Source organism: Ruegeria sp. HKCCA0370 (genome assembly GCF_013033705.1).
Classification (GTDB): domain Bacteria; phylum Pseudomonadota; class Alphaproteobacteria; order Rhodobacterales; family Rhodobacteraceae; genus Ruegeria.
The window spans coordinates 680,593-794,828 of sequence record NZ_WQEP01000001.1 but is presented as its reverse complement, the minus strand read 5'-3'; the positions used below and the strand labels follow the sequence as shown (position 1 = coordinate 794,828).

Annotated in this window: 106 protein-coding genes and 5 tRNA genes (2 of these 111 only partly in view); 59 read left to right on the top strand and 52 right to left on the bottom strand. The window is 58.5% G+C overall.

Annotation, left to right across the window (positions count from 1 at the left end; genetic code table 11):
- From GOW31_RS03975 to GOW31_RS03960, 4 genes are all read right to left on the bottom strand, one after another.
- Positions 1–889: the 5' portion of a methyltetrahydrofolate cobalamin methyltransferase gene (locus GOW31_RS03975; protein ID WP_152458043.1), read on the bottom strand. Its footprint begins 173 nt before the window's first position; the window shows 889 of its 1,062 coding nt (coding positions 1–889); its start codon is at positions 887–889; the stop codon falls past the left edge of the window.
- A gap of 9 nt (positions 890–898) precedes the next feature.
- On the bottom strand, positions 899–1,825 hold the full coding sequence (locus GOW31_RS03970) for a methylenetetrahydrofolate reductase (protein ID WP_171168038.1): 927 nt from the start codon (positions 1,823–1,825) through the stop codon (positions 899–901).
- A gap of 25 nt (positions 1,826–1,850) precedes the next feature.
- Positions 1,851–2,147 (bottom strand): virulence factor, encoded by a 297-nt coding sequence (locus tag GOW31_RS03965; protein WP_117868895.1) that lies wholly within the window; start codon positions 2,145–2,147, stop codon positions 1,851–1,853.
- Positions 2,148–2,394: 247 nt separating this feature from the next.
- Positions 2,395–4,281 carry a PhoX family phosphatase gene (locus GOW31_RS03960; protein ID WP_171168036.1) on the bottom strand — a complete coding sequence of 629 codons (1,887 nt, stop codon included), beginning with the start codon at positions 4,279–4,281 and terminating at the stop codon, positions 2,395–2,397.
- Between the two features lie 180 nt (positions 4,282–4,461).
- On the opposite strand from GOW31_RS03960, the gene GOW31_RS03955 reads away from it, so the two are divergent.
- Together GOW31_RS03955 and GOW31_RS03950 are read left to right on the top strand one after the other, a co-directional pair.
- On the top strand, positions 4,462–5,574 hold the full coding sequence (locus GOW31_RS03955) for a Ppx/GppA phosphatase family protein (protein WP_171115826.1): 1,113 nt from the start codon (positions 4,462–4,464) through the stop codon (positions 5,572–5,574).
- Positions 5,574–6,296 (top strand): RlmE family RNA methyltransferase, encoded by a 723-nt coding sequence (locus tag GOW31_RS03950; protein ID WP_152458047.1) that lies wholly within the window; start codon positions 5,574–5,576, stop codon positions 6,294–6,296. Before GOW31_RS03955 ends, GOW31_RS03950 begins: the two co-directional genes overlap by 1 nt.
- Here GOW31_RS03950 and GOW31_RS03945 read toward each other — a convergent pair.
- From GOW31_RS03945 to GOW31_RS03935, 3 genes are all read right to left on the bottom strand, one after another.
- Positions 6,293–6,484 (bottom strand): hypothetical protein, encoded by a 192-nt coding sequence (locus GOW31_RS03945; RefSeq protein ID WP_171168034.1) that lies wholly within the window; start codon positions 6,482–6,484, stop codon positions 6,293–6,295. The two genes, GOW31_RS03950 and GOW31_RS03945, sit on opposite strands and share 4 nt — an antisense overlap.
- Positions 6,485–6,571: 87 nt before the next feature.
- Positions 6,572–8,473 (bottom strand): cytochrome c3 family protein, encoded by a 1,902-nt coding sequence (locus GOW31_RS03940; RefSeq protein WP_171168032.1) that lies wholly within the window; start codon positions 8,471–8,473, stop codon positions 6,572–6,574.
- Complete coding sequence (locus GOW31_RS03935; RefSeq protein ID WP_171168030.1) at positions 8,470–9,336, bottom strand: YihY/virulence factor BrkB family protein; 867 nt, start codon at positions 9,334–9,336, stop codon at positions 8,470–8,472. Before GOW31_RS03935 ends, GOW31_RS03940 begins: the two co-directional genes overlap by 4 nt.
- A 159-nt stretch (positions 9,337–9,495) precedes the next feature.
- On the opposite strand from GOW31_RS03935, the gene GOW31_RS03930 reads away from it, so the two are divergent.
- From GOW31_RS03930 to GOW31_RS03895, 8 genes are all read left to right on the top strand, one after another.
- A complete protein-coding gene (locus tag GOW31_RS03930) occupies positions 9,496–10,581 on the top strand; it encodes an AI-2E family transporter (protein WP_171168028.1) in 1,086 nt (361 codons plus the stop codon).
- A 3-nt stretch (positions 10,582–10,584) separates the two neighbouring features.
- Entirely contained in the window at positions 10,585–11,697 is a 1,113-nt protein-coding gene (locus tag GOW31_RS03925; protein ID WP_171168026.1) for an acetoin utilization protein AcuC, read from the top strand.
- Between the two features lie 116 nt (positions 11,698–11,813).
- Positions 11,814–12,791 (top strand): MoxR family ATPase, encoded by a 978-nt coding sequence (locus GOW31_RS03920; RefSeq protein ID WP_171168023.1) that lies wholly within the window; start codon positions 11,814–11,816, stop codon positions 12,789–12,791.
- A 17-nt stretch (positions 12,792–12,808) separates the two neighbouring features.
- Positions 12,809–13,756 carry a DUF58 domain-containing protein gene (locus GOW31_RS03915; RefSeq protein WP_171168021.1) on the top strand — a complete coding sequence of 316 codons (948 nt, stop codon included), beginning with the start codon at positions 12,809–12,811 and terminating at the stop codon, positions 13,754–13,756.
- Positions 13,753–14,226: a DUF4381 domain-containing protein gene (locus GOW31_RS03910; RefSeq protein ID WP_171168018.1), complete on the top strand. Its 474-nt coding sequence runs from the start codon at positions 13,753–13,755 to the stop codon at positions 14,224–14,226. Before GOW31_RS03915 ends, GOW31_RS03910 begins: the two co-directional genes overlap by 4 nt.
- A complete protein-coding gene (locus GOW31_RS03905) occupies positions 14,226–15,209 on the top strand; it encodes a VWA domain-containing protein (protein ID WP_171168017.1) in 984 nt (327 codons plus the stop codon). Before GOW31_RS03910 ends, GOW31_RS03905 begins: the two co-directional genes overlap by 1 nt.
- 2 nt (positions 15,210–15,211) lie before the next feature.
- Positions 15,212–16,708 (top strand): VWA domain-containing protein, encoded by a 1,497-nt coding sequence (locus tag GOW31_RS03900; protein ID WP_171168014.1) that lies wholly within the window; start codon positions 15,212–15,214, stop codon positions 16,706–16,708.
- Positions 16,705–17,934 carry a BatD family protein gene (locus GOW31_RS03895; RefSeq protein ID WP_171168012.1) on the top strand — a complete coding sequence of 410 codons (1,230 nt, stop codon included), beginning with the start codon at positions 16,705–16,707 and terminating at the stop codon, positions 17,932–17,934. Before GOW31_RS03900 ends, GOW31_RS03895 begins: the two co-directional genes overlap by 4 nt.
- 3 nt (positions 17,935–17,937) lie before the next feature.
- Here GOW31_RS03895 and GOW31_RS03890 read toward each other — a convergent pair whose 3' ends face one another.
- A complete protein-coding gene (locus GOW31_RS03890; RefSeq protein WP_171168009.1) occupies positions 17,938–18,618 on the bottom strand; it encodes a Crp/Fnr family transcriptional regulator in 681 nt (226 codons plus the stop codon).
- A gap of 198 nt (positions 18,619–18,816) precedes the next feature.
- Between GOW31_RS03890 and GOW31_RS03885 the strand changes: the two genes are divergently transcribed.
- The 3 genes from GOW31_RS03885 (at position 18,817) to cls (ending at position 22,912) form a co-directional block, all read left to right on the top strand.
- Positions 18,817–20,427 (top strand): arylsulfatase, encoded by a 1,611-nt coding sequence (locus GOW31_RS03885; RefSeq protein ID WP_254441632.1) that lies wholly within the window; start codon positions 18,817–18,819, stop codon positions 20,425–20,427.
- A gap of 74 nt (positions 20,428–20,501) precedes the next feature.
- Entirely contained in the window at positions 20,502–21,476 is a 975-nt protein-coding gene (locus tag GOW31_RS03880; protein ID WP_171168007.1) for an HAD family phosphatase, read from the top strand.
- A gap of 23 nt (positions 21,477–21,499) precedes the next feature.
- The gene (gene cls / locus GOW31_RS03875) at positions 21,500–22,912 is read left to right on the top strand and encodes a cardiolipin synthase (protein ID WP_171168005.1); all 1,413 of its coding nucleotides are present in this window, start codon (positions 21,500–21,502) and stop codon (positions 22,910–22,912) included.
- Here cls and GOW31_RS03870 read toward each other — a convergent pair.
- On the bottom strand, positions 22,909–23,343 hold the full coding sequence (locus tag GOW31_RS03870; protein ID WP_171168004.1) for an ion channel: 435 nt from the start codon (positions 23,341–23,343) through the stop codon (positions 22,909–22,911). The two genes, cls and GOW31_RS03870, sit on opposite strands and share 4 nt — an antisense overlap.
- Before the next feature lie 173 nt (positions 23,344–23,516).
- Here GOW31_RS03870 and GOW31_RS03865 point away from each other — a divergent pair, with 173 nt between their 5' ends.
- Genes GOW31_RS03865 through GOW31_RS03855 form a run of 3 tightly spaced genes read left to right on the top strand, consistent with a single transcriptional unit; the run spans position 23,517 to position 27,605 of the window.
- Positions 23,517–24,164, top strand: coding sequence for an ABC transporter ATP-binding protein (locus tag GOW31_RS03865; protein WP_171168002.1), 648 nt, complete (start codon positions 23,517–23,519; stop codon positions 24,162–24,164).
- Complete coding sequence (locus GOW31_RS03860) at positions 24,161–26,575, top strand: FtsX-like permease family protein (RefSeq protein ID WP_171168000.1); 2,415 nt, start codon at positions 24,161–24,163, stop codon at positions 26,573–26,575. Before GOW31_RS03865 ends, GOW31_RS03860 begins: the two co-directional genes overlap by 4 nt.
- Complete coding sequence (locus GOW31_RS03855) at positions 26,565–27,605, top strand: lipocalin-like domain-containing protein (RefSeq protein WP_171167998.1); 1,041 nt, start codon at positions 26,565–26,567, stop codon at positions 27,603–27,605. Before GOW31_RS03860 ends, GOW31_RS03855 begins: the two co-directional genes overlap by 11 nt.
- 78 nt (positions 27,606–27,683) lie before the next feature.
- On the opposite strand, the gene GOW31_RS03850 is transcribed toward GOW31_RS03855, so the two are convergent.
- From GOW31_RS03850 to GOW31_RS03835, 4 genes are all read right to left on the bottom strand, one after another.
- On the bottom strand, positions 27,684–28,115 hold the full coding sequence (locus GOW31_RS03850) for a universal stress protein (protein ID WP_152458067.1): 432 nt from the start codon (positions 28,113–28,115) through the stop codon (positions 27,684–27,686).
- The gene (locus GOW31_RS03845; RefSeq protein WP_171167996.1) at positions 28,112–30,721 is read right to left on the bottom strand and encodes a TRAP transporter permease; all 2,610 of its coding nucleotides are present in this window, start codon (positions 30,719–30,721) and stop codon (positions 28,112–28,114) included. Before GOW31_RS03845 ends, GOW31_RS03850 begins: the two co-directional genes overlap by 4 nt.
- 99 nt (positions 30,722–30,820) lie before the next feature.
- Positions 30,821–31,789 carry a TAXI family TRAP transporter solute-binding subunit gene (locus GOW31_RS03840; RefSeq protein WP_171167993.1) on the bottom strand — a complete coding sequence of 323 codons (969 nt, stop codon included), beginning with the start codon at positions 31,787–31,789 and terminating at the stop codon, positions 30,821–30,823.
- Between the two features lie 591 nt (positions 31,790–32,380).
- Positions 32,381–32,466 (bottom strand) — tRNA-Leu (locus GOW31_RS03835).
- Between the two features lie 147 nt (positions 32,467–32,613).
- On the opposite strand from GOW31_RS03835, the gene GOW31_RS03830 reads away from it, so the two are divergent.
- Together GOW31_RS03830 and GOW31_RS03825 are read left to right on the top strand one after the other, a co-directional pair.
- Positions 32,614–33,192 (top strand): YqaA family protein, encoded by a 579-nt coding sequence (locus GOW31_RS03830; protein ID WP_152458071.1) that lies wholly within the window; start codon positions 32,614–32,616, stop codon positions 33,190–33,192.
- Complete coding sequence (locus tag GOW31_RS03825) at positions 33,189–33,659, top strand: disulfide bond formation protein B (protein ID WP_171115783.1); 471 nt, start codon at positions 33,189–33,191, stop codon at positions 33,657–33,659. The genes GOW31_RS03830 and GOW31_RS03825 overlap by 4 nt, the downstream gene beginning before the upstream one ends.
- Here GOW31_RS03825 and GOW31_RS03820 read toward each other — a convergent pair.
- Positions 33,656–34,243 (bottom strand): HNH endonuclease, encoded by a 588-nt coding sequence (locus GOW31_RS03820; protein ID WP_152458073.1) that lies wholly within the window; start codon positions 34,241–34,243, stop codon positions 33,656–33,658. The two genes, GOW31_RS03825 and GOW31_RS03820, sit on opposite strands and share 4 nt — an antisense overlap.
- A gap of 213 nt (positions 34,244–34,456) precedes the next feature.
- Here GOW31_RS03820 and GOW31_RS03815 point away from each other — a divergent pair, with 213 nt between their 5' ends.
- Positions 34,457–35,062: an rRNA large subunit pseudouridine synthase E gene (locus GOW31_RS03815; RefSeq protein ID WP_171167991.1), complete on the top strand. Its 606-nt coding sequence runs from the start codon at positions 34,457–34,459 to the stop codon at positions 35,060–35,062.
- A gap of 32 nt (positions 35,063–35,094) precedes the next feature.
- Positions 35,095–35,520, top strand: a complete 426-nt coding sequence (locus GOW31_RS03810) for a VOC family protein (protein WP_171167989.1) — start codon at positions 35,095–35,097, stop codon at positions 35,518–35,520.
- A gap of 45 nt (positions 35,521–35,565) precedes the next feature.
- Here the strand turns inward: GOW31_RS03810 and GOW31_RS03805 are convergent, their stop codons facing one another.
- Positions 35,566–36,231 carry an alpha/beta hydrolase gene (locus GOW31_RS03805; RefSeq protein WP_152458076.1) on the bottom strand — a complete coding sequence of 222 codons (666 nt, stop codon included), beginning with the start codon at positions 36,229–36,231 and terminating at the stop codon, positions 35,566–35,568.
- Positions 36,228–36,860, bottom strand: coding sequence for a DNA-3-methyladenine glycosylase (locus GOW31_RS03800; RefSeq protein ID WP_171115777.1), 633 nt, complete (start codon positions 36,858–36,860; stop codon positions 36,228–36,230). The genes GOW31_RS03805 and GOW31_RS03800 overlap by 4 nt, the downstream gene beginning before the upstream one ends.
- A 97-nt stretch (positions 36,861–36,957) precedes the next feature.
- Between GOW31_RS03800 and GOW31_RS03795 the strand changes: the two genes are divergently transcribed.
- On the top strand, positions 36,958–38,184 hold the full coding sequence (locus GOW31_RS03795) for an MFS transporter (RefSeq protein ID WP_171115775.1): 1,227 nt from the start codon (positions 36,958–36,960) through the stop codon (positions 38,182–38,184).
- Here the strand turns inward: GOW31_RS03795 and GOW31_RS03790 are convergent, their stop codons facing one another.
- The 4 genes from GOW31_RS03790 to GOW31_RS03775 are packed head-to-tail and all read right to left on the bottom strand — an operon-like array spanning position 38,185 to position 42,215.
- Complete coding sequence (locus tag GOW31_RS03790; RefSeq protein WP_171116538.1) at positions 38,185–38,961, bottom strand: squalene/phytoene synthase family protein; 777 nt, start codon at positions 38,959–38,961, stop codon at positions 38,185–38,187.
- A gap of 2 nt (positions 38,962–38,963) precedes the next feature.
- Complete coding sequence (cimA, locus tag GOW31_RS03785; protein ID WP_171167987.1) at positions 38,964–40,598, bottom strand: citramalate synthase; 1,635 nt, start codon at positions 40,596–40,598, stop codon at positions 38,964–38,966.
- The gene (gene cysS / locus GOW31_RS03780; protein ID WP_171167985.1) at positions 40,598–41,995 is read right to left on the bottom strand and encodes a cysteine--tRNA ligase; all 1,398 of its coding nucleotides are present in this window, start codon (positions 41,993–41,995) and stop codon (positions 40,598–40,600) included. Before cysS ends, cimA begins: the two co-directional genes overlap by 1 nt.
- Entirely contained in the window at positions 41,928–42,215 is a 288-nt protein-coding gene (locus tag GOW31_RS03775; RefSeq protein ID WP_171167983.1) for a hypothetical protein, read from the bottom strand. Before GOW31_RS03775 ends, cysS begins: the two co-directional genes overlap by 68 nt.
- Between GOW31_RS03775 and GOW31_RS03770 the strand changes: the two genes are divergently transcribed.
- Both GOW31_RS03770 and GOW31_RS03765 read left to right on the top strand, forming a co-directional pair.
- A complete protein-coding gene (locus tag GOW31_RS03770; protein WP_171115769.1) occupies positions 42,214–42,558 on the top strand; it encodes an MmcQ/YjbR family DNA-binding protein in 345 nt (114 codons plus the stop codon). The two genes, GOW31_RS03775 and GOW31_RS03770, sit on opposite strands and share 2 nt — an antisense overlap.
- A gap of 56 nt (positions 42,559–42,614) precedes the next feature.
- Positions 42,615–43,802 (top strand): pyridoxal phosphate-dependent aminotransferase, encoded by a 1,188-nt coding sequence (locus tag GOW31_RS03765; protein ID WP_171167981.1) that lies wholly within the window; start codon positions 42,615–42,617, stop codon positions 43,800–43,802.
- An 8-nt stretch (positions 43,803–43,810) separates the two neighbouring features.
- Here the strand turns inward: GOW31_RS03765 and GOW31_RS03760 are convergent, their stop codons facing one another.
- Positions 43,811–44,341 (bottom strand): outer membrane protein, encoded by a 531-nt coding sequence (locus GOW31_RS03760; RefSeq protein WP_171167979.1) that lies wholly within the window; start codon positions 44,339–44,341, stop codon positions 43,811–43,813.
- A gap of 400 nt (positions 44,342–44,741) precedes the next feature.
- Between GOW31_RS03760 and GOW31_RS03755 the strand changes: the two genes are divergently transcribed.
- A complete protein-coding gene (locus GOW31_RS03755) occupies positions 44,742–46,286 on the top strand; it encodes a trimethylamine methyltransferase family protein (protein ID WP_171167977.1) in 1,545 nt (514 codons plus the stop codon).
- A 45-nt stretch (positions 46,287–46,331) separates the two neighbouring features.
- Here the strand turns inward: GOW31_RS03755 and GOW31_RS03750 are convergent, their stop codons facing one another.
- Both GOW31_RS03750 and GOW31_RS03745 read right to left on the bottom strand, forming a co-directional pair.
- Entirely contained in the window at positions 46,332–46,577 is a 246-nt protein-coding gene (locus GOW31_RS03750; RefSeq protein WP_117868858.1) for a hypothetical protein, read from the bottom strand.
- A gap of 540 nt (positions 46,578–47,117) precedes the next feature.
- Complete coding sequence (locus tag GOW31_RS03745; protein ID WP_171167975.1) at positions 47,118–50,738, bottom strand: vitamin B12-dependent ribonucleotide reductase; 3,621 nt, start codon at positions 50,736–50,738, stop codon at positions 47,118–47,120.
- Positions 50,739–51,184: 446 nt separating this feature from the next.
- On the opposite strand from GOW31_RS03745, the gene GOW31_RS03740 reads away from it, so the two are divergent.
- Complete coding sequence (locus GOW31_RS03740) at positions 51,185–51,715, top strand: hypothetical protein (protein ID WP_254441631.1); 531 nt, start codon at positions 51,185–51,187, stop codon at positions 51,713–51,715.
- A gap of 11 nt (positions 51,716–51,726) precedes the next feature.
- Here GOW31_RS03740 and GOW31_RS03735 read toward each other — a convergent pair.
- The 4 genes from GOW31_RS03735 to pdxH form a co-directional block, all read right to left on the bottom strand.
- Positions 51,727–51,803, bottom strand: a tRNA-Pro gene (locus GOW31_RS03735).
- Positions 51,804–51,846: 43 nt separating this feature from the next.
- Positions 51,847–52,314 carry a DUF192 domain-containing protein gene (locus GOW31_RS03730; RefSeq protein WP_171167973.1) on the bottom strand — a complete coding sequence of 156 codons (468 nt, stop codon included), beginning with the start codon at positions 52,312–52,314 and terminating at the stop codon, positions 51,847–51,849.
- Between the two features lie 5 nt (positions 52,315–52,319).
- A complete protein-coding gene (locus tag GOW31_RS03725) occupies positions 52,320–52,826 on the bottom strand; it encodes a cold-shock protein (protein WP_174829352.1) in 507 nt (168 codons plus the stop codon).
- A 142-nt stretch (positions 52,827–52,968) separates the two neighbouring features.
- Positions 52,969–53,574, bottom strand: a complete 606-nt coding sequence (gene pdxH, locus GOW31_RS03720) for a pyridoxamine 5'-phosphate oxidase (RefSeq protein WP_171167971.1) — start codon at positions 53,572–53,574, stop codon at positions 52,969–52,971.
- Between the two features lie 135 nt (positions 53,575–53,709).
- On the opposite strand from pdxH, the gene fabI reads away from it, so the two are divergent.
- From fabI to trpE, 5 genes are all read left to right on the top strand, one after another.
- Complete coding sequence (fabI, locus tag GOW31_RS03715) at positions 53,710–54,516, top strand: enoyl-ACP reductase FabI (RefSeq protein ID WP_171167969.1); 807 nt, start codon at positions 53,710–53,712, stop codon at positions 54,514–54,516.
- Between the two features lie 4 nt (positions 54,517–54,520).
- The gene (gene gpt / locus GOW31_RS03710; RefSeq protein ID WP_152458089.1) at positions 54,521–55,030 is read left to right on the top strand and encodes a xanthine phosphoribosyltransferase; all 510 of its coding nucleotides are present in this window, start codon (positions 54,521–54,523) and stop codon (positions 55,028–55,030) included.
- 21 nt (positions 55,031–55,051) lie between these two features.
- Positions 55,052–56,227, top strand: a complete 1,176-nt coding sequence (locus GOW31_RS03705) for an aminotransferase (protein ID WP_171167966.1) — start codon at positions 55,052–55,054, stop codon at positions 56,225–56,227.
- Between the two features lie 80 nt (positions 56,228–56,307).
- Complete coding sequence (locus GOW31_RS03700) at positions 56,308–58,149, top strand: peptidylprolyl isomerase (protein WP_171167964.1); 1,842 nt, start codon at positions 56,308–56,310, stop codon at positions 58,147–58,149.
- A gap of 11 nt (positions 58,150–58,160) precedes the next feature.
- Positions 58,161–59,672, top strand: coding sequence for an anthranilate synthase component I (trpE, locus tag GOW31_RS03695; protein ID WP_171167962.1), 1,512 nt, complete (start codon positions 58,161–58,163; stop codon positions 59,670–59,672).
- 58 nt (positions 59,673–59,730) lie between these two features.
- On the opposite strand, the gene GOW31_RS03690 is transcribed toward trpE, so the two are convergent.
- On the bottom strand, positions 59,731–61,164 hold the full coding sequence (locus GOW31_RS03690) for a polysaccharide deacteylase family 2 protein (RefSeq protein WP_171167960.1): 1,434 nt from the start codon (positions 61,162–61,164) through the stop codon (positions 59,731–59,733).
- Between the two features lie 198 nt (positions 61,165–61,362).
- Here GOW31_RS03690 and GOW31_RS03685 point away from each other — a divergent pair, with 198 nt between their 5' ends.
- From GOW31_RS03685 to lexA, 6 genes are all read left to right on the top strand, one after another.
- Positions 61,363–61,944, top strand: a complete 582-nt coding sequence (locus tag GOW31_RS03685) for an aminodeoxychorismate/anthranilate synthase component II (RefSeq protein ID WP_171167958.1) — start codon at positions 61,363–61,365, stop codon at positions 61,942–61,944.
- Positions 61,941–62,960: an anthranilate phosphoribosyltransferase gene (trpD, locus tag GOW31_RS03680; RefSeq protein WP_152458095.1), complete on the top strand. Its 1,020-nt coding sequence runs from the start codon at positions 61,941–61,943 to the stop codon at positions 62,958–62,960. The genes GOW31_RS03685 and trpD overlap by 4 nt, the downstream gene beginning before the upstream one ends.
- Positions 62,957–63,769, top strand: a complete 813-nt coding sequence (gene trpC / locus GOW31_RS03675) for an indole-3-glycerol phosphate synthase TrpC (RefSeq protein WP_152458096.1) — start codon at positions 62,957–62,959, stop codon at positions 63,767–63,769. The genes trpD and trpC overlap by 4 nt, the downstream gene beginning before the upstream one ends.
- Entirely contained in the window at positions 63,769–64,242 is a 474-nt protein-coding gene (gene moaC / locus GOW31_RS03670) for a cyclic pyranopterin monophosphate synthase MoaC (protein WP_171167956.1), read from the top strand. Before trpC ends, moaC begins: the two co-directional genes overlap by 1 nt.
- Positions 64,239–65,411 (top strand): gephyrin-like molybdotransferase Glp, encoded by a 1,173-nt coding sequence (glp, locus tag GOW31_RS03665; protein WP_171167954.1) that lies wholly within the window; start codon positions 64,239–64,241, stop codon positions 65,409–65,411. Before moaC ends, glp begins: the two co-directional genes overlap by 4 nt.
- Before the next feature lie 78 nt (positions 65,412–65,489).
- A complete protein-coding gene (gene lexA / locus GOW31_RS03660; protein WP_171167952.1) occupies positions 65,490–66,188 on the top strand; it encodes a transcriptional repressor LexA in 699 nt (232 codons plus the stop codon).
- On the opposite strand, the gene GOW31_RS03655 is transcribed toward lexA, so the two are convergent.
- Entirely contained in the window at positions 66,182–68,230 is a 2,049-nt protein-coding gene (locus tag GOW31_RS03655) for a ComEC/Rec2 family competence protein (protein WP_171167950.1), read from the bottom strand. The genes lexA and GOW31_RS03655 overlap by 7 nt on opposite strands.
- Positions 68,231–68,308: 78 nt before the next feature.
- On the opposite strand from GOW31_RS03655, the gene gltX reads away from it, so the two are divergent.
- Both gltX and gltA read left to right on the top strand, forming a co-directional pair.
- Entirely contained in the window at positions 68,309–69,709 is a 1,401-nt protein-coding gene (gene gltX / locus GOW31_RS03650) for a glutamate--tRNA ligase (protein WP_171115736.1), read from the top strand.
- A 121-nt stretch (positions 69,710–69,830) separates the two neighbouring features.
- On the top strand, positions 69,831–71,126 hold the full coding sequence (gltA, locus tag GOW31_RS03645) for a citrate synthase (protein WP_171115733.1): 1,296 nt from the start codon (positions 69,831–69,833) through the stop codon (positions 71,124–71,126).
- A 135-nt stretch (positions 71,127–71,261) separates the two neighbouring features.
- On the opposite strand, the gene GOW31_RS03640 is transcribed toward gltA, so the two are convergent.
- Positions 71,262–72,329 carry a PA0069 family radical SAM protein gene (locus GOW31_RS03640; protein WP_171167948.1) on the bottom strand — a complete coding sequence of 356 codons (1,068 nt, stop codon included), beginning with the start codon at positions 72,327–72,329 and terminating at the stop codon, positions 71,262–71,264.
- Between the two features lie 270 nt (positions 72,330–72,599).
- On the opposite strand from GOW31_RS03640, the gene GOW31_RS03635 reads away from it, so the two are divergent.
- The 3 genes from GOW31_RS03635 (at position 72,600) to GOW31_RS03625 (ending at position 75,234) form a co-directional block, all read left to right on the top strand.
- Positions 72,600–73,298 carry a B12-binding domain-containing protein gene (locus GOW31_RS03635; protein WP_152458104.1) on the top strand — a complete coding sequence of 233 codons (699 nt, stop codon included), beginning with the start codon at positions 72,600–72,602 and terminating at the stop codon, positions 73,296–73,298.
- Between the two features lie 161 nt (positions 73,299–73,459).
- On the top strand, positions 73,460–74,497 hold the full coding sequence (locus tag GOW31_RS21960) for a Hint domain-containing protein (RefSeq protein WP_171167946.1): 1,038 nt from the start codon (positions 73,460–73,462) through the stop codon (positions 74,495–74,497).
- A 77-nt stretch (positions 74,498–74,574) separates the two neighbouring features.
- Positions 74,575–75,234 (top strand): DUF1638 domain-containing protein, encoded by a 660-nt coding sequence (locus tag GOW31_RS03625; RefSeq protein ID WP_171167944.1) that lies wholly within the window; start codon positions 74,575–74,577, stop codon positions 75,232–75,234.
- A 2-nt stretch (positions 75,235–75,236) separates the two neighbouring features.
- Here the strand turns inward: GOW31_RS03625 and GOW31_RS03620 are convergent, their stop codons facing one another.
- Complete coding sequence (locus GOW31_RS03620; RefSeq protein WP_117868838.1) at positions 75,237–75,647, bottom strand: SufE family protein; 411 nt, start codon at positions 75,645–75,647, stop codon at positions 75,237–75,239.
- A 139-nt stretch (positions 75,648–75,786) separates the two neighbouring features.
- Here GOW31_RS03620 and GOW31_RS03615 point away from each other — a divergent pair, with 139 nt between their 5' ends.
- Positions 75,787–76,317: a hypothetical protein gene (locus tag GOW31_RS03615; protein ID WP_170344137.1), complete on the top strand. Its 531-nt coding sequence runs from the start codon at positions 75,787–75,789 to the stop codon at positions 76,315–76,317.
- A 6-nt stretch (positions 76,318–76,323) separates the two neighbouring features.
- On the opposite strand, the gene rnd is transcribed toward GOW31_RS03615, so the two are convergent.
- From rnd to purM, 3 genes are all read right to left on the bottom strand, one after another.
- Entirely contained in the window at positions 76,324–77,481 is a 1,158-nt protein-coding gene (gene rnd, locus GOW31_RS03610; protein ID WP_171115723.1) for a ribonuclease D, read from the bottom strand.
- 114 nt (positions 77,482–77,595) lie between these two features.
- Positions 77,596–78,192 carry a phosphoribosylglycinamide formyltransferase gene (gene purN / locus GOW31_RS03605; RefSeq protein WP_171167942.1) on the bottom strand — a complete coding sequence of 199 codons (597 nt, stop codon included), beginning with the start codon at positions 78,190–78,192 and terminating at the stop codon, positions 77,596–77,598.
- Positions 78,189–79,235, bottom strand: a complete 1,047-nt coding sequence (gene purM, locus GOW31_RS03600; RefSeq protein WP_171167940.1) for a phosphoribosylformylglycinamidine cyclo-ligase — start codon at positions 79,233–79,235, stop codon at positions 78,189–78,191. The genes purN and purM overlap by 4 nt, the downstream gene beginning before the upstream one ends.
- Positions 79,236–79,341: 106 nt before the next feature.
- On the opposite strand from purM, the gene GOW31_RS03595 reads away from it, so the two are divergent.
- Positions 79,342–79,418: transfer RNA gene (locus GOW31_RS03595), tRNA-Ile, on the top strand.
- Between the two features lie 53 nt (positions 79,419–79,471).
- Here GOW31_RS03595 and GOW31_RS03590 read toward each other — a convergent pair.
- On the bottom strand, positions 79,472–80,029 hold the full coding sequence (locus GOW31_RS03590; RefSeq protein WP_171115717.1) for a hypothetical protein: 558 nt from the start codon (positions 80,027–80,029) through the stop codon (positions 79,472–79,474).
- Positions 80,030–80,127: 98 nt separating this feature from the next.
- Positions 80,128–81,447, bottom strand: coding sequence for an ATP-binding protein (locus tag GOW31_RS03585; RefSeq protein WP_171167937.1), 1,320 nt, complete (start codon positions 81,445–81,447; stop codon positions 80,128–80,130).
- A gap of 44 nt (positions 81,448–81,491) precedes the next feature.
- On the opposite strand from GOW31_RS03585, the gene GOW31_RS03580 reads away from it, so the two are divergent.
- The 3 genes from GOW31_RS03580 (at position 81,492) to GOW31_RS03570 (ending at position 82,759) form a co-directional block, all read left to right on the top strand.
- Positions 81,492–82,406 carry an MBL fold metallo-hydrolase gene (locus GOW31_RS03580; RefSeq protein ID WP_171167936.1) on the top strand — a complete coding sequence of 305 codons (915 nt, stop codon included), beginning with the start codon at positions 81,492–81,494 and terminating at the stop codon, positions 82,404–82,406.
- A 75-nt stretch (positions 82,407–82,481) separates the two neighbouring features.
- Positions 82,482–82,556 (top strand) — tRNA-Asn (locus tag GOW31_RS03575).
- Between the two features lie 128 nt (positions 82,557–82,684).
- A tRNA-Asn gene (locus GOW31_RS03570) sits at positions 82,685–82,759 on the top strand.
- Between the two features lie 21 nt (positions 82,760–82,780).
- On the opposite strand, the gene GOW31_RS03565 is transcribed toward GOW31_RS03570, so the two are convergent.
- The 4 genes from GOW31_RS03565 to zwf all read right to left on the bottom strand — a co-directional run bounded on the left by GOW31_RS03565 (position 82,781) and on the right by zwf (position 88,317).
- Positions 82,781–84,400 (bottom strand): long-chain-fatty-acid--CoA ligase, encoded by a 1,620-nt coding sequence (locus GOW31_RS03565; RefSeq protein WP_171168670.1) that lies wholly within the window; start codon positions 84,398–84,400, stop codon positions 82,781–82,783.
- Between the two features lie 185 nt (positions 84,401–84,585).
- A complete protein-coding gene (gene pgi, locus GOW31_RS03560) occupies positions 84,586–86,190 on the bottom strand; it encodes a glucose-6-phosphate isomerase (protein WP_171167934.1) in 1,605 nt (534 codons plus the stop codon).
- 4 nt (positions 86,191–86,194) lie between these two features.
- Complete coding sequence (gene pgl / locus GOW31_RS03555) at positions 86,195–86,866, bottom strand: 6-phosphogluconolactonase (protein WP_171167932.1); 672 nt, start codon at positions 86,864–86,866, stop codon at positions 86,195–86,197.
- Complete coding sequence (zwf, locus tag GOW31_RS03550; RefSeq protein WP_171167930.1) at positions 86,863–88,317, bottom strand: glucose-6-phosphate dehydrogenase; 1,455 nt, start codon at positions 88,315–88,317, stop codon at positions 86,863–86,865. Before zwf ends, pgl begins: the two co-directional genes overlap by 4 nt.
- Positions 88,318–88,480: 163 nt before the next feature.
- On the opposite strand from zwf, the gene GOW31_RS03545 reads away from it, so the two are divergent.
- Positions 88,481–89,434: a radical SAM protein gene (locus GOW31_RS03545; RefSeq protein ID WP_171167928.1), complete on the top strand. Its 954-nt coding sequence runs from the start codon at positions 88,481–88,483 to the stop codon at positions 89,432–89,434.
- On the opposite strand, the gene GOW31_RS03540 is transcribed toward GOW31_RS03545, so the two are convergent.
- A complete protein-coding gene (locus GOW31_RS03540) occupies positions 89,435–90,097 on the bottom strand; it encodes a hypothetical protein (protein ID WP_217356604.1) in 663 nt (220 codons plus the stop codon). It lies immediately after the preceding gene.
- Between the two features lie 99 nt (positions 90,098–90,196).
- The gene (locus GOW31_RS03535; protein WP_152458119.1) at positions 90,197–90,466 is read right to left on the bottom strand and encodes an usg protein; all 270 of its coding nucleotides are present in this window, start codon (positions 90,464–90,466) and stop codon (positions 90,197–90,199) included.
- Between the two features lie 193 nt (positions 90,467–90,659).
- Here GOW31_RS03535 and gyrA point away from each other — a divergent pair, with 193 nt between their 5' ends.
- Both gyrA and GOW31_RS03525 read left to right on the top strand, forming a co-directional pair.
- Complete coding sequence (gene gyrA, locus GOW31_RS03530) at positions 90,660–93,386, top strand: DNA gyrase subunit A (RefSeq protein WP_171167926.1); 2,727 nt, start codon at positions 90,660–90,662, stop codon at positions 93,384–93,386.
- A 131-nt stretch (positions 93,387–93,517) separates the two neighbouring features.
- Positions 93,518–94,180, top strand: a complete 663-nt coding sequence (locus tag GOW31_RS03525) for a hemolysin III family protein (protein WP_171167924.1) — start codon at positions 93,518–93,520, stop codon at positions 94,178–94,180.
- Between the two features lie 303 nt (positions 94,181–94,483).
- Here the strand turns inward: GOW31_RS03525 and GOW31_RS03520 are convergent, their stop codons facing one another.
- From GOW31_RS03520 to GOW31_RS03505, 4 genes are all read right to left on the bottom strand, one after another.
- Positions 94,484–94,807 carry a hypothetical protein gene (locus tag GOW31_RS03520; protein ID WP_217356603.1) on the bottom strand — a complete coding sequence of 108 codons (324 nt, stop codon included), beginning with the start codon at positions 94,805–94,807 and terminating at the stop codon, positions 94,484–94,486.
- Positions 94,808–95,142: 335 nt separating this feature from the next.
- Positions 95,143–96,612 carry a carboxypeptidase M32 gene (locus GOW31_RS03515; RefSeq protein ID WP_171167920.1) on the bottom strand — a complete coding sequence of 490 codons (1,470 nt, stop codon included), beginning with the start codon at positions 96,610–96,612 and terminating at the stop codon, positions 95,143–95,145.
- A 1-nt stretch (position 96,613) separates the two neighbouring features.
- Positions 96,614–97,762 carry a heme A synthase gene (gene ctaA, locus GOW31_RS03510; RefSeq protein WP_171167918.1) on the bottom strand — a complete coding sequence of 383 codons (1,149 nt, stop codon included), beginning with the start codon at positions 97,760–97,762 and terminating at the stop codon, positions 96,614–96,616.
- Between the two features lie 59 nt (positions 97,763–97,821).
- Positions 97,822–98,565, bottom strand: a complete 744-nt coding sequence (locus GOW31_RS03505) for an RNA methyltransferase (RefSeq protein WP_171167916.1) — start codon at positions 98,563–98,565, stop codon at positions 97,822–97,824.
- A gap of 155 nt (positions 98,566–98,720) precedes the next feature.
- Here GOW31_RS03505 and GOW31_RS03500 point away from each other — a divergent pair, with 155 nt between their 5' ends.
- Entirely contained in the window at positions 98,721–99,341 is a 621-nt protein-coding gene (locus tag GOW31_RS03500; protein ID WP_171167914.1) for a thiamine phosphate synthase, read from the top strand.
- Here the strand turns inward: GOW31_RS03500 and GOW31_RS03495 are convergent.
- Entirely contained in the window at positions 99,338–100,480 is a 1,143-nt protein-coding gene (locus tag GOW31_RS03495) for a HupE/UreJ family protein (RefSeq protein WP_171167912.1), read from the bottom strand. The two genes, GOW31_RS03500 and GOW31_RS03495, sit on opposite strands and share 4 nt — an antisense overlap.
- 171 nt (positions 100,481–100,651) lie before the next feature.
- Between GOW31_RS03495 and GOW31_RS03490 the strand changes: the two genes are divergently transcribed.
- The 3 genes from GOW31_RS03490 (at position 100,652) to GOW31_RS03480 (ending at position 103,195) form a co-directional block, all read left to right on the top strand.
- A complete protein-coding gene (locus GOW31_RS03490) occupies positions 100,652–101,545 on the top strand; it encodes a PfkB family carbohydrate kinase (protein WP_171168666.1) in 894 nt (297 codons plus the stop codon).
- On the top strand, positions 101,542–102,453 hold the full coding sequence (locus GOW31_RS03485; protein WP_171167910.1) for a pseudouridine-5'-phosphate glycosidase: 912 nt from the start codon (positions 101,542–101,544) through the stop codon (positions 102,451–102,453). The genes GOW31_RS03490 and GOW31_RS03485 overlap by 4 nt, the downstream gene beginning before the upstream one ends.
- A 64-nt stretch (positions 102,454–102,517) precedes the next feature.
- The gene (locus GOW31_RS03480; RefSeq protein WP_152458130.1) at positions 102,518–103,195 is read left to right on the top strand and encodes a DUF502 domain-containing protein; all 678 of its coding nucleotides are present in this window, start codon (positions 102,518–102,520) and stop codon (positions 103,193–103,195) included.
- On the opposite strand, the gene GOW31_RS03475 is transcribed toward GOW31_RS03480, so the two are convergent.
- Entirely contained in the window at positions 103,196–104,221 is a 1,026-nt protein-coding gene (locus tag GOW31_RS03475) for a patatin-like phospholipase family protein (protein WP_171167908.1), read from the bottom strand.
- 67 nt (positions 104,222–104,288) lie between these two features.
- Positions 104,289–105,062: a 3-hydroxybutyrate dehydrogenase gene (locus GOW31_RS03470; RefSeq protein WP_171167906.1), complete on the bottom strand. Its 774-nt coding sequence runs from the start codon at positions 105,060–105,062 to the stop codon at positions 104,289–104,291.
- 298 nt (positions 105,063–105,360) lie between these two features.
- On the opposite strand from GOW31_RS03470, the gene GOW31_RS03465 reads away from it, so the two are divergent.
- The gene (locus GOW31_RS03465) at positions 105,361–107,178 is read left to right on the top strand and encodes an extracellular solute-binding protein (protein ID WP_171167904.1); all 1,818 of its coding nucleotides are present in this window, start codon (positions 105,361–105,363) and stop codon (positions 107,176–107,178) included.
- Positions 107,179–107,204: 26 nt separating this feature from the next.
- On the opposite strand, the gene GOW31_RS03460 is transcribed toward GOW31_RS03465, so the two are convergent.
- A complete protein-coding gene (locus GOW31_RS03460; RefSeq protein WP_171167902.1) occupies positions 107,205–107,612 on the bottom strand; it encodes a hypothetical protein in 408 nt (135 codons plus the stop codon).
- Positions 107,613–107,736: 124 nt separating this feature from the next.
- On the opposite strand from GOW31_RS03460, the gene GOW31_RS03455 reads away from it, so the two are divergent.
- Positions 107,737–107,976, top strand: coding sequence for a hypothetical protein (locus GOW31_RS03455; RefSeq protein WP_171167900.1), 240 nt, complete (start codon positions 107,737–107,739; stop codon positions 107,974–107,976).
- On the opposite strand, the gene GOW31_RS03450 is transcribed toward GOW31_RS03455, so the two are convergent.
- A complete protein-coding gene (locus GOW31_RS03450) occupies positions 107,965–108,588 on the bottom strand; it encodes a helix-turn-helix domain-containing protein (RefSeq protein ID WP_171167898.1) in 624 nt (207 codons plus the stop codon). The two genes, GOW31_RS03455 and GOW31_RS03450, sit on opposite strands and share 12 nt — an antisense overlap.
- 64 nt (positions 108,589–108,652) lie before the next feature.
- Here GOW31_RS03450 and GOW31_RS03445 point away from each other — a divergent pair, with 64 nt between their 5' ends.
- From GOW31_RS03445 to GOW31_RS03430, 4 genes are all read left to right on the top strand, one after another.
- On the top strand, positions 108,653–110,170 hold the full coding sequence (locus GOW31_RS03445; protein ID WP_171167896.1) for a class I adenylate-forming enzyme family protein: 1,518 nt from the start codon (positions 108,653–108,655) through the stop codon (positions 110,168–110,170).
- Positions 110,167–110,826: a DsbA family oxidoreductase gene (locus GOW31_RS03440; protein WP_171167894.1), complete on the top strand. Its 660-nt coding sequence runs from the start codon at positions 110,167–110,169 to the stop codon at positions 110,824–110,826. Before GOW31_RS03445 ends, GOW31_RS03440 begins: the two co-directional genes overlap by 4 nt.
- A 76-nt stretch (positions 110,827–110,902) precedes the next feature.
- Positions 110,903–112,111 (top strand): multidrug effflux MFS transporter, encoded by a 1,209-nt coding sequence (locus tag GOW31_RS03435; RefSeq protein ID WP_171167891.1) that lies wholly within the window; start codon positions 110,903–110,905, stop codon positions 112,109–112,111.
- A 58-nt stretch (positions 112,112–112,169) separates the two neighbouring features.
- Complete coding sequence (locus tag GOW31_RS03430) at positions 112,170–113,828, top strand: tetratricopeptide repeat protein (RefSeq protein WP_171167889.1); 1,659 nt, start codon at positions 112,170–112,172, stop codon at positions 113,826–113,828.
- A 141-nt stretch (positions 113,829–113,969) separates the two neighbouring features.
- Here GOW31_RS03430 and mfd read toward each other — a convergent pair whose 3' ends face one another.
- A protein-coding gene (gene mfd, locus GOW31_RS03425; RefSeq protein WP_171167886.1) for a transcription-repair coupling factor crosses the window boundary here: on the bottom strand, positions 113,970–114,236 show its end. The gene runs 3,192 nt beyond the window's last position; only the last 267 of its 3,459 coding nucleotides appear in the window; its start codon lies off the right edge, out of view; its stop codon occupies positions 113,970–113,972.

Here is a 114,236-nt window from a genome sequence, read left to right as displayed (position 1 = left end):
ATCCCAGACCGAACATCTGCACGAAGGTTTCATCGTCCATGCCTTCAGGCAGGATGATACCGGCTGCCGCCACGGCCTCTTTTTTCTCGGCGATCTTCTTCTGCGTCACGGGCAACGCCACCGGGTTCATGATGGCCGAGGTCATGCCCGCACCCATCGCCATCGGCAGGAACGCGTTGTTGATGCCGTGACGGTTCGGCAGACCGAACGAGATGTTGGACGCACCGCAGGTGGTGTTCACACCCAGTTCTTCGCGCAGACGACGGACCAGCGCGAACACTTGCTGACCGGCGGTCGCCATCGCACCGATGGGCATGACCAGCGGGTCAACCACGATGTCATGTGCAGGGATGCCGAAATCGGCAGCGCGCTCGACGATCTTCTTGGCGACGTCAAAGCGCACATCGGGGTCTTCCGAAATGCCAGTGTCATCGTTCGAGATAGCCACGACCGGTACGTTGTACTTTTTGACCAGCGGCAGAACCAGTTCCAGACGTTCTTCTTCGCCGGTGACCGAGTTCAGCAGTGGGCGGCCTTCTGCGGCCTCAAGGCCGGCTTCCAGCGCGCCCGGAACCGACGAGTCGATACACAGCGGCACGTCAACCAGACCCTGCACCAGCTCGACGATCTTTCGCATCAGCGGTGGTTCGGTCTCGTTCGGGTTGGGGTTCGAGTTGTAGACAACGCCCGCATTGATATCCAGAACGGTCGCGCCAGCCGCCACCTGAGCCAAGGCGTCCTTTTCAACGGTCGAAAAGTCGCCCGCTTCCAGCTCGGCGGCCAGTTTCTTACGGCCGGTCGGGTTGATCCGCTCACCGATCACGCAGAACGGTTCGTCAAAGCCCAGGACGGCTGTTTTTGTTTTTGATTCTACGACTGTTCGGGTCATGTCCGTTCCTTAGGAGTTTACAGGCTTTGCCGAAGCGCCGCCGTTATTGATCGCCCAGTTGGCGTTGGTCTTGATCCCGCCCAGCGGGAAGAAGTGCACGTTGGTGATGTTGAAATCCGGGTTGGCCGCCTTGTGGTTGGCCAGTTCGGTCACGACATCGGTCGGCTCGTAGGGCAGCAACAGCTTGGAGACATCCATGGCGCGCTTTTGCAGAACCTTCAGAGACGGCCCAACGCCACACGCGATGGCGAATTTGATCAGGGTTTGCAGCTTGGCCGGACCCGCGATTCCGATATGGATCGGCAGATCGATGCCCGCTTCCTTCAGGCTGTTGGCCCAGGCGATGATCGGCTTGGCGTCAAAAGCGAACTGTGTTGCCAGCGCCATTTCGGCATCCGTGGTCTCGTTGAACTTCTGCTTCCAGCGCAACGCGTCATCGACGTTCTTGGTCGAACCGTCGGGGTCGATGTCCTTGTTGCCTTCGGGGTGGCCCGCCACGTGCAGGCGCTTGAAGCCCGCCTTGTCAAACAGACCACTTTCCAGCAGCTGCATCGAGCTGTCGAACTCGCCGTGCGGGTTGGCGACACCGCCCGCCAGCAACAACGCCTGTTCAACGCCTGCTTCGCCCTGATACATGGCGATCCAGTTTTCCAACGTCGCCGCATCCTTGATGATACGTGCCGGAAAATGCGGCATGACAGGGTAACCTTCCGCCGCAATTCGCTTGGCCGTCTTGACCATGTCTTCGATGGGCGTGCCCTCGATATGGGCGATGTAAACGCGTGTCCCCTCGGGCAGCAGCGCGCGGAAATCGTCGACCTTTTCGGCGGTACGCGGCATGACCTCGATCGAATAGCCTTGCAAAAAGGCTTCGACGGTCGGATTTACTGGGCCGCTTTCGACCGCATCACGTTTCTTGAAGTTCAGCAAAGCCATTTCGGCCTCCCATAAAGTCTGGGGCTCATGCCCAACCGTCATTTGCGATCAGCGCTTTGACGCGGTCCTGATCGTATTCCGTTTCCAGACGCACAGCCTCGGCTTCGGCAATCTCGGCAGGATCGCCTTCAACCGCGAAAGGTTCGGCTTTGCGCCATTCGGCCAGATAGGCATCACTGTCCTTGGCGTTCACCTTCATTGCGGCACGGTCGATTGCTTGTTCAAACCGTTCTTCCAACTGCCGCTTTGCGCCACGACGGCCTTTGCCGACGATGACCTGAGCGGGAATGTCGCGCCAATATACGATGGTGACGTCAGGCATTGCTGTGATTCCTCCTAACCCGATGGGCCGGTTCTAAACTTCAATGTAGGCCTGGGTCGGTCGATTTTCGACACACGACGCTTTCCAAACGACGTTTTGCGCCCACTGCTGTGTAGTGGCTTTTACCCAGTTTCCGGGAAAACGCGCATATCATAATTCTCATCGTCTCTATGAAAGCGCTGCATGAAAAAGAAAAACCCCGGACGGGAAAAACCGTCCGAGGCAAGAATTGATGGGGCAAATGGCCTTAGCCGACCAAACCGCCATCTTCGCGCGTAATGGCGATAATGGCCGAGCGTGGCACCGAGTCCCCGCCTTCAGGCCAATGGCTGTTGCCATCTTCGCCCGGGTGCTGAATGCCGACAAACATCGTACGACGGTCCGGCGACCAGCTGAGACCGGTGACCTCGCATTCGTTGGGGCCAACCAGAAAACGGCGGATTTCGCCGGTGACAGGGTCGCCTGCCAGCATCTGGTTGTTGCCCTGCCCGGCGAAGTCACCTTCGTTGCCATAATTGCCATCGGTCTGGATCCACAGCAAGCCGTTGCTGTCGAACTTCAATCCATCGGGTGAGTTGAACATATTTTCGGCGTTCACGTTCTCGGATCCGGCATAGGCGTCTTGGTGGACAGTGGGATTGCCTGCCAGAACGTACAGATCCCAGCCAAAGCCAGCCGCAGCATGATCGCCGCCATCCGGGCGCCAGCGAACGATCTGACCGTAGTTGTTCTTGTCCCGTGGGTTCGGGCCGTTGGCCGAGGTATCGTCGCCCCCTGCATTCGGCTTCACGCCACGGTTCTTGTTGTTGGTCAAGCAACAGTAAACCTCGGGCGCGTTTGGATTAGCCGCAACCCACTCGGGACGATCCATGGTGGTTGCTCCAACTGCCGAACCAGCCTGACGGGTGTGGATGCTGATCTCGGCCTGCGAGGCCATGCCAGTGCTTTCCGGCGTCAGATCAAGCCACTCACCGGTTCCATCGTCGTTGAACTTGGCAACCGAAAGTGTGCCTTGTTCCAACAGTGCGTTTGTGTCCACACCAGCGGCATAAACACCTTCCGAGACAAAGCGGTAAAGAAACTCGCCGCGTTCATCATCGCCCATGTAAACGACGACGCGACCGTCATTGTTTACTATGACTTCGGCGTTTTCGTGCTTGAAGCGTCCCAGAGCGGTCAATTTTCGCGGAGTCGAGGTTGGGTCAGTCGGATCGATCTCAACCACAAAACCAGCACGGTTCGGTTCGTTTGGGTTTTTCGAGACGTCGAACCGGTCATCAATTTTGGCCCAATCGTAACCCCAGTCTTTTGACGATACGCCATAACGTTTCAGATCAGCATTGACCTCGTGATTTTCGTCTTCGGCCGAGAAGTAGCCATTGAAGTTTTCTTCACAAGCCAGGTAAGTGCCCCACGGCGTCACGCCATTTCCGCAATTGTTCCATGTTCCCTTGCACGTCGTTCCGGACGGATCGGCGGCCGTTTTCATCAAGTCATGACCGGCGGCCGGACCCGTAATGGACATTTCGGTCTGCGGTGTAACGCGGCGGTTATAGGGGCTGTCCTTCACAATGCCCCACTTGCCATCGGTGCTCGCGATTTCCACGATCGTGACACCATGCGCCATCATGCCCTTTGCGATGTCGTCATCGGATGCTGGCTTGGCGTCCGGATTGTTGCCCCACAGGATGTCACGATTGGTATATTCGTTGTTTACAACCAGCAGAACGTGACCGTCATGCAAGAAAATGTCCTGACCATCGGTATTGTCACCAAAGGCGCGTTCCTGGCTGGCAGCCGTACCACGGGTCGCGTGATCGAACTCTGGCGCGTCCGACCAAAGCGGATCGCCCCAGCGCACCATAACATCCGCCTTGTATCCAGCGGGAACAATGACCTCGTCCGCAGTCGACACGGGAATCGCCTCAAACGCGAAGCGGTTGGAAACCGCGTGAGCCCCTGAAGGAATCAGCGAACCACCAACAGCTGTGAAACTGCCCATCGCCAAAACGCCGCCCAGAAAACCGCGACGGGACAATGCGCGTTCGACAACGCGATCAAATTCACATTCTTCTGGGCGCGGATTTACGACTTCATCGAATTCGTCGAAGGAAAGGATGCGCTCATCTTTCATTGCGGTCTCCGTATCTGGCTGAGAGCTAATAGATAAACCCGAACGTGGGTTCGCCCATGGAGATCGCATCATTTTGTGAACGGCATGTGACATGCGCGTTAATTTCAAAATTGAAATCACTTGCACGTCGGCAATCCCCCGCCTAGGGTCGGGGTAACTCGAAAATCGGAGGGCGTAAAGATGGCGCCCAAGCGTCCCAAAGGTGCGGGCGCGTTCCCGAAAGCGGTCGAAAGCCCCGCGCCGGCAAGACCCGATCCGGATGCTCTTTATGCGGCACTGGATCTGGGGACAAATAGTTGCCGCATGTTGATAGCCCAACCCAAGGGAAGTGGGTTCCATGTGGTCGACAGTTTCTCCAAATCCGTGCAGTTGGGCGCGGGTCTGGAACGCACCGGACGACTGTCGCGGGCGTCGATGTCGCGTACCGTTCAGGCATTGCGAATCTGTCAGCAAAAGCTGAAACGCAACAAGGTCAAACGGATGCGTCTGATCGCGACCGAGGCGTGCCGCCGCGCCAAGAACTCGCGCGAATTCATCCGGCAGGTGAAGCGCGAAACCGGCCTTACGCTCGAGATCATTCAGCCCGAGGAAGAAGCCCGTCTGGCGGTGATTTCCTGTGCCCCACTGGTTTCGACCAAGACCGAGCAGTTGCTGGTCGTCGATATCGGAGGCGGCTCGACCGAATTGGTCTGGATCGACATCTCGTCCGTTCCGCGGCGCGACCGACCCGCGGCCATCATGCGGCTGCATCACGGGTTTCACACTGTCGACAGCCCTTTTCCAGCGGCCAAGGTCGTTGACTGGATCAGCGTGCCGCTGGGCGTCGCAACGCTGCGGGACCAGTTCAATGATGTCGAGGATGACGCGGCCCGTTTTGCGTTGATGAGTTGGTTTTTCGAGGAAAACCTTGCCGACTTTGCCCCCTACAAGGACGAACAGGCGCGCGAAGGGTTTCAGATCGTCGGCACCAGCGGCACGGTCACCACTGTTGCGGCCTCGCACCTGGGCCTCAAGCGCTATGACCGGACCAAAGTGGACGGGCTGCGCATGACCAGCGATCAGATTGACAAAGTCATACGCGGGTATTTAGAACTCGGCCCTCATGGGCGGCGCCGGGACCCTCGCATTGGTGAAGACCGGCAAGCCCTGATCATGTCCGGCTCGGCTATATTGCAGGCATTGCTCCGTTGCTGGCCCACTGACCGCCTTTCGGTGGCGGACCGGGGGCTGCGCGAAGGTCTGCTTTACGCACAGATGAGCGCGGACGGTGTATTGGAAGACGGACCGTTCTGATGGCGAAGACACCAAGTGGAAAAAACAATTCGGGCCGCGGGCAACGCGACCTGAAGGTCAAGGTCAAGACAGCGCGCGGGCGCAAGCTCAGCTCGACCCGCTGGCTCGAGCGGCAACTGAACGATCCCTATGTCAAGCGTGCGCAATCCGAGGGCTATCGGGGGCGCGCAGCTTACAAGATTTTGGAACTGGACGACAAATTCCGCTTTCTCGTGCCCGGGGCGCGGGTTGTGGATCTGGGCTGTGCGCCCGGCGGCTGGTGTCAGGTGGCGGTCAAACGCGTGAACGCGCTGGGCGAAAAGTCAGGCAAACGGATCGGAACCGTGCTGGGCATCGACCTGCAAGAGGTCGAACCAATTGCCGGAGCCGAAATCCACGTACTGGATTTCATGGAAGATGACGCCGATCAGAAGGTCAAAAGCTGGCTGGGCGGCAAGGCAGACGTCGTGATGTCGGATATGGCCGCAGCATCCTCGGGGCACAAGCAGACCGATCACCTGCGCATCATGGCACTGTGCGAAACCGCCGCCTATTTCGCCTTTGACGTTCTGGAAGAAGGCGGCACTTTTGTTGCCAAGGTTCTGGCTGGGGGGGCTGAGGGCGATCTGCAAAAGTTGCTCAAGCAGAAATTCCAGAAAGTCGCCAATGTCAAACCGCCGGCGTCTCGCTCGGACAGTTCGGAAAAATTCGTTGTGGCAACCGGGTTTCGAGGCGGCTCTTAATCATCTAGCCGGATAAGATTTCCGCTCAGACGCTGTTCACGCAAGGACGTGGCAGCCATTCCCTGCAACATCAGCGTATCTCCGTGCGTCACGTATGATGGTTCCCGGTTGCGCAGGTCTTCGATCCGCTGGGCTAGTGAAACCGAGCTTGAACCCGGCATCTTCCGCATTGTTGCTTCTCTGGACATGGCTCACCTCGGATCAGCACTTTGTTCTTGGCTGTAACAAGGAATTCTGCCGTCAAAATGAAAGAATTCGGGCACGGATGTGCCGGATCAACGCCCGAACTGTTGCGACAATTGCAGCAGGTTCGGATCATCAGGCAACCTGTCCAGCGCCTCTTGCAGCACTATGCGCGCAGCTTCCGGGCCACGATTGATCTGCGCCAATTGCACCAGCATCGGCCACGCCTCTGCCCTCTGCGGGTCCAGCGTCACGACCTCTCTGAACGCCTGTTCCGCCGCCTGCGCGTTGCGAAGCGTCAAAGCCATGCCCCCCAGAACAAGATGGGTTTCCGGGGCGTCCAACCTGTTCGAAATGACCTGCTGCCATTCCGACATGCCCTGCCCAAGCTTGGCCCGCTGCTCAGCCGTCAAGCCCTGCGGCGGTATGCTCAGGAACTCTTTGGCGGCGGTGATGCGCACGTTTCGCAGAGGGTCAGACAGCAACGGCTCGAGCCTGCGCACCTGATCTGCCGGGCTGGCCTGACGTTGCAGCGCCGCTGCAATTGCTCGTATCAGCGGGTCAACGTCCTGCAACAGCGGCGCTGTGTCAGCGGCGATCTGTGGCGACCCAAACGGTTGCAACAGATACGCGGCGGTCGCTCTGACGATGCCCGGCTGCGACGCATCCATTGCGACCGCAAGCAAACCTTCGGGCGTGTCGAGCTGCCCTTCGGCCGCGGCTTTGAAAACTGTCCCATAATGCGGGCGTCGATTTGGCGATCCCGGAAACCAGCCCTCTATCTGGCTTGCGGCCCAGGCCTGATCCTGGTCTTGATGGCAGTCCGTGCAGGCATCAACGCCCAGCCCAAGATCCGGTCGCGGTATGCGAAAACTGTGATCGCGTCGACCGTCGACACCCATGTAGGTCCGCTCGATCATGTGGCAGCTTTTGCACTGGGCGCCTTCGCTGTCTTCCGGGTGATTGTGATGCGCAGGCGTGTCATAGTCCTTTGCGGAAAGGGTCGCGAAATCCGGATTTCCGGCAGGCGAGTGGCACTGTGTGCAAACCCCGTTTCCGTCGGCTTTCAAGTCTGCGCTGTGTGGTTCGTGGCAGTTCATGCATCCGACGCCCTGCGCGTACATCCGGGATTGCAGGAACGAGCCGTAGACGTAGACCTCATCCAGAATTTGCCCGTCGGGATGATAGGACCCGGGGCGCAGCACGGCCAGATTATAGGCATCATGGTACGGGGTTCCCGGAACCGGGTTTCCGTTGCCATGCGCCTCGCGCCGGGAATGACATCCGGCGCATTGCTGTATTTCTTGTTCGGTCCGCCCCTTGCCCCAACTCAACAGAAAGCCGGCATTGGCCAGGCCATCTGAAGAACGCTTTTCCCGGACCCAGTCGATATGTGCGGACCCCGGCCCATGGCAGGCCTCGCACCCGACCCCGATTTCGACCTGTTGTGACGTGTAGCTTCTGGTTTGAGGGTCGTAGTTCTTCTCAAAACCCGTGGCATGACATTCGGCGCAGCGCGCGTTCCAATTCTTGTAAGGACCGGTCCAATGCAACCCGTCATCAGGCGGCAGGTCCTGATCAGGGTACAGGTGATACCAGCGCTTTTGCTCGGTGTCCCAAACCACGTCGAAACTTTGCAAACGGCCCGGTTCGGTCTCGAAAAGGTATTGCTGCAAGGGTTCGATTCCAACGACGGAATGTACGTCATATTCCGTCGTTGCACCGTCTTTTTCCGTTACGCGGGCGGTGAACCTACCCGCCTCATTTTTGAATTGGACGGACATGCCGTCATGATCGAACCGGGTACCGTTGAAATCCGCCACAACAGCGCCGTCAGCGGGGTCTGTCCAGGCCAGCGCATGGTGTGACGCGGCCCAGGCTTCGGCTTCTTGCTGATGACAGTCGGTACACTGGTCTGAACCCACATACTCTGCCGTCTGCGCCTGAACTTCACCAGCAATTGCAAGGCAGGCCAGTATCAGGGCAAATCTCATGCCGTATCTCCTTGGGTGGCTTTTTGCAGATCAATCAATGCACCGTTGTATTCGGCACCCAAGATCAGGATCGCCGAATAGAGATACAGGAAAATCAATGCCGCCATGGCCCCCGCCAATCCAGCATAGGTGGCGCTGTAGGTGGCGAACTGGCTGATATAAATTGAAAACGCCCACCCACCAGCCGCCCATAAGACCAAAGTCAACAAGACGCCAGGCAAAATTTGCATCAGGCTGTGCCTGCGAGTCGGCAGCACAAGATGCGCCAGAAGAACGGTGCCCGCAGGAACCGCCACGGTGAACGTCCAGCGCAGGCGATCCACTGAAAACCAGTTGGCCACGGCAACTTCCGTGTGTTCAGCCACCAGTTTTGTATAGACCGGCAAAATCACCTCGACCGCTGCAATGATCAGAATGGCCGACCCGCCCAGAATGACCAGCACCAGACAGAGCAGTCGGGTTTTCCAGAAAGGCCAACTGTCTTCGTCGTGGTAGGCTTGGTTCATGGCTGCACGTACGGCAGCCACGCCGTTGGAGGCAAAGTAAATCGCCAGAAGCCCGCCCAAGGTGATGACACCCGAGCCGGATCCTGCCAGAACGGCCTGCAGTTCGGCCACGATCGGATCTGCGACGTCCTTGGGCCACGCGCCGAAAATCAGGTCAATCAACTCATCGGTGACATAGCCTTGCGATAACGCCCCTGCCAGCGCCACGGTGAACAGCACAAAGGGAAACAGCGCCATCATCAGCGACATGGCCACGTGGCTGCTCATGACGAAACCGTTCTTTCTGCTGAACCGGCGGATCGACAGCCAAAGTGCCTGAACAGGTCGGCCAAACAAGGGATTCGCGGCAGTGGACATGCTGCAACCCTAACCTGCCGAAATGGAACACAGAACCCGTCATGAATATCTATTTGGAGAATGAGGGCCAACAAACGCCTGAACGCATTGCATAAACAAGACCTCGCGTGCAGGATTGGGTCGCGCAGGACGGGAAATGCGCCAGACACAGGATACCGAATGACCCCGGATCAAAAAGACATTACGGTTAGTCCCAGGCTTCGACTGTCTGTTGTCCGGGATACATGCATCATCGCGACGCTGATCGTGCTGGGCCTCTATGCCGGTGCGAACTTCCTGATCCCGCTTGCCATGGCGCTGCTGGTCAATGTTCTGATCATCGCGCTAAGCGATCGCGTCGTAGCCCTGACCCGCGCTCCGGTCTGGATGGCCAATATTGCCGGTGTGACCGTCGTTCTGGCGGGTTTGTTCATGATTATGTACGTGCTGGGTAGTCAGGCGACGCAGTTTGCACGATCCATCAGCACCTATGAAAACCAGTTTGACGGTGCGGTCGAGCGTGTAACGGGGCTGGTCGGCAACGACGTGACCACCTTCATTCGTGACAATCTGGTCAGTATCGACATGTCCTATGTCGCACGCGTGTTGCTGGGCAGCGCCACCTCATTGTTGAACCAGTTCTTCCTGATCAGCCTTTATGTCGCCTTTCTGATGGCCGAACGGCTTGCCTTTCGGAAAAAGATCCAACTGGCCGCCGGAAATCCTGTCGCCGCAGCAGAGTTTTCCACCATGCTCGATGCGATTTCGGTCAGCTTGCAGCGCTATGTCGGCGTCAAAACCCTGATCAGCCTGATAACGGCAACCATCAGCTATACGGTTTTCCGCTCGCTTGGTCTGGAATACGCGGAAACCTGGGCCGTATTGACCTTTGCCCTGAATTTCATCCCCTCGATCGGTTCGATCATAGCGGTGTTTTTTCCGGCCATGATCGCGCTTGTTCAATTCGAAACGATCCTTCCCTTCCTGGTGATCGTGCTGGGATGTGGAACGATCCAATTCCTGATCGGCAATTTCCTGGATCCGGCCATGCTTGGCCGATCCCTGAACATGTCGACCTTTCTTGTCATTCTGGCCCTGACCTTCTGGACAACGGTCTGGGGCCTGATCGGAGCGTTTCTGAGTGTGCCTCTGACCGTATGCATCCTGATCGTTTTCAGCCACATCCCTGCACTTCGGCCGGTCGCTATACTGATGTCTCTGGATGGCAGGTTGGGCGAGGATAACAGTCGGGCCACAGCAAGCTAGGTCATGAAGCGCCCCCTGTTCATCGGATCGGATATCTACCGCAACTCGACCTACGGTTCAAAACACCCGCTGGCCATCCCACGGGTTTCAACCGTCATCGATCTGTGTCGCGAACTGGGTTGGTTGACGCCCGAAAACTACCGCGTCAGCCCCTGCGCAAAGCCAAGTGTATTGGAAAGGTTTCATACGCCGGACTATATCGCCGCCCTGCAAAAGGCAGAAGCGGACCAGCATGTTACGGACGAAACACGGGATAAATACGGTTTGGGGACTCTGTCGAACCCGGTCTTCGCCGAGATGTATCGCCGGCCGGCAACCGCCGCCGGTGGTTCCATGCTGGCCGCCGAACTGATCCGGGATGGAGGGATCGTTTTCAACCCTGCGGGCGGCACCCACCATGGCCTTGCGGACCGGGCGAACGGGTTTTGTTATCTGAACGATCCGGTTCTGGCGATACAGACCCTTTTGAGCGCTGGCCTGGATCGCGTGGTCTATGTCGACATCGACGCCCATCATTGCGACGGGGTTGAACTTGCGTTTCACGGGTCGGACAGAGTTCGGATGATCTCGGTCCATGAAACGCGGCGATGGCCTTTCACGGGTCAACTTGAGGAAGACGCCGGTGGCGCGGCCTTCAACCTGCCTGTTCCAAGGCATCTGAACGACGACGAATTCGCCGCCATTCTGGATCAATTGATCCTGCCAGCGACCGAGGCGTTCAAACCGCAAGCGATTGTCCTGCAATGCGGTGCAGACGCCGTGGCCGAAGACCCGCTTTCGCGTTTGACCCTGTCCAACAACGCGCATTGGCGAACGGTCGCGGCGCTGAAGTCTCTTTCGCCTCGTTTTCTGGTTCTGGGTGGCGGTGGATACAATCCCTGGTCCGTGGGACGCTTGTGGAGCGGCGTTTGGGCCACCCTGAATGATTTCGAAGTTCCTGACACACTTGACGTCGGTGCACAGAAAATCCTGCGGGATCTGACCTGGAGCAGGGCCGCAGGACAGGCGCCTCAACCCCACTGGCTGGACAGTTTGCGAGACGCGCCAAACATCGGGCCCATACGACAGGAACTGAGGAACGATTTGCGCCACCTCACCGCCAGGCATTCACAGTAGATCGGTCCGCCAAAGCCTGTTAGCATTCCGATATTTCGGGATATTCCTGACCGGCTTACCCCCTGTTCCGTTATCAATTCGTTTCTTCCAGCTTGGCACCGATTGGACCACCACCCATGAATGCACTTAATCAGATACTTGATCTCAAAACCCGCATGGGCCAGTCCATCATCGGGCAAACCGAGGTCATCGACCGACTGCTGATCGGGATGCTGGCCAACGGAAACCTTCTGATCGAAGGTCTGCCCGGATTGGCCAAAACACGTGCCGTCAAGGCGATGGCGCGCAATTTGGATGCAGACTTCAGCAGGATCCAGTTCACACCTGACCTGCTGCCTTCAGACGTGACGGGAACCGAGGTGTTTCAACAAACCGATGAGGGCGGCACCTTTCGGTTCGAGCCCGGTCCGATCTTTGCCAATATCGTCCTCGCTGACGAAATCAACAGGGCACCGGCCAAGGTTCAGGCCGCATTGCTGGAGGCGATGGAAGAACGGCAGGTCACGGTTTCCGGGACCACCCACAAGATGGAACCGCTGTTCATCGTGATGGCAACCCAGAACCCCATTGAACAAGAAGGCACCTATCCCCTGCCCGAAGCGCAGATGGACCGTTTCCTGATGCATGTTCAGATCACCTATCCGCCGGTCGAGGACGAGGTTGAAGTGATCCGGCTGGTGCGGGGCGAAGAGATCGCCGCCGGGAAAGGCGCGTCAAGCGAGCCACCACCGACAATCCCGCAGGACGCCGTTTTTGCAGCGCGTTCGGAAATTGGGCAGATCCATGTTTCGGATGCAATGGATCGCTATATGGCCGATCTGGTTCAGGCGACCCGGACGCCTGCGGCGCTCAGCGAAGAACTGGCCAGCTGGATCGAAATCGGCGCCAGCCCGCGTGCCTCATTGGCATTGGACAAATGCGGTCGGGCGCATGCGTGGATGAACCAGCGTGACTATGTGGACCCTGCGGATATTCGAGCCATTGCACATGACGTGTTCCGTCACCGCATCACGCTGAGCTTCGAGGCGCAGGGGAACGCCAAAACGGCAGATGACGTGATCGCGGAAATCCTGCGTCTCGTCGCGCTGCCCTGACTGTTAGGGTTGGCCGGGTGCAGCGATCCTCAGCATATCCCGATGATCCCCGCATTCACGTCGATGCGGATCACCTGTTGCGTCTGGAACTGCATTCCCGTGCCCTGAGCTTTTTACCACGTCAGCCTGCCCGCTCGATCCTGAATGGCAGACACGCATCACGCCTGCGCGGACGCGGCCTGAATTTCGAGGAATTGCGCAACTACCAACCGGGCGACGACATCCGAACAATTGACTGGAAAGTCACGGCGCGAACCGGTGAGCCCCATGTTAGGGTCTATACCGAGGAACGAGACCGCCCTGCCCTGTTGCTGGTCGATCAGCGCGTTTCGATGTTTTTCGGAACCGAAGTCTACATGAAATCGGTCATCGCCGCCGAAGCTGCCGCAATCACCGCGCATCGCGTTCTTGGTCAGGGCGATCGTGTCGGTGGTCTGGTATTCAATGACACAAGCGTTGCTGAACACAGGCCGCAGCGCCGCGCGGCGGCGCTCATGCGGTTTCTGTCTTCCATCGGCGCTGCCAATTCGGCCTTGCATGCTGCCTTGAACCCGCAACCCACCGTAACTCTGAATGACATGTTGTCGGAAGCCGCGCGTATGCCCCAAACCAACGGGCTGGTTTGCCTGTTTTCCGACTGCGACGGGCTTGACGAAAAATCGGAATCCGTGCTGCGCCGCATTGCGGTCTCAAACGATCTGATCGTGTTCAATATTGCTGACAAGACAGCCAAGGGGCTGGCGCCCGATCTGAAACTCACGGTCTCGGACGGGCGCGACCAGATCGAAATCGACAGCGCCGACCCCGAATTGTCCGGCAAAATTCGCAAATCCATGGAAGACAGGTTGGACCACCTGCACACATGGTCCCGTCGATACGGTTTTCCGGTTGTTCCATTGACGACCGCAGAACCTGCCCTGGATCAGTTGCTGTATCTGTTCGGACATCGCAGGGGGCAGAAATGAGCATCGACACGACAGGGAAATCTCTGGTTGATCTGCTGAATATGCTCGAGCCGGCACCGGAACCCACGCCTGTTTCGATGTTTCCGCAGACATGGGGGTGGTTGGCGCTGGCCGTCATACTGCTTGGCCTTGCCGTACTGGTCAGTGTTCTTTTCGTCCGGCGAAGTCGGGCGAACGCGTATCGCCGCCATGCGCTGGCCGAGCTGGCAGACCCGGATATCACGTCGGCAAAAGTTGCCGAAATCCTTCGCCGCACCGCGTTGGTCGCGTATCCGCGCAGGCAGGTTGCAGGGATTCACGGGGATGACTGGTTGAATTTCCTTTCGCAAATCTCTGATGACAAGTCCTTTTTATCAGACATTGGGCAAACGCTGATCGACGCGCCGTACAAGGACCTGCCGCCAAACCGCGCCTTGACCCAGCTTGCTAGGCATTGGGTCAAGTCCCATAAACGGTATCGGGGAACGTGATGTTTTCCTTCTCTGCGCCCTGGGTGTTTCTGCTTTTGCCGCTGCCGCTGCTGGTGTACGCCATTGCTCCGCCCCGGCGGGAAACAACCGTGTCCATTCGCATTCCGTTTTTTCGCCGCGTGGCCCAGGCGGCGGGCGTCGAGCCGCAATCCGGGTCAATGATCCGAACCCGGGCCCGGCTGCAAACAGTCAGCGCCGGCTTGATCTGGATACTTCTGGTTCTGGTGCTGGCGCGTCCGGAACGTCTGGGCGACCCCGTGGTGATGGAAAAATCTGCACGCGATGTGGTTTTGGCGCTGGATATCTCTGGCTCGATGGATCAGCGCGACTTCCAGACCGGATCCGGTGCCCCGATGCAACGGTTGGAGGCGGTCAAAGAGGTTCTCAAGCAGTTCATCTCTGAAAGAGATGGTGACAGGATGGCGCTGATCATCTTTGGAACACGCGCGTTCATTCAAGCGCCCTTCACGGAAGATCTGAACAGTTTGAATGGGTTCCTGGACCAAACTCAAGTTGGCATGGCGGGTCCGAACACGGCTTTGGGCGATGCGATCGGGCTTGGCATTCGAACTTTTGAATCCAGCGAGGTTGACCAGCGCCTGATGATCGTTCTCAGCGATGGCGCCGATACGTCCAGTCGCATGACACCCGTCAATGCCTCGGCCATTGCTGCGGAAAAGAACGTGGTTGTCTATACGATTGGTGTTGGAGACCCGAATGCCACGGGCGAAGACCGTGTCGATCTTCAGGCACTAAAGGACATAGCCGATCGCACGGGCGGAGAATATTTCTTTGCCGACGATGCAACGGCCCTTGAACAGACCTATGCACGCATTGATTCACTGAACCCCAGAATGGTGGAAACGCAAAGCTATCGCCCCAAGCAAAGCCTTGCCCATATTCCGTTACTCATCGCGTTGATCGTCATTTTGGTCAGCATGACCTGGTTCCATTTTTCACTGCGACACCAGGGGGCCCTCTGACAATGGATCTGGCTGATTTCCATTTTATCCGAGGCTATTACCTGCTGCTTCTCATTCCCATCCTTGTGTTGTGGTGGCGGATCAGACCCAGACCGATGGCAGACACCAAACTGCCATCAGGGATCGCCCCGCACCTTGCAGAGGCCTTGCTGCTGGGCAAGGAAGAAAACAGGCGCATCCAGCCCATTGATGTTGCGCTGATCATTGCGGCGCTTGTCACATTGGCGGCCTCGGGTCCGACATGGTCGCGCGCGCCCAACCCGTTGATCGCAGACACGGCCCCGTTGGTGATCGCTCTCAAAGTCACCGACAGCATGGAAAGCTCGGATCTTGCGCCATCGCGGCTGGATCGGGCACGGTTCAAGATTTCCGACCTGATCACCGAACGTGCCGGCGCACGAACCGCTTTGATCGCCTATGCAGGAACGCCGCACCGAGTTGCGCCTTTGACCGAAGACGCGAACATACTTCGTCCGTTGCTTGAGGGGTTGACGCCTGCGGTGATGCCGAAGGATGGCGATGCGGCAGCCGATGCGCTTGCGTTGGCTCAGTCCATTCTGGACGACAGCGACAGCCCGGGGGCGATTCTGTTTGTATTGGACGACCTTGATCCATCTCAGGTAATGGGGCTAAGCTCCTCTTCTTCTGATATTTTCTTTCTCACCATGCTGCCGGATGGTGGTCGTATCGCGCAGCTGGACAACATCCCAAACGCCTCAGTGGTCGCGTTTTCGGACGACGACCGGGACATCAATCAACTGATGCGCCGCATTCAATCGGCCTATACTGCCGCCCTGGATGACGATGATCGTCTGGACTGGCAGGACAAGGGCTGGATCCTGGCCTGGCCTGCTGCGGTGTTGTCTCTGCTGTGGTTCCGCAAGGGCTGGGTAATTCGTTGGGCGGTTCTGGTTTTGATTGCGTTGCCTTCATCCGGCGCGCGGGCAGAAGGATGGCGAGACTGGTTTTTCACCTCCGACCAACAAGGCCAGATCGCGATGACCCAAAAACGATTTGGCGACGCGGCCGAGATGTTCGAAGACCCATATCACAAGGGATATGCCTATCTCAGGGATGGTCAATACGAAAAGGCGTCGTCCGTGTTTTCCACACTGGACACGCCGGAAGCTGCGTTTGCCGAAGGTATGGCCCGCATAAAAAACCGCGAGTATCGCCCAGCCATATCGGCGTTCGAGACCGCCTTGGAACGTCGCCCCGACTGGCCCGAAGCCCAGCATAATCTCGACCTGTCCAAGGCCATCCTGGACTATGTCGAAACGACGCGTGAACAGTCTGACACAGGGGAGGAGGCTGGCATCGGTGCCGATGATACGGTGTTTGACAACGATGCAGCACGTGGCAGTGACACCACGGTTCAAGCCCCCAAGGACGGGCCACAGTCACTGTCCGCCGACCAGTGGATCAGCATGATCGACACCGACATGCAGGATTTTCTGAGAAACCGTTTCCTTTTGGAAATTCAGGAGCAAACAGAATGAGATACCTTGCTGTCTTCATCCTGTTGTTGCCGTTATCCGTGTCCGCACAGGAAAACTCAGCCTATCAACCTCGGGTGTCAGTGGACGTCCCGAACGAGGCCGTCATCGTCGGCCAACCCGCCATCGTCCGCATCAAGGTTCTGGTACCGACCTTCATGCCGCAGCCGCCCGTATTCCCATCATTGGAGCAACAAAATGTCCTTGTTCGCCTGCCTGAGAGGGCTTCTGGTCCGATAAGCGAAACGGTAGACGGAGAAACGTGGTCCGGAGTACAGCGCAGTTATCGCCTGTATCCGCTGACATCAGGGCCGGTCGCGTATGATGCGCAAGAGGTTGTCGTGACATTTGCCGACCCGCAGTCCAATGACCCGGTTCAGGTTTCGGTGACGCTTCCTTCCATACAGCTGAACGCAGAGATCCCAGAGGGCGCTCAAGGTCTTGACCCGCTGATCATCGCAAGTGGTTTCTCTCTTGATCAGAATCTGGACGGTCCGACCGATATGCAGGCCGGTGATTCCATCACGCGCGAGATAAGCGCGCAGATCGCTGGCACCACGGCCCTGACAATCCCGGCGCTGACGCCGCAGGATCAAAGCCAACTGCTTCGCGCCTATCCCAAGGAGCCCCGCTTTTCGGAAACAGAAGACCGGGGCATCTTGTCCGGGCAGCGGGTCGAAGAAACCGTGTACATCGCCCAAGATGGTGGCGAAACACAGTTGTCGGCCGTTTCCATCGACTGGTTCAATCTGGACACCGGTCAGATCGAAACGGCATCACTTCCCTCGACCAAGCTGACACTGGCACCACCCAGGCGACAGCCGCCTGACGCGCAAACCATCATCAAATCAGTTCTTTACCTTGTCATTGTTGTATTCGCATTGTGGACATTGGGAAGGTTTCTGCGCCCGCGCTACTCAACCTGGAAAACGGAACGGCGCCGCAGATATCTGGCATCCGAGAAATATGCCGTCGATGCCTTGCGATCCGCTTTAATATCACGGGATTTGCCCGCAGTTTATCAGGCATTGGGTCTTTGGAAATCGCGAAGCGCGCATCCAGAGTGTTCTTTGGATCTTGAGAAGAGCCTTATGAATATCGGTGCGGCGCGGTATTCAGCGACGACTTGCAACAGCCCGGAAGACTGGGAAGCGGCCGTGCAACACCTGGGTGGACTGAACAGCGCAACAGAACGAAAGAGCGGGTCTTTGCCCCCGCTCAACCCTTAGACTTCAACTTTGACAGTTGCTGATCAGCTTGCGCCGGTCGATCAACCGCAGCCGGCCATACCCCAATTCCACAAGGCCCAGATCCGCCAGATGATGCAGATGTCGATGCAAGGTCGGCTGAGATACCGCAACCATTTCAGCAAGTTCTTCCTGAGACACAACAATCCATCCGTCCGAACTCAAGGCGCCTTCGTCAAGATGCAGCAGACGCAGCACAAGGCGCTTTTCAGACCCCGTAACCGCAAGATTGGCCATGATGCGCAGAGCAGTCTTCATGTTTTCATGCGTCAACGCATAGAAATCACGGATGTATTCCGGGTTCTTCTGAACCAGGCGTTCTACCCGCGAGCCGGGAAAAAACAAGGTGCGGGTCTTTTGCGTTGCAACGACGCTGACCAGGCGTTTGGCTTCGGCAAACAGCGCAAGATCCCCGATCCAGAATCCTGATCCATCCTGATGCAAAACGAATTCCTGTCCATCATCGGCAGGTGCCGTGATCTGAAGCGCGCCTGCGAGCACCGCATGAATACCGTTGGCGCGGTCACCGTGGTGGTACAGGGTTTCTCCGGAATCGAAGGTTCTTTGAATTGCGCACGTCATAAGATCGCTCTGAAACTTTGAATCGCGCGTGCCAAACCAGTCGGTCTTGGCCAGAATCCGCATATCGTCATCAGAATCAAACATTTGTATCTTTCAAAGTGATCATATGATAAGTTTTCGATACGTTTCATCGCGTAAAATAGCTGTGTTCACTGCCCGAACAAGAAATTGTTTTTATTCGGGCAATCAAGAACTTGCTTGCAGCTTCAAGTTATAGGCTAGCGGCTTCAATTAAATTTCAATTTTCCGGGTCATTAAGGCTCGACTGATCAGGAGCACTTCATGTCTTCTCCACGAATGATTGCAGATAATTGGCGTAGAACACTGCGCCGGTTCGCAGTGGCGACCGTAACTGTCGCCCTTGCCGTGCCCGCCTGGGCGCAGGATCAAAAGCCCAATATTCTTGTGATATGGGGCGACGATATCGGTCAATCCAACATCTCGGCCTACACAATGGGTCTCATGGGATATCAAACACCCAATATCGACAGGGTTGCCAAAGAAGGCATGATCTTTACCGATTATTACGGCGAACAATCCTGTACCGCCGGCCGTTCGTCATACATCATGGGGCAATCCGTGTTCCGCACCGGTCTTTCCAAAGTCGGCCTGCCTGGGGCAGATCTTGGAATGCAGGTTGAAGACCCAACTATCCCGGGGCTTCTCAAAGACCACGGCTATGTGACCGGTCAATTCGGCAAAAACCACCTTGGTGACAAAGACGAACATCTTCCGACAAACCACGGTTTTGATGAGTTTTTTGGCAATCTTTACCACCTGAATGCCGAAGAAGAGCCGGAAAACGAAGACTATCCGGGTGATCGCGTTCTGGCGGATGGGCGCACCTTCCGCGAGGCCTATGGCCCGCGCGGCGTCATCAAGTCCAAAGCGGATGGCACGATCGAAGACACCGGACCGTTGACCCGCAAGCGCATGGAAACGGTAGATGACGAAACCGTGGCCGCGGCCATCGACTTCATCAAGCGGGCGCATGAGCAAGGTCAGCCCTTCTATGTCTGGTGGAACGGTACCCGCATGCACTTCCGCACCCACGTCAAAGACGAGATGCGCGCCAAGGCCAATGAGTTGTCGGGGCGGGTCGCTGATGAATACACCGCCGGTATGATCGAACACGATATGCATGTAGGTCAGCTGCTGGATCTGCTGGACGAGCTTGGCATCGCTGACAACACGATCGTGCACTATTCCACTGACAACGGTCCCCACATGAACACCTGGCCGGATGCAGCTGCGACGCCGTTCTGGGGCGAGAAGAATACCAACTGGGAAGGTGGTTGGCGTGTTCCGTCAATGGTACGCTGGCCGGGCAAGATCGAGGCCGGATCAGTCACCAACGAGATCGTGCATCACATGGACTGGCTGCCCACTTACCTCGCTGTGGCCGGCGATCCGGACATCAAGGAAAAACTGAAGACAGGCTACAGCTCATCGGGCATGGGTCGCGACTATAAGGTGCACCTTGATGGCTACAATATTCTGCCGCTGCTGACTGGTGAGACTGCGGCAAGCCCCCGGAAAGAAATCTTCTATTTCTCGGATGATGGTGACCTCACGGCGCTGCGTTTCGAAGACTGGAAGCTCATCTTCCTGGAGCAGAAAGCCTGGGCCACGTTGCGTGCCTGGATCGAGCCATGGACCGAACTGCGCATCCCGCTGATCGTCAACCTGCGCCGCGATCCGTATGAACGCGCGTACCGCACGTCCAACACCTATTACGATTGGCTGTTGGACCGGGCCTATTTCCTTGTGCCCGCCCAGCAATACGTTGGCAATTTCCTCAGCACGTTCCAGGAGTTCCCGCCACGTCAGAAAGCAGCCAGCTTCAACCTGGATCAGGTCATGGAGAAGCTTACAACGCCGACCAACAACTAGGCCAGGCGGCCCCACGCTGTAGGCCGCCCTGCGCAGGGCGGCCTTTCTTCAATACAACAGATATCGAGAGCTTCATGAAACACGTTCTTTTGGGTGCCTTTCTGACCTGTGTTCCCGTATCCCTGCTCGCTGATCCGCTGCCCAGTTGGAACGCCACAGCGGCAAAAGAAGCGATCCTTGAATTCGTGTCCAGTGTTACCGACGCGGAAGGACCTGATTATGTGACGCCTTCAGATCGGATCGCGGTATTTGACAATGACGGCACACTCTGGGCCGAACAGCCGGTTTATTTCCAGTTAATCTTTGCCATGGATCGGCTTTCTGAACTGGCTGAACAAGATCCTTCGATCCTGTCCACACCCGCTTTGAAAGCCGCTGCCGAAGGTGATCTTGCGACGGTTCTTCAAGGGGGCCACGATGCGTTGATCGAAGTTGTCAACGAGTCACATTCCGGAACCAGCGTAGAGGCGTTTCAAGCCCAAGTTGCGCAGTGGCTGGCCGAGGCCCGACACCCGGACACCGGATTGCCCTATGACCAGATGACCTATCAGCCCATGGTCGAGCTGTTGCGCTATCTTCGGGACGAAGGGTTCAAGACCTATATTGTCTCGGGCGGCGGCATTCACTTCATGCGGGTCTTCGCGGAACAGGCCTATGGCATTCCGCCGGAACAGGTTCTGGGCACATATGGAAACTCGACATTCGAAGATGTCGATGGCGTTCCGACTGTCATCAAGGCCCCCGGGATTGCCTTCATCGACGACAAGGAAGGCAAACCCATCAACATCGAACGCACGATCGGCAAACGCCCCATTCTGGCCGGAGGAAACTCAGACGGCGATTTCGCAATGCTGGATTGGACAACCTCGGGTAGCGGATCACGGCTGGGTGTTCTGATCCACCATACGGATGCCGAACGTGAATGGGCCTATGATCGGGAAAGTCCGATTGGGCGGTTGGTTGACGGTCTGGATCAGGGGCCGGACAAAGGCTGGGTTATCGTCGATATGGCGAAAGACTGGTCGCGGGTCTACACTGGAGGAAACTGAACGACCCGAAAGACTTAACGCCCATGTGGACATTGCTTGTATCCATCTTTGTTTTTGCGTTGTACGCAACTGCAGTTGTGTTTTCGGTGCGCGCGGCACAAACCGCGCGCACACCGCAAGGAGCCGTTGGCTGGGTTGTCTTTTTGGTATCGGCGCCAATCTTTGCGGTGCCGATGTACCTGTTTCTGGGGCACCACAGGTTTCGCGGCTACCGCATCTCGCGCCAACAAAGCGAACGGGTCGTCGAAGGCATCAAGACCTTTGCTGACTACTCCAGACCTGACCCATCCACGATGTCGGTCAATCCACGACCATTCGAATTTCTGGCTCATCTTCCGGTATCCAGTGGCAATGGCGCTCAGCTTCTGATCGATGGCCAGGCAACGTTTGACGCCATTTTCCAGGCGATAGACGAGGCCAGGAATTACATCCTGATCCAATTCTACATCGTCAGAGACGATGCCTTGGGCCGACAGCTTCAGACCAAGCTGATAGAGGCTTCGAAACGCGGGGTGCATGTCCGTTTCATGACCGATGCCGTCGGCAGCTATGGATTGGCAAACACCTATCTGGACACAATGCGCGACGCGGGAATTGACGTGGCCGACCCGCGTGAGCAACGCGGGCCGAATTTCAGGTTTCAGCTGAATTACCGGAACCATCGCAAAACCGTCATCATCGACGGTGAAACAGGCTTTATCGGCGGTCACAACGTGGGTGTTGAATATCTGGGCGAAGACCCGCATTTCGGCCATTGGCGCGACACGCATATCAAGATGACCGGCCACATCGTCCGGCAATTGCAGCTCATCTTCACCGAAGACTGGCACTGGGCCCGCGATGAAGACCTGATTGACGACCTCGACTGGGCAGGCAGCGAGGCCGAGCAAGACATGAATGCCCTGTTGGTGGCCACCGGACCCGGAGATGAAACCGAAACCGGCGCCATGATGTTCTTTTCGGCAATCGCCGAGGCGAAAGAAAGACTGTGGATCGCATCGCCCTATTTCGTGCCCGACATCGACGTCATGACCGCCCTGCAACATGCAGCGATGCGCGGGGTGGACGTGCGCATCCTTGTCCCGGATGTGATCGACCATCGGCTACCCTGGCTGGCCGCTTTTGCCTATTTCGACGAAATCCGCGACTGCGGCGTGCGTGTGTTCCGATATACGGATGGATTCATGCACCAGAAGGTTTTCGTGGTAGACGACACGCTGGCCGCGGTCGGCACGACCAATCTGGACAACCGGTCCTTCCGGCTGAACTTCGAGGCGATGGCCCTGTTTTTCGATGCCCGCGCAGCCTTGGCTGTTGATCAGATGCTGCGCGCGGATTTCGAGGCGAGCTATGAGTTGACGCGCCGTCTGGCCCAGCAACCCGCGCATATCCGGTTTGGCGCCCCCTTGGCGCGACTGTTTGCGCCTATCCTCTAGGAAAAGAATTTCTCCTGAAAGACGCGCGTCATCATCGCCACCAGATAAGCGGTCGACAGACCAAAGGCCAGAAGACCAGCAACCGCGGCAAAAGACCCAAAGATGCGCAACCCTTCGCCCAAAACGATATCGCCATATCCCAGGGTCGTGAACGTCACCAATGAGAAATAGATGGCCGAGTTCCAATCCGGCAGAACCTCAAGCAACACCCAGACGATGGCCCAAATCCAGACCTGAATCGTGTGCGTCGCGACAATAAAGGCCAAAGATACCGCGATTGGTGTTGCCGTGCCAAAGAACACCCCCTTGGCCGACCATTTTTCATCCCACTTGATGATCGTGACGGTACACCAGGTCAACAAAAGAATCTCGACCAAGAAGCAGAGCGCCAGAAATGTACTGCCCCAAACGATCTGATGCAGCAACGTCATGTTTTTCATCCTGATTTACGACAGTGGACCGTCCGGGCAGAATGGCCCTTTGAGGTGCGAGGCACAACCCCGGCGATCGCGCCAAAAGCCTGCGGCGAATGGAACCGGGTACCGGTCCGCACTGGACAGTTTGGAATTCCGTCGCACATCCTTGGAAGAAAAAAGGCCAGATCATGCTGTTGACCATCGACCGTGTTCAGAAAACCTATCCCGGCGGGCGCCCGGTTCTGCGCGACGTGTCGCTGACGTTGGATGAAGGGCGGACACTGGCCCTGACCGGCGAAAGCGGCAGTGGCAAAAGCACTCTGTTGAATCTTGCCGCAGCGCTTGATTGTTTCGACAGCGGTGAAATCATCTTGAACCGTACGCCCCTGTCCCATCTGGACGATTCCGGGCGGGCCGAACTGCGGCGCAGTCAGCTTTCGTTGGTTTTTCAGCAGTTCAATCTGATCCCTTCGCTGACCGTTGCGCAGAACCTTTCCTTTCACGCCCGCCTTGCCGACGCTGAGGATGCCGATTGGACCGCGCATCTGACGGAACGCTTGGGCCTGTCCGATCTTTTGGACCAATATCCCGAAAACCTGTCCGGCGGGCAACAGCAGCGGGTCGCGATTGGTCGTGCCATGGCTGCGCGTCCGAAACTGCTGCTGGCGGATGAGCCCACGGGCAATCTGGATGAAACCGCCAGCGCAAGGGTTCTGGATCTGATGTTGGCCTTGGTGGCTGATACCGGCGCAGCGCTTCTGTTGGTCACGCATTCCCAACAGATTGCGGCCCGCCTGGATCGAACCGTCCAGCTCTGCGGTGGTCGTATCCAATGACACGCGCCGTCATTCAGGCTTTGACGTCACACTGGCGGGTGCACTGGTTGCAACTGGCGACGCTTTTGACCGGCATCGCATTGGCCACCGGTCTCTGGTCCGCGGTTCAGGCCATCAATGCCGAAGCACGCGCCAGCTATGCCCGGGCCAACGCGCAGCTTGCCCTTGGGCAGTTCGACGAGCTGCGCGATCCTTCCGGTCTGATCCCGGTTTCTCGTTACGTCGATCTGCGTCGTGCTGGCTGGCAGGTGGCGGCCGTCCTGGAGGGCCCCTATCGAATCCAGGGCCGCACATTGCGCCTGATGGGTGTGGACATGGTCGCCTACCCGGCCCTGCCCGCCGTCACCGAAGCCGACCAAAGCACCACGCCGACTGAGCCGGCGGACATGCTGACCGCTCCGGGGCGGCTTCTGATCGCGGCAGAGTTGGAGCCGCTGTTGCGCGACCAGAACAACCTTCCGCCGTTTTCAATCACCACGGCGCTGCCACCGGACGTAATTCTGACGGATATCGGCACAGCCGAAGCCCTGCTGAACCAAACCGGTTTCATCTCGCGCCTCATTGTATTGCCGGATCAGCCGCGTGATCGGCCACCTTTGGCCGAAGTCGCGCCCGAACTGGAGCGCGCCAGCCCATCCTCGCAAGTCGATACTGCTCGGCTGACTGACAGTTTTCACCTGAACCTGTCGGCTTTTGGCCTGCTGTCCTTTGCCGTTGGCCTGTTCATCGTGAACGGCACCGTCGGGCTGGCTTTTGCCCAACGCCGAGGCATGATCCGCACCCTGCGTGCACTGGGCGTTTCGATGCGGCGGCTGGTCTTCCTGATCTTGACCGAACTGACGGGGCTGGCCCTGATCGGTGGAACCTTGGGGCTGCTTCTTGGGTTCTTTCTGGCCGGAGCGTTGTTGCCCGATGTCGCAGCAACCCTTCGCGGCCTGTATGGTGCGCCCGTGACCGGACAGCTGACATTGCACCCCCATTGGGTGTTTGCCGGGATGGCGATGGCTGTTTGCGGCACCTTGTTTGCCAGTGGCCATGCGCTGTGGCGACTGTCTCGTATGCCACTTCTGGCGGGGCCCGGTGTGCAAGCCTGGCAGGGCAATGCTGGCACACGTCTTGTGACAGGTTTGCTCGGCTTGTCCCTGATCGTCGGCGGTGTCATCGCCTATCTCGGCATCGGTGGTCTGGTTGCCGGTTTCGTGCTGTTGGCCGGATTGCTGACGGGTGCCGCGCTTTTGTTGCCGGCGCTTCTGACCTTTGCGCTTTCCGTCTTTGGCAACAGGTCCCGTGGCGCCGTCGCGCAGTGGGTCTGGGCCGACATGCGCGCCCAATTGCCCGGGCTGTCGCTTGCCCTGATGGCCCTGTTACTTGCGCTTGCGGCAAATATCGGTGTGGGCACAATGGTTTCAAGTTTCCGGCTGACACTTGTGGGCTGGCTCGACCAGCGCCTGACTTCAGAGCTTTATCTGACCGTCCGTGACGAAGAACAGGGTCGCGAGATCACGGATTGGCTGCGGCCACAGGTCGACGCCATCCTTCCAATTCGCAACATGGAACTGTCGCACGAGACGGGCCCCCTGTTTCTGTACGGGGTCATTGACGATCCGGTCTATCGGCAGCACTGGCCGTTGATATCGGCAAACTCGACCGTATGGGACGACGTCATGGCCGGAGACGCGGTGCTGATCAACGAACAACTGGCACGGCGCGCGAACCTCTGGCCCGGAGATACGCTGACGCTGTCCCCGGATCGAACGCTGACCATCGCCGGGGTTTATTCGGATTATGGAAACCCGACCGGGCAAGCCATTGTGTCGATGAGCCAACTTGACCGTATCGCACCAGGGGCTGAAACCCGACGGTTTGGCATCCGTTTGAACCCCGAGCGGGCGACTGAAATGGCGCAAGCCTTGCGCGAGCGGTTTGCCCTGCCGCGTCAGGCCGTGGTCCAGCAGGCCGCCATGAAGGCGCAATCATTAGCAGTCTTCGAAAAGACCTTTGTCGTGACATCGGCGCTCAGTGTTCTGACCCTCGGCGTGGCGGGATTTGCCATACTCACCAGCCTGCTGACCCTGTGGACCCAGCGCTTGCCTCAGATTGCTCCGGTATGGGCGCTGGGACTGAACCGGGCGCAACTGGCGCGGCTGGAGCTTTTGCGCAGCGTACTGCTCGCGGCTCTGACCGCGTGCCTGGCGTTGCCGCTTGGTCTGATCCTCGCCTGGGTTCTGTTGGCAGTGATCAATGTGCAAGCCTTTGGCTGGCGGTTGCCGATGTTCGTGTTTCCCTGGGATTGGTTGTGGCTGTTCCTGTTGACCCTGCTGGCCGCCCTGGTTGCAGCGGCCCTGCCCGCGCTGCGCATGTTGCGTCTGCCCCCTGCCGATTTGCTGAAGGTGTTCGCCAATGAACGTTAAAACCCTTTTGGCCGTTCTCGTGATTTTGTGCCCATCGCCTCTTTGGGCGCAGGGCTATGCAGGTCTTGGAGGGTCGGCGGAAGGCTTCGAGGTTCCGCAGGCGGGGATTGAATTCGACTTTCCCAAAGACCACGGACCTCACCCCGCCTATCGGATCGAATGGTGGTATCTGACGGCCAACCTCAAAGGCGAGGACGGGCGTGACTATGGCATCCAATGGACCCTTTTCCGGTCGGCCCTGAAACCGTTTGAAACAGATGGATGGCAAAGCCCGCAGATCTGGATGGGCCATGCGGCTGTCACCACGCCTGACACCCACTATTTTGCCGAACGCCTGTCGCGTGGGGGGATTGGGCAGGCAGGTGTTGCGGTGCAACCGTTCGAGGCCTGGATCGACGAATGGCGCATGGCCGGGCCGGATATGGACACCCTGACTCTGACGGCAAACGGGGCTGATTTCGGGTACGATCTTGCGCTGAGCGCACAAGGCCCGTTGGTGTTTCATGGCCAAGCGGGCTATTCCGTCAAATCCGCCGACGGACAAGCCAGCTATTACTATTCGCAACCCTTCTATTCAGTCGAAGGCGTACTGCGCCTGCCGGATGGCGATATGCGCGTCACCGGTCAGGGCTGGCTGGACCGGGAATGGTCTTCGCAACCCCTGGCCGAGGATCAAACCGGCTGGGATTGGTTTTCGCTCAGCTTCGAGGGCGGGGACAAGCTGATGGCCTTTCGCCTGCGCGGTGGTCGCGGCGATTTCACTTCGGCCACATGGATCAATTCAGACGGCAGCACCGATGCCATCCCCGACGGATCCGTCAGGCTTGAGCCGCTTGCGACCGATCAGGTGGCGGGGCGCGACGTCCCGACGCAATGGCGCGTCGTGCTTGCGGACCGAGGCATCGACGTCAAGGTATCCGCCCTGACGCCGGATGCCTGGATGGGGACACGTTTTGAATATTGGGAAGGTCCGGTCACGGTCACCGGCAGCCACGAGGGCGTCGGGTATCTCGAGATGACGGGCTACTGACCTGGCTGCGGGAGCCCGAACGGCGGCAGGCGACCGTCGGGGCTCCGGCACCTCTGTGCACTGCATCTGCTTTTCGAGTCAGCGCACCACGTAAACCGAGACGTTGGAATGTCGCACCACGCGTGCCGCATTCGGGCCCAGCAGGTAATCCTTGAAATCCGGCTTGTGGGCTCCGATTACGATCAAATCAGAGCCGGCATTTTCGGCCGTCTTCAAAATCTCCTGATAAGCTGTTCCTGTCGCAACCACATGGCGGATGGTTTCGTTGCGCTCGGCGCCCAGGGCCGATACGCACAGCGCCGTCAGCTTGGCCTGCGCTTCCTCCAACGCCTTGTCGTGAAAATCGGATTCGAAAAACCCCGACACCCAGCTTTCCCCGAAATCGGGCAGCACTGTTACCACGTCAAGTTGCGCCCCTTCCATATCCGCCAGAGCGGCTGCTTTTTGCAGCACCGGTGCATCAATCTCGCCATTGCTGATATCAACGGCACACAGAACGGAACGTGTCATACGAGCACCTCTTGTCTGGCGGCACGGCCGCGTTGCAGGAAAGCGATCAGACCCAGAAGGATCAGCGCCGGGATATAGACCAGTTGCTTCGGAGGCTGGCTGGACGGCAGGCTGACCGAGCTCAGACGCACGGCCTCGTCACCGTAATAGTCAAAGTTGGCCAGATCTTCGGCAACCGGTGATCCAAACATCGGCTCGTCAAGTTTGACAAGGCCATCCTCTTCCAGCAACAGCAGCCCCATGGCATCGACGCGCGCTTCACCGCCCTCTTCGGATCCGACTGGCACCACAATCGTGGTGTCCACCATCTTGCCGGTATCAAAATCCGGCCCGCTGATCACCATGCGAACCTCGGTTCCGGGAGGAGTCTGGCCAATGGTTTCGACAAACGCCGCAGGCTCGACCGAAGTGTATGGAGGCGCGATGCGATCCATGAAGAAATCCGGCCTGAACAGGGCGAAGGCAACGGCGATCAGAGCGATACTTTCGTAGATGCGGCTGTGGGTCAGGAAGTACCCCATGGTGCCTGCCGTGAAGACAAGGATCGCTATCGTCGCAAAAATCGCCACTATGATCCCTTCGACCCATGTCACATCGATCAGCAGAAGATCGGTGTTGAAAATGAACACGAAGGGCAGCGCCACGGTACGCAGGCTGTAGAAGAACGCCGTGAAACCGGTTTTGATCGCATCACCGCCCGACACAGCCGCAGCAGCAAAACTGGCCAGCCCGACCGGAGGTGTCACGTCGGCCATGATCCCGAAATAGAACACGAACAGGTGGACAGCGATCAATGGAACAATCAGCCCGCTTTGGGCGCCCAACTCAACAACCACCCCGGCCATCAACGAGCTGACAACGATATAGTTCGCGGTTGTTGGCAGACCCATGCCCAGGATCAGGCTGAGTAGCCCGACCATGACCAGCATCAGGATCAGATTGCCGCCCGACAGGAACTCGACCAGATCGGCCATCACCTGACCAACACCCGTCAACGTGACGGTTCCCACGATCACGCCCGCGGTTGCCGTGGCAAGCGCGATGCCGATCATATTGCGTGCCCCGTCGATCAGACCTTGCCACAGGTCGGCAACACCATCGATGAAAGTGTTGTACAGGTTGCTCTGCCCGCGGAACATCGCTTTCAGCGGCTTCTGCGTCAGCAGGATGACAAACAGCAGCGATGTGGCCCAGAAGGCGGACAGGCCCGGTGACTTCTGTTCGATCATCAGGAAATAGACCAGAACGATGATCGGCAGCAGGTAATGCAGGCCAGCTTTGTAGATATCGGCGATGACCGGAAGCGTAACCTCTTTTGCGTTAGGGTCGTCCGGTTCCAGGTCAGGCACCTGTGCCGCCAGATAAAGCAGTGCGACATATACCGCGCAGATAATCAGGCTGAGCACGATCCCAGCGGCCGACGGCACCCAGCTTGTCACGGCATTCACCGGGAATTGTGACCCATAGCAAAGACCTGCGAACACCAGGAAAAAGCCGAGCATCCCCACTACGGTCCGCGCCAGATGCACATCGCGGTCGCCCAGCGTGGGCATGTTCCGCTTCACGGCCTCGAGGTGCACGATGTAAACCAGTGCGATGTAGGAAATCGCTGCTGGCAGGAAGGCATGGGTGATCACCTCGACATATGAGATGCCCACATATTCCACCATCAGGAATGCAGCGGCCCCCATCACCGGCGGCATGATCTGCCCGTTGACCGAACTGGCAACCTCGACCGAGCCCGCTTGTTCACTGCTGAACCCGACGCGCTTCATCAGCGGGATGGTGAAGGTACCGGTGGTAACAACATTGGCAATCGACGAGCCCGAGATCAGGCCGGTCGCAGCCGAGCCCACAACCGCCGCCTTGGCCGGACCACCACGCAGGTGGCCCAGGGCCCCAAAGGCCATCTTGATAAAGTAGTTCCCTGCCCCGGCTTTATCCAGCAATGCGCCAAACAGCACGAACAGGAAGACGAATTTCGTGGAAACACCCAGTGCGATACCAAACACGCCCTCGGACGTGATCCACATGTGGCTCATCGCCTTTTTCAGGCTCGCGCCCTTCCAGCGGATAACTTCGGGCACCCATTCCGAGGCACCGAAGAAGACATAGGCCAAAAATATGGTCGCGATAATTGCCATGGCCGGGCCAAGCGCACGGCGCGCGGCCTCGAACAACAGCACCAGGCCAAGCAACGCAACCCATTTGTCGGTGTCGTCGGCCAAACCGCCCGCATTAACGATCTTGTCATAGAAGAAATAGCCGTACAGCGCGACGAACGCGCCCACCAATCCCATGATCCAATCCTGAACCGGAATATAGTTCCGGGGGCTGGATTTGAGCGCCGGATAAGCGGCAAAGGCCAGAAACAAAGCAAAAGCCAGATGGAATTGCCGAGCATTGTTCACGACGCTTCCGGGCAAGACATAATTCGCCAGGGGCGAGGCCAGAACAACTTGAAATATCGACCAGATCGCGGCCACGACCGCAAGGAAAACGCCCACGTTCCCGACCGGATTGCGCCCTCCTGCGTCAGAAGATGCAACCAGATCCTGAAGCTCTTCTTCGGAAAGCGGACGATTGGAATGAGTGTCGGAATTCATCAAATGTCTCCCCGTCGCGGCCATTGTTCGGCCTTCTGAAATCCCGTTTCACACGGGTTTTGTGCAGGGCGCCCTTGGGCACCCTGCGTCAGGTCTGGTTTACTGAATCCAGCCTTTTTCTTTGTAGTACTTCTCGGCACCCGGATGCAGCGGAGCCGACAGGCCATCCGCAATCATCTCTTCGGGCTTCAGGTTCGCAAACGCCGGGTGCAGCTTTTTGAAATCATCAAAGTTTTCAAAGACCGAACTGACGACCGCATAGACAGCATCATCCGATACATCTGCCGAGGTCACGAAGGTCGCGCCCACACCAAAGGTCGAGGTGTCTTCATCAGATCCACGGTACATGCCACCGGGGATGGTTGCGGTACGGTAGAACGAGTTGTCGCCGACCAGCTTGTCAACCGCGTCGCCGCTTACGTTCACCAGAACCGAGTCACACGCGGTGGTGGCTTCCTGAATCGAACCTGAGGGGTGGCCAACGGTGTACACCATCGCGTCGATCTGGTTGTCGCACAAGGCTGCCGACTGTTCAGCCGCTTTCAGCTCGGTCGCCAGTTCAAAATCATCTGTGGTCCAGCCCATTTCGCCCAGCAGGACTTCCATGGTGCCGCGCTGACCGGAACCGGGGTTGCCGATGTTGACGCGCTTGCCCTTCAGGTCTTCAAAGTTGGTGATGCCGGAATCGGCGCGGGCCACAACGGTGAAGGGTTCGGGGTGCACCGAGAACACGGCGCGCAGGCCTTCGAACGGGCCGGCTTCTTCGAATTTCGAGGTGCCGTTATAGGCGTGGTACTGCCAGTCGGACTGGGCCACACCAAACTCCAGCTCGCCTTCGCGGATGGTGTTGATGTTGTAGACTGAACCACCGGTCGATTCGACCGAGCAGCGCACGCCGTGCTCTTTCCGGCCTTTGTTGACCAGACGACAGATCGCGCCGCCGGTCGGATAGTAAACGCCGGTGACACCACCGGTACCGATCGTAATGAACTCTTCGGCATATGCCGCCGGAGCCAGAAGGGCTGCGGTGACGAAGGCGCCGACGCTCAGTTTGCTGCTGTTTTTCATCTGTTAACTCCCACTTTTTTTGTCTGGCAGTTGGAAATCAAGTTTGATCACCTGCTCAGGGAAGCGTGCCGATAATACAAACCGGCCCGCATCGCAACGGCTACAAATCTTTGAATTTCCCAATTTCTCCCAACCCTTTCGAGGTTTCATTCAGATACCCACAATGTCAAGGCCGGCACCGGTCTGACCTGCGCCAATTCGCATATATGAGCATAAATCCCGAACTTTCCCCATCAGTTCACAGCGAGCCGTCTGGGTTCATGCAGTCACTCCAAATCCAAAACCTGACCTCATTCCTGGCGCAAATCACCGCGAAACAGAGCGAACCGCGTTTCGGATAAGGAGGCAGGGCATATCACGTTTGTACGTTCCGGCGAATCTGACAAAGGCCCTTCAACACCAACCCGGTTCAAGATCCCCCCCGGCCGGGGGCCTGATGATCTGTCGTTGAAGCAGGCCCGGAACGTCGTGGCATTCACGGGCTGCTACAGAGGACCTCAAACAGGACATGAAGATCTAGGTTGCGGATCATCACCTTGATCACGGCACCCCGCCAAGAGGACGGACGGTGTTTTGAGTTTGTCGGAACTGTGGTGCCCAAGGAGAGACTCGAACTCTCACGCCCGTGAAGGCGGGGGATTTTGAATCCCCTGCGTCTACCATTCCGCCACTTGGGCCACGAACACTGGATTAGCGCCCATCCGAGCGAAGGTCCAGAGGCAAAAACCATCCAATATTCCATTTGTTTCGCCCTCGACTGTTGACGGTCCGTCAGGCGCATGGTTTGGCTGGGCTTCAGACCGAAAACGGGATTTGAGTGCTTTATGTTACGATCGCTTTATGACTGGACCATTCGTCTGGCCGAACACCCTCACGCGCTGTGGGCGCTGGCCATCGTGGCTTTCATCGAAAGTTCGTTCTTCCCGATTCCGCCAGATGTGTTAATGATTCCGATGATTCTGGCCCGCCCGTCCCGGGCATGGCTGATCGCAACCGTGGCACTGGTGGCTTCGGTTCTGGGGGGCATGTTGGGCTATGCGATTGGTGCGTTTTTCTATGAAAGCATCGGGCAGCCCATTCTGGAATCCATGGGGAAAGCCCATGCCATGGAAGAATTCAATACCCGTTTCAACGACTTCGGATTCTGGGCCGTTCTGGCCGCTGGTGTGACCCCCTTCCCTTACAAGGTCATCACTATTATGTCCGGCTGGACCGGCATGCCGCTTGGAACCTTCATTGCCACCTCGATTCTGGCTCGCGCCTTGAGGTTCTTCCTGGTGGCAGGTCTGCTCTGGGGATTCGGTGAGCCGATCCGCGACTTCATCGAAAAGCGCCTGGGGCTAATGTTCACTTTGTTCATCATCCTCCTGTTTGGCGGTTTCCTGGTGGTGAAATACTTATGACGAGACGTTCGCAACTTGTCGCGGTGGCAAGTCTAGGATCACTGGCCCTTCTTCTGGCCGCTTTTGGCTTTCAGCATCTCGGCGGGCTTGCGCCATGCAAGATGTGCATCTGGCAGCGCTATCCACATGCAGTGGCCATCGCGATCGGCGCCGTGGCTCTGGCTTTACCGAGGCTGACCTTTCTTCCTTTGCTGGGCGCAGCGGCGGCCGCGACGACTTCGGCGGTGGGTGCATTTCACGCCGGCGTTGAAAAAGGCTGGTGGGAAGGCCCAAGCAGCTGCACATCCGGCAGCATCAGCGGTCTGTCCGCAGACGATCTGTTCGATCAAATCATGTCCGCGCCTTTGGTGCGGTGCGATGATATCCCTTGGGAGATGTTCGGCATCTCGATGGCAGGCTGGAACGCTATTGCTTCTGCTGTGCTGGTCCTGATCTGGCTGGCCGCATGGAAATCCCGCGCGGCTTAGAACTCGTCCAGCTCGGCATCCCAGTACAGGAAATCGATCCAGCTTTCATGCAGGTGGTTCGGCGGAAACTTCCGTCCAATATTGCGCAACGCTTCGGCATCGGGCTGACGTGGCGGCTTGCGCAAGGTCATCCGAGCCTGGCGCAGCGATTTCGACCCTTTGCGCAGATTGCACGGGCTGCACGCCGCCACCACGTTCTGCCAACTGGTCACACCACCGGCGGCCCGTGGCACCACATGGTCAAAGGTCAGGTTGTCCCGGCTGCCGCAGTACTGGCAGCGGAATTCATCCCGCAAAAATAAATTAAAGCGCGTGAAGGCCACGCGCTTTCTGGGTTTTACATAGTCTTTCAAAACAACGACCGAGGGTATTCGGATCTCGGTGCTCGGGCTGCGGACGACCTCGTCATATTCAGCCACGATATCGACCCGATCCAGCCAAGCCGCCTTGATCGCTTCTTGCCAGGGCCACAGTGACAGCGGGTAATAGGATAAGGGGCGATAATCGGCGTTCAAAACCAGGGCCGGGTGTTGTTTGAGCGCACCCGGCTCCCTTACAAATTCGGTCCTGAAGTCTCCGTCCATCACAGAATCGCTCCTCGCTCTCAGCTGCCCGTTTGTGACACCAGAGCGGGGAGCACCCGCCCCGGTCTTTTTGTAACTATATATCGTGTTAAAACTCTGACAAGCCCTGATTTTCCACAATATGTCGCAGACGGGGTAACGCGAATCCGTAACAGGCACATGACAGTTATCCACAGCTTGCACCGGGGGCGATCTTCAGGCTATGCGCAGATCATGTCCTGGTTCATTCGCTTCAACAAACCTTATGATGTTCTGCCGCAGTTCACCGACCGCGCCAATACGGACAGCCCGCGCAGCACGCTGTCCGATTTCATCGATCTGCCGGGCGTCTATCCGGCGGGCAGACTAGACCGTGACAGTGAAGGTTTGATGCTGCTGACGGATCATGGAAAGTTGCAATCCCAGATCTCTGACCCAAAGCACAAGATGGCCAAAACCTATTGGGTTCAGGTTGAGGGCACCCCCGACGAGGCTGCCCTGAAAACGCTTCGCAACGGGGTGGAATTGAAGGATGGTTTGACCCGTCCTGCCAAGGCCCGCCAGATCAACGAGCCCGAAATGCTCTGGCCGCGCACCCCGCCGATCCGTGAACGCAAGACGGTAACGGACAGCTGGCTTGAACTGACCATACGTGAAGGCAAAAACCGACAGGTGCGCCGGATGACAGCGGCAGTTGGTCTGCCGACGCTGCGCCTGATCCGGTACCGCATCGGAGACTGGACCCTAGATGATCTTGAGCCCGGGCAGTGGGACAGTCTGCCAATGCCGACACTGAACGCGGCCCCCCAACGCAAGCGCGACCGTCGCCCACGCCGGTGACAGACCCTGCCCCGGTCTGCTAGACTGGGGTCATGAAGAAAACGCCTGACATCCCGGCCCCTTCGGCCATTCTGGAAGCGGCGCTCTATGTCGATGATCTGGACGCGGCAGAACAGTTTTATGGCGAAGTTCTTGGGCTCGAACGCATACAACGTGTCGCGGACCGCCATGTTTTCTATCGCATCGGCGGATCGGTCCTGCTGATTTTCAATCCCGACCAGACCGAACAACCGCCGCTCGACCCCGGCATGCCGGTTCCGCCCCACGGCGCGCGCGGCCCCGGACATGTGTGTCTTGTGCTGTCACGAGATGAAATCGCAGTGATGCGCAAACACCTTCTGGACTGGAATATTCCGGTAGATGCCGAGTTTGACTGGCCTGGCGGCGTACGGTCACTGTATGTGCGCGACCCGGCCGGAAACTCGGTCGAGTTCGCCGAAGCGCACCTTTGGACTTGATCTGGTGCGGAACGCATGGGCGCTCCGCTGATCAAGTTCCAAAGACTAAAGGCTCAGCTTGTCGCGCATGAAGGCCAGCGCAACGCTCAGCCCATCCGGGGCGATACCGTGCCCGGTACCTTTCATGACATGGGCATAGACCTCTTTGAAGCCGGCAGCCTGCAAGGCTTCGGCCGCTTCCGGCAGGGACTGCGGCGGAACAACGTCATCAGCGTCGCCATGCACCAGCAAGACAGGCATCCGGCTGACAGTTTCATCCACCAGCAGATCGGGTTCCAGCAAACGGCCTGAGAAGGCTACGATCCCGGCCACGGGATCTTCCCGCCGCGGCGCAACGTGCAGGCTCATCATGGTGCCTTGGCTGAAGCCAAACAACACAACCTGTTCGGGCAGAACATCTTCGTCCACCATCAGCGCGTCCAGAAAGGCGTTGAAGTCCTCGACAGCCATTTCCATGCCCCGGCGGGCTTCTTCTTCGGAAGATCCATCGATCCACGGAATCGGAAACCACTGATACCCGTTGGGCATTCCGGGGATCTGCTCGGGGGCGTCGGGGGCCACGAACAACGTGTCGGGCAGGTGTTCACCCAGCGGATCGGCCAATCCCAGCAGATCGGCACCGTTTGCGCCATAGCCATGCACGAACACCACGACCGAGCGCGTGTCGCCCGAAACAGGCTCTTTCCGGAGCGCATTCAAAACCCGTGTCATCTGATCCCTTCTCTTTGTTTTGCAACCCGGTAATAGGCCCACAACACCCGTGCCGCAACCGAACGCCAGGGCGACCAGGCCTCGGCCATTTTGCGCAGCTCCTTGTCCGTTGGACGTTCAGGCAAGTCATAGAGGATGCGCGCCGCCTCTTGCAGGGCCAGATCACCGGGTGCGATGACATCTGCGCGACCCAGTGAGAACATGGCATAGATTTCGGCTGTCCAGACACCGATACCCGGAACTTGCGTCAATATGGCGACGACATCGGCGTCAGTTGCATCGCGCAGTGCCTTATAGTCGATACGTGCCTCGGCCAGTGCCCGCGCATATCGGATCTTCTGTCGGCTCAGCCCAACTGCCCGCAGATCATCATCCGTTGCCCACAGGATCTTGCGCGGGCCGGTCAACCTTGCATCCTGAAGCCGTTTCCAGATCGCATTGGCCGAAGCCACGCTGACTTGCTGACTGACAATTGCACTCAATAATTGCGCAAACCCATCGGGGCGGCGGCGCAGCGGCAAGGGGCCGGTCTGATCCATCGCATACGCCATGCGCGGACAGGTTTTGGCCAGCCACTCGGCCCCTTCGGCCACACAGTCCGATGTTTCGATGATGCGGCCCGCGGGCATGCGGCCTCCCTGCTCTTTTGTTTCGGGCAGGTTAGGCGCATGTGACGCAGATGCAACCCGCTTGTGCCGCAAACACTTAGCCGATAACCATTCGCCCATGACGATGATTTCAACCCTTCCGGACGACCGGCAGGCCAAACGCAATGTGGCCGTACTGGTGGCTGCCCAAGCCATTCTGGGCGCGCAGATGCCGATGATGTTCATCGTCGGCGGGCTTGCAGGTCAGTCGCTGGCCTCGAACCCCTGCCTAGCGACGCTGCCGATATCCCTGATCGTTCTGGGATCGATGCTGGCAGCCACGCCGATCTCGGCCATCATGCAAAAATGGGGCCGTCGCGTGGGGTTCCTTGTCGGGGCAACGGCCGGCGCACTGGGCGGGTTGATCGGGGCCTATGGTCTGTTTCTGGGCTCGTTCCCCACCTTTCTTGTCGGCAGCCTGCTGACCGGCATCTACATGAGCGCACACGGGTTCTATCGCTTTGCGGCAGCAGACACCGCGTCAGACGATTACCGCCCAAAAGCGATTTCATACGTGATGGCCGGCGGGCTGGCGGCCGCCATCATCGGGCCTCAGATCGTGAAGCTTACGTCTGAAGCATACGTCATCCCTTTTCTGGGAACATATATGGCCGTAATCGGCATCAACGTTCTGGGCTCGGCGCTGTTCTTCTTTCTCGACATTCCGACACCTGCGAAACCTGCGGCCGATGAACCCAAGGGGCGGTCACGGATCGAGTTGCTGAAAACACCCCGCATCGCCGTCGCGATCATCTGTGCCATGGTGTCTTATGCGTTGATGAATCTGGTCATGACCTCGACGCCGCTTGCCGTTGTCGGATGTGGATTTTCTGCCAATGACGCGGCGGATATCGTGACAAGTCACGTGCTGGCAATGTATGTCCCCAGCTTCTTTACCGGGCACCTGATCGCCCGGTTTGGCGTTGAAAAGATCGTCGCTCTGGGCTTGGCCATACTTGCCGCATCAGGGGTGGTTGCGCTGCAAGGCGTCGAATTGGGGAACTTTTTTGTCGCCCTTGTTCTTCTGGGCATTGGTTGGAATTTCGGCTTCATCGGCGCGACCACGATGCTGGCCGCGTCGCATGAACCGCAAGAGCGCGGACGGATGCAGGGCCTCAATGACCTGTTGGTGTTTGGCGGTGTGACATTGGCATCGCTGGCCTCGGGCGGGTTGATGAACTGCTCGGGCGGATCCGCGATCGAGGGGTGGAATGCCGTCAACCTGGCCATGATCCCTTTGCTGACACTGGCAGGTGGCGCATTGCTGTGGCTGGTTCTGCGCCCGGCCGATCCCGAAAGGGTCTGATCACCAGCGCCCGCTGCCGACGGTCCACATCAGCGACAGTCGCTGACGCATTTCGCCTGGCTCAAGCGTTCCTGCCGCCACCCGCTCGGGTTGGGCGATGGCCTGCTTCAGAACTCGTTCCGCCAGCCAACCCGCATACAGCGCGGGACGCGCCTCAGGTGCGATGTCGCCCCGCTTTGATCGCGCCTTGCGCAATCGGTCCAAAGCGGATTGGGCCAATTGCTGAACGCCGCCCTTCGTACCATCAAGCAAAGGTACGCGACCCCGCTTTTCCAGTTCGGGAATGGCGCGGAACCAATTTGCCACACCGACCCCGTACCCGAAATCGCGCAACACGCTTTCATCCGCCACACCCAGCGCCTGCGCAGAGGCGACGAAAAGAGATCCGGAACTGTGGTTGATATAGGCGTCAAAGTGCTCCTGATCCTCGAACGGATCCCGGTATATATCCCAACGTCTTACGGCAACAAATTCATCCAGTACGCCTGCCAGATGCGGCGACAGGACCCGCGACAGAGGCGTCACCACCTCGTGCCGCCGAACCGCGGACCCTTCTGCAATCTCCTGCAACGCGTCGCGCCACCATTGCAGCCGCATTTCGGCAATCATGGCCTCTTGCGTCACCCATGGCGCGCGGGCGACTTCAACATTCAACGCATAGATCGGAAACAAAACCACGCGGGCCGCGACCGGAGCAGCCATCGTCGCCCGGAACCGATCAGGATCCGCACGCTGTACCAACGCGGCGCAGGCTTTGACATCATCGTCGAAGGTCACACTCACTCGGCCGCTGCCTTTTGCGGATCGCAATCACGGACCAATTTCCACTGGATCGCATCCAGCAGCGCCTCAAAGGACGCATCAACTATGTTCGCGCTTACGCCAACGGTCGACCAGCGCCGCCCCTGGCCGTCTTCGCTGTCGATGATGACGCGTGTCACCGCTTCGGTCCCGCCCTGGGTGATACGGACCTTGAAGTCGACAAGGCGCATGTCTGACAAAACCTGCGAGTATTGGCCCAAATCCTTCGCCAGAGCCTTGGCCAGCGCGTTCACAGGCCCCCTGTCGTTTCCGGAGTCGTCCATGGATTCGCTAACCGACAGTTTCTTTTCACCGTCCACTTTGACCACGACGACAGCCTCGGACAGGCTGACCATCTTGTTGTATTTGTTCTTCCGACGCTCAACAGTGACCTTGTAGCGTTTGACCTCGAAGAACTCAGGCAGTTGCCCCAGTTCATCCCGCGCCAACAGTTCGAAACTGGCCTGCGCGGTGTCGTAGGAATACCCAACCGCTTCACGATCCTTGATCCGTTCAAGGATGCGGCCCAATGCGGGATCACCGGCTTTGACGCTCAGCCCCGCCTCGGTCAGGCGTTTGCGCAGGTTCGACTGACCCGCCTGGTTCGACATCGGAATGATACGTTCATTGCCTATGCTCGCCGGGTCCACATGTTCGTAAGTCGATGGGTCCTTCAGGATCGCGCTGGCGTGCAACCCCGCCTTATGCGCAAAAGCCGACGCGCCCACATACGCCGCCTGCTTGCTGGGAACCCGGTTCAGGACATCGTCCAACATGCGGCTGATGCGGGTCAGCCCGGCCAGCGCGTCAAGGCTGACGCCGGTTTCGAACTGCGAGGCGTAGGGTTCTTTCAGCAGCAATGTCGGGAGCAGCGCCGTCAGGTTTGCATTGCCGCAGCGTTCCCCCAGACCATTCAGCGTTCCCTGAATTTGCCGCGCACCTGCTTCGACCGCTGCCAGAGAACAGGCCACCGCGTTCTCGGTATCGTTATGGGTGTGAATACCCAACCGTTCACCCGGCAGACCGGCCGCGATCACTTCGGACACGATCCGCCCGACCTCGGACGGCAACGCGCCACCGTTGGTGTCACACAGCACAACCCATCGCGCGCCCGCCTCCAGCGCGGCCCGGCAAACTTGTGTCGCGTATTCGGGGTTGTCCTTGTACCCGTCAAAGAAGTGTTCGGCATCGAACAGCGCCTCGCGCCCTTGCGCCACGATATGCGCCACCGAAGCACGAACGTTTTCCGTGTTCTCTTCAAGCGAAATGCCAAGCGCATGGGTCACGTGATAATCGTGCGACTTGCCAACCAGACAGACGGCCTGCGTACCCGCATTCATCACCGCAGCCAGCACATCGTCATTCTCGGCCGAGCGCCCTGCCCGTTTGGTCATGCCAAAGGCCGTCAACCGGGCCGCGGTCTTTGGCGCCGCCTCGAAAAACGCGCTATCGGTCGGGTTCGCTCCGGGCCAGCCGCCTTCGATGTAATCCACCCCCAATGCGTCCAGCGCCTGTGCGATCTGCACTTTTTCAGCGGTCGAAAACTGCACACCCTGGGTCTGCTGCCCGTCACGCAGCGTCGTGTCATAAAGATAGAGGCGTTCTCTGGTCATCAGACCTCCTCCAGCTTGGCGGCATCAAAACCGGCGCCCGGCACCAGTTCAACACCTTCCTTGCTAATTCGAACCTCAAGCCCTGCCGCAACATATGCCGCCTTGAGGCGGTCGACCTCCGAGAAATCCTTGTTTTCCATTGCAGATACGCGCGCCTTCGCCAAGCGATCTGCATGCGCACTCAGGTCTACGGACGCCGTGTCAGCCCACGACGGGACATCTTTGCCCAACAAGCCCAAAAATTGCAGAGAATGTCTCAACCCCACGACATCGTCAGCGATGGATAACTGGTGGAGTTCGGCGATAGCACCGGCTGTGTTCAGGTCGTCGGCCAAAAAGTTAACGATTTGAGGATGCGGCTCGCCATAACCAACCCCTTGCGCGGCCTGCGCGTAGAATTTGCGCAAGGTTCGCTCCGCCTCACGGGCTTTTTTCTCAGTCCAGTCCATCGGCTTGCGATAATGTGTCTGCAAAAAGACAAAGCGGATCACTTCGCCCGGAACGCCCTGCTCCAGCAGATCGTGCACGGTAAAGAAATTGCCCAGCGATTTGGACATCTTCTTGCCTTCGACCTGCAACATCTCGTTATGCAGCCAGACCCGCGCGAATTCACCGTGCGGGTGTGCGCATTTGCTCTGGGCGATCTCGTTCTCGTGGTGCGGGAACATCAGGTCGTTGCCGCCACCATGGATATCAAAACTCTCACCCAGCAACTCATAGCTCATGGCCGAGCATTCGATGTGCCAGCCCGGACGTCCCCGCCCCCATGGGCTGTCCCAGCCCGGCAGTTCATCGGTCGAGGGTTTCCACAAGACAAAATCCATCGGGTTCTTCTTGTAGGGCGCCACCTCGACCCGCGCGCCGGCGATCATGTCATCCACCGAGCGCCCCGACAGCTTACCGTAACTCTCTTTCCAGCTATCCACCGCGAACAGAACATGGCCTTCGGCGGCATAGGCATGACCCTTGGCGATCAGGTCTTCGATCATCGCGATCATCTGCGCGATGAACTGGGTCGCGCGCGGCATCTCGTTCGGCTCCAACGTGCCCAAAGCGCCCATATCATGCAGGTACCAGCCGATGGTCTCATCCGACCGTTCCTGCACCAGTTGCTCCAGCGTGCCTTCCGCGCCCGCCTGTTTGCGGGCCAGCGCCGTGGCGTTGATCTTGTCGTCCACGTCGGTGAAATTGCGCACATAAGTCACGTGATCCGCCCCATAAACATGGCGCAACAGACGATAAAGAACGTCGAACACGACCACCGGGCGAGCATTGCCCAGATGGGCGCGGTCATAGACCGTCGGACCGCAGACATACATCCGCACGTTATCAGGGTCGATCGGTACGAAATCTTCCTTCGTCCGCGTCCGCGTGTTGTGCAGCTTGATCGTCGTCATCGGTCGGGCTCCTAGAAAACAGCAAAGGCTTGCGCGTTGGCGCGGGCTTAGCAACTTGTCTCAGGGATGAAAACGAAAGAAACCGGCCCGCTTGATAAATCAGCAGGTAATGCAGCAGATAATGATGCAGGTCACCGGGTTCATGCCCCTCGGTTAGCACGAGAACCCCGCCAAGCCAAGCGTTGAGTTTGTTCACCGGGTCCGGCAGAGTGCCCGTCATGGACCGAGACTTCATTAATTCCATCTGCAAGGAATTTCCCGGTGCAGAACTGTCAGACCCATGGGGCGGCGGTCATGACGCGTGGAAAGTAGGCGGCAAGATGTTTGCCTGTATCGGAATTGCAAATGACGGTGTTTCCGTCAAAACACCCGATGCGGAGACGGCTCAGATGCTAATTGATGCCGGTGTCGCGGTGAAAGCCCCCTATTTTCACCGCAGCTGGGTCCGCCTGCCGTTTGATGCCGAGACCGAGGAGCTACGCCATCGTTTGACGGTTTCCTATGACCTCGTACGCGCATCGCTGACCAAAAAGCTTCAGGCGACGCTGGCGCCGCGAAGCTGATTGACAAACGGCCACTGCTCTGCCCCATTCAGCGCAAAGCAACCAGGGGCGATTTCATGAGATTGTCTGAACGCATCACGCAGATCACCGGCGGCGGCAGCGATGGCTGGGACGTGTTCTACCGCGCGCGCAGGATGTTGAGTGAAGGACAAGCCGTAACCGAACTGACGATCGGTGAACATGACACCCGAACCGACCCTTCGATTCTTCGGGCGATGGAGCTGTCGGCCCGCAACGGCCATACAGGTTACGCGATGGTGCCCGGCACGGACCTGCTGCGCGACACGGTCGCCGCGCGGGTTCAGACCCGCACTGGCGTTCCGACCTTTCGGAACAACGTTCTGATCACCCCCGGCGGGCAAGCCGCCCTGTTCGCGGCACATATGGCCGTTTGCGATCCCGGTGATGTCGGATTGTATCTCGACCCGTACTACGCCACCTATCCCGGCACGATTCGGGGTGTTGGCGCCGTGGCACGTGCGGTTCAAACCCCGGCCGATGACGCTTTCCAGCCCCAGGCCGAGCGGATCGATGCCGCTGCTGAAGGCGCGGTTTCACTGTTGATCAACACGCCGAACAATCCGACCGGCGTGGTCTATTCCCGTCAATCGCTCGAGGCGGTCGCTGACGTGTGCAAACGGCGCGATCTCTGGCTGATCTCGGATGAGGTATACGACACGCAGGTTTGGGACGGTGAACATCTTTCTCCGCGTGCGCTGCCCGACATGGCAGAGCGAACGCTTGTGGTTGGATCCATGTCCAAGTCCCACGCCATGACCGGGTCGCGATGTGGATGGGTCGTCGGCCCACAGGAGGTCATCGCCCATCTGATCAATCTGGCGACCCACACCACCTACGGCGTTCCCGGGTTCGTACAGGACGCTTCGAGTTTTGCGCTGACCGCGGGTGTTGAACTTGAAGAAAAAATCGCCGCCCCGTTCCGCCGCCGCCGGTCCTTGGCCATGGATATTCTGGCGTCGCAAAACATCGTCGGCCTCGTCCCCGCGCAGGGCGCCATGTATCTGATGCTGGATATCCGCGCGACCGGGATGTCGGGCGACGCGTTTGCCAACGCGCTGCTGGACGCACACAAGATTGCCGTCATGCCCGGCGAAAGCTTCGGCAAGGCCGCTGCCGGGCACATACGGGTGGCCATGACCGTAGCGGATGAACGCTTTGCGGTTGCGCTGAAAACGCTTTGCGAATTCGCGTCGCATCTTGCGAGGAAGCACGCAGCTGAATAAGCCTGTTGTCAGAAACGAAACGTTGTACGCAAGTTGAAGACGTTGGAATCCAGACCACCGGTGGATCGGGTGACATCATCGAAGTCTTGCCGGAGCGCCTCACCGCTGATGACAAAATTCTCGCCAATCGGATAAGCGATGCCGATCCCGTAAACAGCGGCGGTATCGCTGTCGACGGATGTTTCGGCCCGTGCCGCACCAACGACGACATATCCCAGCGCACTGCCGAAATCGTACCCGCCACGCAGTTTCAATCGGGTCATGCTGTCCAGACTGCCCTGAGACTGGCTGAGGTTCAGGGAAAGGCGGTTGTATTCAAGTTCACCGCCCAGAACGAAAGCCCCGAAATCCTGATCATAGCCTACATGCGCACCAAAGGCGGTGTCATCCCCGCTTGATCCGCCCGGTCCATCCGCATCCGCGTACCCAAAGCTGAGCCCAACGTAACCGCCTGTCCAATCCTCTGCCAAAACCGGGCTGGCGCTGGCCGTCAGAGCCACGACAATCAGGGCAGAAAAAAGTTCAAAAGTCTGTTTCAACGCGATTTCACTCGGGATTCAGATCATGTCTAGCTTTGAATTCAACTGGGATCGCTTTTGTCAGAGTTCAATTCCTTGCACGCAAAGCTCAAGAGTAAGTGAATGCAGTATAACAGATTTCTGTCACCGCGGGAGAAAATCTGCCTCAGAATTCCGTCAGTGGACCGTTGGGCAAACATTTGCTGAAGTTAATTCCGTTGAGGTCGCAAACAGAACAGATTGCGTCGCCGTGTTTTGGAACTCTTGCGCCAAACGTTGAGAGGCGGAATGACTGACCACGACTGGAAAATCAGCCTGATCAGCCGCACCATTGGTGCGGACCGGGGGCGTGCAGCGAGAGGGCGGCCGTAAGCGGCCATTTGCCAGTTCCCCAAACATCTCTCACAGATCGGAAAAAGAAATGAACGACCAATCCCGCAACACATCGCGCAGCGGCGGTCGCGCTGCGCGTCGCGCTGCCCGTGCAACCGCATTGCCTGAACATCTGCGCCCCGTGCGCCCCGGTATGGAAGGCGGTGTCCTGAATGTCCTGACCCAGGCACAGATCGAACGTATCCACGAGGCCGCCCTGACCGCATTGGAAACCATTGGTCTGGCAGACGCGCCGCAAAGCGGAATCGACTATCTGGTCGGTGCAGGCTGCATACTGGGCGACGATGGCCGCATCCGCTTTCCCCGTGCCCTTGTCGAAGACACGATCGCAAAAGCGAACCGCAAGGTCACATTGTACAGCCGCGATGGAAAAACCGATCTGGACCTGACCGGTACAAAAGTACATTACGGCACGGCTGGTGCCGCCGTTTCCATGGTCGACGTGCATGGTCGCGAGTATCGTGATTCAACCGTTCAGGATTTGCACGATGCCGCACGCATCTGCCAACAGCTTGACAATATTCACTTTGTTCAACGCCCCATGGTCTGTCGCGATATCGCCGACAACCTGGAAATGGACCTGAACACGATCTACGCAAGTTGTTCGGGAACGTTCAAACATATCGGCACGTCCTTCACGGAACCCAGCCACGTCGCCCCCGCGATGGAGATGATCTACATGATCGCGGGCGGCGAGGACAAATATCGCGCGCGACCTTTCGTGTCGAACTCGAACTGCTTCGTCGTCCCTCCGATGAAATTCGCCACAGAAAGCTGCGAAGTGATGGAGGAGTGCATCAAGGCCGGGATGCCGGTGCTGTTGCTGTCAGCCGGAATGGCCGGCGCCACCGCGCCATCAACCATCGCCGGGGCAATCACCCAAGCCACGGCGGAATGCCTTGCGGGATTGGTTTATGTAAACGCCGTAAGTCCCGGCGCACCCGCAGTTTTCGGCACCTGGCCCTTTGGTCTTGATCTGCGGACCGGCGCAATGTCCATCGGTTCCGGAGAACAAGCCCTGCTGACGGCAGGCTGCGCCCAGATGCACCGTTTCTACGACTTGCCTGGGGGTGCGGCAGCCGGTGCATCAGATTCGAAGCTGCCCGACATGCAGGCCGGGTGGGAACAGATGTGCTCGAACGTGATGGCGGGGCTGTCCGGGTTGAACATGGTTTATGAAGCCGCTGGCATGCACGCCTCGCTGCTGGGTTTCTGCTTTGAAAGCCTCATCCTCAGCGACGACCTGATCGGTCAGGCACTGCGCTGTGTGCGCGGGATCGAAGTGACCGATGAAACCCTGGCATTGGATCAGATCGCATCCGTATGCATGGGCGGCCCCGGTCATTATCTGGGCACCGATGCGACCCTAAGCCGGATGCAGGCCGACTATGTCTATCCGACCTTTGGTGACCGCTCGTCCCCCAAGGAATGGGTGGAGCTTGGCAAACCGGATCTGGTTGAAAAGGCAGTGGCCCGAAAGAATGAGATCCTGTCTACCCCGTCGGCGGCCCGGTTCGACCCGCTTCTGGATGCTGAGATTCGGGAAAAATTCAACATTCACTTGCCGTTATAACATCTGAAAAAGCGGCCCGATGAGTGTCGGGCCGCCCTTTCTTGTTTACCCGTTGCTGGGTGGAAGCAAACCTGCCTCTTGTGCAACGGCCACTTCATCAGCATCCAACGCCCCGTCGCCATTTGCGTCCATCGCCGAAAATGTATCGGCGTCAACGTCGGGCAACACGGCCTGAATTTCTTCGATGGTCAGAACGCCGTCGCCATTGGCGTCGGTTGAGGACTGCGCCGAGAGCACTCCCGGCAAGGTCAGTGCAGCAATGGAAATCCCAATCAAGTACTGCGGTTTCATTTTCGTGCCTCCTGGATAAGTTGATTATGTCTTCGTCCGGACAGGCCCCAGAAACACCGGATTAGCCGCAGGCGTCACCCGTTTTGCGTGATTTCCGGGAAGTCGCGCCAATCTTTGCGTGTTTGCCCGAGTCGGTGTTGCGACACACCGCCGGGCAAAACCTTGCCAGACCCGTTTCGGCAGAACTTGCCCGACAAGCATGGCCCGATCCGGCAAGACCGCGCTTATCCGGGCAACCAGTCGCAAAAAAGAAAGGGGGCCGAAGCCCCCTGTCAGTTTCGCCATCCAGGCTCATTTCGTTGACCGCCCGGTGTTTTTTTGCCTGCGGCCTGGACGTCGCATGGAACGAGCGCACCCGTTCCGTGAAAGAGTGGGAGGGAGCAAATATTCCGCCCCACCCTGTTCCCGGCCAACACGGGCATGTCGGCCGAGTGAAGAAAGGACATCTGGTAAGTCTTGTGTCCTTTCTCCGAATTCGTCGGGGTCGGTTACCTAGGGCAGCGTCCGACCCCTACGCCCCGGGGTGCCGGGGCGCTTTCCTTAGCTACACCCGCTTGTCGCGCCACAGGTGTTGCATTTCATGCAGGTGCCGTTGCGCACCAGTGTGTAGTTTCCGCATTCGCCGCAGGGATCGCCCTCGTACCCCTGCATCTTGGCCTTTGTGCGGGCGTCCATGCTTGTGGCCACCGCCGTTTCGGCTGCCGGTGCTTCAAAGGAAGCCGCCGGTTCAGCCATGCCGTTCACCTCGACCTGACCCGCATTGAACACAGCCAGATCTTGCGGCAAACGCTTGCGCAGATAACCGGTAGAGCTGATTTGTTTCAGCACTTCCAACGACTTGGACGCGGCTGTATCGCTGATTTCCGAAACATTCGAGACACCCTCGTCCTCGCCCCGGCCCAGATCATCGAAGGTTGCGCCTTCGGGTTTCACGTGGGCCAGATCGGTACGATCCAGATAGGACACGGCCAATTCGCGGAAGATGTAATCCAGGATTGACGTTGCGTTCTTGATCGAGTCGTTGCCCTGCACCATCCCCGCGGGTTCGAACTTGGTGAAGGTGAAGGCGTCCACGAATTCTTCCAGCGGCACACCGTATTGCAGACCGACCGAGACGGCGATGGCGAAGTTGTTCATCATCGCTCGGAAGCCAGCGCCTTCCTTGTGCATGTCGATGAAGATCTCGCCCAGTTGCCCATCTTCGAATTCGCCGGTGCGCAGATAGACCTTGTGCCCGCCCACGATCGCCTTTTGGGTATACCCCTTGCGACGATGCGGCAGCTTTTCGCGGTGACTGCGGATGATCTCTTTGACCACCACCTTTTCGACGACCTTCTCGGCCAGAGTCACTGCCTTTTCCTGGATCGAGCCGCTTTCGAGGATTTCAGCCGCTTCGTCGTCATCCTCGACCAGCGCCGCCGCCAGCGGCTGGCTGAGCTTGGACCCGTCGCGATACAGCGCGTTGGCCTTGACGCCCAGGCTCCAGGACAGCTCGTAGGCCTTCTGGCAATCTTCGATCGTGGCGTCATTGGGCATGTTGATCGTCTTGCTGATCGCGCCCGAGATGAAGCTTTGCGCCGCAGCCATCATGGTGATGTGGCTGTCAACACCCAGGAACCGCTTGCCCTTCTTGCCGCAGGGGTTGGCGCAGTCGAAGATCGAGTAGTGCTCGGGCTTCAGATGCGGGGCCCCTTCCAGGGTCATGGTGCCGCAGACATGGTCGTTGGCTGCATCGATATCCGCCTTGCTGAAGCCCAGATGGCGCAGCATGTCAAAGGTCGGATCGTTCAGCTTGCTGGCCGGGATGCCCAGAACACCGGTGCAGAAATCCTCGCCCAGTGTCCACTGGTTGAAGACGAACCGGATGTCGAAGGCGCTTTCCAGAGCCGCATCCACCTTGGCCAGTTCATTCGGGCCAAAGCCATGTCCGGTCAGCGAGGTGTGGTTGATACCCGGCGCATTGCCGATGGTGCCGTGACCAACTGCGTAGGACACGATCTCTTCGATCTGCGACGAGGAATAGCCCAGCTTTTCCAGCGCCGAAGGCACCGAGCGGTTGATGATCTTGAAATACCCGCCACCGGCCAGCTTCTTGAACTTCACCAGCGCAAAGTCAGGCTCGATCCCGGTGGTGTCGCAATCCATCACCAGACCGATGGTGCCGGTGGGCGCGATCACGGTGGCCTGCGCGTTGCGATAGCCGTTCTTCTCACCAAGGCTCAGCGCCTCATCCCAGGCGGACATGGCCAGATCGACCAGGCGCTTGTCCGGGCAGTTGCCGTGATCCAGTGGCACCGGTTTGACGGCTAGTTTCTCGTAGCCTTCCGTCACACCCTGCGCCGCGCGGCGGTGGTTGCGGATGACACGTAGCATATGCTCGGCGTTGCGCTCATAACCTTTGAATGCGCCCAGCTCACCGGCAATCTCAGCCGAAGTCGCATAAGCCACACCGGTCATGATCGCGGTCAGCGCACCGCAGATCGCCCGGCCTTCGTCCGAGTCATAGCTGTAGCCCATGTTCATCAGCAGACCGCCGATATTGGCATAACCCAGACCCAGTGTGCGGAAGTCATAAGACAGCTGCGCGATTTCCTTCGACGGGAACTGCGCCATGGTCACCGAGATTTCCAGCGTCAGGGTCCACAGGCGCGAGGCATGCATGTAATCCGCTGCCTGGAACTCACCATCCTTGAGGAAGGTCAGCAGGTTCATCGAGGCCAGGTTACAGGCCGTGTCATCCAGGAACATGTATTCCGAGCACGGGTTCGAACCGCGGATCTCACCATCTTCGGGGCATGTGTGCCACTCGTTGACCGTGTCATGGAACTGGATGCCCGGATCGGCACAAGCCCAGGCCGCATGGCCAACCTTTTCCCACAGATCGCGCGCCTTGACCACCTTGGCCACCTTGCCGTCGGTGCGGTTGATCAGCTCCCAATCGGCATCCTTTTCAACCGCCTTGAGGAACGCATTGGTCACGCGGATGGAATTGTTCGAGTTCTGTCCCGAAACCGAGCTGTACGCCTCTGAATCCCAGTCTGTATCATAGGTCGGGAACTCGATGCTGTCGTGGCCCTGCTTAGCATAATCCAAGACACGCTTGATGTAAGTTTCTGGTATTGCGACCTTTTTTGCTTCACGAACCGCCTTTTTCAGCGCGTCGTTCTTGTTCGGATCATAGGCGTCATCGGCAGATCCATCCCAAGACCGGATGGCCTCGAAAATGCCGTTCAGCATCTTCTCGTGCATCTTCGATCCGGCAACGATCGAGGCCACCTTCTGTTCTTCGATCACCTTCCATTCGATGAATTGCTCGATGTCCGGGTGATCTGCATCGACGATCACCATCTTTGCTGCCCGACGGGTTGTTCCGCCTGATTTGATCGCGCCAGCGGCGCGGTCGCCGATCTTGAGAAAGCCCATGAGGCCCGAGGACTTGCCGCCGCCCGACAGCGCCTCGCCTTCTGCACGCAGATGGCTGAAGTTGGTGCCTGTGCCGCTCCCGTATTTGAAGAGGCGCGCCTCGCGCACCCACAGGTCCATGATGCCGCCTTCGTTCACCAGATCATCATCGACCGACTGGATGAAGCACGCGTGCGGCTGAGGATGTTCATAGGCCGATTTCGACTTGGTCAGCTTGCCGGTCTTGTAATCGACATAGTGGTGCCCCTGCGCCGGGCCATCGATTCCATAAGCCCAGTGCAGGCCGGTGTTGAACCACTGCGGTGAGTTTGGCGCCGCACGCTGGGTCGCCAGCATATAGCGCATCTCGTCGAAATAGGCGCGCGCGTCTTCCTCGGTCGAGAAATAGCCACCCTTCCAGCCCCAATAGGCCCAGGCACCGGCCAGACGGTCGAACACTTGCTTCGACGATGTTTCTCCTTCGAACTCTGCGCCTTCCGCGGGAACCGATCGCCACAGAAATTCAGGAACATCCTTTTCTTTCACCTTCTTGAGCTTGGTGGGCACCCCCGCCTTGCGGAAGTACTTCTGCGCAATCACATCACTTGCAACCTGCGACCAGCTGGAAGGGACTTCGATGTCATCCAGACGAAAAACGATTGTACCGTCCGGATTTCGGATTTCAGATGTTGCGGACACAAAATTCAGTTCCGCATAGGCGTCCTGATCCGGTTTGGTGAATTTTCTTTCAATCTTCATGTCCGCAGCCCTGGTTTATTCAGCTCAATTTTGGATTCCCGACACCAAATCTTGTGTTGCAGGGTGTCGCCCACAACGCCCTGAGAAGCGTGCAATAAGGTACTGTTCGCTGCCTTGGACAGCGCAATGCCGCTAATGCGGCCGCACGTTAATCGTTTGTGCTTATCCGACCCTCACCCGCTGCCTTTTCTGGAATATACACCAGATGTTGTGGCAATCTCGTTGGCTCATACAATTTGACGTATGTTCCCATAGTAGGTCAACGCCCTTTTTCGGTCATTTCCCAAATCTTTTTTATTGACCTGATGGTTGCATGAGGCCTTCTGCGTGCAGGCTGCGATTCCTCCACAGCTTCATCCACGGCGAATTTCCGCCGACGTTTTGCGCTCTCAAAATGAATTCCCGTTTTTACCAGCATAGTTATCTGGATTTGATCAACCAATGGCATGCTGGTTACCTTGAAAGGGAATCAATACCGTCCGGGCAAACAGACCTGCGCCATGTGCCGAACGGTTTACCCAAGAGCGAGGGAGTTCAAACGAATGAAGTTGTTTCATTTTTTCCCGGCCATGACCTGCATCGTTGCATGCGCACCACAAGATGTGCCCATCCCGTCACGCAGCGCACAGTTTGAGTCCTTCCCGAAACGGCTGTTCGATACGTTTGAAACCAGTTGCTCGGGCCCTGGCGAGTCTTTCAAAAAAACCGGGAACGAAGTTTTTGAATGCAGTGAGTTCCTGCCCCCGAAGGCGACAGCTTTTCTGATTCTGAACTATGACGGCCATCCGCAGGAACTGCCCCAAAGCGTCATGCGTCTTACGTCAACAAAAACAAACGCAGGGTATCGCGTGGACGCGCATGTTTTCTTCCACGTCCCGCAAAAAACCGGTGCGGCAGTTGAAGTTCCGGTTGAAAGTAAGGTTTTGAATCAAGCCATCAGCGAGCTCTACCAGACAATGGGTGGCTCGCCGAATTAGCTTGATGGAAGTGGTCGGGGCGGCAGGATTCGAACCTACGACCCCCTGTACCCAAAACAGGTGCGCTACCAGACTGCGCCACGCCCCGGACCGTGCGCCTTCCTAACGACGCCGATCTGATTTGAAAAGCCCTAACAGGGCCAAATTGCAGGTCCTTGCGAAAAAATTTCGTGCTTCATCTGTGTCCCGGGCCCGATGGAGTAGCGCGCGGACAATCCTGCATTGATTTCAAGCACCGCGTATACGGAGTCGCCCCCTTCAATCGGCGTAAGATCACCCGGAATCGCCCCTTCATGCACACGCGTCACCAAACCGGTGCGATCCAGAAAAACCATATCGAGCCGGATCAGTGTGTTCTTCATCCAGAAAGCAACGGGTTGCGGCGGATCAAAGACGAACAGCATACCGGATCGAGCCGGCAACGATTCGCGAAACATCAAACCGCGGGATCGCTCTTGCGGAGTGACGGCGACTTCCACGTTAAATTGCACCGTCGCACTGTCATTTCTGAGTGTGACACGATCCGATCTGCACGCAGCAGCGGCAACTCCTGCCCACAACGTTACGAATATGGTCAAGAGTATCCGAAGCCGTTTCATCCGGTTCAGCTATCCAAAGCCGCTTCCCAGGCCAGAACCTGCGCGGCCATCCGACCACGCTTGCCGTCGATCACCCTCATGGCCAGAGCTTCACCTGGTTGCAGATCGGCAAGACCCGACCGGCGCAACACCTCGATATGAAGGAATACGTCTTCATTTCGCCCAAAGACATTGGCAAATCCAAAACCCTTGCCTTTGTCGAACCATTTCACCCGTGCGGCTTCCAGCGGCGCCTTTGCGATTGCCTCCGGATCCAGCTCGGCGAAATCGGCAAGCATCATCGAGTCGGTCCGCGCCGGCGGATCAATCGCAACGACCTCGACCGCCTGAACCCCTCGGTCCGTGCGGTGAGTCATGATTTCAATGCTGGCGCCATCCGCAACCGAACTCTGGCCGTAATTGCGCAGAACATTCACGTGCAACAGAATATCCGGGCCGCCCTCTTCGGATACAACAAAGCCATAACCCTTGGCAGGGTCGAACCATTTTACGTGTCCACGGACGCGGTACATGTTGTTCAGGTCTTCTGGCACGGTTTTCCCATCGCGAATTTCAACAGTTCGTTAAGGGTTTGTTGTTTATGGGAATGGCAGGCAAATTCAAGCTGAAAAAATCGTTTATTTTCTGCCTGTTGTATTTCACGACACGTGAACGTCATGGATTCAACCTTTCAACATGCCATGCCGATCCCGGCTCAATTCGTTGCCATCTGAACCGGTCATGCAAGCGGAATGCTCCATCGGCCCAGAACTCAATCTCGGTGGGCGTCAATCTGTACCCGCCCCAAAACGGCGGACGCGGTGGATTTGGCCCAAGTTTCGCCGTCACTTTCGCGACCTCTGCCATCAAAGCTGCCCGGCTTGAAAGCGGTTGCGACTGCTTTGAAGCCCACGCGCCCAGTCGGCTTTTCAATGACCTTGATGCATAATACTCATCTGCTTGGGGCCCATTTTCACGACGTATTGTACCACGAACACGAAGTTGACGCCGCAAAGATTTCCAATGCATCACAAATGCAGCTTTTTCGGCGGTATCCAGTTCCTTGGCCTTGGCGCTTTCGTAGTTCGTATAAAAAACAAACGAGTCCGCTTCGATTTCCTTGAGCAACACCATGCGTGCATTTGGCAAGCCATCCGGATCAACGGTTGCTAGCGCAATCGCATTCGGGTCGTTCAATTCGGTTTCTTCAGCCTCGGCAAGCCACCGGGCCGCTATTTCAAACGGATCGGAGCCAGCAAAGATGCCATCACGCTCGGTCATTTCCATCCCCTGGAAAGTATTAACGACGAACCTAAGGCGAGAACCCGCTGCGGGCAAGAGCGCACGGCCTTGATGCAGCGCTACCAATGGCATAAACCAACTCAACATAACGCGAAGACAGGCGGAGAACCGAACATGTCAAATCAGTTGATGGCCGGCAAACGCGGCCTCATCATGGGACTGGCCAATGACAAATCAATCGCATGGGGAATCGCCCGCGCCTTGTCGAATGCCGGGGCCGAGCTGGCCTTTTCCTATCAGGGCGAGGCTTTGAAAAAGCGCGTCGACCCGCTGGCGGCGCAATTGGGCAGCGAAATCGTTCTGCCCTGCGACGTCAGTGACGAAGCATCCATCGACGCGCTCTTTGCAGCTCTGGAAGAGAAATGGGGCAAGCTGGACTTCATCGTCCACGCCATCGGCTTTTCTGACAAGAACGAGTTGCGCGGTCGCTATGTCGACACCAGCCGCGCGAACTTCAAACTGACGATGGATGTGTCGGTATATTCCTTCACAGCCGTGATGCAGCGTGCAGAAAAGATGATGTCCGAGGGCGGCAGCGCTGTGACCCTGACCTACTACGGCGCCGAGCAGGTCATGCCGCATTATAATGTCATGGGCGTCGCCAAGGCCGCGCTGGAGGCGTCGGTCAAATACCTGGCTGAGGATCTGGGCAAGGATGGCATCCGCGTAAACTCGATCTCGGCCGGCCCGATCAAAACGCTGGCCGCCAGCGGCATCGGCGATTTCCGCTATATCATGAAGTGGAACGAATATAACTCGCCCCTGCGCCGCAACGTGACGATCGATGACGTCGGCAACTCGGCGCTGTACCTGTTGTCGGATCTGTCCAGCGGTGTCACAGGTGAGAATCTGCATGTGGATTCGGGGTATCACATTGTCGGCATGAAGGCAGTTGACGCCCCGGACGTGGAAAAAGGTTAAGAACATGAGCGCCAAGGACCGCCTGCCCCACGAAAAAGGCTTTCACATCAGCTGGGACCAGATTCATCGCGATTCGCGTGCGCTGGCCTGGCGTCTCGACGGGCAAGGTCCCGATGATGGCAACTGGCGGGGTGTTGTCGCGATCACACGCGGCGGCATGGCGCCTGCGATGATCGTCAGCCGAGAACTGGACATCCGTACGGTCGATACGATCAGCGTGCGTTCATACCACCACCAGGAACAGGGTGAGGCAGAGGTGCTGAAATCTCCGGACGCCGACCTGATGGGCGACGGAACCGGTATTCTGATCATCGACGACCTGGTCGACAGCGGAAAGACATTGGAACTGGTGCGGGACATGTACCCGAATGCGCATTTCGCGACGGTTTACGCCAAACCCAAGGGCCGCCCGATGGTGGATACCTTCATCACCGAAGTCAGCCAGGACACATGGATCTTCTTCCCATGGGATATGGCCCTTCAATATGTCGAGCCGTATCGCGGCACCGATTGATTTCTGAACAGTAGACCGCACATGACGCTCAGCCGCACCGCCGCAACATTCGCACCTCCGGTGATGGAGGCGCGCCGATGGGTCGAGGGCATTGCCTTCCCATCCGACCGCCCGTTGATCAACGTAAGTCAGGCGGCCCCAGTCGATCCGCCGCCGCTGGCCTTGCGGCAGGCTATGGCCGAGTTTGCTGTGCGCGAAGACAGCGCGCATCTTTACGGCCCGGTATTGGGAAATGACGATCTGCGCGCCGAACTGGCGGCGCAGATCAGTTCTCACTATGCGGCGCAGGTAGATGCACCTAGGATCGCCATCACCTCGGGCTGCAATCAGGCGTTTTCGGCCGTGATATCGGCGATCACCGGCGAAGCGGATGAGGTCATTCTGCCAACCCCATGGTATTTCAACCACAAAATGTGGCTGGATATGGCCGGAGTACAGTCCGTGGACCTGCCGACCGGCGATGATCTTTTGCCCGATCCAGAGCGTGCGCGCGGATTGATTACCGACAAGACACGCGCCATTGCGCTGGTCACGCCCAACAATCCGGGCGGCGTCGAATACCCTGCCGAACTTGTCAGAGCCTTCTACAACCTGGCCCGTGAAACCGGGATCCGCCTGATCGTCGATGAAACCTATCGCGATTTCGACAGCCGCAGCGGCCCCCCGCATGATCTGTTTCAGCAACCCGGGTGGGACGAAACGCTTGTCCACCTATACTCTTTCTCCAAGGCTTATCGTCTGACGGGCCACAGGGTGGGTGCCATCGCAACAAGCCCGGCCTTGTTGGCCGAGGTCGAGAAATTTCTGGATACGGTCGCCATTTGCCCGGGCCAGATCGGCCAGTTCGCAGCGTTGTGGGGTATGCAAAACCTGTCGCAATGGCTGGCCGGCGAGCGTGACGAAATTCTTGACCGCCGCGCAGCCATTGCAGAAGGGATTCCGGCGCTTGAAGCACGGGGGTGGCGGCTTTTGGGGCTTGGCGCCTATTTTGCCTATCTCGAACATCCGTTCGACATGCCGTCCGACGAGCTGGCGCGCCGTCTGGTCAAGGAAGCTGGCGTGCTGCTGTTGCCCGGCACCATGTTCATGCCCGATCATGACCCGGCTGGAAAACGGCAGGTGCGCATTGCTTTTGCCAATCTGGATCGGGCCGGGCTGGGCCAATTGTTCGACCGGTTGCAGGACCTGCCCTTCTAAGCTTGCCCCTCGGCGGTGTGCGTCGTATTCAGGGCCGCAACCGACAGGGCAGAACTCTGCCGAAAAAACAAGAGGGCATCATGGCCGCAGGCGCTAAAAGTCTTTCGAAAACCTTTGTCTGGATTCTGATGGGCCTGCTGATGCTGGGCCTTGCGGGATTTGGCGCGGTCAACCTCAGCGGGACGATCCGCACAGTTGCGACAGTCGGCGACGAAAGCATCTCGGTCGACGACTACGTGCGCGAATTGCAGCGTGAGATCCGAGCGGTGGAGGCACAGTCCGGGCAACCTTTGCAGATGTCGCAAGCCCGCGACCTGGGTCTGGACCGAAACGCCCTTGCCCGCCTGACCGCTTTGGCGGCGCTGGACAACGAGGTCGGTCAGCTTGGGATTTCCATCGGCGATGAGAACCTTCAGCAAGAGATCATCTCGATCCCGGCGTTTCAGGGTGTCAACGGAACTTTTGACCGTGAATCCTATCGCTTTCAGCTGGAACAGGTCGGCATGACCGATTCCGAATTCGAATCCGATCTGCGTAAGGAATCCGCCAGAACCATCGTACAGGGCACAATCATGGGCGGCGTGAAAATGCCGACAACGCTGACGGACACGATGATCGATTATATCGGCGCGCGGCGCAGCTTTACGGTTGCAACTGTCGGAACGGAAGCGCTGGATACACCTGTGGCCGATCCAACGGACGCACAGATCCAGGCATTCTATGATGACAATGGGGACCAGTTCATGCTGCCCCGCACCAAGCAGCTGACTTACGCGATTCTGTCGCCTGCAATGTTGGTGGACACGGTCGAAATCGACGACGACGCGCTGCGCAAGCTTTATGAAGAACGAAACGACGAATACAACCAGCCCGAACGCCGTTTGGTCGAACGTCTGAACTTTCCAAGCGAACAGGCCGCCAAGGACGCTTTGGCGCAGCTTGAGGTTGGCGGCACAACTTTCGAACAGTTGGTTCGGGATCGCGATCTGGAACTGAACGACATTGATCTGGGCGACGTGACGCGTGAGGATCTGGGCGAAGCTGCGGATGCCGTTTTTGCGGCCGAGCTTGACACTGTCGTGGGCCCGTTGCCTTCGGTGTTCGGTCCGGCCCTGTTCCGCGTCAACGGATCACTGGCGGCGAACAACGTTCCATTTGAAGAGGCCGAGCCGGCACTTCGCGAAGAGTTGGCGACTGAACGCGCCCGCCGTCTGATCGAGGCGCAATCCGAAGATATCAACGATATGCTTGCTGGCGGTGCAACGCTGGAAGAACTGGCGGAAGAAACCGAAATGGAACTGGGTCAGATCGACTGGACTCGTAACAGCGACGAAGGCGTTGCGGCCTATGACGGGTTCCGAGCGGCCGCAGAAGCCGTTCAGGAAGGGGATTTCCCTGAAATCGCCTTTCTCGAAGACGGGTCAATTTTTGCCCTGCGCCTGGACGAAGTTCTGCCGCGTCGCCCGGAACCGCTGGAGAGCGCGCGCGACCGTGTCGCCGAGGCCTGGCAACAGGCCGAGATCAACAAAGCCCTGCGTGAAAAGGCGGATGCCATTCTGAACCAACTGGCACCTGACGGTGATTTCGCAGCGACTGGCCTGCCCTTCCGCGTCGAAAACGCCCTGACCCGCACCGCGTTTCTGAATGACGTTCCGGCCAATTTCATGAACGAAGTTTTCGCGATGGAACCGGGCGAGCTGCGCGTTGTTTCGGGCAATGGTGCGGCTTGGATAGTGCGTCTGGATGAAACCCTGCCGCCGGCGGATACGGATGAACTGCGTCAGTTGCGTGATGCCCTGAGCTCGCAGATGGATCAGGCTCTGGCACAGAATATTTTCAACGCCTACGTACGTGACGCCCAGACCCGGGCGCGCCCCGTGGTGGATCAACAGGCGCTGAACGCCGTGCAGGCGAGCTTTTAAACGAGACCGATATGGCCCTGACACCCGATTTCGAAACCTTCGCGCGCGCCTATGATGCGGGCGAAAACCAGGTTGTATATACGCGTCTGGCCGCCGATCTGGACACACCTGTTTCACTGATGCTCAAGCTGACGGGCGCGCAGAAAGATGCGTTCATGCTGGAATCGGTGACAGGCGGTGAGGTTCGTGGCCGCTATTCGATCATTGGCATGAAACCTGATCTGGTTTGGCGCTGTCACGGGGAAACCTCGGAATTGAACCGTTCGGCCCGTTTCGATGCCGAGGCGTTCTCGCCCCAAGATGGCAACCCGATGGACAATCTGCGGGCGCTTCTTGCCGAAAGCCGCATGGAATTGCCCGATGACCTGCCACAGGCCGCTGCCGGGCTGTTCGGGTATCTGGGTTATGACATGGTTCGGCTGGTGGAACACCTTCCGGATGTGAACCCTGATCCACTGGGTTTGCCCGATGCGATCATGCTGCGCCCGTCTGTCATCGCGGTACTGGATGGTGTCAAGGGTGAGGTGACGGTGGTTTCACCTGTCTGGGCCAGCGACGGTCAATCGGCCAAGGCGGCCTATGCCCAGGCGGCTGAGCGTGTGATGGATGCGGTCCGCGACCTGGAACGTGCCATGCCCGCGGAAACCCGCGATCTTGGCGACGCGCGCGAGGTCGCCCCGCCGGTGTCGAACTTCACCAAGTCCGGCTATATGGAGGCGGTTGAAAAGGCCAAGGAATACATCCGCGCGGGTGACATCTTTCAGGTTGTCCCGGCTCAACGCTGGGCACAGGATTTTCCACTGCCGCCATTTGCTCTCTACCGGTCCTTGCGGCGCACGAATCCGTCACCCTTCATGTTCTACTTCAACTTCGGCGGTTTTCAGGTGGTGGGCGCAAGCCCCGAAATCCTGGTGCGTGTGTTTGGCAACGAAGTCACCATACGCCCCATCGCAGGCACGCGCCCACGTGGCGCGACGCCCGAAGAAGACAAGGCGAACGAGCTGGACCTGCTGGCCGACAAGAAAGAACTGGCCGAGCATCTGATGCTGCTGGATCTGGGTCGCAACGATACCGGTCGCGTGTCAAAGATCGGAACCGTGCGTCCGACCGAAGAGTTCATCATCGAACGCTACAGCCACGTGATGCACATCGTATCAAACGTTGTAGGCGAACTGGCCGAGGACAAAGACGCGTTGGACGCATTCTTTGCCGGTATGCCGGCAGGCACGGTCTCGGGCGCGCCCAAAGTGCGCGCGATGGAGATCATCGACGAGCTGGAGCCTGAAAAGCGCGGCGTTTACGGCGGCGGCGTCGGCTATTTCAGCGCGGGCGGAGACATGGACATGTGTATTGCCCTGCGTACCGCCATCGTGAAAGATCAGAAACTCTATATCCAAGCTGGGGGTGGTGTTGTTTACGACAGCGACCCCGAAGCCGAGTTCATGGAAACTGTTCATAAATCCAACGCCATACGGCGCGCGGCGGCAGATGCCGCGCGGTTTACCGGCAACGGAAACGGCTAAAAAAACAGGGGCGGCCGATCAGATGATCACCGCTCCTTTTCTTTGCATTCTGCGCAGGTCACTGCACCTGTTTCATCATGACGGCCGAAATCGGAGCCATTGCCACGCGGTTGCCCCGATCTTCCAGCCCCCACAGCAACAGGGCTGAAATCGTCTCGGGACGCACGCGTCCCAGCATGACCACTGTCCCTTCCTGACCCGCACGGAACGCGGCCTGATCCAGGAATCTGCGCATGATTTTGGGATCCTGCCGTGCGCCGTCGATATCGCGGAAAACGACACTGGACGGAATTCCGTTTCGCGCCGCCAGCTTCTGCACGGTGTTGAGCCCATTGTCCTGCGTGATCAGCCCCCGGCCGGTTCCCGCAGCAATCGCGGCGACCTGATCAGCCAGTTTGCGATTGCCCTGAATCCCGCTGTTCACACCTTCCAGAATACCAACCGTTTCCGGCAAGGTATCCAGCCACACCGACAGCGACACCTCGGCGTCCTGCGCGCTTGCGGCCTCGGGCAGATCCGCCAGGGCCAGCACCTCGAACCCGGCCTTGCGATGACGGGCCATCTTTTCTGCAGCATCAGGATCCGATGGGTTAACAGCAAAACTGATCGGATAGGGAAAGTCCTGCAACGCCTCGGACCCGAATGCACCCTCGTCATCAATCAGAATGATCGACATCAGCGGTTTGGATTCGGGGTTTTCGAACTTTGCCGCAAAACGTTCGATCGGCTTGGCCGATTTCGGCTGTTCAGCCGAGGCCTGTTCCACGACGGGTTCATCATCGCGTTCCGTCAACGGTACGACGCGTTTCCCGATGATCGAGCTGGCACTTGCTTTCTGCTCGCCCCCGATCTGGGGCAGCGCAGCGATGCGCGGCAGTTCACGTGGCATGGTGTCTTCATCGCCTTCCACGGCAATCGGGCTGTTTTCAAAGGGGTTCTGTTCTTCGGCCTCTGTCGACTCTGCCTCCGGTTCTGGCGCTGCCTGTGGCAGAGGGTCCGGTTCGGGCGCAAGCGCGGCCATCTCGGTGTTCTCGGGCTCTGCTGGCGGGGCCGGTGTTTCATCAATGACCGCAGGCAGCACATCGTCTGGCTGAATCGCGGGAACCTGACTTGGCTCTGGCAGGGCGGCTGGTGCTTCGATCACGAATGACACTTCATTTGCATCTGCTGATTCCGGTTGGATCAATTCGTCCGTTGCGGCGCCGACAACTGGCTGGGAATCGACTGATGTTTCCAGACCCGACAGATCGGCCAGATCCTCGCTGGCCTCATCGGCGGCTTCTGGCGCACGCGGAGCCAGTTCCACCAGATCGGCGTCAGAACCGGCCTCAGCCACTTCAGCCGGAGCTTCGGGCGTTTCAGAAATCGTCGGTGCCGGTGCTTCGGTTGCGACAACCGGGGTATTCACCATCGGCGTCTTGAGAGACACGACCGCGCCCAAGATCAAAACAACGATCGCGCCCGCGACCATTCCTCCGAAAAATCCGCCCATTTTCCTGCCTTTCGCCTCTTTCCTCTGCCTCGTCCAGCTCTGCGCCATCTGGTGTGGCGCTCGGCCAATTGAACGCGTCAGAAACGGTATGTCCTCTTGACGCTGCCGCTCAAGCCTGAGCATGTATGTGCGGACATTATACCGTGGCCCGGGGCTGCATCGCCAGCCCGAAATGCCCAAGCGAAGATAAGTGCCCAAATGCTGCTGCTGATCGACAACTACGACTCGTTTACCTACAATTTGGTACATTATTTAGGCGAACTTGGTGCCGAAATGGTCATTCGCCGAAATGATGCGCTGGATGTGCAGGAAGCGATGGCCATGAACCCTGCCGGCATCCTGCTGAGCCCTGGCCCCTGCGATCCGGATCAGGCGGGGATTTGCCTGGCACTGACACAAGCTGCGGCCGAAACCAAAACGCCGCTTTTGGGGGTTTGCCTGGGCCATCAGACCATAGGTCAGGTGTTTGGCGGCAAGGTGGTTCGATGCCATGAGATCGTTCATGGCAAGATGGGCACGGTGAAGCACACCGGCAAAGGCCTGTTTGCCGGACTGCCCTCACCCTTTGAAGCAACCCGATACCATTCGCTGGTGGTCGAGCGCGAGACCCTGCCCGATTGCCTGGAGATCACGGCCGAGCTGGATGACGGCACGATCATGGGATTGCAGCACAAGGACTTGCCGATCCACGGTGTGCAGTTCCATCCGGAATCCATCGCATCCGAGCACGGTCACGCCCTTCTCAAAAACTTCCTGCAAGAACTGAAAGTCCCGGCATGAGCGACGCGCTGAAACCGCTGATCGGAGCCGCTGCCGATCGTCCTTTGACACGTGCCGAGGCCGAAAAAGCCTTTGCCATACTGTTCGATGGCGAAGCCACGCCCAGCCAGATCGGCGGATTGCTGATGGCCATGCGGACACGCGGTGAGACGGTGGATGAATACGCCGCGGCAGCCGCCGTGATGCGTTCGAAATGCAATGCCGTAAACGCACCCGAGGGGGCGATGGATATCGTCGGCACCGGCGGTGACGGCAAAGGCACCCTGAACATCTCGACCGCGACCGCTTTTGTCGTGGCCGGTGCCGGAGTCACTGTCGCGAAACACGGCAATCGCAACCTGAGCTCCAAATCCGGCGCGGCGGATGCATTGGGCCAGATGGGCATCAACGTCATGGTTGGCCCGCAAGTCGTTGAAAATGCGCTGAAAGACGTTGGAATCGGCTTCATGATGGCGCCCATGCACCACCCTGCCATCGCCCATGTGATGCCGTCCCGGCAAGAATTGGGAACGCGCACGATCTTCAATATTCTCGGCCCCCTGACCAACCCTGCCGGCGTCAAACGGCAGTTGACCGGTGCCTTCAGCCGCGACCTGATCTGCCCGATGGCCGAAACGCTTGGCCTGCTGGGCTCGGACCGGGCCTGGTTGGTGCATGGTTCGGACGGGACCGACGAGCTTACAATCACCGGCATCAGCTGGGTCGCCGCTCTGGAAGACGGGATTGTGAAAGAGGTCGAACTGCACCCCGAAGACGCAGGTCTTCCGGTGCATCCGTTCGAGGACATCATCGGTGGCTCGCCCGAGGAAAACGCCGTTGCGTTTCGGGCTTTGCTGGATGGTGCCCCGTCCGCGTATCGCGACGCGGTGTTGCTGAATTCGGCCGCCGCTCTGGTCGTCGCCGAAGCGGCAAATGATCTGCGCGAAGGCGTGGCCATGGCTGCTGAAAGCATCGACAGTGGCAATGCCAAAAACAAAATCACGGCCTTGGCCGCCAAGACACAGGAAGCCGCATGACCGAAACCGTTCTGGACAGAATCAAAGCCTACAAACTGGAAGAAGTCGCGGCGGACAAAGCGCAGAAATCCCTGGAAACACTGGAAAGTGAGGCCCGGTCCGCCTCGGAACCCCGTGGCTTTGCCAATGCGCTGCAACACGCCTCGCGGCAAGGCTATGGCCTGATCGCCGAGGTCAAGAAAGCCAGCCCGTCCAAAGGACTGATCCGGCCGGATTTCGACCCGCCCGTTCTTGCAAAGGCTTATGAAGATGGTGGCGCGACATGTTTGTCCGTCCTGACCGACACCCCCAGCTTTCAGGGCAAGAAAGAGTATCTGACGCAGGCGCGCGAGGCGACGTCCCTGCCCGCCTTGCGCAAGGATTTCATGTACGACCCGTATCAGGTGGTCGAAGCACGCGCCCTGGGGGCGGATTGCATTCTGATCATCATGGCCTCGGTCAGTGATGATCAGGCGGCTGAACTGGAAGACACTGCATTCGATTGGGGAATGGATGTTCTGATCGAAGTACACGACGAGGCAGAGCTTGAACGCGCGGCACAGCTGAAAAGCCCGCTGATCGGTATCAACAACCGCAATCTGAAGACATTCGAGACAACGCTCGACACGACGCGCCGCCTGTCCAAGCTGGTGCCCGCCGATCGCACCATCGTGTGCGAAAGCGGCCTGGGTACACCAGACGATCTGAAGGACATTGCACGCTACGGGGCCCGCTGCTTCTTGATCGGAGAAAGCCTGATGCGCCAGGACGATGTTGAAGCGGCAACGCGCCATATCCTGTCAAACCCGCTTATCCCCGGAGTGATGTGATGCCACTGACCCATTTCGATGCCCAAGGTCAGGCACATATGGTCGATGTCTCGGACAAGGAGGTGACAGATCGCGTCGCCGTTGCCGAAGGTTACATCAGGATGGCGCCGGAAACCTTTGAAATCATTTCCGAAGGTCGCGCCAAGAAAGGCGATGTTCTGGGCATTGCCCGTTTGGCCGGCATCATGGGCGCAAAGAAGACGCCGGACCTCATTCCGCTGTGCCATCCATTGCCGGTGACCAAAGTGGCCGTCGAACTGACTCTTGACCCGGACCTGCCGGGTGTTCGGATCCAGGCCACCGTCAAGACCTCGGGCCAGACCGGGGTTGAGATGGAAGCGCTGACCGCCGTATCGACAGCCGCCTTGACCGTATACGACATGACCAAGGCCGTCGATAAGGCGATGGAGATAGGCGGCATTCGCGTTCTGCTCAAAGATGGCGGTAAATCAGGGCGTTACGAGGCGAAATGATTACTGTCGAAGACGCGCGCGCCCTGTTGTTCGATCTTGTGGGGCCATTGCCGACAGAAGAAGTCCCACTGGCCCAGTCCGCAGGGCGCGTTCTGTCGCGGGACGTCACGGCCACGCGGGATCAGCCGCCTTTTGCCGCCTCTTCCATGGATGGCTATGCAGTCAAATCTGACGAGGTCGAACTGCACGCCATGTTCAAAGTCGTGGGCGAGTCAGCCGCCGGGCGTCGTTTTGAGGGCGCTGTAGGCCCCGGACAGGCCGTTCGCATCTATACCGGCGCCCCTGTGCCCGACGGCGCGGATTTCGTTGTGATTCAAGAGGATACGGACCGCCGCGGTGATCTTCTGACGATCACGGACGCACCCGGCGCCAAAACGAACATCCGACCCGCTGGCGTGGATTTCAAGGCTGGCACGTCCATATCGGCCCCGCGTTTGATCCGCGCTGAAGATGTGGCCTTGATGGCCGCGATGAACATCCCTCGCGTTCCGGTTTCGCGCAAACCCGTGATCGCCCTCATCTCGACTGGTGATGAGTTGGTCATGCCCGGGGAAGAACCCGGCCCGGATCAGATCATTGCATCGAACACATTTGGCCTGAAGGCAATGCTCGAAGGATTGGGGGCTGTGGTGCGCGTGCTTCCGATCGCACGGGACACTGTATCGTCACTTGAAACGGCCTTTGGTCTTGCGCAGGGGGCGGATCTGGTCGTGACGATCGGCGGGGCGTCGGTTGGCGATTATGATCTCGTGTCGGACGTCTCGCAGGGGTTGGGGATGAAGCAATCCTTCTACAAGATCCGAATGCGCCCTGGAAAACCCCTGATGGCCGGTCGTATCGGCAACGCGGCGATGGTCGGGTTGCCGGGCAATCCGGTCAGCGCCATGGTCTGCGGCTATCTGTTTCTGGCCCCGATGGTGCGCCGGATGCTGGGGCTTGAACAGGTGCTGCCACCCTTCCGCACGGCCCGGCTGAGTGGTCCTTTGCCCGAGAACGGGCCGCGCGAGCATTATATGCGCGCCGTGGTGACGGATGCCGGTATCGAAGCTTGCGCAGATCAGGACAGTTCCCTTCTCAGCGTATTGGCTCAGTCCAACGCGCTATTGGTCCGCGCCCCACACGATCCGGCGCGCGACATCTGGGAAATGGTTGAATACCTGCCGATCTGACCTGCCCTCAAATTCGTTGACACAAAACGTGAACATGCGTAGAACAAAAGAAAACGCATGAGCGACGAGGTGTGAGCGATGCTGACCAAGAAGCAATTGGATTTGCTGGAATTCATCCACAAACGCGTGCAGGCGGACGGTGTTCCGCCCAGTTTTGATGAAATGAAGGCTGCTCTCGACCTGCGGTCGAAATCCGGCATTCACCGGTTGATCACCGCATTGGAAGAACGTGGGTTTATCCGCCGCCTTGCCCATCGCGCTCGGGCCATTGAGATCGTGAAATTGCCCGAAAGCCTTGGCGGTGAGCCGACAGCTGGATTTACGCCACGTGTGATCGAAGGCGACCGGCCCAAGGGCCCCCGCCCTGCGAATGTGGAGCCTGTATCGGTGGACGCGCTCGAGCTGCCAGTCATGGGCCGGATCGCAGCCGGTGTTCCCATCGAAGCAATCAGCCATGTATCGCATCACGTGGCCGTCCCCGGCCCCATGGTTTCGGGACAGGGTCAGCACTATGCATTGGAAGTTCGCGGCGACTCGATGATCGACGCTGGCATCAATGACGGTGACGTGGTCGTCATCCGAGAAACCTCGACCGCGGATAACGGCGACATCGTGGTTGCCTTGGTCGAGGATCAGGAAGCGACCCTCAAGCGGTACCTCCGCCGCGGCAACGCAATCGCGCTTGAGGCAGCAAACCCGGCTTATGAAACGCGCGTCCTGCCCGAAGAAAAGGTCAAGGTTCAGGGCCGGTTGGTCGGACTGATCCGCACCTATTGAGCCTGATTGGAATGACGGTCCCCGGCAGGTTTCGGGGACCAAAGCCGATGGCCTGTCATGTCCGCGCTCGAGGTCAGCTTTCCGTTCGAAACCGACAGGCTGCCGGTTTCATACAACCGTTCCGGATCGAACACCTCGCATGAACCTTGCAGGGCAAGCGCAACAGCCGAGATGATGATCTGTTTTTTTTGGCATTCATCAAACGCCCGCGCCGCCCGTTTTCCGGTGATATGGATGATCTCAAAATCCTTCAGCGGGTATCGTAGCACGATGTCGCTGTCTGGCCATCTGAGCGCCGCCTCGATCTGATCAACGCCGTCTCCGTCATTTTCAAGCCAGACACCGGCGACAAACCCGCTGCCTTTGCTTTTGCTGAGGGCCCGCCCCTTGTCGGTCATAACCCCCACCAATCCGCCGTTTTCAGCGATCAGGACATCCGGTCTGTGCCCCGAGTTCCAAAGCAGAAATGCCAGGACAACTGGCACTGCTCCTGCCCATCGTGCTTGTCCCTGCCACAAGGCCATCCACAAGGCGCCGAATGCGACCAGGGGCAGGATGTACCAAGGCGGGCTGACGACAAAACCCTGCGCGCCATCAAGGTGCGACACCCAGTCCGAAACCGTAAGGATCCAATGCAACGCCCACCCCATGACGGTCAGGGCAATTGCCTCCAGTCCAAACGGGGCCAGAAGCGCCGCAACGACGGCGGAGGGCACGACAAAAAGACCCATGACAGGAACGGAAAGCAGGTTGGCCAGCAGACCGTAATGGGACATCGTATTGAAATGCGCGGCACCTATGGGGGCTGTTGCAAGGCCTGCAATTGCCGATGACATCACCACGCCGGCGACGGGCTTCAGCCAGTTTGGGCCGGGCATCGGGCCCATCTCTCGCAACGCTCCGAAGACGGCGACCAACGCTGTGGTTGCGGCGAAGGACATTTGAAATCCGGGGCTCAGCAGCGACTCAGGCCGAAGAACCAGCACGATTACGGCGGCAACAGCAACCGCGCGCAGTGAAATCGCGCGTCGGTCGATCAATACGGCCCCCAACATGACGCTGACCATGACAAAGGCCCGTTCGGTTGCAACGTTGCCCCCGGACAACAACAGATAAAGGGTTGCGGCACAAAGCGCGAGAACAGCAGCCACCTTCCGAACCGGAACTCGCAACGCAACAGGGGGGCACAACGACAGCCCCAACCGACACGCGACGAACACGAAGCCTGTCAGAAGCCCCATATGAAGCCCGGAAATGGCCAGCAGATGCGCCAGATTGGACGCCCGCAAGGATGATAGCGTCTCCTGCCCCATCCCGCTGCGATCTCCGGTGGTGACGGCGGCGGCAAATCCACCGATTTCACCGGGCAGATTCTGCCTGACCCGCTGCGAAATGGCCATGCGGATCGCAGTGACCCGAATGCCGTCGATCCCCTCGGTCGCTGGCGCGATGGTCATGATCGGGACGCGGGTATAGCCGACCGCGCCCAATCGTTGAAACCAGGCATGACGGCGAAAGTCGAAACCTCCGGGCTCGACCGGGCCCTGCGGCGGCGAAAGATGACCCGTGGTCATAATACGCTGCCCCGGTGCGATTGCGCCCGTTGGAACATGAACGGAAAGACGGATGCGCTGCGGCCTGCGCTCCTGAGGTACATCCCCTATGCGTACCTGATCAAGCGTCAACCGCAACGCATCCGAGGCAGACCGATCCATGGCGACGACCCTCCCCTCGACAGGGCCATAATATCGCCACGACAGTACCGGTTCTGCCACCATATGGGCGCGAACGCCTGCCAGAATGAAACCGGCAGCGATCAGCACCCCCCCGATTGCCAACGTTCCCACCCCCGGTGGCAGCCGGCGGCGCAAGGCGACAAGAGCGATTCCAAGACAGACAAGACCGGCATAAACTGACCAATCCGGTTCGACGCGGACGCCGAAATAAAGACCAATCCCCGTGGCCAGAAAAACCGGCGTCCAAGGGAAAAGGTAGCCTGTCTGGCGCAGCAGCGCGGCCTCGACCCGTGCAAGAACACGCATGGTTGCCCCCGTCCTTCGGGCTCGTTAGACAGGCTTCAAACTATGCCAGATACGGTTACCAAAAGGTTAATCCTCACCATGACTGAACAGGTCGTCACTCGTTTTGCCCCCTCGCCCACCGGTTTCCTGCATATCGGTGGCGCGCGCACTGCATTGTTCAATTGGCTGTATGCGCGTGGTCGGGGCGGCAAATTCCTGCTGCGGATCGAAGACACCGATCGCGAACGTTCGACACCCGAGGCGACGGCCGCGATCCTTCAGGGCATGGCCTGGCTTGGCCTTGATCACGACGGTGACGTGATCAGCCAGTTCGAAGGGGCCGCCCGTCACGCCGAGGTCGCGCATCAGTTGCTGGCCGAGGGCAAGGCCTACAAGTGTTTCTCGACCCAGGAAGAAATCGCGGCTTTCCGGGACCAGGCGCGCAGCGAAGGGAAATCAACCCTGTTCCGCAGCCCATGGCGTGACGCCGATCCTGCTACACATCCGGATGCACCTTTTGCCATACGCATCAAGGCGCCTCAGGACGGGGTGACCGTGATCCACGATCAGGTTCAGGGCGATGTGAGCATCCGCAATGACCAGTTGGACGACATGATTCTTCTGCGCTCGGACGGAACACCCGTCTACATGCTGGCAGTCGTTGTCGACGATCACGACATGGGTGTCACCCATGTCATTCGCGGCGACGATCACCTCAACAATGCCGCGCGGCAAATGATGATCTACGAAGCCATGGGCTGGGACGTTCCGGTCTGGGCGCATATCCCGCTGATTCACGGGCCGGATGGCAAGAAGCTGTCCAAGCGCCATGGTGCTCTTGGGGCGCAGGAGTATCAGGCCATGGGCTATCCCGCAGCCGGGATGCGCAATTACCTGACCCGGCTGGGCTGGAGTCATGGCGACGATGAGTTTTTCACGGACGCGCAGGCAAAGGACTGGTTCGATCTGGACGGGATCGGCAAAAGCCCTGCACGGTTTGATCTGAAAAAGCTTGAAAACCTGTGTGGACAGCATATCGCAATCTCGGATGATGCTGCACTGCGGCAAGAGATCGAAGCATATCTGGCCGCAGCAGACCTTCCGCCCCTTACCGAAACACAATCCAGTGATCTGGAACGTGCGATGTATTGCCTCAAGGACCGGGCGCGCACTTTCCCGGAACTGCTTGAAAAGGCACATTTTGCACTGACAAACCGCCCGATCGTTCCGGATGAAAAGGCGGCAAAGGCACTGGCAACTGTATCCGATGGTATACTGACGGAATTGACGCCGCATCTGCAAAATGTTAGCTGGTCGCGGAACGAACTGGAGGAGGCACTGAATTCCTTTGCCGAGTCAAAGGAGCTCAAATTCGGCAAGCTGGCCGGTCCGCTGAGGGCCGCCCTGGCGGGTCGGGCCGTTACGCCTTCGGTTTTTGACATGATGCTTGTGCTGGGACGGGAAGAAACCCTGGCGCGGCTTTCTGAAGCAGCGAAATAACCCAAGCTTCATAAAGGGGTAACGCTGCTCCGCTAACACCCGGACTGCGCGTCCACGCGCAGTCATTGCCCGTATCACCGGAGGTATCTCTGGCGTGCGCATGAATGAAGAAGGGACAACCATGACCGAAAGCAACAAAACAGCCACTCTGACCGTTCACGGCAAAGAGTATGAGTTGCCTGTTCATTCTCCGACCGCTGGTCCGGATGTCATTGATATCCGCAAGCTTTATGGTCAGGCCGGCGTCTTCACCTACGATCCGGGGTTCACTTCGACCGCAAGCTGCGACAGCACCATCACCTATATCGACGGCGAAAAAGGCGAACTGCTGCACCGGGGCTATCCGATCGACCAACTGGCCGAGAAATCGCATTTTCTCGAAGTCTGCTATCTTCTGCTGTACGGAGAACTGCCGGCGGCAAAGGATCTTGAGAAATTCGAGACCACGATCACACGCCACACCATGCTGCACGAGCAGATGCAGTATTTCTATCGCGGTTTCCGCCGCGACGCGCACCCGATGGCCATCATGGTCGGCGTTGTCGGCGCGATGTCGGCCTTCTATCACGATTCAACGGATATCTCGGACCCGCAGCAGCGTGAAATCGCATCGCATCGTCTGATCGCCAAGATGCCGACTATTGCTGCATGGGCCTACAAGTATCACACTGGTCAGCCTTTCGTGTATCCGCGCAACGATCTGGACTATGCCTCGAACTTCCTGCGCATGTGTTTCAGCGTTCCTGCCGAGGAATACGAGGTCAACCCGATCCTCAGCCGCGCCATGGACCGCATCTTTACGCTGCATGCGGATCACGAACAGAATGCCTCGACATCGACCGTGCGTCTGGCGTCGTCCTCGGGGGCAAACCCGTTTGCCTGTATCGCCGCCGGCATCGCTTGCCTTTGGGGTCCGGCACATGGTGGCGCAAATCAGGCCTGCCTGGAGATGCTGGAAGAGATCGGCACCGTTGATCGCATCCCCGAGTTTATTGCCCGCGCCAAAGACAAGAACGATCCGTTCCGCCTGATGGGCTTTGGTCACCGCGTTTACAAGAATTTCGACCCGCGCGCCAAAGTGATGAAGCAATCGGCAGACGAAGTTCTTGATCTGCTGGGCGTTGAAGACAACCCGAAATTGCAGGTTGCCAAGGAACTGGAACGCGAAGCGCTGGAAGACCCGTACTTCGCCGATAAAAAGCTATTCCCGAATGTCGACTTCTACTCGGGCATCATCCTCGAAGCGATGGGTTTCCCGACCTCGATGTTCACGCCGATCTTCGCCCTGTCACGCACCGTTGGCTGGGTCAGCCAGTGGAAAGAGATGATCGCCGATCCGCAAAACAAAATCGGCCGCCCGCGTCAGCTGTACCTAGGCGAAACGCTGCGCGATTACGTGGATATCGAAAATCGCTGAAACGCGCCTCACGTCAATCTGTTTCGAAGGCCCCGGTACTGCCGGGGTCTTTTTGTTTGGGCTGAAGCAATGAGAGCGCGAAGACCCGGTGTTTTCCCGCGCAAGACAGCACCGGACAAGCCGGGGCGCAAGACCTCAGAACAGGCTCAGCTGATCCCCGGGCTGCGGCGGCACCGCAAACAAGTCGCAACGCAACGGGGCCGATTTTATGGACAGCCCCAGACGTTTGCAGGTCTTCACGAACCTTTGAGCGATAATCCCGGCATACTCACCCTCGCCCCGCATTCTGTGCCCCCAACGCGGATCGTAGTCCCGCCCTCCATGCATTTCCCGCAGTTTGGACATGACCTTTTCCGCCCGCGACGGCTCATGATCGGCAAGCCAGCCCTGCCAAAGCTGCGATACTTCGCGCGGCAGGCGCAACATGATCCAGCTTGCGGCATCCGCACCAGCCTCTTTCCCGGCTTCCAGAAGGCTTTCCAGTTCATGATCCGTCAGCCCCGGCACGATGGGCGACGTCATGACACGCACCGGAACGCCCGCTTCCGTCAGCGTTCGGATCACGCGCAACCGCCGAAGGGGCGACGGCGCCCGTGGTTCCATCCGGCGGGACAATTCCGCATCCAACGTTGTCAGCGAAATACCAACCCGCACCAGCCCCCGGCCTGCCATGTCGGCAAGCAACTCCAGATCCCGCTCTATCAAAGTACCCTTGGTGACGATCGCGACCGGGTGGTTGAACTCACTCAAAACCTCAAGGCATGACTTTGTAATCATGTGCTTTTTCTCAATCGGCTGATACGGGTCCGTATTCGTACCAATTGCAATTGGCGCGACTTTGTAGGATCTGGCGGACAATTCCTTGCGCAGAACACGCCCCATGTTGGGTCGAACGATCAGGCGGGTTTCGAAATCCAATCCTGCCGATAGCCCAAGATACGCATGGCTGGGCCGCGCAAAACAGTAAACGCAGCCATGTTCACATCCCCGGTACGGGTTGATCGACCGATCGAAGGGCAAGTCAGGAGATCGGTTGTAAGTAATAGCGCTGCGCGCAACCTCTTCGCGTGTCTCGGTCCGCAGCGGCGGCAATTCTTCCTCTATGTCCCACCCGTCTTCGGCGGCCGTGGTGGCAAAGCGTTCAAACCGACCAGCTTCGTTCGTCGTTGTTCCTCTTGCCTTGATCGTCCGCGCGATGTTCATGTCAGTATGTTCTTCTTTTGTTCCCCCGTAAACATAGGCCTGTCGCCGATTTGGCGCAACCCCCGCCAAATCATCGTTGGATTGAAGTTAGTTGAAGAGTCTGCAGGATAATCTTGCAGACTTTTCTATCGAGCCCCCCCATTTTTTGGCTTATAGGTCGGTCCCGAAACGACCGACGTCGCAATCGTCACAGTCACGATGCGACGTTTTGGCCAAAACGGAAAAAATGCCACCACGGGTCGATGGCCCGCCCAGCACAGGGAATACCCCATGTCCGACGAAGAAGACATCGTCCTGTCCGAACTGAATGACGACGAACTGGTCGAGCAGATGTTCGACGATCTCTACGATGGCCTGAAGGAAGAGATCGAAGAAGGTACCAACATCCTGCTGGAACGCGGATGGACACCTTATGACATCCTGACCAAGGCTCTGGTTGGCGGTATGACCATCGTGGGCCATGACTTCCGCGACGGCATCCTGTTCGTCCCCGAGGTTCTGCTGGCCGCAAACGCCATGAAAGGCGGCATGTCCATTCTCAAGCCGCTGCTGGCCGAAACCGGTGCACCGCGCGTCGGCAAGATGGTCATCGGCACCGTGAAGGGTGACATCCACGACATCGGCAAGAACCTTGTTTCGATGATGATGGAAGGCGCCGGCTTCGAAGTTGTCGATCTGGGCATCAACAACCCGGTCGAAAACTACCTGGAAGCACTGGAAAACGAACAACCCGACATTCTGGGCATGTCGGCCCTGCTGACCACTACGATGCCTTACATGAAAGTGGTCATCGACACGATGGTCGAACAGGGCGTCCGCGACGATTACATCGTTCTGGTCGGCGGCGCGCCCCTGAATGAAGAGTTCGGCAAAGCCATCGGCGCGGATGCCTATTGCCGCGACGCAGCTGTTGCAGTGGAAACCGCCAAGGAATTCGTGGGCCGCAAGCACAATCAACTGGCTGGCTAACAACTGGCTGGCTAAGACCCGAACAATACTGATTGAAAGGCCGTCCGATCCGGGCGGCCTTTTCGATTCTGAAGCGCCTTATCACCGGAAAATCCGGATTATCCAATTCTAAACCAAAGCAGGTCTAAAAGAACGAGGCATTCACATCCCCGGGGGGTCTCGTGCCGACTACGTTCACAGCCATCTCGCTCGGCAAACTTGCCGATATCGACAGTTTCGAAGGCAACAACACAGCTGAAAACGCTTCGGCGCTTGTCGGGAAAGCCTTTGGCGGGTCCGACGATCCGCTGGCTCACAACAGCGTCACCTGGAGCGCGGTCGGCAATCCGGGTTCGTACTACAACATGAACAACATGTCGGCCAATGATCGGTTTTCGATCGATGGCGGGCCGCCTCAGACATTCGATGGCACTTCGGTCTACAACGCCACGATCACCTATTTTGACGGATCAACTGCCAGGATTTCCGCAGTTGTGGCGCAGGATGTGGATGGCAACACCTATCTGATGCCGGAATTCTCGGACAATTCGGACCAATCCGCCTTGGAGGCTGGCCCTGTCCGCTCGATCACGCTCAACAGCCTTGCCGGAAACCGGTATTCAGGCCTGACATCCCGCCGTGAAGATTGGGATCTGGTGCCCTGCTTTATCCCCGGAACGATGATCCGCACCGAGCAAGGCGCGCGACCGATTGAAACCCTGTCCGTCGGCGACCGGATTGAAACCCATGATCATGGGCTGCAACCCCTGCGTTGGATGGGGCGGCGAACCGTCAAGGCAACGGGTCCGCATGCGCCTGTTCTTTTCAAAGCGGGCGCCATCGGAAACACGCGCGACCTTCTGGTGTCGCAACAGCACCGCATGCTGATTGGGGATTGGCGTCTCGAGCTGCACACCGGACACTGCGAAGCCCTGGCGCCTGCCAAACATCTCGTGAACGGGTCCGACATCATACTGCGGCCCGGAGGCGTGGTGACCTACATCCACTTGCTGTTCGACCGGCATGAGCTGCTCTGGGCCGAAGATTGCCTGAGCGAGAGCTTTCATCCCGGCGCGCATATCTGGGACAGTCTCGGGTCTGCCGCACGGCAAGAAATCCTGTCTCTGTTTCCGGAACTGTCGCTGAACGGTGTTGCCGCGTACGGCCCGCTGGCCCGGCCCCTGCTGACCGCGTTCGAAGCGCATGCGTCGGCGGCCTGACATGAGATGTCGGATCGGGGCTTGCCCAACGGCCTCAATCATCCTCCTATGGCAAAAGCCCCGGAGGATGCCAAGCGATGTCAAACGAATCCCTGCCAGATGATGCAAGCCTGACCTCGAAGGGCTATGAAGATACAGGCAAGGGAAGCATCCTGTTGATTGCCTGTGGCGCTCTTGCGCGCGAAATACTGGACATCAAAACACGGAATGGCTGGGATCACATGGCTCTGACCTGCCTGCCTGCGATCCTGCACGTTCACCCGGAAAGGATCACCCAGGCCGTGGAAGACGCCGTGGCCAAGCATCAAGGCGATTTTGACAAGATCTACATCGTCTACGCCGATTGCGGCACCGGGGGTCTGCTTCAGGCCGCCTGCGAGAAACTTGGGGTCGAAATGGTGAAGGGGCCCCATTGCTATTCCTTTTTCGAAGGAAATAAGGCCTTTCAGGACCGCGGAGAAGACGAAACAACCGCGTTCTATCTGACAGATTTCCTGGCCCGGCAATTCGACGCCTTTGTCTGGAAACCACTGGGCCTGGACCGCCACCCGGAACTGCGTGACATGTATTTCGGCAATTACACCAAACTTGTCTATCAGGCCCAGATCGACAGCCCAGAGCTGACGGAACGCGCGCGCGAATGTGCAGACCGAATGGGCCTTGAATTCGAACGCCGGTTCACCGGTTACGGCGATCTGGAAAACACGCTGTCGGACTGGGCAAACCGCCCAGGATGAGGTCAGGCGTTTTCCTGTGCGACCTGCCGGATGCGTTCGATCATAGACCGCAGGCCGTTCGAGCGCTGAGCGGACAGGTGGTCGTTCAGCCCAAGGCGTGCCAGTTCCGCCCCCGCATCGACCTTGGGAACTTCGGCCACGGGCAAACCGTTGTACAAGGACCGAAGAACAGCGATCAGGCCGCGCACGATCAGTGCATCGCTGTCACCATCGAATTTGAAGACGCCGGATTCAATCATCGGATGCAGCCAGACCTGGCTGGCGCATCCATGGACTTTTGTCGCCGGAACCTTGAATGCATCGTCCAGCGGCTCCATCGCCTTGCCCTGCTCGATGACATGGCGATACCGGTCTTCCCAATCCTCGAGAAACTCGAAATCCTCGACAATCTCTTCAAAGGCGGGCGTGGCCATGATGCGGTGATCCTTTGGTTGCATTCACAATTGTGACCTAAGCCGGTGACCCGCCACTGTCCAGCCCCCGCGGTGGCTTTTCAACGCGAAGAAATTGCGCTAACCCATTGCCTGAACTCGTGTGAAAGTCTGTGGGTCCATGCAAAAACCTCTGTCCGTTCTCATCATCGCCACGCTGACCCTGACTGCATGCAGCAGCTGGCGTGACTCTCGGGTGAACCCGTCAAACTGGTTCGGATCCAGCAGATCTGTCGAAGCCGAAACACCGCCCGACCCAAATGCCGCCGACGCGCTGGTTCCGAAGCAAAGCGAAGGTACCGGTCTGTTTTCACGCCCCGATGCCGAAGACACCAGCATTCCAATTGGTCAGATCGACGAATTGCGCATCGACCCGACCCCCTCCGGCGCGATCATCTATGCGTCCGGCACGGCTGTCCGACAGGGGGCGTACAATGCGCGTCTGGTTCCTGTTGAAAAGGAAGAAAACCAGAAGAACGGAACTTTGGAATTTGTGTTCCGCGTGAACTACCCCAGCTATGAGACACCGCAAGGGTCGGAACGTACTCGGATGGTATCGGACGCCATCAATATCTCGAATCAGGAACTGCAAGGTATTCGGCTGGTCCGCGTGGTCGGACAGCAGAACGCACTGGAATCACGGCGCCGGTAAGCGCCGTTACAGGGACACGACCTTGACCGACTGCCCTTTGGCCGCCAGGGCGATCTTTCCTTCGCACAACTTGAGAGCATCCTCGCCAAAGACCTCGAACCGCCATCCCGACAAGGCTGGAACATCCCGCTCACCGGCCGCAATCTGATCCAGGTCCGCACTTGTGGCGATCAATTTCGCCGCCACACCTGAACTTTCGGTTTTGGACTTCAGCAGAACCCTCAGCAGGTCAGCCAGCGCCGGATTGACCTTGAGCTTGTCGCGCGAAGTGTCGACCTTGGGCAATTTGTCGGGCGGGCAATTCACGCCACGCTTGACCGCTGCCAGAATACCTTCGGCGATCGCCCCTTTGCGGGCTTCGCGCAGCAACAGGCGGGATCCACCCAAATCCGAATGTGTTTTGGGTTTGGTCGATGCCAGCTCGATCAGCGCGTCGTCTTTGAATACGCGGTTCCGGGGCACGTTGTTTTCCTGCGCATAAGACTCGCGAAACTGCGCCAATTCCCGCACCACGGCCAGAAACTTGGCCGAGTTCGTGCGCGTCTTTACCCGCTTCCATGCATCTTCAGGGCGGATGTCATATGTGGCAGGCTGTGTCAGCGTCCGCAATTCTTCGGCAACCCAGTGGCTGCGCTGCGTCTTTTCAAGTTCTGCGGCCAGACGCTCGTAGATCCCGCGCAAATGGGTCACATCTGCAAGAGCATAGTTTTTCTGAGCATCGGTCAGCGGGCGCCGGGACCAGTCGGTGAACCGAGAGGTCTTGTCGACGCCCTGCTTGCAGATTTTCCGAACCAGAGTTTCATAGCCAACCTGTTCGCCAAAGCCACACACCATCGCTGCGACCTGTGTGTCAAACAGCGGCTTGGGAAACACGCCGGCTTCCACCCAGAAGATCTCAAGGTCCTGGCGGGCGGCATGGAACACCTTGACCACGCTTTCATTCCGGAAAAGATCGTAAAGCGGGTCAAGCGACAAACCATCGGCAAGCGGATCGACCAGAACCGCGCTGTCTTCATCCTCGGACGGGACAGCCAATTGCACTAGGCACAGCTTGGAGTAATACGTCCGCTCGCGCAGAAATTCGGTGTCGACCGTGATATAGGGATAGCCTTCGGCGGCCTTGCAGAAATCGGCCAGCTCTTGCGTCGTCGTCAGGGTTTTCATGCGCCGTACTAGTATCGCTCTTGTTTTTGTGCCTGCCCGTTTTTGTCCTCGTCCCGAGCGTTGTCGACGACCATAGGCCGATTATTGCACGGGTGTAAATCACCCACCGAGCGTTCACGGCAACAGGACGGGCGACCTGTTGCCTTCTGCAAAGCGTCGCAGCACTTCGGGGTAGAGCTTATGCTCCCACACCAGCACCCGCGCAGCCAGCGATTCCGGTGTGTCATCGGCTTGGATCGGCACCCGTGCCTGGCCCAGAATCGGGCCGTCATCCAGTGCCGCCGTCACCTCATGCACCGAGCAGCCGTGTTCGGAATCTCCGGCTTGAATCGCGCGGGCATGGGTGTTTAACCCTTTGTATTTTGGCAATAATGAAGGGTGGATATTCAGCATTCGTCCTTGAAACCGAGACACGAAATCCGCTGTCAGAACCCGCATGAAGCCAGCCAGACAGACAATGTCGGGTCGCGCCTCTTGCAGGGGTTTCAAAAGCTCGGCTTCAAAGGCGCTGCGGTCCCCCTTGAAAGGGCGATGATCAACCACTGCGGTCGGAATGCCACGGTCCGCAGCTTTTTTCAGCCCGCCTGCCTGCGCGTCATTGGACAACACCAAACAGGGCCGCGCCGGATGATCTTTGGTCATGCTGTCAACAAGCGACACCATGTTCGACCCGCCCCCGGAGATCAGGATCGCGACGCGCTTCTGGCTCACAGCAGTTTGCCCGAATAGGCAACGCCGGGCGTTTCCGTGACGGCACCGATCCGAGCGACGGTTTCACCGGCATCCGCCAGCAGGGCCGACAACTCGTCCGCCTTGTCCGCGGCGCACACGACAATAAGGCCGATACCGCAATTGAAGGTCTTGAGCATTTCGGACTCAACGATACTGCCTGTCTTCGCCATCCAGCCGAAGACAGGGGGCAGTTGCCAACTGTCCAGATCGATTTGGGCCCCCAGCCCTTTGGACAGCACGCGCGGAAGGTTTTCGGTCAACCCACCGCCGGTGATATGCGCCAGCGCGTGAACACCACCTGCACGAACCGCAGCCAAAGCCGGTTTTACGTAAAGGCGTGTAGGCGTCAGAAGTGCCTCACCCAGGTTGCCCTCTCCGAAGGGCGACGGCGAATCCCAGCCCAGACCGGACAGTTCGACCAGCTTGCGCACAAGCGAATAGCCGTTGGAATGCACCCCGTTCGAGGCCAGACCCAAAAGGACGTCGCCGGCTTGAACGCCCGCGGGCAGATCTGCGCCGCGTTCCATCGCACCGACCGCAAACCCGGCCAGATCAAAATCGCCATCGGGATACATTCCCGGCATCTCGGCAGTTTCACCACCGATCAGGGCACAGCCAGACTGCGCACAGCCTTCGGCAATCCCTTCGATGATCCGCGCCGCCGTATCGGTATCCAGCCTGCCGGTCGCGAAATAGTCGAGGAAGAACAGCGGCTCGGCCCCCTGACAGATCAGGTCATTGACGCACATGGCCACCAGATCGACGCCGACCCCGTCCACGACGCCGGTATCAATCGCAATCCGCAGCTTGGTGCCCACGCCATCCGTCGCACCGACCAGGATCGGGTCCTGGTATCCGGCAGCCTTCAGATCGAACAGCGCGCCAAATCCACCCAGGCCGCTCATCACACCGGGGCGGTTGGTCCGCTTGGCGGCGGGTTTGATCCGATCGACCAGGGCGTTACCTGCGTCGATATCCACACCTGCATCGGCATAGGTGATTCCGTTTTTACCCGCTGTCATGTCCGGTCCCTCAAGAAAGCTTTGCGGGCGGGTTAGTCGATTGTGGCGTTTGTTGCAACGGTCAGGCTTGACGCGGCTGTTCACCGTGATACCCAAGCGCCTAGGCGGGCCTGTAGCTCAATTGGTTAGAGCAGAGCGCTCATAACGCTTTGGTTGGGGGTTCGAGTCCCTCCGGGCCTACCATTTCGCCAAAACATCCGTGTGGGTTGTTGCCGTCTGGACGTTGATGCGCTGGCTTATCCGTCCGAATCTTCGAACCCAAAATAGGCGTCAAGCTCCTCTTGCGTTACTTGCCATTCATAGGAATAGCCGTCGCGCCCACCAAAGCTGTAATCCTCGTGACTGCCGGACAGGCTCGGATCTTGATGCACCGCCTCCAAATAGGTCTCGAATTCATCAGGATCGACCCAGAACGAAGCATCCATGATCATCATGTAGTAATCATAGGCGAGAGGCTCATCGAACTTGCCGAAGTCATTCTGCAAATAGTCCAGCATTTCAGCGCAAAATATCGCCATATTGGCACGCACCTGAACCGGAAGAGGCGCCAGATCCTCGTCGCCATCCACCACGTCCTGCTGCGACGCATGCCACAATTCGGATGCCAACGACTCGATCAGGTCGGACCGCAACCATTTCAGACATGTATCGCCTGCCCCGATAAAACCGGTCAGGCGTTCCACCCGCCTTTCATCGGTTTCGTCATACCACTGCCAAAGAGGCAGCAAGGCCGCAAGTGTCGCGCACCCGACAAACCCCTTTTCGGCCAATTTCACAAATCCTGCGATAACCATCCTATGCGCCCCCAAAAAAGCAAAAACCTATGGGGACAGGATGCCATGGCCAGACAAATTAACAAAATTGAACCCCAAGCGCAGACATAACAGGGGGTCTATCGCCCGATAATAATGTCCGCGCAGAGCCCTCCGAGACGTTCACTTTTCGACAGACGCAAAGCGCCACCATGCGCGCGCGCGACATCCGCCACAATCGCAAGACCAAGGCCAACGCCACTGCCCTGATTCTGATTGCGAGCCGGGTCGAGTCGCGTGAAAGGCTTTACCGCCTCTGTACGTTGGTCCGCAGGTATACCGGGGCCGTCATCCTCAACGCGGATGCGCATCGATTTCGCGTTCAAAAACAGGCTGAGCTCGGCCCGGCTGCCATAGCGCATGGCATTTCCAATCAGGTTTTCCACCGCCCGGCGTACAGCCATGGGGCGTATCATGACCGTCCCCTGCCCCTCGACCGCGATCAGCTCTGCCTGATGACCGGCCCGTTTTGCATCATCCACGATCTGGCGGAGGAATTCATCCGGTTGGACCTCTTCCGTCGATCCCTCGGCAGCCCCACGCGAGAAATCCAGAAACGCATCCAGCAAGGACTGCATTTCCGTGACATCCTTTTGCAACGGTGCGGCCTCGTCTTCCGGCAACATCGACAGTCCAAGCTTCAGACGCGTCAACGGGGTGCGCAGATCGTGGCTGACACCCGACAGCATCAACGTCCTTTGTTCGATCTGGCGTTCGATCCGCGACCGCATATCCAGAAACGCATTTCCCGCCGCGCGCACCTCGATGGCCCCACCGGGTGAATACGGAACGATTCGCCCCCGCCCGAAGGCCTGCGCCGCATCAGCGAGGCGCGTAATGGGACGCAATTGATTCCGCATGTAAAGAAACGAGATCGTCGTCATGATGACCGCAAAGAACACCATGGTGACGATCAATTGATGCGGGGCCGCGGGCGACAACCTGCGCCGATCGAACGTCAATTGCAGCAGTCCCAGATGCGTCTTCAGATAAACCCGCGCCTCTTTGCTGCTGGGTAAAGCCACGGCGTCAAGATTGGGCAACCTGGCATACAGTTCGGATTCGACCTGCGGTGCGATGAAATCGTACCATCGCCGCGCGCCAATCTCAGGCTGTTCGTTGACGCCCAGAAACCTGGCCTTCATCTCAAGGGCCTGCAAATCGGGACGAATCGACGCCAGCGCCTGTTGTTGCGTTTCCGCGTCCTCAATCATTGTCGAAATCAGCATCACCTCGCGGGATGCCGCGCGCGTCATCTGGCCGGTGACATCCTCAAGATGCTTTTGAAGGAACGCGATTCCCACGACCAGCAACAGCACGATCACAGGTAAAACCAGGATCAGCGCTGCCCGGGCGTAAAGACTGCGAGGCATATAGGGTTTGAGCCAGTGCGAAGACATGCGCTAAACCTAACGGGCTGCCCGGACAAGAGAAAGAGCACAGAATGCAGGCACCAGATGATTTCGATCCGCCCGTCGGCCAGCCAGAGGAACTGCATCCGGGTTTGCGGCGTATTCTGGCCCCGAATCCTTCTCCGATGACCTATCGTGGCACCAACACGTATCTGTTGGGTGAACGCGACATTGCCGTCATCGATCCGGGCCCCGCAAGCGAGGCACATCTGGGCGCAATTCTGGATTCCTTGGCGCCGGATCAAAGGATCAGCCATATCATTGTCACACATACGCATGTGGACCATTCACCCCTGGCCGCTCCGCTGGCGGCGCGCACAGGGGCGACGATTTATGCTTATGGCGGGCCCGAGGCAGGACGCAGCGCCGTCATGACCGATCTTGCAGCGCAGGGGCTGACCGGCGGCGGCGAAGGCATCGACACCACGTTTCGCCCTGATGTCGAAGTGGCGGATGGTGAGACCATCAATGGCGACGGGTGGCAGCTTGAGGTCATTCACACGCCGGGCCATATGGGCAATCACATTGCTCTGGCCTGGCAGAACATCTGCTTCACGGCGGATCATGTCATGGGGTGGGCCAGCTCGTTGGTGTCCCCTCCGGATGGTGACCTGACCGACTTCATGACTGCCTGCCATCGGCTGCGCGCGCGCGACTGGTCGGTTTTCCATGCAGGCCATGGCGCACCGATCACCAGCCCTGCCGAACGTTTGGACTGGCTGATTACACATCGCCAGACCCGCGAGGCCCAGATTCTGAGCGCATTGGAAGAAGAAGACGGGACGGCGCGGCATCTGGCCGAGCGCATCTATACGGATACGCCAGCGGCATTGCTGCCCGCGGCCGAGCGCAACGTCTTTGCTCATCTCGTTGATCTGAATGGAAAAAACAAAGTGGGCCCCATTGGCCCCCTGTCAGTTTCATCTGTTTTTCGACGGGTTCGCTAAAACAAAAAAATTTTTGATGGTTCTCGTACTTAACCTCTGGACGTCCGGAATCGGGGTTGCTATATGCGCCTCAGTTCCGGCGTAGCTCAGCGGTAGAGCAGTTGACTGTTAATCAATTGGTCGTAGGTTCGATCCCTACCGCCGGAGCCAAAATCCCCCCTTCGTTCAGACCTGCATTGCCGTCAAAAATCACATCGATTTATGCCGGTTTTTTTCGTCGAAAAACACACGCACCCTCTGGACGTCGGGAAACCGGATTGCTATACGGCGCGAACCGTTCCGGCGTAGCTCAGCGGTAGAGCAGTTGACTGTTAATCAATTGGTCGTAGGTTCGATCCCTACCGCCGGAGCCAATTCCCCAAAACGCAGCAGACCTAGCCTGTCAGGGCGTCGCCGAACTCGGCCCGAAGCTTGCGTTTCAATACCTTTCCGGTCGCGCTCAGCGGCAATACGTCGACAAAGACAACCTTGTCCGGGATCTGCCACTTGGCGATTTTGCCTTCGAAAAAGGCAAGCAAATCCTCTTCGCCGGGATTCTCACCATCGGCTTTCACGGCAACCAGCAAGGGGCGTTCATCCCATTTCGGATGCGGAACACCGACCACGGCGGCCGTTGCAAGCTGGGGGTGGGCCACGGCGATGTTTTCAAGCTCGACCGAACTGATCCATTCCCCACCGGATTTGATGATGTCCTTGGATCTGTCGCGAATGGTCATGTAGCCATCCGGGTCCAAAGTGGCCACATCCCCGGTGGCGAACCAGCCATCCTGCAAAAGTTCCTGATCCTGCAACTGGAAGTAGCTGTCCAGAACCCAGTGACCCCGCACCATCAAATCGCCCTGGGTTTCGCCGTCATGCGGCAGATCATTCCCATCTTCGTCCACGATTTTCAGTTCGACCCCAAAGGGTGGTCTTCCCTGGCTCAGGCGGATCTTGTGCTGGTCTTCCGGCGGCAGCTTCAGATGTTTGGCCAATGGATAATTCGTCGTGCCCAGCGGGCTCATCTCGCTCATGCCCCAGGCGTGGACCGTGTCAACGCCATAGGTTTCGCGGAACGTTTCGATCATCGACGGAGGGCACGCGGCGCCGCCGATAACCGTGCGTTCAAGGCTTTTGAGTTCGGTTCCGCATGCCGCAGCATAGGCCAGCAAGCCCTGCCAGATGGTCGGCACGCCCATGGCCAAGGTCACGCCATAGGTGTCGATCAGATTGACCAGCGCCTCGCCGTGCAAATCCGGTCCAGGCAATACAAGCCGCGATCCCGACATGGCGCAGGCGTAGGGCGACCCCCAGGCGTTGACATGGAACATCGGCACAACCGGCATGACAACATCCATCGCTGAATACCCGATCACATCCCGTGTGTTCGATGCAAAGCTGTGCAGCAGTGTCGACCGATGAGAATACAATACGCCCTTTGGATTGCCTGTGGTTCCCGACGTATAGCACAGCCCGCAGGCCGTCTTTTCATCCAGCTCAGGCCATTGGAAACCTGCATCCCCGGTCTCCAGCAACTCGTCATAGAACTTCAGATCAGGAACCTGAGCCGCAGCCTCTTCATTGCGAGGCCCCATGAGGACAAAATGCTGAACTTCGGACAAAGCGTCATGCAGCGCGGCGACCAGCGGAATGAACGTCGCATCAAAGAACAGAACCCTGTCCTGGGCATGGTTGATGATAAACATCAGCTGCTCGGGGAACAGGCGGGGATTGACCGTGTGACAGACATAGCCCGCGCCGGACGTGGCAAAATAGATCTCGAGATGCCGCCGATTGTTCCAGGCCAGTGTCCCGATCCTGTCCTGCGGTTCCAGCCCCAGATTGGTCAAGGCCGACGCCATCCGTCGGGCATTCACCGCAATCTCGGACCAGTTGGTTTCAGTGACCGTTCCATCCGTTTCAACCGAAACAATCTCGGTCTGACCGTGATAGCGGTCAGCGTGATCGATCAGCGACGAAACCAGCAAGGGCTGCGTCATCATCTGTCCTAGCATGGACATCCTCCCGTCCTTGGCGAGACCTTGGATGGCCTCTGCCTTATCCATCTGGCATTGACGGCTTGGGGCGTGGCCCGATGCGTCAATACAGTCGTTTCCTACGGAGGAACCCTGCCAATCATTTAATTGTCTGACAATAAAAGAATGCAGCCCAACACGGCCGTGGGCGGCATTTTTTGCTCTTAGTTTCGGTGTTTCAGCGCGTAGGCGACCAATGCGGCGGTTGATCCGTCCTTACCGTCAGCACTGGCGACACCATCCACGACAGGTCCAAGCGAGTTGGCAAGCTCTTTGCCCAATTCCACACCCCACTGATCAAAGGAATTGATGCCCAGCAGAACACCTTCAACGAACACACGATGTTCGTACAGCGCGATAATCTGCCCCAGAACAAACGGCGTAAGCTTCGGATAGATCAGCGTTGTGGAAGGGCGGTTGCCCGGAAACACGCGGTGTCGCGCCTGCCGATCAAGTTCGTCGCCATCAAGGCCTTTTTCTGCCATGAGTTCACGGGCTTCATCCAAAGACCGGCCACGCATCAAAGCCTCTGACTGGGCCAGACAGTTGGCCAAAAGCAGGCGGTGATGGTGGGTCAACTCGGGTTCGTGCCCTTCGGCGGCGACCATGAATTCGCAGGGAATGACATCCGTCCCCTGATGGATGAGCTGATAGAACGCATGCTGGCCATTGGTACCCGGCTCACCCCAGACCACTGGCCCGGAGGGGACAGCCAGCGAAGACCCGTCCATCGCGACAGATTTGCCATTCGATTCCATTTCCAACTGCTGGAGATAGGCTGGCAGGCGCAGCAGCCGCTGATCATAGGGCAGCACAGCGCGGCTGGTGCAACCCAGAACCTGACGGTGCCAGATGCCGACCAGCGCCAGCATCACAGGCATGTTTTCCACCCAATCCGCCGAGCGGAAATGCAGATCCATCGCCTGCCCGCCCCGCAGAAACGCATCAAATGCATTTGAACCGACGGCAATCATGACCGGCAATCCGACCGGCCCCCAGACCGAATAACGCCCGCCCACCCAATCGGCGAAACCGAATACATGCGCCTCGGGGATGCCGAAAGCCTGCGTCTTGTCCAGCGCGCTGGATACGGCGGCAAACTGGCGGGACGGATCACCTCCGCCCTCGGACATCCAGGCGCGGGCCGTGCGCGCATTGGTCATCGTTTCGATCGTGGTGAATGTCTTGGACGCGACAATCACAAGCGTCCGCGCCGGATCCAACGGGCGCAACGTGTCCGCGATGTGGGCCCCATCCACGTTCGAGACGTAATGCACCCGCGGGCCATCGTGATAAGGGGCCAGTGCGTGCGTGGCCATCACCGGGCCCAGGTCGGACCCCCCGATGCCGATATTCACCACATCGGTGAAACTGCCCCCTGCCCCCGCAATGGCGCCGCCGCGCACTTCCTCGGCAAAAACACGCATCCGATGCAGCGTGTCCAGAACCCCGGGCATGACGTCCTGACCGTCCACGTCAACCGGCCCACCATCAAGGTTGCGCAGGGCGGTGTGCAGCACTGCGCGCCCTTCGGTTTCGTTGATCTTCTTCCCGGCAAACATGGCGTCGCGCCGCGTCGCAAGCCCGGCATCTTCGCACAATTGCAACAAAGCAGCGCGCACGTCTTCATCGATCTGCGTTTTTGAATAATCGAACAGCAAATCCCCGGTCGAGGCTGAAAACGACCCGGCCCGGGTTGCATCCTTTGCAAACAGGTCGACGATACGGCGGTCAGCTGCTGCAAGCGCCTTCAAAGCATCCAACTGCATTGCCTCACTCCGCCCAATGAACCGTCATGCCGCTGAGGACCGCGGCGATCGGTGCCTCTTCCGGTGGCATCGACATGGCTTTGTCCAATACGTCTCGTTTTGCCTGCCCGTAGATGATCAGATGTTTCGACAAGGCCCCGTCCAAAACAGGGGCCGTCAAAGAAATCCGGGGCTCTGGCTGCACATCGGTCCGGGCGACGATCAAGGTTGGCGCCTGGCTGTCGAGGGCCTTGTCCAGCCCGTCCATTCCCGGGAACAGCGAGGCCGTGTGCATGTCTTCCCCCATCCCGAGGACAAGAACCGACAAAGGCAGCACCGGCGCGATCAGCGATTCTACTTCCGGCAACGCCGCTTCAGGCTCTGCGCCCGGAACATAAAGTGGAATATACTGTGCGACGGATGCCCGGTTGGTCAGCAGTCTTTCCCGGATCAGACGTTCGTTCGAACGTTCGTGATCAGCCGGCACGCAGCGTTCGTCCGTAGGCAGAACACGCACACGGTCCCACTCGAGATCGGCGGCACACAGGCTGTCAAAAACCGGCCCCGGTGTTGTCCCGCCGGGGACGGCCAATGCAACGGTGTCATTGTGCAACAAAGCGGCCTCAAGCTCACCCGCCAACGCGTTTGCCACATCGATGGCCAGCATTTCCCGGTCGGCATATTCCTGAATGTTCATGGCTTTATTCCCTGCCAGCGGCGACCGTCACGTTTCATCAGCAGCTCGGCGTCGCCCGGCCCTGTGCTGCCGCTGTCATAAGGTTTCGGCACGTCCCCGCGCGCCAGCCATCCGGCGATGATCGGATCGGTCCAGGCCCAGGCGGCCTCGACCTCGTCCCCACGCATGAACAGCGTCTGGTTGCCCCGTATCACGTCCATGACGAGGCGCTCGTAAGCATCTGGCGGGTCTTGATTCTCAGGCCCCAGTGCTTCGGCGAAACTCATGTCCAATGGAACGTCGATCAGCCGCATCCCGCCCGGTCCCGGCTCCTTGATCGTCACTTTCAGCGTGATCCCTTCGTTGGGTTGCAACCGGATCGACAACGCATTGGCGTGACGCCCGGCCTCTTCCCCGAAAATCGAATGCGGCGCGTCCTTGAACATCACATTGATAACCGACGAGCGCGCCACCAGCCGTTTGCCCGTACGCAAATAAAACGGCGTGCCCGCCCATCGCCAATTGCTGACATGCGCCTTCAGCGCCACATAGCTTTCAGTGGTCGAGCGTGGATTGCCGACACATTCGCGGTATCCCACCCCTTCCGGCCCTGCCGAAAACTGGCCGCGCACGATGTGATGCGGCTCCACCGGATCAAGCGCCCGGATCACCTTGAGCTTTTCATCCCGCACCGCGTCCGGATCGAACTTCGCCGGGGGTTCCATGGCAATCAGGCACAGCAGCTGCATCAGGTGATTTTGCACCATGTCCCGCATCGCGCCGGCGCGTTCATAGTATTTCTCGCGCCCATCGATACCGACGGTTTCGGCAACGGTGATCTGGATATGGTCGACATACTGGCTGTTCCACAGCGGTTCGAACAGCATATTGCCAAACCGTACGGCCATCAGGTTCTGGACGGTTTCCTTGCCCAGGTAATGATCGATTCGGTAGATCTGGCTTTCATCAAAATGCGCAGCCAGTGTGGCATTCAGCTCTCGCGCGCTGCCCAGATCATGCCCGAACGGCTTTTCCACCACGATGCGCGTATCTTCGGTCGCCAGATCATAGGCTCGGACCCGCTCGGCCAAGGGGCCGAACAGGCTGGGGCCGACCGAGAAATAGAATGCGCGCACGCGGTTGGGTGACAGTTTTTCACCCAGCAGGTCCCATCCTTCGGCTGATACTGCATCCAGCGGGACATAATCGACCCGCTGTAGAAAACGAGACACTCTCTGGGACTCCGAAGCGCGGATCGCAGCATGCCGATGAAGCGATTCTGCGACCATCTGTCGGAAATCTTCTGCGGAATGGCCCGCACGCGCTGCCGCGATAATCCTGGCATCCTCGTGCCATTGCCCGGCGCAAAACCGACGGTAAAGCGCGGGCAGAATCTTGCGCTGCGCCAGATCGCCGGTGCCGCCGAAAATGATCAGATCAAAGGGATCAACAGGTATGACGCGTGAAACCATGAATTGTCCTTACCTCGCCCCTTCCGGCATGTCCAATGTTAGCGCAACCATTCGGCAAAAAATCACTCTGTTCAAAACTCTGTCAGAACCGCTGCGTCACCCTTACCAAATCCGCGACAAAGGGCTAGATCAGATCGATGACCTTTAAGAACCGGATGCGGGAATGAAAGACAACGCCCCTCAGCTCGCCAATATCGGCAAGTTTCAAAACAAATCGGTGACAGCTGACGGCCAGACCCGCGCAAAGGTTTCCCTGACACGGCCCGAGACCCTTTGGTTCAATACGGGCACTTTGTGCAATATCGAATGCGTGAACTGCTATATCGCCAGCAGCCCGACCAATGACGCTTTGGTTTACATCACCGCTGACGAGGTCCGGAACTACCTGGATCAGATCGAAGCCCGCAACTGGCCCGTGCACGAGATCGGTTTCACGGGCGGTGAGCCGTTCATGAACCCGCAAATGATCGACATGACGCGCGCCGCGCTGGAACGAGGGTACAAGGTTCTGATCCTGACCAACGCAATGGCGCCGATGATGCGCCGCAAAATGCGCGAAGGGTTGCTGGGGTTGCAAAAGGAATTCAACCACATGTTGACTCTGCGCATTTCGGTCGATCACTTCCGCCCGGCCCTGCACGACGAAGAACGCGGCGACGGCAGTTTCGACAAAACCCTGGCCGGGATGGAATGGTTGCGCGACCACGGTTTCAACATGGCCATCGCCGGGCGTACGGTCTGGGGGGAGTCAGACGCGGAAAGCCGTGCTGGCTATGCCAGGTTCTTTGCCAGGCACGGATTTGATATTGACCCGCAGAACCCGGCTCAGACCGTTCTGTTTCCCGAAATGGACGAAAGTGTCGAGGTTCCAGAAATCACCACCGCGTGCTGGGGAATTCTTGACAAATCCCCCAACGACGTCATGTGCGCCAGCGCCCGTATGGTGGTCAAACGCAAGGGGGCCGAAAAACCTGCTGTCCTGGCCTGCACCCTGCTGCCCTATGAGCCCGAGTTCGAGATGGGTCATACCCTGGCCGAGGCCGAGGCGGACGTGCATCTGAACCACCCTCATTGCGCCAAATTCTGCGTTCTGGGCGGGGCCAGCTGTTCTGGCTGATCAGTTCAGCTCGGGCGATTTCCAGAACTTCGTACCGGACGCGCCGGCCGATACGCGCCAGCCCTTTTTGTTGAGAACAAAGAACGAGCGTCCGTCAGTAAAACGCAGGGTTTCGCCCGTTTTGTCCTCGCCATACATGGCCCCCGTTTCTGCGGTCGCGTCATAGCCCTGGTTTATGAACTTTTCCAGATCAGCAGGGGTTTCGAACAGGATCACGAATTTGGTCTCGAACCCACCGATGCCGATGGCGCCGCCAACGCCGCCCGTTCCCATGTTCATGTATGTGTGTTGCCCGGTGTCTTTCGACACCGCCACGCCCCGGCCATAGCCCGCCGACACAGGGAATACTGTAACCTTACGAGAGTCGAACACCGCATACCCGGCACTGACGTCATAAAGTGGCCTCGCATCGGGGTTTTCCGCCAAAAGCTGATCCAAAATCTCGCCTGCCATCGCGTCAAGCTTTGCGCCCGTTTCTTCAGGTGTTGCCTCGTTGGACAGCAGCTCCGAAGTGGACGTGATCGTATCGTCAACCGCTTCGGCACCTTTGTCGATCGTCTTCCCGACGCTCTCGGCGCCCTTTTTGATTTTGTCCAGAACACCCTCGGCAAAAACGGGGCTGGTCATGCAAAGCGCTGCAACAAATAGAACGGCTCTGATCATTGTTTTTTCCTGTGACGCCATCAGATTGGCAGTCACCATACGCGACTTGCCTCAAATGAGAACAGGAATTCCGACGCACAGGCGAACCTGGCCGATCACTCAGTTCACGCGAAACTCGCCAACCATGTTGCGCCACTCGCCCGGTGCGATCATCTTGCGGTGCGTGAATTTCACGGAATGCAGCGGCCCTTCTATTTCTCGTTGCCAAAACTCGATGAATTCGAAGAGTTTCGGATGATCCGGCGCAAGGTCATATTCCTGCCAGATGAAGGTATTCAGGACGTGGACGTAATCGGGCATATGATAGAAAAATTCGGCCGTTGTCAGGCCATAGCCCTTAAGCATCAATTCGGTTTCACTTGTCTTCATGCAGACCTCCGGTTTGTTGCACGATATTCTCAGGCTAGCACGAAAACCCCCTAATACTTAGATAACAATATGTTACTTGGGTGTTACCGAGGATTCGAACCTTGGGGAGCGCTGCTTGCTTGCACCTTATGTGCCGGGTCTGATAAGGTGCATCCACAAGATATAGACCCAGCACAAAATACGGGCAGTTTACGTGAGCGATACGCCAGAAATCCCCGAAAACATGGATGAAACCCCGCCCGAGCGCCCTGTCTATGACGGCCCGACGGTCTCGATCGAATCCGAGATGCGCACGTCCTATCTGGACTATGCGATGTCGGTCATCGTCAGCCGCGCGATCCCCGATCTGCGCGATGGTTTGAAACCGGTGCATCGGCGCATCCTCTATGCGATGCACGAGACCGGAAATACCCATGACAAGGCCTATCGCAAATCGGCCCGTCCGGTGGGTGACGTGATGGGTAAGTACCACCCCCACGGCGACAGCGCGATCTATGATGCGCTGGTGCGGATGGCGCAGGATTTTTCGATGTCGCTGCCACTGCTGGATGGTCAGGGCAACTTCGGCTCGATGGACGGCGACAACCCGGCGGCCATGCGTTACACCGAAGTGCGGATGGACAAGCCCGCCGCCGCCCTACTGGCGGATATCGAGAAAGAGACGGTCGATTTCCAGGACAACTACGACGGCAAGGACAAGGAACCCACCGTCCTGCCCGCGCGGTTCCCCAACATGCTGGTCAACGGCGCCGGCGGTATCGCGGTGGGCATGGCCACCAACATCCCGCCGCACAACCTGGGCGAAGTAGTTAACGCGACACTGGCCCTGATCGACGACCCGGACCTGACGTCCGAGCAGTTGATCGAATACGTCCCCGGCCCCGATTTCCCCACCGGCGGCGTGATGCTGGGCCGTTCCGGCGCGCGCAAGGCCTATCTGGAAGGCCGCGGCAGCGTCATCATCCGCGCCAAGACCCGCGTCGAGGAGCTGCGCAAGGATCGCTATGCCATCATCGTGGATGAAATCCCCTATCAGGTGAACAAGGCCTCGATGATCGAAAAGATCGCCGAAGCGGTGCGCGAAAAGCGCATCGAAGGTGTCAGCCACGTTCAGGACGAATCCGACCGCAACGGCGTACGGGTGGTGGTCGAGCTGAAACGCGACGCAACGCCCGAGGTGGTGCTGAACCAGCTGTACCGCTTCACGCCGATGCAGACCTCGTTCGGCTGCAACATGCTGGCGCTGAACGGCGGCCGCCCCGAGCAGCTGACCCTGCGCCGTTTCCTGACCAGCTTCATCGATTTCCGCGAAGATGTCGTTGCCCGCCGCACCGCCTTTGACCTGCGCAAGGCGCGGGAACGCAGCCATATCCTCTGCGGTCTGGCCGTGGCGGTCTCGAACGTTGACGAGGTCGTGGCCACGATCCGGTCTTCGGCCGACGCGGCCGAGGCGCGCGAAAAGCTGATGACCCGGCGCTGGCCGGCCGCCGACATCGCGGATTATCTGCGCCTGATCGACGATCCGCTGTCCAAGATGAACGACGACGGGACCTATAACCTGACCGAGGTTCAGGCACGCGCCATCCTTGACCTGCGCCTGCAACGCCTGACGCAACTGGGCGTCAAAGAGGTCACGGACGAGCTGGAAAACCTGGCCGCAAAGATCAAGGAATACCTGGATATCCTGTCCTCGCGCGAACGTATCATGGGCATCATCGCTGATGAACTGCGCAGCGTTCGCGAACAATTCGCGGTACCGCGCCGCACCGAGATCGTCGACTGGTCGGGCGACATGGAAGACGAGGACCTGATCGAGCGCGAAGACATGGTCGTGACCGTGACTTCGGGCGGCTATATCAAGCGCACGCCGCTGGCCGATTTCCGCGCGCAAAAGCGGGGTGGCAAGGGGCTGTCGGGCATGCAGACCAAGGAAGAGGACGTGGTCACCACCCTCTTCGTGGCCAATACGCACACCCAGCTTCTGTTCTTCACCACCGACGGGATGGTCTACAAACTCAAGACCTGGCGCCTGCCCCAGTCGGGGCGCACCGGCAAGGGCAAGGCGATCGTCAACATCCTGCCGATTCCCACCGGCGTTTCCATTGCGGCGATCATGCCGGTCGATGTGCCGGATGAAGAATGGGAAAACCTTCAGATCGTCTTCGCCACCAGCGCCGGCGACGTGCGCCGCAACGCGCTGAGCGACTTCACCAACGTCAAGCGCAACGGCAAGATCGCGATGGACCTGCCCGAGGGCGTGGAACTGGTCAACGCGCGAATCTGCTCGGACGATGACGATGTGATGCTGGTCACCAATTCCGGCCGAGCGATCCGCTTCTCCACAACCGGCGTGCGGGTGTTCAAGGGGCGCAAATCGACCGGCGTGCGGGGCATCCGGCTGAACGCGGGCGACCGCGTGGTCTCTATGTCGGTGATCCGTCATTTCGAGGCCACCCCGGACGAGCGCGCCGCCTATCTGAAAATGCGCCGCCTGATGGCCGGCGTGACCGACGATACCGAAGCCGACGAGGATGGCGGCAATGCCGACAGCATCCTGCCGCAGGAACGTTATGCCGAGATGTCGGCGGCCGAGAACCTGATCCTGACCATCACGGCCAAGGGGTCCGGCAAGCTCAGCTCGTCGCATGACTATCCGGTGCGCGGCCGTGGTGGCATGGGCGTGATGGCGATGGACAAGGCGATGCGGAGCGGCCCGCTGGTGGCCTCGTTCCCGGTCGAAATCGACGATCAGATCATGCTGGCCACCTCCAAAGGACAGTCGATCCGGGTTCCGGTCGACGGCATCTCGTTCCGGTCCCGCAGCGCCGGCGGGGTCAAAGTTTTCAACACCGGTAAGGGCGAAGAGGTCGTCAGCGTCGCCCGGATCGCCGATCAGGGTGATGAGGAAACCGAAGAATAATCCTCACGCTTAATTACGGATATGAAACAAAACGCTCGCTCTGCGGGCGTTTTGTCATTCTGGATCACGATATCGATAGCTCTCGGGATGATCCGCTTGCCCGAAGCCATTCTGACGCCTAGCTTTTTTATATGTGGTCTTTTGCACATATCCGACCAGCTTACAGCCGCACAGAACGTATCAGCGACGGGGTGGTCCATGTGCTCGGTGTCTCGAGTGCGTTGATTGCGGTTCCCCTGCTGATCACGATGACCATCAATTACCGGTATGATCAATCTGCGGTACTGGGCGCGTCGGTTTACGGGGTGACGTTGATACTCATGCTGACGTTTTCTGCGTTGTACAACATGATCGAAAGCGAGGAATGGCGCGGGTTTCTGCAACGGCTTGATCATTCTGGCATCTACGTCAAGATCGCAGGGACGTATACGCCGTTTCTACTGTTGTCCGGTGCTCAGCCTCCCGGGCTGTTGCTCGGGTTGTGGTCCTCGGCAACGCTTGGGTCAGTTCTCAAGATGTTAGACCCAAACCGGTACCGTTGGTTCGGGCTTGCGCTTTACCTTTTGATGGGTTGGGCAGCCGTCTGGGCCGGGCAATCCATGTTGGCAGATCTGTCCCCCACAATCGTCACACTGATGATTTCCGGTGGGCTCGTGTATACGATCGGTGTCGCCTTCTACCTGCTGGATTGGCTGCCGTTCCACAATACGATCTGGCACGTATTTGTGTTGGTCGGCAGCGTTTTGTTCTTTGCAGCCGTCGCGACCCGGATTGAACTGGTGCCAGTGGTTTAGGTCAATCTGTGCATGTTTGTTCGGCAAGTGTTTGGGCAGAATGAAAGGACGCGCCACCCAAAATCAGCGTTCAGTGTGAAATCAAAAAACAATCTGACTTTCATATATCGCAGTCTCCACTCGATCTTCACGTGATCGGATTTGTGCTCGCAGCACTCTGGTCCATAGCATTCACCGCTTCAAACCAGTCGAGCATCACATCGCTCCAGCCATTTGGAACGCCATGCCTGATTTAGTAGCCAACAACCGAAATGTTCAAACCGGTCTCATAGTCCCCCGGAATGCGCCGATCATAGCACCATGCTAAAAAACTTGGTCCCATTGAAAACCCGCAGAGGTCCCGCGCCTTAGTGTGGCTTCCACGGCGCCCATAGAACCTGGATCAAACCAATCAGAACTGGGCGTGGCGAAGGGAGTACCGCTGTTGTCGTAGCCATGGCGGCAATACATGTCGAAATCTGTTGATGCGCACTTTTCCGGTTCGCCGCGGGAATGGCCGGTGGTTACGATCTGTGCCAGATCAATGGGGAATCGTGCCAACACCTCCTCAAGCGTATTTGGCAATGAATTCAGAAACATCGCGCCTATCGTGAGAGTCACTCCAAACCCAGCCTGTGCCCCGGCCATTCTGGTGCTCAATTTCCAGCGTGGTCGGAACGACGCTGGCCTACCGGCGTTCAAGTACCGGTGTCACAGGAAACACACTCTGAAGCACCCGTTGCGCCGTTCCGCGAGATCCATGAAGAAAAATCACGGTTGAACATGGTCATTCGCCCTTCGGACGCAAGACATTGGGTTGTCACCCAGAAACCATACATGAAATACCCGCGCGCCCGAATTCCTGTGCTTGTTACAGGTGTGAAAACTTTTTGCACGACGCGCTGGTTTGAGTATTCAAGCCAAAGCCAATGTTGCAGCGTATATGGCAAGAAACCTTACCAATCGGCTACCGATTCATGACGTCACAGCCCGTACAATCCGCTGAACTTCTGTTCTAGATAGTCCAGCAAAGGTTCGGGCCCCGGCTCTACTCCACTCGCCCTCTGGATAATCTCGCGTGGCGCATAAAGCCCGCCATGTTGCTGGACGTGTTCGCGCAGCCAAGCGGTTGCGCCTGTTGTGTCACCTTCTGCCAGTTGCTCATCCAGTTCAGGAACTGCGCCGCGCAGTGCCTGATACAGACATCCTGCATAGACATTGCCCAGCGAATAGGTCGGGAAGTAACCGAACAGTCCAACCGACCAGTGCACATCCTGCAAACAGCCGTTCGACGGTTTGTCGACCGCATAACCGAAGTCGGCCTTGAACCGGTCATTCCACGCCGCTTCCAGCTCGCTGACCTGCAAGTCCCCGGCCATCAAAGCGCGCTCAAGATCGAACCGAAGCATGATGTGCAGATTATATTGCACTTCATCAGCTTCGGTGCGGATATAGCCGTTGTGAACCCGGTTGACAGTAGCGTAGAAAGCATCTGCATCGGCAATTCCGAAATCGCCGAATGCGTCTTTCATCTGATCGAACAACCATCCCGTAAACGCACGCGAACGGCCAAGCTGGTTTTCATAGATCCGGCTTTGGCTTTCATGCACACCCATGGACACGCCGCGCCCCAGCGGCGTCAGCAGGTAGTCGCGGTCGATCCCCTGTTCGTAAGCCGCGTGGCCGACCTCGTGAATGGTGGAATAAAAGCAGTTGAACGGGTCCGTTTCGCTGGTTCGCGTTGTGATACGCACATCCAGGCCCGAACCCGAGCTGAACGGGTGAACCGCCTTGTCGACACGGCCGTTGTTGAGGTCATAGCCGAAGGTGACCGCCAGTTTTTGCGTAAGCCGCATCTGGGTCAGCTCGTCAAAGCTTCCGGTCAGCGCGGCAGGTTCAGGGCGTTCCAGAACGGCCGCGCGCAAGGCCACAAGACGTGGGCGCATCTCATCGAAAATGGCCGCGATCTGAGCGCCAGTCGTACAGGGTTCATAATCCTCGACCATGGCGTCATAGACGTCTCCGCCCTGTGCCAGCGCCTCGCCTTCCTGACGCTTCAGCGATACGACCTCTTCCATTACAGGAAGGAAGGCCGAGACATCTTCGTCCGCGCGCGCCTGTGCCCATGTTCCCTGTGCGGCGGACGTGGTCCGGGCAATCGCCGTGGCCAGATCAGCGGGCACCTTGACCGCCCGATCATAGGCGCGCCGGATTTCCCGCAGCTGCGCCTTTCCGACTTCATCCTGAGGCGCGGCCTGATCCAGCCACTCTGCCACGCGCGGATCCGATCGGCGCGCGTGCAGGACGGCCTCGATCGCCGCCATTTCCTCGGCGCGTTGAGGCGAGGCCCCGCGCGGCATGACGGTTTCCTGATCCCAACCCAATCGCCCAGCGATTTGGCCCAGTGCCGAGGTTTCACGCTGAAAAGCCATCAGTTCGTCAAAAGCGGTCATGTTATTTTACTCCGCGCACAGATGTTGCGATTGGATAAGCAGTCAGGAACCGCGCGCGCAAGATCAGGGTCCAGACGACGACGGCCATGAACTGGTGGAAGATGGCGATCTGCCACGGTGCTCCGTAGACGACGGTCACAATGCCGACGACAACTTGCAACGACAGGGCCGCGAAAGCCGCGTTGAAGGCGAAGCGCGTCTGAGGATGCGCGCTGGCGCTGCCGCGGCGCCAGACGACAATAGCAAAGATGAACAACAGGTAACCTGCGCAGCGGTGAATAAACTGCACAAGCCCCGGGCTTTCGAAGAAATTGCGCCACATCGGCTCCAACGCGGTGGCGTCCGGCGGAAGCAGCTGCCCGCCGATCAGCGGCCAATCGGTATAAGACCGTCCAGCGTCGATCCCGGCGACAAGCGCGCCAATGAGTATTTGCAAAAAGGCGAAATGCATCAGGCCGGTGGACAACGAGAACAGTTTCGCTTCCTTCATGCGACGCGCCTGCATCAGGTCACGTTCTTCCCGGCCAAGCTCGAAAATATACCAGGCGAGGAATCCGAGAATTACGAATGCCAGCCCCAGATGGGTGGCCAGGCGATAGCTGGCGACGGCGGTCATCCCCTCGCCCTGCGTCACACCCGATGCGACCATCCACCAGCCGACAGCACCCTGCACACCGCCCAGAAGGCCGGGGATCAGCAGCTTGCCGGTCCAACCCGTGGGTATCTTGCGGGCCACGAGGAAGCCCAGGAAACCGATGGCCCAGACCAGCCCAATCACGCGGCCCAGTTGGCGATGCCCCCATTCCCACCAATAGATGGTTTTGAAGTCGCTCAGCTGCATCCACTGGTTCTGAATGCGCCACTGGTCAATCTGCTTGTACTTGTCGAACTCGGCCTGCCAGTCTGCCTCGCTCAACGGTGGAACGGCTCCGGTGATTGGGCGCCATTCAGTAATCGACAGCCCGCTGTCAGTCAGCCGCGTCAGACCGCCGACAGCGATCATCACCACGACCAAAGCGAACAGGATCATCAGCCAGGCACGGATTGCCTTGCGCGCACCGCCACGCCCCCGGTCGATCATACCGGGTTGAACAGCCTGTTGTTTTTCGGTTTCCGAGACCTCTTCGAAGATGCTGCGCTTACCGCTCATGCTGTCCTCATGTCCTGATTTCGTCGCAAGCTAGGGCTTGGTGGAAGATAGGTCCAGCCTCAGCCTTTGTCTTTCCAGCGGACCATCTGCCGCATGATCCCGTGCAGCATCTGCACGTCGGCCCGCGTCATCCGCATCCGCGACCACAGGTTGCGCAGGTTGATCTTCATACCCTCGGCCTTTTCGGGAGGATAGAAGAACCCGGCCTCTTCCAGCCGGTCCTCGTAGTGTTCGACCAGTTTCTCGACTTCGATCCCCGTGGCCCAGTCCCCCTTGCCCAGATCGGTGGATTCATGAACCACGTCGCCGGTCTGGCGCATCCACTCGTAAGCGGTCAGCAAGACGCATTGGCCCAGGTTCAGCGACGCGTATTCCGGGTTCACGGGCACCGAGATTATTGCGTTTGCCTTGGCGATATCTTCGTTCTCCAACCCTGCGCGTTCGGGGCCGAACAGAACCACAACCTTTTCGCCCGCCGCGACCTTTTCGGCGGCGATCTGCATGGCGCGCTCGGGGCTGTAGACGGGTTTCGTCAGGCCGCGCTGCCGTGCAGTGGTGGCGAAGACAAAGGTGCTGTCGGCCAGCGATCCGGCCAGATCGTCAAACAGCTGCGCTTCGTCCAGCAACCGGCCCGCACCGCTGGACATGGCCACCGCCTTGGGGTTTGGCCAGCCGTCGCGAGGCGCCACGATGCGCATCCGGTCCAGCCCAAAGTTCCACATCGCCCGGGCCGCGGCACCGATATTCTCACCCATCTGCGGGCGAACAAGCACGAAGGAAGGCTGGGATTTGTCGCTGGGCATGGTTCACCTTATGAAAACTTGGCCTGCTGTAATCGGCAGGCTCTTGCAGGGCAAGGCGCTGGGGCTGGAATTTGCGTGGTCTCAGCCATAAAAGTTTGCTTCCCCGCCGCAATCCGCTAAACCGCGCCAAAGACCAAAAGCCGAAGGACGCGCCCATGGACACCCCCGAGCAGCCGCAGATTTACCTGATCACGCCTCCGACCATCGAGCTGAGCACGTTCCCCGCCAAACTGGCATCGGTTCTGGACGGGGCCGAGATCGCCTGCATCCGCCTGGCGCTAGCTGGCAACGACGAAGACAGCATCGCCCGTGCTGCTGATGCCTGCCGCGAGGTTGCCCACGCCCGCGACGTGGCCATCGTTATCTCGAACCACGTGCTACTGGCGCAACGTCTGGGGCTGGACGGGGTGCACCTGGATGACGGCGCACGTTCGGTCCGTGCCGCGCGTAAGGAGCTGGGCGCGGACGCGATCGTCGGAAGCTTCTGCGGCGCGTCCAGCCATGACGGCATGACGGCGGGTGAACATGGCGCGGATTATGTGGCCTTTGGCCCCGTGGGCACCGCCACGTTGGGCGACGGAACCCGCGCCGAAAAGGATCTGTTCCAATGGTGGTCCGAGATGATCGAAGTTCCGGTCGTGGCCGAAGGCGGCCTGACGCCCGAACTGATCGGCGATCTGGCCCCGTGCACCGATTTCTTCGGCATCGGGGACGAGATCTGGGGCGATGACGACCCGCTGGGTGCGCTGAACAGGCTGAGGGCGGCAATGTCTTAAGCCAGCAACCAGGGTTCAGCCATCCAATACACGCCGATCCCGGCGATCAGCATCGAGGCCAGAACCGAAATCCGGCCTCGTTTTCTGTGTGACCCGCCTGCAACCAAAAGCGCGCAGGCAAAGGCCACAACAGCCACAAAGACGACAGGCAGTAGATTTCCGACGCCAAACCCCAAAACAGCCGGGGCCAGATGATCGGGCGGCACCCCGATCTTTGTCAAATCCGAAGCCAGCGCCAATCCGTAGACACAGCCTGCGGCAAGCACGGCCAGCAGGCGCCAGACCTGCAAGTGCCGGGCCACCAGGTTCCATAGCGCCAGAATGATGACCGAAGCCACCAAGGCCTGATCCTGCAAGCTTTCCGGCAGGTCCAACACGCCGTACATGTCCAACCCGAGCCCGACAAAAACCCCTGCTGCCAAAAACGCCACCTGAGACATCACAGGCCGCAGGCTCAGCGTCAGCATCACGAGTGTCAGAACAACGACGGTTGGCTTGAGGGGGCTTTGAACAAATCGGCTGATCCCCTTTGCCAAAAACGTCTGCAATGTCTGCTCGGTCGTCAACGACGCCCCGCCCTGCAACGGGATCAACGGGCTGATTTCTCCGGCCGTCAGAAACCCTGTATACGGGGCCACAACGTTTTGCTGCCGAAGCACGACCGACCCGCCGTGCAGCGGCCAGGTCAGGCGCAGGTTCGATGCCTGATCCGACAAATGAGCGGTCAACAACAATTTGGAAACACGCACTTTTTCCACATCCCCCACCACGGGAATACGCACACCTTCATAAGACAGGTCCAGGCGATCAGGTGCTTCGACAACAAGGTTCTGCTTCCAGACCTGAACGAAATTCCTGATCTGAAGTTCCAGTTCCGACGACACCAATCGTCGCAGAGATCGGTACTGTGAATTGCCGGAATAAGCGTCGGGTTGTGTCGGATCGGCACCGGCCAGCATAGCCTCGGCGTTCAGTTTCACCTCGAGAAACAGAGTGTCATCCTTGACCCAGAAATCAATGACCGTCGGCGGGGCCGTTTGCGCCTTTACGGATCCCGGATGCAAGGTCAGAAGAACGATAATACTCAGGGCGCAGGTATTGAGGGCTCGGAGGATGGCACGGAAGACAGGGCCATTCATACGAAACGCTCCAACAGGAAAACAAAATCACCAATCATTGCATTTGATTGTTCCCGCGAAGGCCTCGGATCGCAAGCCCAAAGGCGATTTCGGCCCAGGCCGGTCGGGAATCTCTTGTTGCGAAGACGTTCCGGCTTGCACGGGCAACACTGCTGCGGCATGACGTCCCCTATGATTCAGAACACCAATATCCTGTGCATCGGCTCGGTCCTGTGGGACGTGATCGGCCGATCGGCCAGCGCCATGCGACAGGGCTCGGACGTGCCGGGCCGGATCACCCGCCTGCCCGGCGGCGTTGCGATGAACATCGCCATGACACTGGTTCGGTTCGGCATGACGCCCACCCTGCTGACCGCCATTGGCCGTGATCCCGAAGGCGACGAGCTTGTCCATGCCTGTTCACGCCTCGGCATGGTGACGGATCACATCTATCGGTCGCAGGATTTGCCGACTGACCGCTACATGGCCGTCGAAGGTGCGAACGGGTTGATCGCGGCGATTGCCGACGCGCATTCGCTGGAGGCCGCAGGCGCAAAGATACTGCGCCCCTTGATGCACGGGCCTTTGGGCTATGAGAACGCACCGTTTGAGGGCCCGATCGCACTGGATGGCAATCTGACACTGGACCTGCTGGAAGAAATTGCCCAAAGCCCTGCTTTTGCCCGTGCTGATCTGCGCGTGGCCCCGGCCTCGCCCGGCAAGGCCGAACGTCTGCTGCCCTTCCTGAAACACGCCCGTGCCACGCTCTATGTGAACCTCGAAGAGGCTGGCATCCTGTGCCAGCGCGAATTCCCTGATTCCGAATCCGCCGCGAAAGGCCTTCTGGATCGCGGCGCGCTGCGCGTTCTGGTCACCGATGGCGGCAATTCGGCAACCATCGGCAGCTCGACAGAAGTCCTGACGCAAACACCCCCTGCCGTTCTGGTCACCCGCGTGACCGGTGCCGGGGATACTTTCATGGCGGCCCATATCGCCTCAGAATCCCGCGGTGCATCCAGTGACGAGGCTCTGGCCCGCGCCCTGCACGCCGCTGCAACCTACGTTTCCGGAGAAACCCCACTGTGATCGACATCCAATACTCAGCCGAAGTCCGCGCCGCCAAGGACGCGGGCCAGCCCATCGTTGCGCTGGAAAGCACCATCATCACCCACGGGATGCCCTATCCGCAGAACATCGAAGTCGCGGCCCAGGTCGAACAGGACATCCGCGATGCGGGTGCGGTTCCTGCAACCATGGCCGTGATCGAAGGCAAATTGCATGTGGGGCTTGAGCAGGATCAGCTACAATGGCTGGGTCAGGCCCAAGGCGTTGCCAAGATCTCGCGCGCGGACATGGCAGCGTGCATCTCGACCGGTGGCACCGGGGCCACCACCGTTGCGGCCACGATGATCGCCGCGCATTATGCCAGGATCGAGGTTTTTGCCACCGGCGGTATCGGCGGCGTACATCAGGGGGCCGAGACCACGTTCGACATCTCTGCCGATCTGCACGAGCTTGGGCATACGCCCGTGACCGTCGTCGCAGCCGGGGCGAAGGCCATCCTGGACCTCGCCAAAACGCTTGAGGTTCTGGAAACCCTGGGCGTGCCTGTGATCGCACATGGCCAGGACGAGTTTCCTGCGTTCTGGTCGGCAAAGTCGCCCTTAAACGCGCCCCTGCGCATGGACAGTGCCGATGCCATCGCCAAAGCCCACACGACCCGCCGCGCGCTGGGTCTGCCCGGCGGGCAGTTGGTGGCGAACCCGATTCCAGCCGCCGATCAAATCCCGGCCGAGGAATTGGCCCCCATCATCGCCGAAGCCCAGTCAGATGCAGATGCCCATCGCATCACCGGCAAAGCCGTGACCCCCTATCTGCTGCAACGTATCTTTGAAAAGACCGAAGGCCGGTCATTGGTCGCCAACATCGCCCTTGTTCGAAACAATGCGCGTTTGGCGGCCAAGATCGCGCAAGCGCTCGTCAAACAGAGGTGACGTTAACCTATTGTACCAAGGCCGTGGATTGACTACCTAAATCCGGAAACCATTCGGAACCGCAATGAATACACCCTTCGACGAAGAGCCTCACCGCCGCCCGGGCATGCTTTCACGGCTGCGCGCGTCCTTTTTGACGGGCATCGTGGTCATTGCGCCTGTCTGGTTGACGGTCTGGCTGATCTGGTCGGTGGTCGGCTGGATAGACAGCGCGGTCCTGCCGCTGGTGCCCCAACAGTTCCAGCCCGAACAATACGTGGGCATCAACCTGCGCGGTGTGGGTGTGGTGATCTTCCTGATCTTCACCGTTCTGGTCGGCTGGATCGCCAAGGGCATTCTGGGCCGTTCCCTGATCCACTTCGCCGAAAGCGTTGTTGATCGGATGCCCGTCGTGCGCTCGGTCTATTCCGGGATCAAGCAAATCTCGGAAACGGTGTTTGCCCAGACCGAGCGTTCTTTTGAAAAAGCCTGCCTGATCCAGTACCCGCGTCGCGGGATCTGGGCCATCGGCTTTGTCTCGACCAGCGCCAAGGGTGAGGTCAGCCAACGCGCCGAAACCGGAGGCGAGCTATTGAGCGTGTTCGTACCCACAACACCCAACCCGACATCTGGGTTTCTGCTGTTCTTCCCCGCAGAAGACGTGATCCTGCTGGACATGAGCATCGAAGACGCCGCCAAACTGGTGATTTCGGCGGGGCTTGTATACCCGAATGGAAAAGACCCGACACAGCCGCCCGAGTGATCAGCTGAACATCGCAGGCAGATCAATTGTGCTGGTCTGACCCAAATCGTCCTTATGGTTGGCAAGAAAACCATCTGCGGCGTTGCGTCCGGCCTGTTTCAGCTTGTTCAGAATGACCGGATTGGGCACGGTTTTGGTGGCAACAGACAGGCTGTTCATCAACTCGTTATCTGCAATCATGTGAACCAGCACGCGGCTCATCTCTCCGGCCGTCAGCTTGCCTTCTTTCAACAACCGCTGGACAAAGCTGATCGCCCGCAACTCGCGAAACAGGGATGAGTTGAAGCTGATCTCGTTGATCCGGTTCTGGATTTGCTGCGGCGTGATCGGAACCTCGTCGCGCTCCAGCGGATTGATGTTCACGATCACCACGTCATCCGGCAAATCATCGTTGAACAGCGGATAGAGCGCCGGATTGCCGGTATACCCTCCGTCCCAATAGGCTTCGGTCCGGTTTGTCTTCGGATCGAAAATCTCAACCGCCTTGAACAGGGTCGGCAAACAGGCCGAGGCCAGGATGGCGTCGGTGCTGATTTCGTCGCCGGTAAAGACGCGGATCTTGCCGCTGCGTACGCAAGTGGCACACACAAACAGGCGCGGGCCTTCATCTGCGCACACCTCGTCGAAATTGAACCTGTCCACCACCGGCTTCAAAGGGTTGCTGTAGAACGGCCCGTACGCATAGGGCGACACCATCCGCGACCAGGCATCCCCGATCGAAAACGGCACCGAATATTCCATCGCCTGCGCAATGGCCGCCGGTTCAAGGCCGCGAAACCAGTTGGCAAAGCGCATATCGCCAATAGCGCCCATGCGCTTCCACAACCCGTCCAGGCGCGCCCGTGCACCGTCGCGCCCTGAATGAACCATTCCCGACTTGTACGCCGCTGCGTTCAGCGCCCCTGCGGAAGTTCCGGTGATGGCAGCGACCTCAATGTCTTCTTCATCCAGCAGCCGGTCAAGCACACCCCAGGTGAACGCGCCATGCGCGCCACCCCCCTGCAAAGCCAGATTGATCCGTTTCACGTCGCTACCCCTTCGTCTCTGCAAAAGAATGCTTCGGGGGAATGGGGGCAATGGCCCCCTTTAAACCTCAAAGTGCTGTCCAGCCACCATCGACTGAAATTGTGGTTCCGGTGATCTGAGCCGCCGCGTCCGAACACAGGAAGATAGTCGTTCCACCCAGTTGCTCGACCGTGGCGAATTCCTTGGACGGTTGCCGTTCCAAAAGAACGTTCTTCACAACGTCCTCACGGCTCATGTTGTATTCTTTCATCGTGTCGGGAATCTGGGACTCGACCAGCGGCGTCAGCACATATCCCGGGCAGATGGCGTTGCAGGTGATCGGCTCCTGCGCTGTTTCCAGCGCTACGGTCTTGGTCATTCCCACCACACCGTGTTTGGCTGCAACATATGCCGCCTTGAAAGGGGATGCCGTCAGACCGTGGGCCGAGGCGATGTTAACTACACGTCCCCAACCCGCCTTGCGCATCATCGGCAACGCGGCCGCCGTGGTGTGAAAGGCCGAGCTCATGTTGATTGCGATAATTGCATCCCATTTATCAACCGGGAATTTGTCGATCGGTGAGACATGCTGAATCCCGGCATTGTTCACCAGAATGTCACAAGACCCCGCCTGTTCGATCAAGGATCGGCATTCCTCGCCCTTGGACATGTCGGCCTTGATGTAGCGGGCATTGGTTCCGGTCTCTTTCGCAATTTCGGCGGCCAGCGCGTGATCTTCATCGCGATCGGTAAAGGAATTCAAAACCACATCGGCACCGGCCCTGGCCAGCTCGCGCGCGACGCCGAGCCCGATGCCCGAATTTGATCCCGTGATGATTGCCGTTTTGCCGGACAGTCTCATGTCCATTCTCCCTCAAGCGTTGATCAGGCGCACCATGCCATGCTGCACCTGCAAAGAAAACGGGGAAACACTTCAATTTAGAATCCCGGCCTGAGACTTCGCGACGCACAAAAAAACGCCCGCACGAAGCGGGCGTTAAGTTATTGAGGCAGGTTTCATACAGGCAAGAAACCTATCGAGCAGTGCAACCTTTATAAGCAATTCTGCGCCTTGGTCCAAGCTAAAAGTTTGATAATAAGAAAAATCATCACTACGGTGAATACCAACAAAATAAGGCCAGAGCAGGATTGTTCCCAAAATGAGCCCGGATTTTCTCCGTCCGTTTCGATCACTTGTGGCGGGAATCGCCAGCATTTTCGTGATCTCTGTCGCCCATGCAGAATCGTCTCATGGCATAGCTATGTATGGGGACCCGGCCCTACCACCGGATTTTGTGTCACTCCCATACGCCAACCCGGATGCACCCAAAGGCGGCAAAGCCGTGTTCGGAAACACGGGCGGCTTTAACAGCCTGAACCCGTTTTTGCAAAAAGGCACCTCGCCATGGCAATTGCCTTTCTGGACCCATGAAAGCCTGATGGGACGGTCATGGGACGAACCTTTCACACTTTACGGGCTGTTAGCCGAATCAGTTGAGACCGATCCAGACCGGTCCTGGGTCGAATTCACCCTGCGGGAGGAGGCGCGGTTTTCCGACGGCAGTCCGGTCACGATCGATGATGTTATCTGGTCTTACGAAACGTTGGGCACGCAGGGGCATCTGCGCTATCGCGGTCTTTGGGGCAAGATCGACAGTATCGAACAAACCGGCCCGCGTTCGGTGCGGATCACGTTCAATGAACCCGACCGAGAGCTTGCGCTGCTGGCCGGGATGCGCCCGATCCTGAAAAAGGCGCAATGGGAGGGCAAGGATTTCGCTGACGCACAACTGCATGATGTGCCGATTGGAACCGGCCCCTATGTGATCGAAAGCTACGAAGCGGGGCGATTTGTGAATCTGCGACGCAATCCGGACTATTGGGGGAACGACATCCCGTTTCGCCGCGGCACCATGAACCTTGATGAGCTGCGGATCGAATTCTATGGCGACGGCAGCGTCTTGTTCGAAGCTTTCAAGGCCGGAGAACTGTCAGCCGTGCGTGAATTCAACGCCGACAAATGGGACACGCAATACAACTTTCCCGCCGTGCAGCGCGGCGATGTCATCAAGACCGAAATTCCGCATGGAAAACCTTCGGGAATGACCGGATTCGTGATGAACACACGAAAGGCTCCGTTCGACGACTGGCGCGTGCGCGAAGCACTGATGCTTGCGTTCAATTTCGAGTTCATCAACGACACGGTAACCGGTGGTGCGCAACCAAGGATCACGTCTTATTTCTCGGGCTCCGACCTTGCGATGCAGCCCGGCCCGGCCCAGGGGCAGGTAAAAGACCTGTTGCTTCCTTTCGCTGACATCCTGTTGCCCGGCACGCTGGAAGGGTATGAACTGCCGAAAGGCGACGGGTCGGCCCGGAACCGGGCAAACCTCCGCAAGGCCGCCGGACTATTGGCCGAGGCGGGATGGACCGTTCAGGATGGCGTGCTGCGCAATGCAAATGGTGATGCCTTTCAAATGACTTTCCTGCTGCAACAGGGTGACAGCGAGATGGCAACCGTGGTCGAGATCTATTCCCGCGCGCTGGAACGTCTCGGCATCCGGGTCACGACGGAACAGGTCGACAATGCCCAATATGTCGGGCGCACGTCTGAACTGGACTTTGACGTCACGACGTTCCGCCGGGCGCTTTCCCTGTCTCCCGGCAATGAGCAGCGTCTTTATTGGGGCAGCGAAACTGCCGATGCGCCCGGCACTCGCAACCTGATGGGCGTATCTTCGCCCGCGGTTGATGCCATGATCGATGCCATGCTGGCCTCAAAAACCCGCGAGGACTTTACCGCGGCCACCCGCGCGCTGGACCGGGTATTGACGGCAGGCCGCTATGTCATCCCGATCTGGAGCTTCGACATCGGGCGCATTGCTCATGTCAAAGAGCTGAAGCACCCGGAAACCCTGCCCATCTATGGCGACGGTCCGCAATACATGCCCGAAGTCTGGTGGTACGACGCCCGGTAAAAGGCGCAAACCCAAGACCAGCCGTTCTACATGTGAATTCGGCTGGTCTTTCCAATTGAAGTTTCCGAAAGACGGAAGCTTGAAGTTCCAGCTGTTTCATACAAATAGCGCTCAGGAAAATTCCACCAATCGGCAAATTTCAGCACATTGCCATCCCACACAAGATATCGTTTGGCCGCATTGGAAGCATCGTAATCAGCGACCAACATCGTCACATGCAAGCGATCCGGAAAGAAACACCCACAAACAGTTTTATTTATCTGGAAAATATGCATATATTTTGCGCATTTAGGCTTAATAACAGGCTGGCGATGACCCCGCCTCTCTGCCTGCCGGGACAATCTGGCGCTGCGGATTACAGAACAACCTGGCCCACCACCACTCACACCAAATGTAGGCCCGCCGGCCCGTTGCGGAAACTTCGCAGCGGGCATTTTTCCCCCTCAAGAAGGCGAGGTCCAGCGCTGCGACATTTTGTCATGTCTTACGTTACGGCACCCTATCCGTACTCTGAAGCGGGGGAGAGCAGTCCTAATCGTTGCTAAGGGAAGCTCATTGATGATGAACTGGACCGATCTTACGAACGACTGGAATGCGGCATGCGAACGCGCAAAGCGGCGTTTTCCGAACCTGCGTGACAAGGACATGATGCGCGTGTTGAAGGATCGAAAAGGGTTTGAAGCCTATTTGGCCGAACGTCACCAACTTACGATAAATGAGGCGCATGAAGAGGTCGAAGATTTCCTGTTCACCGAAGGGCTGAACCGGGAATTCAGCAGAACCGCTTTAGGCAAGTGATGTAACCCAAAGGATCGTCGCGTCTTCATCACTGACGGAAATCACGTTGTGGCCCATGCTGCCATCGTAATACGCGCTGTCCCCTCTGCGCATCTCAACCGGCTCGTAAAACTCGGTGTAAAGCTTGACGACACCGGTCAGCACATACATGAATTCTTCGCCGTCATGGCGCACCCAGCCGTCAAATTCATCCATTGATCTTGCGCGGACCCGCGCACGATAGGGCAGCATCTGTTTCTTGGTCAGGGTTTCGGCTAGCAGCTCATGCTCATAGGTTGTGGTGGCATGAGCCGTGCCGTCGCCCACACGGGTGATCGCCATGCGTCCGATCACCTGATCGCGCTGGGGCGGCGTAAACAGTTGCGGAACAGAAATCTCCAGCCCGGTCGCAAGCTTCTTGAGCGCGTCGTAAGTCGGCGACATCTGCCCGTTTTCAATCTTGCTGAGGGTCGAGCGTGCCAATCCGGCCTGACTGGCGGCCTGTTCCAATGTCCATTCCCGCGCTTTGCGCAGCTCTCGCACACGTGCGCCAAGGTCCAGCGGTTCGACTTCGGTATGGTCGCCAGAGTCGCGGGCAATTCGGATCAGAGATTTGGGGTCTTGAGTGCTCATGACCCTTCTATAGGCCCGGCCAGCCACGCTTGCAACGCGGCAGGCGGCGCGATAGCCAGAGGCCATGTTGTCAATCTTCGATCAGGGGTCGCCCGCACCCTGCCCCACGCCATTCAATCTGGCGGCCCATGTTCTGGGCCGTGCCCATCACGCGTCGGATAAAGTGGCTTTGTCGATATTGCGCCCGAACGGCGCGCAGGACTGGACCTATCGCGATCTGAAAGCGGCTGTGCTGGGCACAGGCACGGGATTGCTGCGGGCCGGGTTGAGACCCGGTGATATCGCGCTGATGCGGCTGGGAAACACGGTGGATTTCCCGATTGCGTATCTGGGGGCAATTGCCGTGGGCATCGTGCCGGTGCCGACATCGTCACAACTGACGGAACCCGAAACCGCCAGGATGATCGACGAGCTTTCTCCGGCGGTGATTCTGCGTGATCCGGGCGTTGCCTGCGCCTCGCATTCCAAGCAGATCGGGCTGGACGCGCTGAAAGCGATGCGATGCCTGCCCCCGGCAGAATTTGACATGGGCGATCCGGAACGTATGGCCTATGTCGTCTATACCTCTGGAACCTCGGGCAAGCCTCGTGCCGTGGCCCATGCCCACCGGGCAATCTGGGCGCGGCAGATGATGGTCGATGGCTGGTATGGTCTTCGCGAGACCGACCGGCTGTGCCACGCCGGAGCATTCAACTGGACCTATACGCTGGGCACCGGCCTGATGGATCCATGGACCATGGGCGCAACTGCCCTGATCCCCGCGCCCGGCACCGAAATCACGGCCCTGCCTGCCCTGCTGCGTCAGCATGGCGCAACGATCTTTGCAGCGGCCCCCGGGGTCTATCGCAAGATGGTGCAAGGGTGCGATCGAATGGAGCTGCCAGACCTGCGCCACGGCTTGTGCGCGGGTGAGAAACTGTCGCGCACGCTGCACGAACAATGGCGAAAGGCCACCGGCACCGAGTTGTTCGAAGCCTATGGCATGTCCGAATGCTCTACCTTCATTTCTTCCAGCCCGGATCACCCCGCGCGCAGCGACGCATTAGGACAACCGCAACCGGGGCGTCGTGTGGCGATCCTTGGTCCGGACGGTCCGGTGCCAAAGGGCCAAGAAGGCACTATCGCCATTCACCGCACTGACCCCGGTTTGATGCTGACCTATCTCAACGCACCCGATGAGGTTGAAACACGGATACAGGGAGAGTGGTTTTTGACCGGCGATCAGGGCGCCATGGCCGTGGATGGTCAGATCAGCTATCTGGGCCGCGACGACGATATGATGAACGCGGGTGGCTATCGCGTGTCCCCGGTCGAGGTCGAAGCCGCCCTGTCCCGCTTTCCGGGCATCACTCAGGTCGGCGCCGCCGCGGTCGAGGTCAAACCGGACACATTTGTGATAGCGGCCTTCTATACGGGCCCGGAAAAGCTGGACGATGCGGCCTTGCGCACCTATGTCGAAGCCAACCTGGCGCGTTACAAACAACCACGCGCCTTCATCCATCTGCCCGCCCTGCCGACCGGCGGAAATGGCAAACTCCTGCGCCGGGCGCTGCCGGCCTATTTCGAGGCACCAACAAAATGACCCAGACCGTCAAGCTCGACATCCTGTCCGATCCGATCTGCCCGTGGTGCTATATCGGCAAGACTCAACTGGACAAGGCGCTGGCCAACGTACCCGACCACCCCTTTGTCATTGAATGGCATCCGTTCCAGTTGAATCCTGACATGCCGGATGCAGGAATGGATCGGCGCGAATATCTCGAGCGCAAGTTCGGCGGCAAGGACGGCGCGGTTCGCGCCTATGCGCCGGTGGTGGAACATGCCGAAAAGGCCGGTCTGAACATCAACTTCGAGGCCATGAAACGTACCCCCAACACGCTGGATGCGCATCGCCTGATCCATTGGGCTGGCATCGAAGGCAAGCAGAATGCCGTCGTCGACGCGCTGTTCGACGCCTATTTCGTGCAGGGTCGCGACATCGGCGACCACGAAGTCTTGGCCGATATCGCGGACAGCGCCGGAATGGACGCCGCCGTGGTCATGAAGCTGCTGAAATCAGACGCCGACCGCGAGGATATCCGCAGCCGCGATGCTCATTCCCGCAAAATGGGTGTGAGCTCGGTCCCAACCTTCATTGTCGCCAATCAACACGCAGTTCCCGGTGCCCAACCTCCTGAAATGTGGGAGAAAGTGATCACTGAAATCATGTCTCAACTTGAGGCTTCCCCTGCAGAATAGCACAGAGGTCTGTGCAAATTTCCAGTCTGGCCTATGCCGACCCGCCGTGATAGCGCGAACGGGTTAGGAGGTCTTCATGGCCAATCGCATGTCGAAGGCGGAATTCATTGCACTGATTGCAATGATGTTCGCCACCATAGCCTTTTCGATCGATTCAATGCTGCCTGCGCTGCCCGAGATCGGCGCGCAGCTCAGCCCCGATGACGTTAACCGTGCCCAACTGATCCTGACGTCATTTGTGTTGGGCATGGGGATCGGCACGTTTTTCACAGGCCCGCTTTCGGATGCGCTGGGACGCAAGCCGGTCATTTACGGCGGCGCGGCTTTGTACATTGCGGCGTCTGCTGTCGCATGGGCCAGTTCTTCACTGGAACTGGTCTTGATTGCACGTGTGGTTCAGGGCCTGGGCGCCGCAGGTCCGCGCGTGGTGGCCATGGCGATCATTCGCGACTTGTATTCAGGCCGCGAAATGGCGCGTATCATCTCAATCGCGATGATGATTTTCACACTGGTACCCGCAGCGGCACCGATGCTGGGCGCCGGTGTGATCGCTTTGTTCGGATGGCGCGGGATCTTTGTGTCTTTCATTCTGTTTGCGTTGATCATCATTTCCTGGATGGGCGTTCGGTTGCCGGAATCTCTGGCCCGTGAAAACCGTCGTCCCTTCCGCATTCCGTTGATGTTCTCGGCCACGAAGGAAATGTTCTCGCATCCGACCGTGCGCCTTTCGATCATGGTTCAGACCCTGTGCATGGGGGTGCTGTTCACCATGCTGACAATGGTTCAGCCCGTTTATGACGTTATCCATGACCGCGCCGAAAGCTTTCCGTTCTGGTTCGGGTTCGTGGCGCTGATGTCCGGGTCGGCCAGTTTGCTGAACGCGGCATTAGTGGTGCGTGTGGGCATGCGCCGGATGGTGACATGGGCGCTGGGGGGGCAAATCCTGATTACCACCTTTGTCATGACCCTGAACGCCGCGCATCTTTCACCAGACGCCTCATTCGCGCTGTTCGTGTTCTGGCAAACCATGGTGTTTTTCATGGCCGGCGTGACGCTGGGCAACCTGAACGCCATCGCGATGGAGCCAATGGGGCATATTGCCGGAATGGCAGCCTCGGTCATCGGATCGATATCGACGGTGCTGGCCGCTGCCATCGCCGCCCCGATCGGGTTGTTGTTCGACGGTTCGATCGCGCCTTTGACCTTCGGCATCCTGAGCATGTGCATTCTGGCCTTCGGGCTTATGCTGCACATGGGCCGCGTTGAAGAACGTCTGCCAGCCTGATCTGTGCGACTCGTCAGAAACACGCTACCCTCGACCTGAACCAAGCGGAGGGCTTCTGATGCGCGAATACTATGATCTGGGCAGCTATTCATGTCCGGTAACGACCTCCGTTCCCGAGGCTCAGCTGTGGTTCGACCGCGGCCTGAACTGGACCTATGGGTACAATCACGAAGAAGCCGTGGTTTGTTTCCAGCGCGCAGCCGAACATGACCCCAAATGCGCCATGGCATATTGGGGCGTCGCCTACGCGGCGGGACCGAATTACAACCTGCCATGGGACTTGCAGGACGAGCGGGGACGCCGCAAGGCGCTGGCGCTGGCTTATGATGCCATGCAAAACGCCCTTCGATTGGCAGACGGCTGTACCCCCGTCGAGCAAGCTCTGATCCGAGCCCTCCCTGCGCGCTATCCGCAACGAGAGCCGGCAGAGGACATGCACCGGTGGGACCACGATTTTGCCGAAGCGATGCGCGCGGCCTTCGCCGCGCACCGCGATCATGCGGACCTGCGCACGATCTACGTCGAGGCGCTTTTGAACCTGACGCCCTGGAAAATGTGGGACCTGCAAACAGGTCAACCGGCAGAAGGCGCTGCAACGCTTGAAGCACAAGAGGCGTTGGAATGGGCCATGGCCAACGATCCGGCCGCCATGTCACATCCCGGCCTGCTGCACCTTTATGTTCACCTGATGGAGATGTCGCCCACGCCGGAAAAAGCTCTGAAAGCCGGTGATGTCCTGCGCACATTGGTACCTGATGCGGGGCACCTTGTGCATATGCCGACACATATTGATGTGCTGTGCGGCCATTATCACAATGTGGTGCATTGGAACGAAAAAGCCTCGGATGCGGATCTGAAGTATTACGAACGCGAAGGCGCGTTCAATATCTACACCGGATACCGCCAACACAATTATCACTTCGCCATCTATGGCGCGCTGTTTCTGGGGCAAATCGAACCTGCCCTGCGCGCCAATCAGGGTTTGTGGGATACAACGCCAGAGGAGATGCTGCGCATCGAAAGCCCCCCAATGGCGGATTACTTCGAAAGCTACATGTCCATGGGACCGCACATCCTGATCCGCTTTGGCCGCTGGGAAGAGGCCAAGGCACTGGAGCTGCCCTCCGATCCGGATCTCTACCGCACTCTGACGGCCACGACCCATTACGCCCGCGCCATCGCACATGCCGCAACCGGTGACGTTGTCCATGCCGAAGCCGAAGAGAATCTGTTTCTCGCAGCCAGGGAATGCGTTCCGGAAACACGCAGGTTGCACAACAATCGTGTGATCGACCTGCTGGAAATCGCGGGGGAGATGCTGCGCGGTGAGATCGAGTACCGAAAGGGCAATTTCGAGATCGCCTTTGCCCATCTGCGCCGCTCGGTCCAATTGGACGACACCTTGCCCTATGACGAGCCCTGGGGCTGGATGCAGCCCACCCGCCACGCGCTTGGCGCATTGCTGTTCGAACAAGGTCATGCGGCAGAAGCAGAGGCCGTCTATCGCGAAGATCTTGGCCTAGGCGGCTCGCTCAGCCGCGCTTCGATCCATCTCGACAACGTCTGGAGCCTGAAGGGGCTGTACGATTGTCTCAAAGCCCGCGGGGAAGATGTTGAAATCCGACAGATCAAACAACGCCTCGACTTGGCTTTGGCCCGCGCTGATCGGGCGGTTGCAGCGTCTTGCTTCTGCGCGCAGGCTGCAATGCGTGTGTAGGCAGGATCGCGCTGCCGCGCGATGCCTCCGGCGGGGATATTTTCAGCCAGATGAAGCTGGGATCCGTGACTTCATCTGGCCGTAAATATCCCGGGGGAGATGCGCGGAACGCGCAGCGGGGGCAGAGCCCCATCCTGCCTATCAACCAGCCTTGGTCTTCTTCTTTTCCGCGACCACTTTTTCAGCAAGGTCGCGGGCAATCGCAAAGGCCCCTTTGATCTTGTCGCTGTCTTTCTTCCAATCCCGGCGTACGACGATCTTGTTATCCTTGACCTTGGCCATGCCGCGCTGGTTCTGAATGAATTCGACCAATCCCTGAGGGGATGCGAACTTGTCATTGTGGAACTGGATCGTCGCGCCTTTCGGGCCTCCGTCCAGCTTGGCGATGCCCGCCCGTTTGCACATGGC

What these genes read in the sequence shown, in the direction of transcription:
- GOW31_RS03970 (WP_171168038.1), bottom strand. Translation starts at nt 1,825, where the DNA reads ATGGCTTTGCTGAACTTCAAGAAACGTGATGCGGTCGAAAGCGGCCCA.
- GOW31_RS03965 (WP_117868895.1), bottom strand. Translation starts at nt 2,147, where the DNA reads ATGCCTGACGTCACCATCGTATATTGGCGCGACATTCCCGCTCAGGTC.
- GOW31_RS03960 (WP_171168036.1), bottom strand. Translation starts at nt 4,281, where the DNA reads ATGAAAGATGAGCGCATCCTTTCCTTCGACGAATTCGATGAAGTCGTA.
- GOW31_RS03955 (WP_171115826.1), top strand. Translation starts at nt 4,462, where the DNA reads ATGGCGCCCAAGCGTCCCAAAGGTGCGGGCGCGTTCCCGAAAGCGGTC.
- GOW31_RS03950 (WP_152458047.1), top strand. Translation starts at nt 5,574, where the DNA reads ATGGCGAAGACACCAAGTGGAAAAAACAATTCGGGCCGCGGGCAACGC.
- GOW31_RS03945 (WP_171168034.1), bottom strand. Translation starts at nt 6,484, where the DNA reads ATGTCCAGAGAAGCAACAATGCGGAAGATGCCGGGTTCAAGCTCGGTT.
- GOW31_RS03940 (WP_171168032.1), bottom strand. Translation starts at nt 8,473, where the DNA reads ATGAGATTTGCCCTGATACTGGCCTGCCTTGCAATTGCTGGTGAAGTT.
- GOW31_RS03935 (WP_171168030.1), bottom strand. Translation starts at nt 9,336, where the DNA reads ATGTCCACTGCCGCGAATCCCTTGTTTGGCCGACCTGTTCAGGCACTT.
- GOW31_RS03930 (WP_171168028.1), top strand. Translation starts at nt 9,496, where the DNA reads ATGACCCCGGATCAAAAAGACATTACGGTTAGTCCCAGGCTTCGACTG.
- GOW31_RS03925 (WP_171168026.1), top strand. Translation starts at nt 10,585, where the DNA reads ATGAAGCGCCCCCTGTTCATCGGATCGGATATCTACCGCAACTCGACC.
- GOW31_RS03920 (WP_171168023.1), top strand. Translation starts at nt 11,814, where the DNA reads ATGAATGCACTTAATCAGATACTTGATCTCAAAACCCGCATGGGCCAG.
- GOW31_RS03910 (WP_171168018.1), top strand. Translation starts at nt 13,753, where the DNA reads ATGAGCATCGACACGACAGGGAAATCTCTGGTTGATCTGCTGAATATG.
- GOW31_RS03905 (WP_171168017.1), top strand. Translation starts at nt 14,226, where the DNA reads ATGTTTTCCTTCTCTGCGCCCTGGGTGTTTCTGCTTTTGCCGCTGCCG.
- GOW31_RS03900 (WP_171168014.1), top strand. Translation starts at nt 15,212, where the DNA reads ATGGATCTGGCTGATTTCCATTTTATCCGAGGCTATTACCTGCTGCTT.
- GOW31_RS03895 (WP_171168012.1), top strand. Translation starts at nt 16,705, where the DNA reads ATGAGATACCTTGCTGTCTTCATCCTGTTGTTGCCGTTATCCGTGTCC.
- GOW31_RS03890 (WP_171168009.1), bottom strand. Translation starts at nt 18,618, where the DNA reads ATGTTTGATTCTGATGACGATATGCGGATTCTGGCCAAGACCGACTGG.
- GOW31_RS03885 (WP_254441632.1), top strand. Translation starts at nt 18,817, where the DNA reads ATGTCTTCTCCACGAATGATTGCAGATAATTGGCGTAGAACACTGCGC.
- GOW31_RS03880 (WP_171168007.1), top strand. Translation starts at nt 20,502, where the DNA reads ATGAAACACGTTCTTTTGGGTGCCTTTCTGACCTGTGTTCCCGTATCC.
- cls (WP_171168005.1), top strand. Translation starts at nt 21,500, where the DNA reads ATGTGGACATTGCTTGTATCCATCTTTGTTTTTGCGTTGTACGCAACT.
- GOW31_RS03870 (WP_171168004.1), bottom strand. Translation starts at nt 23,343, where the DNA reads ATGACGTTGCTGCATCAGATCGTTTGGGGCAGTACATTTCTGGCGCTC.
- GOW31_RS03865 (WP_171168002.1), top strand. Translation starts at nt 23,517, where the DNA reads ATGCTGTTGACCATCGACCGTGTTCAGAAAACCTATCCCGGCGGGCGC.
- GOW31_RS03860 (WP_171168000.1), top strand. Translation starts at nt 24,161, where the DNA reads ATGACACGCGCCGTCATTCAGGCTTTGACGTCACACTGGCGGGTGCAC.
- GOW31_RS03855 (WP_171167998.1), top strand. Translation starts at nt 26,565, where the DNA reads ATGAACGTTAAAACCCTTTTGGCCGTTCTCGTGATTTTGTGCCCATCG.
- GOW31_RS03850 (WP_152458067.1), bottom strand. Translation starts at nt 28,115, where the DNA reads ATGACACGTTCCGTTCTGTGTGCCGTTGATATCAGCAATGGCGAGATT.
- GOW31_RS03845 (WP_171167996.1), bottom strand. Translation starts at nt 30,721, where the DNA reads ATGAATTCCGACACTCATTCCAATCGTCCGCTTTCCGAAGAAGAGCTT.
- GOW31_RS03840 (WP_171167993.1), bottom strand. Translation starts at nt 31,789, where the DNA reads ATGAAAAACAGCAGCAAACTGAGCGTCGGCGCCTTCGTCACCGCAGCC.
- GOW31_RS03830 (WP_152458071.1), top strand. Translation starts at nt 32,614, where the DNA reads ATGTTACGATCGCTTTATGACTGGACCATTCGTCTGGCCGAACACCCT.
- GOW31_RS03825 (WP_171115783.1), top strand. Translation starts at nt 33,189, where the DNA reads ATGACGAGACGTTCGCAACTTGTCGCGGTGGCAAGTCTAGGATCACTG.
- GOW31_RS03820 (WP_152458073.1), bottom strand. Translation starts at nt 34,243, where the DNA reads ATGGACGGAGACTTCAGGACCGAATTTGTAAGGGAGCCGGGTGCGCTC.
- GOW31_RS03815 (WP_171167991.1), top strand. Translation starts at nt 34,457, where the DNA reads ATGTCCTGGTTCATTCGCTTCAACAAACCTTATGATGTTCTGCCGCAG.
- GOW31_RS03810 (WP_171167989.1), top strand. Translation starts at nt 35,095, where the DNA reads ATGAAGAAAACGCCTGACATCCCGGCCCCTTCGGCCATTCTGGAAGCG.
- GOW31_RS03805 (WP_152458076.1), bottom strand. Translation starts at nt 36,231, where the DNA reads ATGACACGGGTTTTGAATGCGCTCCGGAAAGAGCCTGTTTCGGGCGAC.
- GOW31_RS03800 (WP_171115777.1), bottom strand. Translation starts at nt 36,860, where the DNA reads ATGCCCGCGGGCCGCATCATCGAAACATCGGACTGTGTGGCCGAAGGG.
- GOW31_RS03795 (WP_171115775.1), top strand. Translation starts at nt 36,958, where the DNA reads ATGACGATGATTTCAACCCTTCCGGACGACCGGCAGGCCAAACGCAAT.
- cimA (WP_171167987.1), bottom strand. Translation starts at nt 40,598, where the DNA reads ATGACCAGAGAACGCCTCTATCTTTATGACACGACGCTGCGTGACGGG.
- cysS (WP_171167985.1), bottom strand. Translation starts at nt 41,995, where the DNA reads ATGACGACGATCAAGCTGCACAACACGCGGACGCGGACGAAGGAAGAT.
- GOW31_RS03770 (WP_171115769.1), top strand. Translation starts at nt 42,214, where the DNA reads ATGGACCGAGACTTCATTAATTCCATCTGCAAGGAATTTCCCGGTGCA.
- GOW31_RS03775 (WP_171167983.1), bottom strand. Translation starts at nt 42,215, where the DNA reads ATGACGGGCACTCTGCCGGACCCGGTGAACAAACTCAACGCTTGGCTT.
- GOW31_RS03765 (WP_171167981.1), top strand. Translation starts at nt 42,615, where the DNA reads ATGAGATTGTCTGAACGCATCACGCAGATCACCGGCGGCGGCAGCGAT.
- GOW31_RS03755 (WP_171167977.1), top strand. Translation starts at nt 44,742, where the DNA reads ATGAACGACCAATCCCGCAACACATCGCGCAGCGGCGGTCGCGCTGCG.
- GOW31_RS03750 (WP_117868858.1), bottom strand. Translation starts at nt 46,577, where the DNA reads ATGAAACCGCAGTACTTGATTGGGATTTCCATTGCTGCACTGACCTTG.
- GOW31_RS03745 (WP_171167975.1), bottom strand. Translation starts at nt 50,738, where the DNA reads ATGAAGATTGAAAGAAAATTCACCAAACCGGATCAGGACGCCTATGCG.
- GOW31_RS03740 (WP_254441631.1), top strand. Translation starts at nt 51,185, where the DNA reads ATGCTGGTTACCTTGAAAGGGAATCAATACCGTCCGGGCAAACAGACC.
- GOW31_RS03730 (WP_171167973.1), bottom strand. Translation starts at nt 52,314, where the DNA reads ATGAAACGGCTTCGGATACTCTTGACCATATTCGTAACGTTGTGGGCA.
- GOW31_RS03725 (WP_174829352.1), bottom strand. Translation starts at nt 52,826, where the DNA reads ATGTACCGCGTCCGTGGACACGTAAAATGGTTCGACCCTGCCAAGGGT.
- pdxH (WP_171167971.1), bottom strand. Translation starts at nt 53,574, where the DNA reads ATGACCGAGCGTGATGGCATCTTTGCTGGCTCCGATCCGTTTGAAATA.
- fabI (WP_171167969.1), top strand. Translation starts at nt 53,710, where the DNA reads ATGTCAAATCAGTTGATGGCCGGCAAACGCGGCCTCATCATGGGACTG.
- gpt (WP_152458089.1), top strand. Translation starts at nt 54,521, where the DNA reads ATGAGCGCCAAGGACCGCCTGCCCCACGAAAAAGGCTTTCACATCAGC.
- GOW31_RS03705 (WP_171167966.1), top strand. Translation starts at nt 55,052, where the DNA reads ATGACGCTCAGCCGCACCGCCGCAACATTCGCACCTCCGGTGATGGAG.
- GOW31_RS03700 (WP_171167964.1), top strand. Translation starts at nt 56,308, where the DNA reads ATGGCCGCAGGCGCTAAAAGTCTTTCGAAAACCTTTGTCTGGATTCTG.
- trpE (WP_171167962.1), top strand. Translation starts at nt 58,161, where the DNA reads ATGGCCCTGACACCCGATTTCGAAACCTTCGCGCGCGCCTATGATGCG.
- GOW31_RS03690 (WP_171167960.1), bottom strand. Translation starts at nt 61,164, where the DNA reads ATGGGCGGATTTTTCGGAGGAATGGTCGCGGGCGCGATCGTTGTTTTG.
- GOW31_RS03685 (WP_171167958.1), top strand. Translation starts at nt 61,363, where the DNA reads ATGCTGCTGCTGATCGACAACTACGACTCGTTTACCTACAATTTGGTA.
- trpD (WP_152458095.1), top strand. Translation starts at nt 61,941, where the DNA reads ATGAGCGACGCGCTGAAACCGCTGATCGGAGCCGCTGCCGATCGTCCT.
- trpC (WP_152458096.1), top strand. Translation starts at nt 62,957, where the DNA reads ATGACCGAAACCGTTCTGGACAGAATCAAAGCCTACAAACTGGAAGAA.
- moaC (WP_171167956.1), top strand. Translation starts at nt 63,769, where the DNA reads ATGCCACTGACCCATTTCGATGCCCAAGGTCAGGCACATATGGTCGAT.
- glp (WP_171167954.1), top strand. Translation starts at nt 64,239, where the DNA reads ATGATTACTGTCGAAGACGCGCGCGCCCTGTTGTTCGATCTTGTGGGG.
- lexA (WP_171167952.1), top strand. Translation starts at nt 65,490, where the DNA reads ATGCTGACCAAGAAGCAATTGGATTTGCTGGAATTCATCCACAAACGC.
- GOW31_RS03655 (WP_171167950.1), bottom strand. Translation starts at nt 68,230, where the DNA reads ATGCGTGTTCTTGCACGGGTCGAGGCCGCGCTGCTGCGCCAGACAGGC.
- gltX (WP_171115736.1), top strand. Translation starts at nt 68,309, where the DNA reads ATGACTGAACAGGTCGTCACTCGTTTTGCCCCCTCGCCCACCGGTTTC.
- gltA (WP_171115733.1), top strand. Translation starts at nt 69,831, where the DNA reads ATGACCGAAAGCAACAAAACAGCCACTCTGACCGTTCACGGCAAAGAG.
- GOW31_RS03640 (WP_171167948.1), bottom strand. Translation starts at nt 72,329, where the DNA reads ATGAACATCGCGCGGACGATCAAGGCAAGAGGAACAACGACGAACGAA.
- GOW31_RS03635 (WP_152458104.1), top strand. Translation starts at nt 72,600, where the DNA reads ATGTCCGACGAAGAAGACATCGTCCTGTCCGAACTGAATGACGACGAA.
- GOW31_RS03625 (WP_171167944.1), top strand. Translation starts at nt 74,575, where the DNA reads ATGTCAAACGAATCCCTGCCAGATGATGCAAGCCTGACCTCGAAGGGC.
- GOW31_RS03620 (WP_117868838.1), bottom strand. Translation starts at nt 75,647, where the DNA reads ATGGCCACGCCCGCCTTTGAAGAGATTGTCGAGGATTTCGAGTTTCTC.
- GOW31_RS03615 (WP_170344137.1), top strand. Translation starts at nt 75,787, where the DNA reads ATGCAAAAACCTCTGTCCGTTCTCATCATCGCCACGCTGACCCTGACT.
- rnd (WP_171115723.1), bottom strand. Translation starts at nt 77,481, where the DNA reads ATGAAAACCCTGACGACGACGCAAGAGCTGGCCGATTTCTGCAAGGCC.
- purM (WP_171167940.1), bottom strand. Translation starts at nt 79,235, where the DNA reads ATGACAGCGGGTAAAAACGGAATCACCTATGCCGATGCAGGTGTGGAT.
- GOW31_RS03590 (WP_171115717.1), bottom strand. Translation starts at nt 80,029, where the DNA reads ATGGTTATCGCAGGATTTGTGAAATTGGCCGAAAAGGGGTTTGTCGGG.
- GOW31_RS03585 (WP_171167937.1), bottom strand. Translation starts at nt 81,447, where the DNA reads ATGTCTTCGCACTGGCTCAAACCCTATATGCCTCGCAGTCTTTACGCC.
- GOW31_RS03580 (WP_171167936.1), top strand. Translation starts at nt 81,492, where the DNA reads ATGCAGGCACCAGATGATTTCGATCCGCCCGTCGGCCAGCCAGAGGAA.
- GOW31_RS03565 (WP_171168670.1), bottom strand. Translation starts at nt 84,400, where the DNA reads ATGCTAGGACAGATGATGACGCAGCCCTTGCTGGTTTCGTCGCTGATC.
- pgi (WP_171167934.1), bottom strand. Translation starts at nt 86,190, where the DNA reads ATGCAGTTGGATGCTTTGAAGGCGCTTGCAGCAGCTGACCGCCGTATC.
- pgl (WP_171167932.1), bottom strand. Translation starts at nt 86,866, where the DNA reads ATGAACATTCAGGAATATGCCGACCGGGAAATGCTGGCCATCGATGTG.
- zwf (WP_171167930.1), bottom strand. Translation starts at nt 88,317, where the DNA reads ATGGTTTCACGCGTCATACCTGTTGATCCCTTTGATCTGATCATTTTC.
- GOW31_RS03545 (WP_171167928.1), top strand. Translation starts at nt 88,481, where the DNA reads ATGAAAGACAACGCCCCTCAGCTCGCCAATATCGGCAAGTTTCAAAAC.
- GOW31_RS03540 (WP_217356604.1), bottom strand. Translation starts at nt 90,097, where the DNA reads ATGATCAGAGCCGTTCTATTTGTTGCAGCGCTTTGCATGACCAGCCCC.
- GOW31_RS03535 (WP_152458119.1), bottom strand. Translation starts at nt 90,466, where the DNA reads ATGAAGACAAGTGAAACCGAATTGATGCTTAAGGGCTATGGCCTGACA.
- GOW31_RS03525 (WP_171167924.1), top strand. Translation starts at nt 93,518, where the DNA reads ATGTGGTCTTTTGCACATATCCGACCAGCTTACAGCCGCACAGAACGT.
- GOW31_RS03520 (WP_217356603.1), bottom strand. Translation starts at nt 94,807, where the DNA reads ATGGCCGGGGCACAGGCTGGGTTTGGAGTGACTCTCACGATAGGCGCG.
- GOW31_RS03515 (WP_171167920.1), bottom strand. Translation starts at nt 96,612, where the DNA reads ATGACCGCTTTTGACGAACTGATGGCTTTTCAGCGTGAAACCTCGGCA.
- ctaA (WP_171167918.1), bottom strand. Translation starts at nt 97,762, where the DNA reads ATGAGCGGTAAGCGCAGCATCTTCGAAGAGGTCTCGGAAACCGAAAAA.
- GOW31_RS03505 (WP_171167916.1), bottom strand. Translation starts at nt 98,565, where the DNA reads ATGCCCAGCGACAAATCCCAGCCTTCCTTCGTGCTTGTTCGCCCGCAG.
- GOW31_RS03500 (WP_171167914.1), top strand. Translation starts at nt 98,721, where the DNA reads ATGGACACCCCCGAGCAGCCGCAGATTTACCTGATCACGCCTCCGACC.
- GOW31_RS03495 (WP_171167912.1), bottom strand. Translation starts at nt 100,480, where the DNA reads ATGAATGGCCCTGTCTTCCGTGCCATCCTCCGAGCCCTCAATACCTGC.
- GOW31_RS03490 (WP_171168666.1), top strand. Translation starts at nt 100,652, where the DNA reads ATGATTCAGAACACCAATATCCTGTGCATCGGCTCGGTCCTGTGGGAC.
- GOW31_RS03480 (WP_152458130.1), top strand. Translation starts at nt 102,518, where the DNA reads ATGAATACACCCTTCGACGAAGAGCCTCACCGCCGCCCGGGCATGCTT.
- GOW31_RS03470 (WP_171167906.1), bottom strand. Translation starts at nt 105,062, where the DNA reads ATGAGACTGTCCGGCAAAACGGCAATCATCACGGGATCAAATTCGGGC.
- GOW31_RS03465 (WP_171167904.1), top strand. Translation starts at nt 105,361, where the DNA reads ATGAGCCCGGATTTTCTCCGTCCGTTTCGATCACTTGTGGCGGGAATC.
- GOW31_RS03460 (WP_171167902.1), bottom strand. Translation starts at nt 107,612, where the DNA reads ATGCCCGCTGCGAAGTTTCCGCAACGGGCCGGCGGGCCTACATTTGGT.
- GOW31_RS03455 (WP_171167900.1), top strand. Translation starts at nt 107,737, where the DNA reads ATGATGAACTGGACCGATCTTACGAACGACTGGAATGCGGCATGCGAA.
- GOW31_RS03450 (WP_171167898.1), bottom strand. Translation starts at nt 108,588, where the DNA reads ATGAGCACTCAAGACCCCAAATCTCTGATCCGAATTGCCCGCGACTCT.
- GOW31_RS03445 (WP_171167896.1), top strand. Translation starts at nt 108,653, where the DNA reads ATGTTGTCAATCTTCGATCAGGGGTCGCCCGCACCCTGCCCCACGCCA.
- GOW31_RS03440 (WP_171167894.1), top strand. Translation starts at nt 110,167, where the DNA reads ATGACCCAGACCGTCAAGCTCGACATCCTGTCCGATCCGATCTGCCCG.
- GOW31_RS03435 (WP_171167891.1), top strand. Translation starts at nt 110,903, where the DNA reads ATGGCCAATCGCATGTCGAAGGCGGAATTCATTGCACTGATTGCAATG.
- GOW31_RS03430 (WP_171167889.1), top strand. Translation starts at nt 112,170, where the DNA reads ATGCGCGAATACTATGATCTGGGCAGCTATTCATGTCCGGTAACGACC.